The organism is Mesorhizobium sp. M0145, from assembly GCF_040322355.1.
Taxonomy (GTDB): Bacteria; Pseudomonadota; Alphaproteobacteria; order Rhizobiales; family Rhizobiaceae; genus Mesorhizobium.
In genome coordinates this window covers 57,672-143,374 of the sequence record NZ_JAMYTK010000018.1, presented here as the reverse complement: position 1 = coordinate 143,374, position 85,703 = coordinate 57,672, and the positions used below count along the sequence as shown (strand labels likewise).

Annotated in this window: 78 protein-coding genes, 2 tRNA genes and 6 pseudogenes (1 of these 86 only partly in view); 44 read left to right on the top strand and 42 right to left on the bottom strand. The window is 61.3% G+C overall.

Annotated elements, in window-relative coordinates:
• Nucleotides 1-416 precede the first annotated feature (416 nt).
• Nucleotides 417-635 carry a KTSC domain-containing protein gene (locus NKJ28_RS23735; RefSeq protein ID WP_352637177.1) on the bottom strand — a complete coding sequence of 73 codons (219 nt, stop codon included), beginning with the start codon at nucleotides 633-635 and terminating at the stop codon, nucleotides 417-419.
• 558 nt (nucleotides 636-1,193) lie between these two features.
• On the opposite strand from NKJ28_RS23735, the gene NKJ28_RS23730 reads away from it, so the two are divergent.
• From NKJ28_RS23730 to NKJ28_RS23720, 3 genes and pseudogenes are all read left to right on the top strand, one after another.
• Nucleotides 1,194-1,502: a helix-turn-helix domain-containing protein gene (locus NKJ28_RS23730; RefSeq protein ID WP_352637166.1), complete on the top strand. Its 309-nt coding sequence runs from the start codon at nucleotides 1,194-1,196 to the stop codon at nucleotides 1,500-1,502.
• A pseudogene (locus tag NKJ28_RS23725) lies at nucleotides 1,499-1,740 on the top strand (hypothetical protein). Before NKJ28_RS23730 ends, NKJ28_RS23725 begins: the two are co-directional and overlap by 4 nt.
• A gap of 186 nt (nucleotides 1,741-1,926) precedes the next feature.
• A complete protein-coding gene (locus NKJ28_RS23720; protein WP_352637164.1) occupies nucleotides 1,927-3,153 on the top strand; it encodes a pilus assembly protein TadG-related protein in 1,227 nt (408 codons plus the stop codon).
• Nucleotides 3,154-3,329: 176 nt separating this feature from the next.
• Here the strand turns inward: NKJ28_RS23720 and NKJ28_RS23715 are convergent, their stop codons facing one another.
• Nucleotides 3,330-3,875 (bottom strand): hypothetical protein, encoded by a 546-nt coding sequence (locus tag NKJ28_RS23715; protein WP_352637163.1) that lies wholly within the window; start codon nucleotides 3,873-3,875, stop codon nucleotides 3,330-3,332.
• 746 nt (nucleotides 3,876-4,621) lie between these two features.
• Complete coding sequence (locus tag NKJ28_RS23710; RefSeq protein WP_352456115.1) at nucleotides 4,622-4,828, bottom strand: KTSC domain-containing protein; 207 nt, start codon at nucleotides 4,826-4,828, stop codon at nucleotides 4,622-4,624.
• A 286-nt stretch (nucleotides 4,829-5,114) separates the two neighbouring features.
• On the opposite strand from NKJ28_RS23710, the gene NKJ28_RS23705 reads away from it, so the two are divergent.
• Nucleotides 5,115-5,792: a thermonuclease family protein gene (locus NKJ28_RS23705; RefSeq protein WP_352637162.1), complete on the top strand. Its 678-nt coding sequence runs from the start codon at nucleotides 5,115-5,117 to the stop codon at nucleotides 5,790-5,792.
• A 24-nt stretch (nucleotides 5,793-5,816) separates the two neighbouring features.
• Here NKJ28_RS23705 and NKJ28_RS23700 read toward each other — a convergent pair whose 3' ends face one another.
• Together NKJ28_RS23700 and NKJ28_RS23695 are read right to left on the bottom strand one after the other, a co-directional pair.
• Nucleotides 5,817-6,392, bottom strand: a complete 576-nt coding sequence (locus tag NKJ28_RS23700; RefSeq protein ID WP_502899172.1) for a VapC50 family PIN domain-containing toxin — start codon at nucleotides 6,390-6,392, stop codon at nucleotides 5,817-5,819.
• A complete protein-coding gene (locus NKJ28_RS23695) occupies nucleotides 6,388-6,834 on the bottom strand; it encodes a helix-turn-helix domain-containing protein (protein WP_352496483.1) in 447 nt (148 codons plus the stop codon). The genes NKJ28_RS23700 and NKJ28_RS23695 overlap by 5 nt, the downstream gene beginning before the upstream one ends.
• Before the next feature lie 276 nt (nucleotides 6,835-7,110).
• Between NKJ28_RS23695 and NKJ28_RS23690 the strand changes: the two are divergent.
• The 6 genes and pseudogenes from NKJ28_RS23690 to NKJ28_RS23665 all read left to right on the top strand — a co-directional run.
• Nucleotides 7,111-7,420 (top strand): annotated as a pseudogene (locus NKJ28_RS23690) (IS21 family transposase); the annotation flags it as partial.
• A complete protein-coding gene (gene istB / locus NKJ28_RS23685; RefSeq protein WP_352637160.1) occupies nucleotides 7,420-8,145 on the top strand; it encodes an IS21-like element helper ATPase IstB in 726 nt (241 codons plus the stop codon). The pseudogene NKJ28_RS23690 and the gene istB, both read left to right, overlap by 1 nt.
• 672 nt (nucleotides 8,146-8,817) lie before the next feature.
• Nucleotides 8,818-9,060, top strand: a complete 243-nt coding sequence (locus NKJ28_RS23680; RefSeq protein ID WP_352637158.1) for a hypothetical protein — start codon at nucleotides 8,818-8,820, stop codon at nucleotides 9,058-9,060.
• Between the two features lie 203 nt (nucleotides 9,061-9,263).
• A complete protein-coding gene (locus NKJ28_RS23675; protein WP_352456109.1) occupies nucleotides 9,264-10,619 on the top strand; it encodes a selenium-binding family protein in 1,356 nt (451 codons plus the stop codon).
• A complete protein-coding gene (locus tag NKJ28_RS23670; protein ID WP_352449195.1) occupies nucleotides 10,616-10,987 on the top strand; it encodes a 2Fe-2S iron-sulfur cluster-binding protein in 372 nt (123 codons plus the stop codon). Before NKJ28_RS23675 ends, NKJ28_RS23670 begins: the two co-directional genes overlap by 4 nt.
• A gap of 5 nt (nucleotides 10,988-10,992) precedes the next feature.
• The gene (locus NKJ28_RS23665; protein WP_502899102.1) at nucleotides 10,993-11,442 is read left to right on the top strand and encodes a CoA-binding protein; all 450 of its coding nucleotides are present in this window, start codon (nucleotides 10,993-10,995) and stop codon (nucleotides 11,440-11,442) included.
• Between the two features lie 55 nt (nucleotides 11,443-11,497).
• Here the strand turns inward: NKJ28_RS23665 and NKJ28_RS23660 are convergent, their stop codons facing one another.
• The 5 genes from NKJ28_RS23660 to pdxR form a co-directional block, all read right to left on the bottom strand.
• A complete protein-coding gene (locus tag NKJ28_RS23660) occupies nucleotides 11,498-12,730 on the bottom strand; it encodes an NAD(P)-binding domain-containing protein (protein WP_352637154.1) in 1,233 nt (410 codons plus the stop codon).
• Nucleotides 12,731-12,789: 59 nt separating this feature from the next.
• Nucleotides 12,790-13,347: an OsmC family protein gene (locus tag NKJ28_RS23655; protein WP_292664767.1), complete on the bottom strand. Its 558-nt coding sequence runs from the start codon at nucleotides 13,345-13,347 to the stop codon at nucleotides 12,790-12,792.
• A gap of 804 nt (nucleotides 13,348-14,151) precedes the next feature.
• A complete protein-coding gene (locus tag NKJ28_RS23650; RefSeq protein WP_352637152.1) occupies nucleotides 14,152-14,397 on the bottom strand; it encodes a hypothetical protein in 246 nt (81 codons plus the stop codon).
• An 83-nt stretch (nucleotides 14,398-14,480) separates the two neighbouring features.
• The gene (locus tag NKJ28_RS23645; protein WP_352637151.1) at nucleotides 14,481-15,182 is read right to left on the bottom strand and encodes a Crp/Fnr family transcriptional regulator; all 702 of its coding nucleotides are present in this window, start codon (nucleotides 15,180-15,182) and stop codon (nucleotides 14,481-14,483) included.
• Between the two features lie 439 nt (nucleotides 15,183-15,621).
• Nucleotides 15,622-17,025: a MocR-like pyridoxine biosynthesis transcription factor PdxR gene (pdxR, locus tag NKJ28_RS23640; protein WP_352637150.1), complete on the bottom strand. Its 1,404-nt coding sequence runs from the start codon at nucleotides 17,023-17,025 to the stop codon at nucleotides 15,622-15,624.
• Nucleotides 17,026-17,133: 108 nt separating this feature from the next.
• On the opposite strand from pdxR, the gene NKJ28_RS23635 reads away from it, so the two are divergent.
• Nucleotides 17,134-18,051, top strand: coding sequence for an NADP-dependent oxidoreductase (locus NKJ28_RS23635; RefSeq protein WP_352637149.1), 918 nt, complete (start codon nucleotides 17,134-17,136; stop codon nucleotides 18,049-18,051).
• Nucleotides 18,052-18,294: 243 nt separating this feature from the next.
• On the opposite strand, the gene NKJ28_RS23630 is transcribed toward NKJ28_RS23635, so the two are convergent.
• The 6 genes from NKJ28_RS23630 to NKJ28_RS23605 all read right to left on the bottom strand — a co-directional run bounded on the left by NKJ28_RS23630 (nucleotide 18,295) and on the right by NKJ28_RS23605 (nucleotide 25,199).
• Complete coding sequence (locus NKJ28_RS23630) at nucleotides 18,295-18,537, bottom strand: HIT family protein (protein WP_352637147.1); 243 nt, start codon at nucleotides 18,535-18,537, stop codon at nucleotides 18,295-18,297.
• 347 nt (nucleotides 18,538-18,884) lie between these two features.
• Nucleotides 18,885-20,225, bottom strand: coding sequence for a chloride channel protein (locus NKJ28_RS23625; RefSeq protein ID WP_352637146.1), 1,341 nt, complete (start codon nucleotides 20,223-20,225; stop codon nucleotides 18,885-18,887).
• A gap of 242 nt (nucleotides 20,226-20,467) precedes the next feature.
• Entirely contained in the window at nucleotides 20,468-20,851 is a 384-nt protein-coding gene (locus NKJ28_RS23620) for an MAPEG family protein (protein ID WP_352637174.1), read from the bottom strand.
• A gap of 118 nt (nucleotides 20,852-20,969) precedes the next feature.
• Nucleotides 20,970-22,484, bottom strand: a complete 1,515-nt coding sequence (locus tag NKJ28_RS23615) for an amino acid permease (RefSeq protein WP_352637172.1) — start codon at nucleotides 22,482-22,484, stop codon at nucleotides 20,970-20,972.
• A gap of 494 nt (nucleotides 22,485-22,978) precedes the next feature.
• Entirely contained in the window at nucleotides 22,979-23,785 is an 807-nt protein-coding gene (locus NKJ28_RS23610) for a TRAP transporter large permease subunit (protein ID WP_352637145.1), read from the bottom strand.
• 217 nt (nucleotides 23,786-24,002) lie between these two features.
• Nucleotides 24,003-25,199 (bottom strand): cation:proton antiporter, encoded by a 1,197-nt coding sequence (locus NKJ28_RS23605; protein ID WP_352637144.1) that lies wholly within the window; start codon nucleotides 25,197-25,199, stop codon nucleotides 24,003-24,005.
• Nucleotides 25,200-25,928: 729 nt separating this feature from the next.
• Between NKJ28_RS23605 and NKJ28_RS23600 the strand changes: the two genes are divergently transcribed.
• A complete protein-coding gene (locus tag NKJ28_RS23600; RefSeq protein ID WP_352637142.1) occupies nucleotides 25,929-26,165 on the top strand; it encodes a hypothetical protein in 237 nt (78 codons plus the stop codon).
• Here NKJ28_RS23600 and NKJ28_RS23595 read toward each other — a convergent pair.
• Nucleotides 26,149-26,829, bottom strand: coding sequence for a GntR family transcriptional regulator (locus NKJ28_RS23595; RefSeq protein ID WP_352637140.1), 681 nt, complete (start codon nucleotides 26,827-26,829; stop codon nucleotides 26,149-26,151). The two genes, NKJ28_RS23600 and NKJ28_RS23595, sit on opposite strands and share 17 nt — an antisense overlap.
• Nucleotides 26,830-27,060: 231 nt before the next feature.
• Between NKJ28_RS23595 and NKJ28_RS23590 the strand changes: the two genes are divergently transcribed.
• The 8 genes from NKJ28_RS23590 (at nucleotide 27,061) to NKJ28_RS23555 (ending at nucleotide 36,321) form a co-directional block, all read left to right on the top strand.
• Complete coding sequence (locus NKJ28_RS23590) at nucleotides 27,061-28,188, top strand: sugar ABC transporter substrate-binding protein (RefSeq protein ID WP_352637139.1); 1,128 nt, start codon at nucleotides 27,061-27,063, stop codon at nucleotides 28,186-28,188.
• A gap of 71 nt (nucleotides 28,189-28,259) precedes the next feature.
• A complete protein-coding gene (locus NKJ28_RS23585; protein ID WP_352637138.1) occupies nucleotides 28,260-29,798 on the top strand; it encodes a sugar ABC transporter ATP-binding protein in 1,539 nt (512 codons plus the stop codon).
• The gene (locus tag NKJ28_RS23580) at nucleotides 29,795-31,867 is read left to right on the top strand and encodes an ABC transporter permease subunit (RefSeq protein ID WP_352637137.1); all 2,073 of its coding nucleotides are present in this window, start codon (nucleotides 29,795-29,797) and stop codon (nucleotides 31,865-31,867) included. The genes NKJ28_RS23585 and NKJ28_RS23580 overlap by 4 nt, the downstream gene beginning before the upstream one ends.
• Nucleotides 31,868-31,880: 13 nt before the next feature.
• Entirely contained in the window at nucleotides 31,881-32,687 is an 807-nt protein-coding gene (locus tag NKJ28_RS23575) for an SDR family oxidoreductase (RefSeq protein WP_352637136.1), read from the top strand.
• Nucleotides 32,688-32,697: 10 nt separating this feature from the next.
• On the top strand, nucleotides 32,698-33,645 hold the full coding sequence (locus NKJ28_RS23570; protein ID WP_352637135.1) for a 3-hydroxyacyl-CoA dehydrogenase: 948 nt from the start codon (nucleotides 32,698-32,700) through the stop codon (nucleotides 33,643-33,645).
• Nucleotides 33,642-34,604, top strand: coding sequence for a 3,5-dioxohexanoate:acetyl-CoA acetone transferase (gene kce / locus NKJ28_RS23565; protein ID WP_352637134.1), 963 nt, complete (start codon nucleotides 33,642-33,644; stop codon nucleotides 34,602-34,604). Before NKJ28_RS23570 ends, kce begins: the two co-directional genes overlap by 4 nt.
• Nucleotides 34,605-34,639: 35 nt before the next feature.
• The gene (locus NKJ28_RS23560; RefSeq protein WP_023678683.1) at nucleotides 34,640-35,518 is read left to right on the top strand and encodes an SMP-30/gluconolactonase/LRE family protein; all 879 of its coding nucleotides are present in this window, start codon (nucleotides 34,640-34,642) and stop codon (nucleotides 35,516-35,518) included.
• A gap of 353 nt (nucleotides 35,519-35,871) precedes the next feature.
• Nucleotides 35,872-36,321 (top strand): aminotransferase class V-fold PLP-dependent enzyme, encoded by a 450-nt coding sequence (locus NKJ28_RS23555; protein ID WP_352637133.1) that lies wholly within the window; start codon nucleotides 35,872-35,874, stop codon nucleotides 36,319-36,321.
• A 441-nt stretch (nucleotides 36,322-36,762) separates the two neighbouring features.
• On the opposite strand, the gene NKJ28_RS23550 is transcribed toward NKJ28_RS23555, so the two are convergent.
• The 6 genes from NKJ28_RS23550 to selD all read right to left on the bottom strand — a co-directional run bounded on the left by NKJ28_RS23550 (nucleotide 36,763) and on the right by selD (nucleotide 41,255).
• The gene (locus NKJ28_RS23550) at nucleotides 36,763-37,521 is read right to left on the bottom strand and encodes a hypothetical protein (protein ID WP_352637132.1); all 759 of its coding nucleotides are present in this window, start codon (nucleotides 37,519-37,521) and stop codon (nucleotides 36,763-36,765) included.
• Nucleotides 37,515-38,522, bottom strand: a complete 1,008-nt coding sequence (locus tag NKJ28_RS23545) for a hypothetical protein (RefSeq protein ID WP_352637130.1) — start codon at nucleotides 38,520-38,522, stop codon at nucleotides 37,515-37,517. The genes NKJ28_RS23550 and NKJ28_RS23545 overlap by 7 nt, the downstream gene beginning before the upstream one ends.
• A gap of 132 nt (nucleotides 38,523-38,654) precedes the next feature.
• Nucleotides 38,655-39,344: a DUF899 family protein gene (locus NKJ28_RS23540; RefSeq protein WP_352637129.1), complete on the bottom strand. Its 690-nt coding sequence runs from the start codon at nucleotides 39,342-39,344 to the stop codon at nucleotides 38,655-38,657.
• Nucleotides 39,341-39,709, bottom strand: a complete 369-nt coding sequence (locus NKJ28_RS23535) for a sigma-70 family RNA polymerase sigma factor family protein (protein ID WP_352637127.1) — start codon at nucleotides 39,707-39,709, stop codon at nucleotides 39,341-39,343. The genes NKJ28_RS23540 and NKJ28_RS23535 overlap by 4 nt, the downstream gene beginning before the upstream one ends.
• Complete coding sequence (locus NKJ28_RS33035; protein WP_502902210.1) at nucleotides 39,676-39,807, bottom strand: hypothetical protein; 132 nt, start codon at nucleotides 39,805-39,807, stop codon at nucleotides 39,676-39,678. Before NKJ28_RS33035 ends, NKJ28_RS23535 begins: the two co-directional genes overlap by 34 nt.
• A 371-nt stretch (nucleotides 39,808-40,178) precedes the next feature.
• On the bottom strand, nucleotides 40,179-41,255 hold the full coding sequence (gene selD / locus NKJ28_RS23530) for a selenide, water dikinase SelD (RefSeq protein ID WP_352637125.1): 1,077 nt from the start codon (nucleotides 41,253-41,255) through the stop codon (nucleotides 40,179-40,181).
• 478 nt (nucleotides 41,256-41,733) lie between these two features.
• Here selD and fdnG point away from each other — a divergent pair, with 478 nt between their 5' ends.
• The 9 genes and pseudogenes from fdnG to NKJ28_RS23485 all read left to right on the top strand — a co-directional run bounded on the left by fdnG (nucleotide 41,734) and on the right by NKJ28_RS23485 (nucleotide 52,230).
• Nucleotides 41,734-44,820: a formate dehydrogenase-N subunit alpha gene (fdnG, locus tag NKJ28_RS23525; RefSeq protein ID WP_352637124.1), complete on the top strand. Its 3,087-nt coding sequence runs from the start codon at nucleotides 41,734-41,736 to the stop codon at nucleotides 44,818-44,820.
• Between the two features lie 12 nt (nucleotides 44,821-44,832).
• Nucleotides 44,833-45,783, top strand: a complete 951-nt coding sequence (gene fdxH / locus NKJ28_RS23520; RefSeq protein ID WP_352637123.1) for a formate dehydrogenase subunit beta — start codon at nucleotides 44,833-44,835, stop codon at nucleotides 45,781-45,783.
• Nucleotides 45,770-46,468: a formate dehydrogenase subunit gamma gene (locus NKJ28_RS23515; protein ID WP_352637121.1), complete on the top strand. Its 699-nt coding sequence runs from the start codon at nucleotides 45,770-45,772 to the stop codon at nucleotides 46,466-46,468. The genes fdxH and NKJ28_RS23515 overlap by 14 nt, the downstream gene beginning before the upstream one ends.
• Nucleotides 46,469-46,583: 115 nt before the next feature.
• Nucleotides 46,584-47,504 carry a formate dehydrogenase accessory protein FdhE gene (fdhE, locus tag NKJ28_RS23510; protein WP_352637119.1) on the top strand — a complete coding sequence of 307 codons (921 nt, stop codon included), beginning with the start codon at nucleotides 46,584-46,586 and terminating at the stop codon, nucleotides 47,502-47,504.
• 7 nt (nucleotides 47,505-47,511) lie between these two features.
• Nucleotides 47,512-48,933: an L-seryl-tRNA(Sec) selenium transferase gene (selA, locus tag NKJ28_RS23505; protein WP_352637118.1), complete on the top strand. Its 1,422-nt coding sequence runs from the start codon at nucleotides 47,512-47,514 to the stop codon at nucleotides 48,931-48,933.
• The gene (locus NKJ28_RS23500; protein ID WP_352637117.1) at nucleotides 48,920-49,708 is read left to right on the top strand and encodes a tetratricopeptide repeat protein; all 789 of its coding nucleotides are present in this window, start codon (nucleotides 48,920-48,922) and stop codon (nucleotides 49,706-49,708) included. Before selA ends, NKJ28_RS23500 begins: the two co-directional genes overlap by 14 nt.
• Nucleotides 49,705-51,540: pseudogene (selB, locus tag NKJ28_RS23495) on the top strand (selenocysteine-specific translation elongation factor); the annotation flags it as partial. The gene NKJ28_RS23500 and the pseudogene selB, both read left to right, overlap by 4 nt.
• Before the next feature lie 123 nt (nucleotides 51,541-51,663).
• A tRNA-Sec gene (locus NKJ28_RS23490) sits at nucleotides 51,664-51,759 on the top strand.
• Between the two features lie 15 nt (nucleotides 51,760-51,774).
• The gene (locus NKJ28_RS23485) at nucleotides 51,775-52,230 is read left to right on the top strand and encodes a hypothetical protein (RefSeq protein WP_352637114.1); all 456 of its coding nucleotides are present in this window, start codon (nucleotides 51,775-51,777) and stop codon (nucleotides 52,228-52,230) included.
• 564 nt (nucleotides 52,231-52,794) lie between these two features.
• Here the strand turns inward: NKJ28_RS23485 and NKJ28_RS23480 are convergent.
• From NKJ28_RS23480 to NKJ28_RS23470, 3 genes are read right to left on the bottom strand one after another with little or no spacing between them, the layout of a single operon-like run.
• Nucleotides 52,795-53,667 carry a carbohydrate ABC transporter permease gene (locus tag NKJ28_RS23480; RefSeq protein WP_352637113.1) on the bottom strand — a complete coding sequence of 291 codons (873 nt, stop codon included), beginning with the start codon at nucleotides 53,665-53,667 and terminating at the stop codon, nucleotides 52,795-52,797.
• The gene (locus NKJ28_RS23475) at nucleotides 53,664-54,554 is read right to left on the bottom strand and encodes a carbohydrate ABC transporter permease (protein WP_352637112.1); all 891 of its coding nucleotides are present in this window, start codon (nucleotides 54,552-54,554) and stop codon (nucleotides 53,664-53,666) included. Before NKJ28_RS23475 ends, NKJ28_RS23480 begins: the two co-directional genes overlap by 4 nt.
• Before the next feature lie 43 nt (nucleotides 54,555-54,597).
• Nucleotides 54,598-55,890 carry an ABC transporter substrate-binding protein gene (locus NKJ28_RS23470; RefSeq protein ID WP_352637111.1) on the bottom strand — a complete coding sequence of 431 codons (1,293 nt, stop codon included), beginning with the start codon at nucleotides 55,888-55,890 and terminating at the stop codon, nucleotides 54,598-54,600.
• A gap of 439 nt (nucleotides 55,891-56,329) precedes the next feature.
• Between NKJ28_RS23470 and NKJ28_RS23465 the strand changes: the two genes are divergently transcribed.
• Genes NKJ28_RS23465 through NKJ28_RS23455 form a run of 3 tightly spaced genes read left to right on the top strand, consistent with a single transcriptional unit; the run spans nucleotide 56,330 to nucleotide 58,801 of the window.
• Nucleotides 56,330-57,205: an ROK family protein gene (locus tag NKJ28_RS23465; RefSeq protein ID WP_352637110.1), complete on the top strand. Its 876-nt coding sequence runs from the start codon at nucleotides 56,330-56,332 to the stop codon at nucleotides 57,203-57,205.
• Nucleotides 57,202-57,972 (top strand): GntR family transcriptional regulator, encoded by a 771-nt coding sequence (locus NKJ28_RS23460; RefSeq protein ID WP_352637109.1) that lies wholly within the window; start codon nucleotides 57,202-57,204, stop codon nucleotides 57,970-57,972. The genes NKJ28_RS23465 and NKJ28_RS23460 overlap by 4 nt, the downstream gene beginning before the upstream one ends.
• Nucleotides 57,973-58,009: 37 nt before the next feature.
• Nucleotides 58,010-58,801, top strand: a complete 792-nt coding sequence (locus tag NKJ28_RS23455; RefSeq protein ID WP_352637108.1) for a sugar isomerase domain-containing protein — start codon at nucleotides 58,010-58,012, stop codon at nucleotides 58,799-58,801.
• A gap of 91 nt (nucleotides 58,802-58,892) precedes the next feature.
• On the opposite strand, the gene NKJ28_RS23450 is transcribed toward NKJ28_RS23455, so the two are convergent.
• From NKJ28_RS23450 to NKJ28_RS23435, 4 genes are all read right to left on the bottom strand, one after another.
• Nucleotides 58,893-60,938 (bottom strand): CHASE2 domain-containing protein, encoded by a 2,046-nt coding sequence (locus NKJ28_RS23450; protein ID WP_352637106.1) that lies wholly within the window; start codon nucleotides 60,936-60,938, stop codon nucleotides 58,893-58,895.
• Between the two features lie 15 nt (nucleotides 60,939-60,953).
• A complete protein-coding gene (locus tag NKJ28_RS23445) occupies nucleotides 60,954-61,763 on the bottom strand; it encodes a FecR family protein (RefSeq protein WP_352637105.1) in 810 nt (269 codons plus the stop codon).
• 11 nt (nucleotides 61,764-61,774) lie between these two features.
• Nucleotides 61,775-63,049, bottom strand: a complete 1,275-nt coding sequence (locus NKJ28_RS23440) for a tetratricopeptide repeat protein (protein WP_352637104.1) — start codon at nucleotides 63,047-63,049, stop codon at nucleotides 61,775-61,777.
• 486 nt (nucleotides 63,050-63,535) lie between these two features.
• Nucleotides 63,536-64,723 carry a magnesium transporter gene (locus tag NKJ28_RS23435; protein WP_352637103.1) on the bottom strand — a complete coding sequence of 396 codons (1,188 nt, stop codon included), beginning with the start codon at nucleotides 64,721-64,723 and terminating at the stop codon, nucleotides 63,536-63,538.
• A 737-nt stretch (nucleotides 64,724-65,460) separates the two neighbouring features.
• Between NKJ28_RS23435 and NKJ28_RS23430 the strand changes: the two genes are divergently transcribed.
• A complete protein-coding gene (locus NKJ28_RS23430; RefSeq protein ID WP_352637102.1) occupies nucleotides 65,461-65,832 on the top strand; it encodes a hypothetical protein in 372 nt (123 codons plus the stop codon).
• A gap of 272 nt (nucleotides 65,833-66,104) precedes the next feature.
• Here the strand turns inward: NKJ28_RS23430 and NKJ28_RS23425 are convergent, their stop codons facing one another.
• Nucleotides 66,105-66,359, bottom strand: coding sequence for a helix-turn-helix domain-containing protein (locus NKJ28_RS23425; protein ID WP_352456073.1), 255 nt, complete (start codon nucleotides 66,357-66,359; stop codon nucleotides 66,105-66,107).
• Between the two features lie 141 nt (nucleotides 66,360-66,500).
• On the opposite strand from NKJ28_RS23425, the gene NKJ28_RS23420 reads away from it, so the two are divergent.
• Together NKJ28_RS23420 and NKJ28_RS23415 are read left to right on the top strand one after the other, a co-directional pair.
• Nucleotides 66,501-67,208 (top strand): hypothetical protein, encoded by a 708-nt coding sequence (locus NKJ28_RS23420; protein WP_352637100.1) that lies wholly within the window; start codon nucleotides 66,501-66,503, stop codon nucleotides 67,206-67,208.
• Entirely contained in the window at nucleotides 67,174-67,401 is a 228-nt protein-coding gene (locus NKJ28_RS23415; RefSeq protein ID WP_352637099.1) for a DUF2274 domain-containing protein, read from the top strand. The genes NKJ28_RS23420 and NKJ28_RS23415 overlap by 35 nt, the downstream gene beginning before the upstream one ends.
• 21 nt (nucleotides 67,402-67,422) lie before the next feature.
• Here the strand turns inward: NKJ28_RS23415 and NKJ28_RS23410 are convergent, their stop codons facing one another.
• Nucleotides 67,423-68,310, bottom strand: coding sequence for a LysR family transcriptional regulator (locus NKJ28_RS23410; RefSeq protein ID WP_352637098.1), 888 nt, complete (start codon nucleotides 68,308-68,310; stop codon nucleotides 67,423-67,425).
• A gap of 1,008 nt (nucleotides 68,311-69,318) precedes the next feature.
• Here NKJ28_RS23410 and NKJ28_RS33030 point away from each other — a divergent pair.
• The 3 genes from NKJ28_RS33030 (at nucleotide 69,319) to NKJ28_RS23395 (ending at nucleotide 70,328) form a co-directional block, all read left to right on the top strand.
• A complete protein-coding gene (locus tag NKJ28_RS33030) occupies nucleotides 69,319-69,414 on the top strand; it encodes a DUF2274 domain-containing protein (protein ID WP_502900261.1) in 96 nt (31 codons plus the stop codon).
• 83 nt (nucleotides 69,415-69,497) lie between these two features.
• Nucleotides 69,498-69,710: an SGNH/GDSL hydrolase family protein gene (locus tag NKJ28_RS23400; RefSeq protein ID WP_352637178.1), complete on the top strand. Its 213-nt coding sequence runs from the start codon at nucleotides 69,498-69,500 to the stop codon at nucleotides 69,708-69,710.
• 33 nt (nucleotides 69,711-69,743) lie between these two features.
• Complete coding sequence (locus tag NKJ28_RS23395; protein WP_352637096.1) at nucleotides 69,744-70,328, top strand: acyltransferase; 585 nt, start codon at nucleotides 69,744-69,746, stop codon at nucleotides 70,326-70,328.
• Here the strand turns inward: NKJ28_RS23395 and NKJ28_RS23390 are convergent.
• From NKJ28_RS23390 to NKJ28_RS23365, 6 genes and pseudogenes are all read right to left on the bottom strand, one after another.
• The gene (locus NKJ28_RS23390) at nucleotides 70,317-70,523 is read right to left on the bottom strand and encodes a hypothetical protein (RefSeq protein ID WP_352637094.1); all 207 of its coding nucleotides are present in this window, start codon (nucleotides 70,521-70,523) and stop codon (nucleotides 70,317-70,319) included. The genes NKJ28_RS23395 and NKJ28_RS23390 overlap by 12 nt on opposite strands.
• 17 nt (nucleotides 70,524-70,540) lie before the next feature.
• Nucleotides 70,541-71,287, bottom strand: a complete 747-nt coding sequence (locus NKJ28_RS23385; RefSeq protein ID WP_352637170.1) for a hypothetical protein — start codon at nucleotides 71,285-71,287, stop codon at nucleotides 70,541-70,543.
• A gap of 457 nt (nucleotides 71,288-71,744) precedes the next feature.
• The gene (locus NKJ28_RS23380; RefSeq protein ID WP_352637092.1) at nucleotides 71,745-71,888 is read right to left on the bottom strand and encodes a hypothetical protein; all 144 of its coding nucleotides are present in this window, start codon (nucleotides 71,886-71,888) and stop codon (nucleotides 71,745-71,747) included.
• A gap of 207 nt (nucleotides 71,889-72,095) precedes the next feature.
• Nucleotides 72,096-72,755 (bottom strand): TylF/MycF/NovP-related O-methyltransferase, encoded by a 660-nt coding sequence (locus NKJ28_RS23375; RefSeq protein WP_352637091.1) that lies wholly within the window; start codon nucleotides 72,753-72,755, stop codon nucleotides 72,096-72,098.
• A gap of 625 nt (nucleotides 72,756-73,380) precedes the next feature.
• Nucleotides 73,381-73,767, bottom strand: a pseudogene (locus NKJ28_RS23370) (IS630 family transposase); the annotation flags it as partial.
• Between the two features lie 527 nt (nucleotides 73,768-74,294).
• On the bottom strand, nucleotides 74,295-76,484 hold the full coding sequence (locus NKJ28_RS23365; RefSeq protein WP_352637089.1) for a calcium-binding protein: 2,190 nt from the start codon (nucleotides 76,482-76,484) through the stop codon (nucleotides 74,295-74,297).
• 702 nt (nucleotides 76,485-77,186) lie between these two features.
• On the opposite strand from NKJ28_RS23365, the pseudogene NKJ28_RS23360 reads away from it, so the two are divergent.
• Nucleotides 77,187-78,376 (top strand): annotated as a pseudogene (locus NKJ28_RS23360) (helix-turn-helix domain-containing protein).
• Nucleotides 78,377-78,420: 44 nt separating this feature from the next.
• On the opposite strand, the gene NKJ28_RS23355 reads toward NKJ28_RS23360, so the two are convergent.
• Together NKJ28_RS23355 and NKJ28_RS33025 are read right to left on the bottom strand one after the other, a co-directional pair.
• Nucleotides 78,421-78,495, bottom strand: a tRNA-Gln gene (locus NKJ28_RS23355).
• A 122-nt stretch (nucleotides 78,496-78,617) separates the two neighbouring features.
• Nucleotides 78,618-78,707, bottom strand: a pseudogene (locus NKJ28_RS33025) (VOC family protein); the annotation flags it as partial.
• Nucleotides 78,708-79,052: 345 nt separating this feature from the next.
• Here NKJ28_RS33025 and ppdK point away from each other — a divergent pair.
• From ppdK to NKJ28_RS23330, 4 genes are all read left to right on the top strand, one after another.
• Nucleotides 79,053-81,731 (top strand): pyruvate, phosphate dikinase, encoded by a 2,679-nt coding sequence (ppdK, locus tag NKJ28_RS23345; protein WP_352637086.1) that lies wholly within the window; start codon nucleotides 79,053-79,055, stop codon nucleotides 81,729-81,731.
• Nucleotides 81,732-81,866: 135 nt separating this feature from the next.
• On the top strand, nucleotides 81,867-82,445 hold the full coding sequence (locus tag NKJ28_RS23340; RefSeq protein WP_352637085.1) for a glycosyltransferase family 9 protein: 579 nt from the start codon (nucleotides 81,867-81,869) through the stop codon (nucleotides 82,443-82,445).
• A complete protein-coding gene (locus NKJ28_RS23335; protein WP_352637169.1) occupies nucleotides 82,411-82,896 on the top strand; it encodes a glycosyltransferase family 9 protein in 486 nt (161 codons plus the stop codon). The genes NKJ28_RS23340 and NKJ28_RS23335 overlap by 35 nt, the downstream gene beginning before the upstream one ends.
• Before the next feature lie 213 nt (nucleotides 82,897-83,109).
• Nucleotides 83,110-83,847, top strand: coding sequence for a polysaccharide deacetylase family protein (locus tag NKJ28_RS23330; protein WP_352637083.1), 738 nt, complete (start codon nucleotides 83,110-83,112; stop codon nucleotides 83,845-83,847).
• Here NKJ28_RS23330 and NKJ28_RS23325 read toward each other — a convergent pair whose 3' ends face one another.
• Both NKJ28_RS23325 and NKJ28_RS23320 read right to left on the bottom strand, forming a co-directional pair.
• On the bottom strand, nucleotides 83,848-84,237 hold the full coding sequence (locus NKJ28_RS23325) for a DUF427 domain-containing protein (RefSeq protein WP_352637082.1): 390 nt from the start codon (nucleotides 84,235-84,237) through the stop codon (nucleotides 83,848-83,850).
• Nucleotides 84,238-84,362: 125 nt separating this feature from the next.
• A complete protein-coding gene (locus NKJ28_RS23320; RefSeq protein WP_352570751.1) occupies nucleotides 84,363-84,749 on the bottom strand; it encodes a hypothetical protein in 387 nt (128 codons plus the stop codon).
• A gap of 175 nt (nucleotides 84,750-84,924) precedes the next feature.
• Here NKJ28_RS23320 and NKJ28_RS23315 point away from each other — a divergent pair, with 175 nt between their 5' ends.
• A protein-coding gene (locus tag NKJ28_RS23315) for a fatty-acid--CoA ligase (protein WP_352637080.1) crosses the window boundary here: on the top strand, nucleotides 84,925-85,703 show its 5' end (the start). 850 nt of this gene lie beyond the right edge of the window; only the first 779 of its 1,629 coding nucleotides appear in the window; its start codon is at nucleotides 84,925-84,927; its stop codon lies beyond the right edge, outside the window.

Genomic DNA, 85,703 nt, shown 5'->3' with positions numbered 1-85,703 from the left:
CTACTGCCCAGTCTGCGGCCAAACGTTCGACGCGCGCGATCTTGGACAGGTCTTCCACCACGCTGAGCCGCAGCACGAGCCGCTTCCGGTCGAGCAATAGTCCAGCTAGTTGAGCTCCGGCGGCAGACCGACGTTGAGACCCTTCAGCGCGCCACCGACGTACGTTGGATGAGAAAAGGGTGCTGCGTGCACCGCGCCTTCCCCGCGCGCCGATGCTCCACCTGGACCGCAAAAAAGTCCCGCCGCACTGCCAGAACGGCGGGACCGATCAAACGCTTTGCACCAGGCGGGGGGATGCGGGGGGTTGGGCTTGCCAGGTGAGCGCGGACCGTAACCAACCCTAAGCGCAACAGCGGCAACGCGTCCACCAACCGCCGGTTGGAGCGATAGGACGATTGAGCCGCCGGCAGGTCAGGTCATCCCGGGTCGCTATCGCTCGCAACCAGACGGTAGCGGAATTTGTTGCGGATGTGGTCGTTGAAATAGCGGCCCTTGGCGAACGCGGCCCGGAACGCGGCAAAGGTTTCCGGCGGTACCCCCTCAAACTCGTACCGTTTACCGCTGGCGACGAACCATACCGAGAGGGTCCTTCTATCCAGATCATATTCCATCTTGCGGATCGAAGTAGATGGCATGAGCACCACAGGCCGAGGCCCGCGCCCTTGCGGGGAGCGCGGGCCGATCGGGATACCGATCTGCAGCAACACCTGGAGGGGAGGATTCGCTGCGTGCACCGAACTTTCGCGGCGGTCCCGTGTTCCCAATCGAGATACACAAAAAGCTAGCTGCACCTTTCGGCATCACGCGGACGTTGGATTTCTGAGAAAGCGCGAGCGTCAATACTAACTTCTGGTGTTGGAATTTTCCCGTGAGATAGGCACGCTCCACGGCGAAAGGAGTGCCCCGCCCTGACCGTCCTCGCCTACAACCTTGCCAATGACATCAAAGGATTGTGGAGGGTCGTCTTCCTGCCGGACGAACTGCATCTATATGTGGAATTCAGCCAGCCAGACGCCGACACAAACCCGTTGATTGGATGAGTGTTGATGATTTCCTTGCATGCCGGCCGAAAGGCGCACTCCACGGCTCGAATGCTTGTAATGCCGGCGCACCGTACCGGTGGGCAGGCGCAATTCCTTGAACGACCTGTTCCGACACGGCGTGGGTCAGAAGTTGCGCCACTGCTGGACAAGATGAGGGCTGAACTCGGCGGCGCCTGGACGCTGGAGCGAATGGCATCGGAATCCCACATGAGCGTGCGGACCTTTATACGACGCTTCACCCAAGCGACGGGATCGCCTCCAGGCGAATGGCTGGTGTCCGAGCGCCTTGAGGAGGCGAAGCAGCTCCTGATTGGTCGCCACCACAGCATCGAAGAGATCGCCGCCGCCGTGGGCATGAGTTCAGCGGATGCGCTGCGACATCACTTCCGCAAACGCACGGGTATCAGCCCAAGGGAATATCAAACGCAGTTCGGCCGTCCGACGCCAGTTCGATCATGATCAGAGCGCCGAAACGACAGAATGAGTATGTCGACCGGGAGATCGACTACCAGGAGGCGATGGAACCGGGCTTTCAGGTGATCGTCGATTGCATGCTCGAGGCGGGATGGACGCGCGGGGAGATCATGCGGTCGTTGAAGCGGCTGATCGCGGCCGACACATGACCCAGAAGGAAAATGCCAAGGTCGAGGCACAGCTCGCCATCGCTCGCGCCATGATGCGTGCCGGCCGGCCTTGACGATCGCCAGACCGGCGCCAGACGGCGGCGCACTGGCGCTCGGCGGCGTCATCGTGGTGAATTTGAGACGTTGATTCAGCTGCTCCCCGCAAGCTGATTTGCGATCGAGACAACTTTACCGGCTCGCGAAACGGACCCTCAACATGCTGCCTCTAGGTTAGTCCCACCTAAATGAAGGGGGCTTCCATGCGGGTGACCGAACGATTTTGGCGTTCAGGACGCGGCAACCTCGCCGTGGTGTTTGCGTTGGTCTTGCCGGTCGTGCTTTTGGGCGTCGGAGTGGCGATAGACTTTGCGCGCGTGAGCCGAACTGCCCAACAGTTGCAGGAGGGAGCCGACTCCACGGCCCTTCAGTTGGCCGTGGCAAGCGCGAACAGCAGCGATATGACGTCGGAACAGCGTCAGGAGAACGTTGATACTTTCGCCAGCCCCACCTTTGTGGCCACGCGAAGTCCCTATAGCGGTGACGCCCACCAGACGGTTGGATCAACCAATCCCACAATCGTGACGGTTGTATTGCACCAACCGCAGGAATTGGCCTTCTCGGCAATCCTTGGCGTCGATAAACTTGATATTAGCCGAAGCGCAACCGCGATTGCCTATCCGCGATACCCAGTCTGTCTTCTCGTGTTAGATCGGTCCGCCTCGAACGCATGGTCGAATTCGGGGTCTTCATCGATAAATGGCCAGAAATGCGTTGCGCAGGTGAATTCAAGATCGGTGTCTGCGCTAGCCACGAATGGCGCATCGTCCATCAGGACATTGGTGACGTCAGTCGTCGGCCCCTCCGGGCCGTCTGCCGGCTTCAACCCTCAACCGCTTTTTAATCAGAAAGAGCTGGCAGATCCCATTATCTCTCGACTGGTCTGGCCAACAGACAATGTCTGCACCTACAATAACCTGGTGATCAAAAACGCCACCGCAAATCTCGTTCCCGGCACTTTTTGTGGAGGGCTCATTCTATCGGTCGGAGCGGTGGTCAATCTTGCCGCGGGAACGTATGTTATCAGGACGGGAGGGCTTTCGCTCTCCTCCGGCGCGGTTCTCGATGCAGCTGACGGTACCACCATCGTTCTACTCGACGATCAGGCCACCACCACAATGCAGGCCGGCGCCAAGCTACGCCTGACGGCGCCGACCAGCGGCCCGTGGATGGGGATCGCGCTAGCTCAAAAACCCCAAGGCGTGGAGAGAACCTCCACGCTCATTGGCGGTGGCGATACAGATCTAGGCGGTATAGTCTATCTGCCGTCACAAAAGCTTTTTCTTACAGGTGGCGGTGCATTGTCGACCGACAGTAAGCCTCGCATCTTTGTGGTCAACCGGATCGAGATGAACGGCAATGGCTCGATTTATCTTGCTGGCGCAAGTGACTTATTGACAACGAATTCTGCAACGAGACTGATGAATTGAACTTGGCTGTAGCCAGAGCAGTGTTGTGAGACAGACTGCGTTTGAGGTTCGCTTGCTTCCGTGTTGGACTGAGAGCCGATATCGAAGGCAACGCTTGGCCTCGTCGTGACAACGAATTAAATCAATCAGCGGATTGTATCGGTTACTTGATTGACCCGCAGCGAAGCGGCTCGTCATTATTTTCCGGGACGCTCCGGATCGTCGCCGAAGCCAAGCAGCGAAGCGTGCCGTATACACTTGTGCATGCCACGAAGGTGCTTGATCCGCAGCTTCACGCCTGGCCCAACCCACTGCGTTGCCGGTCGCTTTTTGACGCCCTCCGGAGGTGGTCCGGCATGTTCATGGACCCGCTTCCAGACCCGTTCCTTCATGTCGCGCCCCAAGCTGATGAAGGCCGAACCGACATATTTTCCGGTACCGGGCTTCGCCGCCAGCAAGGCGAATGCCGCCTTGCCCGGCTCACGCTCGACGCCCATCAGCTCATATTCGTTGACGACGAAACTCTTGGTCTTCAGCCAGTCGCTGGTCGGGCCGCTGCGATATTTGCTGTCGGCCCGCTTTGAGACGATCCCCTCCAGGCTGGATTGATCCGCGAGATAGAACAGCGCCTTGAGATCGCCAGGTATGGACTCGCTGAACTGGACGCGGCTGTTCGGCCTGATAATGCCAAATAGAATTTCCCGGCGCGCCTTGCAGCCAACGTCGCGCAGATCGTGGGTCAAGATGCATGATGTCGAGGGCGCCGAGGATCGTGGCGTAGGGATCGCTGTGGACGGCTTTCTGTAGTGCGTCGAAATCGGGCAGGCCATTCACGCCCGTGACGATCGCCTCGCCCTCAAAGATCGCGCTCTTGACGTCGAGATCCCGCGCCGCCTCGATGATGCCGGTGTATTTCCTCGCCAATCCGCTCCGCTGCTGCTGAAGGCGCGAATATCGTCAGGGCTGTTGATGACGATCTGGGTTCGGTAGCCATCGAGCTTGATCTCGTGAATCCAGTGTTCACCCTCGGGTGGCTTTGCGACCAGCTTGGGCTCCATCGGACGGATAAACGCGAGCCTCGCCCCTTTCATACAAACCCCACGCCACACCAACCCGATTCAATAACCTTTGAACGTTCGGTTCCGCGAAGCTCAAAGCCCGCGTCTCTGGAGGGAGGAGACGCGGGCAGATCGGATGCCATTACCGATCGTGCAGCAATATTGTGTGAGGGGAGGATTTGCTGCGTGCACCGAACCTTCCCCGCGCGCCGGTGTTCCAACTGACCGCAAAAAATCCCGCCGCACTTGCCAGGGCGGCGGGACCGATCAAGCGCCTTTGCACCAGGTGGGGTGGGCGCGGTCGGGCTTGCCCGGTGCGGGGCGGACCGTAAGGCAACTTTAGAAGCAACAGTGGCAAAGCCTCTACCAACCGCCGGTTGGCGCGGCGAAGGACGGAATTCGGCCGCCGACAGACCAGGCGTCCCGGGCAGCTAATCGCTCCCAACCAGACGGAAGCGAAAGTTGTTGCGGATGTGGTCGTTGAAGTAGCGACCCTTCGCGAAGGCGGCTCGGAATTCGGCGTAAGTGTCCGGTGGCACGTCCTCGAATTCGTACCGTTTGCCACTGGCGACGAACCATACCGAGAGAGTTTTGCTATCCGGGTCGTATTCCGTTTTGCGTATGGAGGTGGACGGCATGACGGCGGCTCGATCAAAAGCAGTTAACGATCGGAGAGGCCGGCGCGTTCCTGGGTGAGTGCGGTGCGCCGCGGCCCAAGAGGCCCGACCGCCGTCGGCTATGGACTTGGCCCTCAATTAGAAGCACTCTGCCCCTCAAGAGGGGACAGGGGTTGGGCAAGTCTCGCTATAATGGTCGAACCGACCAGCGGTGTAAGCTGGGGCGCGTGCGCCAACTGGCTGGCGTTCCGAAGCGGCTCGTGTTCGTGACCTTGGCGGCGATGGCGGCATATGGACGCCGCTCATCATGCAACATAGCGATCCTGTGCCCGAGCTCAAGGTATCAAACCGGACCGGATCAAAGCCGGCGCCGATCGCCGGCGTCGCGTCTGTCATGGATGGCGATACGATCGAGATCCACGGCCAGCGCATCCGGTTTAACGGCATCGATGCACCAGAAAGCCGGCAGTACTGCAACGACGCGAAGGGTTCTGAGTATCCGTGCGGGCGCCGTGCCGCCGAAGCGCTCGACAGCTTCTTGGCGGTCTCGAGGCCGATTCAATGCACCTTCGTAACTTGGGATCGCTACGGCCGCTTTGTGGGCGACTGCCGGCGGGCGGACGGCTCCAGTGTCGCCTCATTGATGGTCGAGCACGGCCAGGCGCTGGATTGGCCGCGCTACAGCCACGGCGCGTACGCGGAGCAGCAAGCAAAGGCAGAGGCGGCCAAGGTCGGTCTGTGGGTCGGAACGTTTCAGGCGCCCTGGGAATGGCGTGCGGCGCACGCCGATGGCGCGACGCCCAGCCAGCCGCTTGGCCTCGTCAGCCGCAAGTTGATTGCGCAGAGCGGCTTTTCATGCGAGCCGCGGCGAACCTGTTCCCAGATCAGTTCCTGCGACGAAGCCCAATGGTATCTCAGCAACTGCAAGTGGGGCCGGAAGCTGGATCGTGATGGCGACGGCGTGGCATGCGAGACGCTGTGTTAATGTGCCGAGTGCGCACGGCTGCGACTAAATGACGGCCGCGTAGTGTCGGAGCTCGGCCACGGTTTTGGTGAGCCCTTGCCGTTCGAGCGTGTCGAGGTATTCCTCTGCCGTCCTAGGAGGGTTTTTCAAGCGCGCGCGACAGCGTTGCGCCGCCACAACGACCGCAGCTGTATTCAGCTCGAACTGATGGAACAGAAATTCGTCCGGATGCAGGAGCTCTAGCTGGAACTTGGCTAGGTAGTCTCGCGGAAAGTCTTTTAGATTGAAAGTGATGATGGCGTCGCAAGCCGCGTGGATGGCGGCTGCAAGAACATGTCTGTCATCACCGTCTGGGAGCTTCAGGCCTTCGATCAGATCCTCGTAGCCTTCGACCGAGCAGTCAGGTACAGCCTGATTCATCAGCTGCTTCGTCCGCAACAACTGCTCTGGCTTAAGGTCCTTGCGGTCCTTAAGGACGTTACGAATCCATTCGTCATGAATGCGCTCGGTCCATTTCGCACGGAACAGCCCTCCCGCTGCGAGCTCCATGAGGAAGTCTCGCAGCGGGGCTGGGTACAGTGCGCAGGCGTCAAGAATGACGGTGTAACTGGACTTCCTAATAGCCCATCCCCAAGTCTTGCGCTTGGGCAGCTAGTTCGTCCATTACACGCTGACGCTCTTCCTCAGTTGACTTGCGGAACGCATCTAAATCACGGAACTTAACTCGACGATGAGTTCCTACCATGTGGAACTTCACCTTGCCCTCCTCGAGAAGTCGAACAAGATAAGGACGTGACACGTTCAGATAGTCAGCGGCTTCCTGTGTCGTCAATTCGGCATGGATTGGGAACAGGGTAACGGCGTTACCCTGCGCCATTTCGGTCAGTAAATGATAGAGAAGATCATTCACTGCCTTAGGAAGGCGCAGCATCTCTCCTCCATCCACTTGAACGCGCAATTCAGCGCCCTCGTGTTTGGCTCTAGAAAGGTGGCGGCTGGCCTGCGCAGCCAATTCGGCGTCGTCGGCCGAAGGCAATATCGGTCGTTCGAGCAGCGTTGTCATGGTCGTCTTCCCTGTGTTCAACGGATATAGCACCGCGAATCAACAATCGCAATATCCGAAATAACCGAAACAAGTGAACGAACCGTCACCTCTTTGGTTCCCGTTCCCGCAGGCGCCGATCTTCGCTCGCCGGAGCCACGCCCCTGACGTTTCCAACTTGCCAAAAGCCGCTTGTGTGGCAAAGCAGTGTGGGACGGACCAGAGGCAGCCCGTGAAAAGGACGTAAGTGATTGAAAACCTTGGCGCACCCGACAGGATTCGAACTTGTGATCTCTGCCTTCGGAGGGCTGGGTTCTGCCCTCGGCGATGGAGCATATCCGACGCAGATTGAAGGCGGCGCATGACGGCGATCGGCAGATGGTATCGATCCTGGCCACGGTGTTGATCGACGGCATCGATGCCGTGGAGGCTGCCTGCCAGGAAGCGCTCGATCAGAATGTCTGCTCATCCGCCGTCATCATCAACATCCTGGCGGCGGCGCGATCCGGCGCCGGCCGTTACCATTCTCACCCCGGACGCTCTTCCCCTGCAACACGAGCCGCAAGCCGACTGCGCCCGCTACGACAGCCTCAGGAGGGCGAGCTGATGGAACGCACGCAGGTTCTGGAACTGATGGGGACGCTGAAGCTCTACGGGATGCGCGGCGCCTATGACGAGGTCATGGCGACAGGCATCAAGCGCCAGCACGAGCCGCCGAGGATCGTCGGCGATCTGCTGTCGGCCGAGATCGCCGAGAAGCAGGCCCGCTCCATCAAATACCAGCTCACTGTCGGCAAGCTGCCGATCGCCAAGGACATCGATGAGTTCGACTTCGACGGCACGCCGGTCAACGAAGTGCTGGTCCGGGATCTTGCCAACGGCACCTTCGTCGCCGACCAGCGCAACGCCGTGCTCATCGGCGGCACCGGAACCGGCAAGTCGCATCTGGCAATCGCCATTGCCCGCGCCCTGATCCGCAACGGCTCACGTGGCCGCTTCTTCAACGTCGTCAATCTCGTCAACCGGCTCGAGACCGAGCACCGCGGCGGCAAGCAGGGCCGTATCGCCGACTACCTCACCCGGCTCGACTTCGTGTTCGATGAACTCGGCTATCTGCCCTTTGCCCAGGCCGGCGGGCAATTGCTCTTCCACCTGATCAGCAGGCTCTATGAACGGACCTCGATCATCGTCACCACCAATCTGGCGGTCGGCGAATGGCCCGCCGTCTTCGGCGACGCCAAGATGACGACAGCGCTGCTCGACCGTCTCACTCATCATTGCGAGATCATCGAGACCGGAAACGAGTCCTGGCGCTTCAAGAACCGCGCCTGATCACCCCATCAAGCTGCCAAGCGCTGTCCGCACTCGCCCGGGCTGCGCAACCCAAACCAGCTCCGCCCGGGCGAACGCTGACCGCCGCGCATTACATAATGGGGGTCAAAATTGGACGGCGATCGGGGTCAGTTTTGCAAGCCGTTTGACAGCTTCTTCCCGGAAGGGCGACCCGAGGGAGGCGCCGACCTGGAAGAGGCCCTCAACTTTTGCGTGGAGCACGACCAGCGGTCTTACATATCATGGGGACGCTTCTACCGCGGTCTGGCTCTATTTCGACGTATGGAGCAACGCGACGGCCTCGACCTCATGCGCAGCGGGATTGCCGGCACGGACAAGATCAACCAGCGAATCCTTCAGACGGCCCGTTTCGGGCATTTCGCAGAAGCGCTCTCTCCTGCGAAGCGGGGAAATCGAAGAGTCGGAGAATGAATTTCGCAGAGCGGTTGAAATCGCGCAGGCCCAGAAGGCCAGGTCGTGGGAGCTTCGCGCCGCCACAAGCCTTGCCCGTCTGTATGCTGACCGAGGACGTCATTCTGACGCGCTCGGTGTCCTCGTACCGGTCCATTCCTGGTTTGCGGAAGACGTCGACACAGCCGACCTGCGGGCAGCCAGAACACTTCTGGAGACTTTGGGGCAAGACGCTGAAATTTCCATCCACCTGGTTAGGTGATGCAGATTGATGGAGTCTTCTCGATTGGCGGCGAACATCGCGAGCGTTCGCCTGAGGGGCATGCCGACAGTCGCAAGCCCGGGTGCCAAGATTGGTCATTCGGCTTGCCCTTGGCGAATGTCCGGTTTGGATCCGACTTCGCCTGTTCAGCCGTGGGCCAGCAAGCGGCAATTTATGGCGCTATCGACTCCTTGCTGAAGGCGCCGCTCGAGTACCGAATCCTGCTGAAGGCGAAGGAATGATCCATTGCAGACCTTTGTGCCATCACTCGGAACGACCGCAAATTGATCTTATGCCGCTTCCTATAGTCCAGCCGCCTCGCAGTCCTGCCTCCCGCCACCCAACCCGGCGACGCTTACCCCGGCGGTAGCGCCAACGCCACGCATGCACTAATGTCTCAGCCCCCTGGGCTAGCCAGTGATCTGTTCAAATTAGGGAAGTACCCATGACCGAACATTGCTGTGGACCGGGCTATGCTTCTCCCGCCGAGGCCATGAGGGCACCCCGCGAAAAGTTGCTCTACACGATAGCCATTTACACCGGCACAGGCATTCAGAAGCCGGACTATCTATGTACCATTGATGCCGACCCGCAGAGTGCAACCTACAGCCAGGTGATTTCACGTTTGCAGATGCCGGGTATCGGCGATGAACTTCACCATATGGGCTGGAATGCCTGCTCGTCGTGCCATGGCGATGCGAGCATGGAGCGGAATTATATGATCGTGCCCGGTGTGCGCTCGACCAATCTCCATATTGTTGATTGCGGTACCGATCCCCGCAATCCGACACTGTTCAAGGTGATAGAGGGCGCCGAAATCAAAGCCAGAACCAACCTGTCGGCACCGCACACAGTGCATTGCCTTGGTTCGGAGATCATCATTTCAATGCTTGGCGACGCTCAAGGCAACGCGCCAGGCGGTTATTTGAAACTCAGTAAGGAGTTCGAGATTGTCGGCCGTTGGGAAAACTCCATGGGCAGGATCAAGTTTGGTTATGATTTCTGGTACCAGCCGCGACACAACGTAATGGTCAGCTCGGAGTGGGCCGCGCCTAACACTTTCATGCCTGGTTTCGACCTGGAAGAGGTTGGCCACCTGAAATATGGCCGGGAGATTCACTTCTGGGACTTTGAAAAGAAGGAGCCAAAGCAAACATTCTATCTCGGTGAAGATGGCTTGATCCCACTGGAAGTGCGATTCCATCATAACCCCGACAGCAGTCACGGCTTTGTTGGCGCGGCCCTTTCCGCAAACATCATTCACTGGTGGAAGGATGCGGCGGGTGCTTGGCAATGGGAAAAAATCGTGGATGTCGAAAATGAGCCGCATCCCGAATGGCCCATTCCAATACCCGGCGTTATCTCAGTCATTCTGCTCAGCATGGACGATCGATACCTCTATCTGTGCAACTGGTTGCACGGCGACATTCGTCAGTATGATATCTCGGACCCCCACAACGCCAAGCTTACCGGACAAGTGTGGATGGGCGGACTTCTCGGACGTGCGCCCGAGGTGAATGGCGTGAAAGTCACCGGCGGGCCGCAGATGATACAGCTCAGCCTCGACGGCAAGCGCCTTTATGTGACGACCTCGCTCTTCTCGACCTGGGACAATCAGTTCTATCCGGAAATCCGCACCAACGGCGGATGCATGCTGATGGTCAATTGCGATACGGAAAACGGCGGCATGGAAATTGATCCGCGATTTGTCGTCGATTTTGGCAAGGAACCAAATGGACCAAGCCGCTGCCACGAAACCCGTTATCCCGGGGGTGATTGCACGAGTGACATCTGGGTATGACCTGCTTCACCATCATTCTCGCCAATCAAGGCGGTGCGGCCTTTGACGTCGATCACCGCAAGCCCCTCTTGCAAAGCTTGCGCGAGCAGGGCGTGGATCTGCCGTATGGGTGCAAGTATGGCGGCTGCATAACCTGTGCGGCCAAGATAATCAGCGGCAAAGTCGATCAAAAAGCGCAGCGGGCGCTGAACAACCGCCAGATCAACAATGGCTATATAATCCTCTGCGTCGCCCGCCCTATGAGCGACTGCACGCTGGAGGTCGGGGTTGAGAGCCACGACAAGCTCTATCGCAACCCCTTCCTTGACCCGCTGGCCGCTCATGAATTGAAAGCCGATATTGCGACCCCGTTGGAAGCAAAGAAATGACCCATATGAATCATGATGAGCCCTATTCGGAGGCTTATCTGCAAGACATTCTGAAATCGGTCAAAACCATCGCGATGGTGGGGGCCAGCCCCGACAAGACCAAGTTTTCCTATGGCGTACTCAGGGTTCTGCACGAAACCGGCTATGATATGATCCCGGTCAATCCCACTCCCGGTCTGGATGAAATTCGAGGGCTCAAGGTGTACGCGTCACTGGCGGCCATCGACCGGCCTGTGGATATGGTCGAGGTTTTTCGCCGCTCCGAAGATCTGTTGGAAGTTGCACAGCAAGCCATCGCAATTGGTGCCAAGGTTCTGTGGGGTCAGATTGGGGTGCGCGACGACACTGCCGCCCTGTTGGCGGAGGAAGCGGGCTTGAAAGTTGTGATGAACCGCTGTCCCAAGATTGAGTTGTTCCGCCCCTTCTGGAAGCCGAAGTTGCACTTGGGAATATGATTGCAGAGTCACGGAATTTCGGCGTTGTCTCGGTAGCTGACCTGTTCCCTTGGCCTTAGACGTTGATTGATTTTTGCCTGAGGTAAGATGCCAGATGGTCGCTGAGGTCACGCGCGTCGTCGCCGGCGCCGTCGATCAGCGCAGACTTGCGGCGGCGCAGAAACTGCATCCCTATCAGGTACATGCCCGGATATTCCGCAACGCCGCCGTCGTGACGGAGGTGGCCCTTGCGGTCGAGGAGCGGCAGCTCCAGCCAGGAGTAGTCCGGCCTGTAGCCAGTGGCCCAGATGATCGTCCTGATCGCGCCTCCGGTAAGGTCGAGGCCGAGCGGCGGGTTGTCCTCGACACGGGTCGGCGGCAGGCGATCCGGCGGCCCGACCGTAGCGTCAAGGCCGTTGGCGCGCGCCCATTCGTCGATGAGGTCGAGCAGCCGGGCCATCTTGAGATCGGAAAGCGCGCACATGTTGCGCAACGACCCCGCAAACTGGGCCTTGCCGTCTTCGGTGATGCCAGCGAGACGGCCAACGAGCCTGACGCCGAGGTCGACCAGCGCATTGAGGTCGAGGGTGGTGCGATCGGGGGTGCCGGCAAGCTGCAGCGAAGGAACCCGTCGCGCCCGCCTGATGTCGTCTACCTCGTCGTAGCGCTCGTCGAGCACGCCGGCGGCGTCCATCCACCACTCCAGGTCCTTGCCGCGATAGACGCGCGGCGCCCGAATGTGCTCGCCCACCGACAGGGTCACTTGACGCCCCGAACGCTGCAGCTCCTGTGCAATCTGGGTGCCGCTCGACGAGGCGCCCACCACCATCACGCCGCCGTCGGCGACCTGAGCCGGATTGCGGTAGGACTGTGCCGTCAGCATGGCGACCGACGGCGGCACGCGGACGGCCAAATCGGGCAGGCGTGCGATATTGCACGCGCCCGACGCCAGCACGACAGTTCGGCAGCGCCACTCGCCGTGGTTCGTGCGCACGAGATATCCCGCCCCGTCGCTGCGAACCGAGGTAACGGTCGTGTGTGTTCTGACTGGAGCCGCGATGGCCTTGGCATAGTTCCCGAGGAAGTCGATCACTTCAGGCATCGTCCGGTAGCCGTCGGGGTCCTCACCATCATAGCGGAAGCCCGGCAGCCGGCTCTGCCAGTTCGGGGTGAGCAGCCGCAGCGAATCCCATCGCTCGGTGCGCCAGGTATGGGCGATCTCGCCGCGCTCCAGCAGCACATGGTCGATAGAGCGCTCCGCGAGGCAGCGGCTCATCGCGAGCCCCGCGTGCCCTGAGCCGACGATCACTGTGGTGACGGAACTAATCGCGCCCTCTCATCAGGAGAGTCTACGGCTCGAAGCGCCTTTCAATTCACCACGACCGTGACGTTCGTCGGATTGGTTACAATGTCATAGACAGCCGACCGCTTCTGTGACTGAGCGACGAGAGCCTCGATGTCCTCGCGCTTGGCGTCGGCGTCGATGTTGTACTTCACCGTGATCCCGCTGAAGCCGTTGCGGACGTCGCTGTCGATGCCGAGTATGCCCGCAATATCCATGTCGCCTTCGATGGTCGCCTTCACCGACTTCAACTGGATGTTCCGGTTCTGGGCAACCGCGGCGATGCCGGCTGTCAGGCAACTCGCCAGCCCGACCAGCACGTATTCGACAGGCGTGGCGCCCTGATCCAAGGAAGCAAAGACCTCCGGATGGTCGGCATCGAATGCAAAGGTGGTCTTGCGATGCTGGTCCTGGCCGAGACCGTAGAAACTCTCGACCGTCGAGTGGCTGTGGGTGCCATCCTTCCATTCGCAGGCCGCGCGCCACTTGAACTGCGCGGCCTCCGGGGCGTTGGTAAGCGCTTCGCGTGCGCCGAGCAACGCCTCGACGTTAACGCCATTGTTTGCCTGTACTTCGGAAGCCATAGTTATCCTCCCTACTTTGCACTGGCTTAAAAACCCGACCCATCCCACCGACCTCCTGATCAGATTTCACCAGGGCATAACATGCTATGGGTAGCGAAGCGTTTCTTCAAGTTGTTTTCCGCAGAGGCAAGGTCGTCCCTCGTGTGCCGAGTTGCGTCTTGCAGGTCAAGGGTGCCCTGTGTCGGTCGGCGTTGGTTCGGCATCCAGGTGTCGGAATCGTGATGCATTTTCTTGAAGGGCCGGCAAGCTCAGTCAACTGCAATCCCGCGGAGCGATCTTTGGCGCTGCGAACAGCTGTTTCGCTGCCGCGAACGGGCAATCCAAAGCTGCGAAGTTATTTTCGGCTTTTGGCGTTACCTGCTCGTTGCGATCGACGAGAAGAATGGCAACATTCCACCCAACCAAGTCGTTCGACGCTCATTTAGGGCGTTCTCGAGGACGGATGTTTGAACCAGCGGGACGCGCCAACTGCGGACATTTGGCGGCAATGCACCGAACGACCTAATCGGGGCCGCAACCTGACCGTCCGTGATTGGGAGCCGCATGACTAAAGCAGCTGTTCCGCTATTGAGTCTTGACAGGCGTCCTAGGCACCCGCGGCGTCGAATTCAATCGCAAATCCCGCGTCGATCGCGCTTCGCGCAATGAGATCGCCAAGTTCCCAATCCGTGAGGTCGCAAAGCGGAAATATTACAGCGTGGCTAACCTCGGATATCGAAATGCACGGCCTGCCGACATTGTCGATCAGATAGCGGACAAACGTCCGACAGGGTGGGCATCTGCGCGAGCGCAGGCATATATGGCCTACGAATGGAGCGGTGGTTCTACGACATCGGCTGTTTTTGCATCGAAAGCGACGGGCACACCGTGAATGAAGGATGCCACCGCCAACAGCTCCTCCAACTCGCGGTCGGTAGCCCTGCATGCCGGCATCAGCGTCCGGATGGCGCGGATTGCCTGTGCGATGGAGAGGAAGTGGGCCTTGCCTCTAGAGAGCACATAGGCTTCGGCGGCTCTTTCAACCGTGACGGTGTGAAAAGTGTTGGTCATGTGAGTTCCTCCCTGAAACCCAAATCAACACGATTTATGGCACCAATTCGGCAGCCTGCAAGAGTTTGTCCGATTCCGAACAGTTAGGCGGAGGCGAGGCCGAAGTGACTTTGCTCCTCGTCGCCGTAGGCACCATGTGTGAGTTGTATCATTCCAACGCGGTCGACAATTGTGATCTCTCCGCGCCTGGCGTGAACCAGCCCCCGATACTCAAGCATTTGGAGGGCGGTGGTAACGCCCGGGCGCCGAGCGCCAAGCATGGTCGCCAGAAACTCATGCGTCAGGTAAATCTTGTTTCCTTCGACCCGGTCTTGGACCATCAGCAACCAGCGGGCCAGCCGCTCCTCGATTTTGGAGTGGCCGTTGACCAGTGCCGTCCGGGACGACTGGATGAGGAACGCGTGGGCATAGCGAAGCAGTGACTCGCGAAGGGATTGGCTCTCTGCAATCGCAAAGCGAAGAGCTTCAACCGGGAGGATCCAGCCATTACCTGCGACTTGGATATAGGTTTCATTGGGCGACTTGTCCTGGCCGAGAATAACGGCAACTCCTGTCATGCCGTCATGGCCGACGATGCCGACTTCGCTTTGCCGCCCATCGGTCATCGTAGCGACCACTGACGCGATGCCCATTTCTGGGAAATACACATGCTCGATCGGCTGATAAGAGACTTCCAGCTGGTCTTTGATGCCCAGTTCGACGTGATGCAGTGAGGGCTTCAAAAGCGCGAAATCCTCCGAGGAGAGGGTTTTTAATACATGGTTGCGAAGAAGGGATTGGGGCATGGCTCTCTCTCCCATACGGGCAAGAGCACGTACCTCTTACTGTCGGCTGCGTCCGAAGCGCTGGCGGCCGATCTGGGAAGCATAGGCTTTAAATGTGCGGTTGGCAAAGAGTCCGTGCCTGGCGAAAGGCTGGGGGAAGGTCGGCTTCCCTCAGTGGAGTCCCGTCGGTGATGGGCGCTTCTTATGACGCCGGTCACGAATGTCTGAAACGGGTCACGATAGAGGAATGGCGGCTTGTTGGCGTCTGAAGAAAGATTGCGGACGTTCAGCCCGGCGGGACCAAGGTCTGAAGCTGACCCTTAAACGGTCCTTCTGACTGGGTCCGGCGGGATGACCGCAATGGGGTGGCTTGCGGACACCGCCCTGTTCCCAAGCGAAAGGGCAGGAGCAGTCCATTGCAGGATAGGGCCCCTTCAAGGATCGCTGAGCGCAAGTGGCGCTAGTGCACCGCTTCTGCGAGCTGTCTGCAATACTGTGTAAGCGTACGCGCATCCAAGTTGGTCACGCCGAGCAGGAGCCCTTGCCACGGGGGTGATCGGACGCACCATTGAGAGAGGGGCGACGGAGCCAAGCCGAACGAGCGGGCGCGGCGGGCGATCTCCACGTCCGATAGAGAGGCGGTTATCGAGACAATGACGGCCAAGCCAGCGGTGGCCTCGACTTTCAGCGACTTCGACCCAACCTGTGCGAGGCCATCGACCAGGGCCTGTCGCCGAGACGCGTAGAGGCGCTTCATGCGCCGCAGATGCCGAATATAGTGCCCCTCGCGCAGGAACTCGGCCACCGCGCCTTGGAGCGCTAGGGCTGGAGCCGGCGCCAGGCAGGCGCATACGTCACCGAACCGGCCAGTCAGTTCGATGGGCGCAACGACGAACCCGAGGCGCAGAACTGGGCTGATCGTCTTGCTGAAGCTGCCAATATGCAGGACCCGCCCACCGTGATCGAGCGAAGCGAGCGCTGGAGCCGCCCGGCCGGTCAGCTGCAGCTCGCTCAGATAATCGTCCTCGATGATCCAGGCGTCGCTCCGCCGAGTCCAAGCGAGCAACGCAAGCCTGCGGGTCAGCGACATCGTCATCCCGAGCGGCGCATGTTGCCCCGGCGTGACGATCGCCAGCGCGGCGTCTTGAGCGCTCCGGATGCCGGAAGCCACATCCAGGCCTTCGGCGTCGACCGGAACGGCCGTCACGGTGATGCCGGCCAGGTCGAGCGCTTTGCGCGTGATCGGGAAGCTCGGATCCTCGATCAAGGCCCGCGATCCCTCGACCTGCAGCGCGCGCACCGCCAGACCGATCGCGCCGGCATAGCCTGCCGTGATGAACACCTGGGCGGGACTGCACCGAAGACCCCGCGCGATCCCGACATAGGCCGCGATCTCCTTTCGCAGCTGCGGATCACCCCGGGGATCGGGATAGCTGACCGGCGCGGCCGCCGCCCGCCGCGCCGCTCGCGCGAAGACGCGCGACCACAGCTTGAACGGAAAGGCGTCTTGCGAGGGCACGCCCATCTGGAAGGGCAGGGGCGGCGTTCCATAGGTATGGAACAGCTCCGGCAGGGGCGGCACGTCTGGTGACCACAAGGGTGCCGACGAAGGCGACGGGCCCTCGGCAACGCGGGTGCCCGCCGCGCCGGCGCCGACCGCGAACTGCTCGTCGATGAGGCGCTGGTACGCGACGCGTACGGTGCCGCGCGAGACGCCGAGCTGAGCGGCCATGTCACGCCAGGAAGGAAGCTTTGCTCCCGGGTCTAGCCGCCCCGTCTCGATGGCGTCCCGGACCGCCCGGTAGATCTGCGTCGCCAGCGGCGTCCTTGCGGCGCGGTCGAGATGGATGGGCACAGCGGCCATGGCACAATGGTACCATCATTCCCGCCAATCTTGGTCCTGTTTCCTGACCAGAGCCGGACATATCTACCGGCCATCGCCACGTGACAAAAGACCGAGGAGACAATTCCGATGAAGGCAATCGTAGTAACGGATCAGGCCGCGGGAACGGCCGGGATGAAGCTGGCCGAGCGGCCCGAGCCGCAGGCAGCGATAAACGACGTCGTCGTTCAGGTTCATGCGTCGGGATTCGTCCCGACTGAGCTGACGTGGCCCTCGACCTGGACTGATCGGCTCGACCGTGACCGAACACCGTCGATTCCTGGGCACGAGCTGGCCGGAGTGGTCACCGCCCTCGGCTATGGCACGACGGGACTGTCTGTGGGCCAGCGGGTGTTCGGCCTCGCCGATTGGTATCGCGACGGCACCCTGGCGGAGTATGTGGCCGTCGAGGCACGCAACCTCGCGCCACTGCCGGGCGACGTCGACTTCACGGTGGGCGCGAGCCTGCCAATCTCGGGCCTGACTGCGTGGCAGGGACTGTTTCAGCACGGCCGCCTTCAGGCGGGGCAGAGCGTCCTCGCGCACGGCGCTGCCGGCGCAGTCGGTTCGATGGTGACGCAGCTCGCACGAGAGGCCGCCGCCTACGTCATTGGCACCGGACGCTCTGCCGACCGTCAGAAGGCGCTCGACTTCGGCGTGAACGAGTTCGTCGACCTCGAGAACGACGCCCTGGAAGACGTCGGCGGCGTCGATCTGGTGTTCGACGTCATCGGCGGCGACATCGGGAAGCGGTCCGCCGGCCTGGTTCGAGCCGGAGGAACGCTGGTGTCCATTGTCGGGTCGGTCGAGGCGCGGCCCTCCGACGGCCTGGCGATCGACTTCGTTGTCGAGTCCCATCGTGCCCAACTGAATGAGATCGTCCAGCGGGTGCGGCACGGGCGGCTACGGACAAACATCGGCAACGTCTCGACCCTCGATGACGCCGTCGCCGCCTTCAACCCGACCGAGCGACGCACGGGGAAGACGATCATCCGCGTTCGTCCGTAAGGGCCTGGGACAGCGAGCGATTCTGCCCTCATTAGGTTCTGAACAGGCTTCCCATCCCAGCAATATTGGACGGCGAGCTGGCTTGCGCCGGTTTAGCGTGCACTGGTGGAGGCGGTGTTAGACGGCCCCCGAACATGATAGGGGCACGGATATACGGTATGAGATCAAAAGCCGAACGACCGCATGTTCCTTGGAGATTGGTTGCGTTCCACAGGCAAGGTCGTAAAAGGTGGCGAGCGGACGTTACAGCGCGTTTTTCAGTTCCGCTGCAACGCATTCGAGTTCTTCCGAGTCCGGATTCGAAAGCGCCGCGAAAGTTAGCATTTTCTCTTTGATATAACGTCGGGAAGTTATGTCGGTATTTTCGACCATTGGCACGACATGGTCATGCGCGTGTGGCACGTCGCCACCCGCAAACAGGAAAGCGACGCGCTCAACACCATAGAGCCGTTTCTGTGCCCTCGCGATCTTCTGCCCCAATGCCATGACGCGCTCGCCAGATCGCCGGGGAGGTCATCAAAGTAAGCAAATGCTTGCGTGGCACGATTTGAACATGGCCGCGACGAATGGGGCCAGTGTCCAGAAAGGCCACCGCCGCTCGCGAGAACGACGGGAAACCGGGCGAAGGCGCCCGGCGGCGCTCATCTTTTCGCCGGGTATAGCGGCGGTCAAATAGTGCAGTCCGATTGCTTAGGTCTGGCGCGCACGGCGGCGGACGCGACGGAGTATTTCCAGAGCCCGACCGGACGCGTGGTGGAGATCGGAACACAATTAGCGATATAGCTCCCGCCTTGCCTCGCGAAGGTGCGCTCTGGCCCACAAGTCGCGACGAGTTATCCGCCGGCAGTTGCCTGCGGGTTAACGGCACCGATCGATTCCGCCCGCCGTCGCCTTATCGCCTCGGCGATCAAGACCCGGGACAGGGCATGATAGAGCGGCTCGTGCGAGATCATGCGCGCTGTGCCGTAGCCCAGCATCGAGGCGCACATCAGCGCGATGACATTGTCGTGATTGCCGGTCATTTCGAGGATGATGACGAAGGCCGTCATCGGCGCTTGCACCACGCCGGCGAAATAGCCGGCCATGCCGAGCAGCGCGGCAGAGCCGGTGGCGGCGCCGAAGACCAGGCCGAGCGTGCTGCCGATGCCGGCGCCCACCGCGAGCGACGGCGCGAAGATGCCGCCGGGAATGCCTGAGATCATCGACAGCAGGCCAGCCAGGAACTTTTCCGCGAAGAACAGCCATGGCAGCGGCGTGCCTTCCACAGCACTACGCGCCTGGGCATAACCTGTGCCGAAGGTCAGGCCGCCCGAGGCAATTCCGGTGATAGCCACCGCCAGCCCGCAGACGGCGGCGACCAGTAGTGTGCGCCACAGGGGCTGCAGCGTATTCCAACGCCGGATCCGCCGTGTCGCCTTTAGCGCCAGCAGCGAAAACACGGCGCCGAGCGCGCCGCCAATAACGCCGCAGGCGATTACCAGCGGCCAGGCGGCAAAGGAGATCGTCTCTTTCGAAACGCCGAAATAGGTGTAGTTGCCGAGCAGCCCGAGTGAGGCAAGGCCGGCCAGGATCACCGCCGTCAGCACCAGTCCGTTGGTGCGCGCCTCGTAGGTGCGGCCCATCTCCTCGATGGCGAAGACAATGCCGGCGAGCGGCGTGTTGAAGGCAGCCGCGATGCCGGCGGCCGAGCCGGCGAGGATCAGGCCGCGCGCCTGCGCCATGCCGCCCCAGCGCGCCACCTGCAACATCAGTGACGCGCCGACCTGCACGGTCGGACCCTCGCGGCCGATCGAGGCGCCGCAGAACAGGCCCACGATGGTGAGCGCGACCTTGCCCGCCACCAGCCGCAACGAAAGAATGTGGCTGCGATCCTCGTCGTCGCGCAGGTGCCGGGCAGCGATCGCCTGCGGGATGCCGCTGCCTTGCGATCCCGGAAAGAAGGCATGGGCAAGCCAGGCGCACAGGACGAAGCCGAGCGGTGTAATGGCGATTGGTACATAGCTGCGCCAACCGCCCCCGTCGCCGGTGGTTTGATTGAACAACGCGTGGGCTTTGTCAGCCAGAACTGCGAAGAGCACGCTGATCAGGCCGATGGCGATGGCGCCGGCCCAGAACACCAGGCGCGGTTGCCAGACACGCCGCAAGCCCCACATCGCGCGCGAACGGCGAACCATTCGGGACTTTGTAATTTGTCGAGTCACTGGAGGCTGTCCTGTTGGGCAAGAAACACCCCTAGCACGAAGCTTGCTTAGATCGACAACATCTCTGCCGATGACCCTGAAGCCATCATTCATGCCCTAGCTAAGCCTCCGAAAAGCTGACCTTCATCTCAATCGACGCCGACGATCCCTGCCGGCCGATCTTTCAGTGAATGGTGGAATGGGACGCCGCCGTGATGGCGCTCGGGGTGCGGGCACTATAGCTCGGGCCAGAGTGCCGCTAGCAAAAGCAGCACGATTCCAATGAAGGCGACATTCCAGACGAGCGAACGAACCAGGGGAACCCCCGCTGCGTAGAGCGGAAGATAAACCAGCCTGGCTGAAAAATAGAGACCAGCTCCCCATTGGCTGAGGGCGCTCTCACGAGCGAGCGCATGGACAAGAAAGACTCCAGCCACGAACACCGGGAACGTCTCCAGGAAATTCCGAAGTGACCTTTCGAGGCGTCCTGCGACCCCCGTGAGCGGAGGGGCTTCCGCGTCGCGAGCACTGGCCGTCCAATGATAGCCTCGCTGTAGGCTAGCCGCATGAGAGGCGAGAATAATCTGGACAAAACAGAGCATGCAACTCGCTACAAGCATCACCATTTCGAAGCTCATTCAACCTCGCACTTCGCTGTTAGTCGCACGAATTGCCGGAGCGCACCGATTAAGGCGTCGCTCCGGCTCTTCAGTGCCTTGGATGCTGACAACGTCGAGTCTATATCGAGGCAGTGCCTTCACGCTGCTTGACGGCGAATTCCTCCTCCGGCGAATAGACTAGCGTTCTGCGGCCATAGGCGCCGAAATAGACGATCGCCAGTGCATACCAGACTGCTACTCCGATGATGCCCTGGCGGTATAACGGGTCGGTAAGCTGGAAGCCGATGGTAATCAAGGCGATGATCACGGTCAGCCACGCGCCCAGCACTCCAAACGGACTCCGGTAAGGGCGTTCAATGTTCGGGAAACGACGGCGCAGTTGCAGGAAGGTCAGCCCCTGCAGAAGATACGAGAACATAGCGCCAAAAACAGCCATGTTCAGGAGCGTGCCGCCGATGTAAGTGCCGGCCGCCCCGCCGCCCTGGGTCAGCCAGATCACCACCATCACCAGAAAGCCCAGCAGCGATCCTGCGGCAAGCGCCACGTTGGGCGTCTTGTGCTCGCCATGGGTTACCGAGAGGAAATGCGGGAAATAGCCCGCGCGGCTCAGCGAATATATTTGCCGTCCGTAGGCGAAGATGATCGCGTGGAAGCTGGCGACCAGCCCTGCAACTGCGAACAGCGCGAGGACCTTCGCCCAGCCTGCTCCGTAGATGACCCTGAAGCCGTCAAGGATAGGCTCACCCGACGTTCCGTAGGCAAAGGATCCGTCGGGCAGGGCCGGGTTGATGATCAGGATCAGGAAACCTGTGACCAGGAGTGTAAACATGCCGAGCATGATGCCTTTGGGCATATCACGCTTGGGATCCACCGATTCCTCGGAGGCAAGTGGCAATTGCTCAATGGCGAGGAACAGCCACACCGCAAAAGGCATCGCAGCGAAAATGCCTCGCAACCCGAACGGCAGGAACGGCCCGTTCCCCTCCGGCAGCGCAACTGCAGCGCCGTCGGGTCCCACTCCGATATTCATCGCGTTTTTGGCGAAGTCGAATTGTCCCGACGCAAGTGCGCTGACGAAGAAGAACACCAGGATCGCCAAGGCGATGAGCGTTACAATGACGGTGACCCCGAATGAAAGCGCCACGCCACGCACGTTCAACCCGACGAAGACCAGGTAGCCGGCGAGCCACCAGATCGGCTGCCAGCCATCAGGCGTGCCGGTGATGGCCGTCATGTAGGTGCCGATGAAATACACCACGACGGCCGGGGTGAGCACGTATTCAATGTTCTCGGCGATGCCGGTAATGAAGCCGCCCCACGGTCCGAACGCGGTGCGCGCGAACGAATAGGCGCCGCCGGTATGCGGCAGCGCAGGGCTCATCTCCGCGATCGAATAGGTCAGGCCGAGATACATGATGGCGATCAGCACCGTTCCGATAAACATGCCGCCCCAGCCGCCGACGGCAAAGCCGAGGTTCCAACCCGAAAAGTCGCCCGAGATAACGGCTCCGACGCCCAATGCCCAAAGCGAGAAGACGCCGGCGTGACGCTTCAGCCCGCGTTTTTCAAAATATTCAGAACCGGGAGTGTGATAGAAGACACCCCCTTCGTGTTTCTTGGATTCCCCAGCCATCGTTTTGTCCCTCTCTGTTGAATTACAGGTGTTCCAAATGCAAGGCGATCTACTAAACAGTCTCGTCACTACCCCTTTCCATTTGCGACACTGGTAGTTTCATTGGTTAGACCACCAGCTGTGAAGAGTTGACGCTAAAGTTGCAGATTTGCTGCCGCTTCCCCTGGTTCCGACCAACGCGTCTTCTGATCTATAGATCAATCCTGGCTCGAGGATCCATTCACCAGGGGAGAGCGATTCGATATCGAAACGTCCGTCAGAAAGGCGTGCTGCAAGCCCAACGTAGCGATAGCGAGCGCCGGAGGAATCTGTGACTGAGCCAAAGATTGGTCGGTCTGCGAGGTAGCCGATGATCGCGCTTTCAGCACCTGATTGCGAAACCGCGGGACCAGCAATCCTGAGTGTGTAGTACTCGACCGGAACGCTTCTCGTGCCAAGGCGCATCAGCTTATTCCTCGTTAAAGGAACGCATTGCGCAGTATGCTCGCACGGGCTCAATAAATCCATCCACATGATGGTTCGCCCAGGTAATACACCTGTTTTAACTCACCACCACCTTGGTGCTGAGACAGGTCTCCGCCAGCTAGAGCAGCTGCTGTTAGCCTCAATTCGGCAGACAGCTCCACCAGTGTGGAGCCGAACGCCAGATGATCCGGGCTGGCCGTATCAAAAATCGACGATCTAATAGGCCACATATACCATTTTGGGCAGAACCACAGCGTGATTGCGGGAAATACAATGCACAGGCCGACGCCGACGGCTTGCAAGAACAGAAAGGGCACGGCGGCCCGGAAGATCGTCGCCATAGTTATCTGCGGAGGGGCGACGCTCTTCAAATAGAAAAGCGAATAGCCGAAAGGCGGGCTGAGGAAGGCCATCTGCATGTTGACCATGAAGATGATGCCGTACCAGAGCGGCACGTTGCTGGAGGCCACACCCGGAAGGCCGATTAGTCCGTCGAACTGGAGGCCCTTCAGTATCGGCAGGAAGATCGGCACAGTGAGTAGCAGGATGCCAACCCAATCAAGAAACATGCCGAGCACGAACAGGATCACCATCATCAGGATGAGCACGCCATAGGCCGCAAGGCCGGTGCCGAGGGTCGAATCGGAGACGAATGTCTGGCCGCCCTTGAGGATGAAGAAGCCAACGAACATGGTGGCGCCGAAAAAGATCCACATCACCATGGCGGTCGCCTTCAAAGTGGCAATCCCGGCGTCGCGGATGGTGTCCCAGGTGAGCTGGCGGTGTGCCGCACAGACAATGAAGGCCCCGAAGGTGCCAATACCCGCCGCTTTCACTTGTGTCCGATCCCGAATGTGCCCACCGCAAGTTCGAGGATTCCTGATCGGGCGCCTCATATGGTCGACTTGCCGGCGACCACCACCGCTCAACAGTATACGCCGAGACAGCTTAGGCCGGATTTAGGGTTCTAACGCCGCGTCATTGTCGGCGTATTGGTCGCAATAGGGACGCAGCGCCGCTGGCCAGCATGGATCCGAATTGGCAGCGCGATCGTCAATCCTGCCGAGCGTCAACCGAAGGCTGTTTGAGCCGAAGCCGGCGGATCAACCAAGGCATGGTCAGACCCTGGGCGAAGAGCGAAAAGGCCACAACCGCGAAGGCAGCGGGGATGATAGTACCCTTCTCGGAAACAGTGTCGGGTATCGCCAGTGCAAGCGCCAAAGCCAAAGCCCCCCGGAGTCCGCCCCAGACGAGCACATGCTGATAGCGGGCATCGATCTTCAGATGGGACGCGGCAAAAAGCGCGCAGAGCGGATAAATCGTGGCAATGCGGCCGACGAGTACCAGTCCGATTGCTACAACGGCACTGAATGTAAACAGTTGCGCAGCCTGATTGGCCTCATGCCCGCCGATAAGAATGAACACGACGGAGTTCGCCAGGAAGGCGGCGTATTCCCAGAACGACAAGACGTGTGCACGTCCAGCATTGGAGATCGAGCCCATCCAGCCCACATTGCCGACGACCAAGCCCGCGGCCAGGGACGCGAGGACTCCGGACATTTGGAAGTGTTCAGCGAACAGAAACGACCCATAGGCAGCGATTGTCGTCAGCGTGATTTCGACGAGGTGATCCTCGGTTCGCCCAGCCAGGAGAAGCAGGGCGCCCGAGACGGAAACTCCCACAATCACCCCACCGACGACCATCCAAAGCAGTGAGCCCACCACAGCCACTGTCTGAAGGTTCGAGCCCCGGGCGATTGACACAAGAACGGCAAATGCGACGGCGGCAGCGCCGTCGTTGAGCAAGCTTTCGGATTCCACCAGCAGACTGAGACGGTGCTCCACCTTCATCTCTTTGAAGGCGGCAATGACCGAAACCGGATCCGTGGCGGCAATGAGCGCGCCAAACAGGGATGCGCCCAACCAACTCCAGCCAACGATAAAGTGCATGCCGATTGCGACGATCGCGCCTGTCAGAAGCACACCGGGGAAGGCAAGTGTCAGGCTTACCAAGAGATTTCTCCGAAACGGCTGCCATTTCAGCTGCAGCGCTGCCTCGAAAATCAGGGGCGGCAAAAGCACCGTGAAGACCAGTTCCGGCGTCAGCGCAAGTCTGATCGGGCCGCCTAAAAACGCCAGGCCAATACCTGCGGCAACCAGCCCGACGCTGTAGGGCAGTTGAAGCCGCCGCGAGAGCATCGCCACGACACACGCAACGAGCAAGATGAGGCCGATCTGACTTGCCGACATTCCTCACCTCATCGCACCAGTTCGGAGGCTAAAGCCTTCCGGCAACGGGGCAAACTACCCTGATGATGGAAGCATGAGCAATGCTCCCGAGCGCAAAGCGGTCGGTCTCCCGCTCAAGCACCCATCTCAGGATGCGCCTTTGCGTTTCAGGCATCGACGAGACGAAAGACAATATTCCGCCCTCCCGCGATGTTCCCGCCGTGTCGTCGCAACGAGTGTGTCGGGTCAAAAGCTGCTATTCGCCAAGGTTGACCCCGCAGTGGTTACGCCATCCGAAAAGCCAGAAAGCGCGCTCCAAGAGATCCGTGAGGCCCTCGTGACCCACGGTGAAGAGCTTGGCTTCAATTCCTCGGTCGTAGGACTCACTCTGGAGGATGTGGCAAGGCTGTCGAGCACGGGAGACCCGTGGTGGGGCGGGGTCGAAGCTAATGCCCTGCTCATCTTGGGTCCACGCTTGGACGAACTCGCAACAAAAACTTGCCAGAAGGCGCTGGCGTGACCAGAAGAGGTGCGACGAAAGCCGTCGAGACAGGCTTGGCGGGGGGCGATTGCGCATCGCCCGCTCATATTTGAAGGCTGCCCGTTTAGAGATGGCAATGTCTGAAACGGCGACATCGGAAATCCGGCTATGTCGCAGATTGTGAATGCGGCAATAGCATACGCCGATGCGCTCACTGCCGATTTGCAGGAAAGATCAACCGCGCGGATCATGCGGCCGTGGTGAAAACCATGCGCGACGCGCTTGGAAATCGACTTCCTGCAGCGCAGGCCAGCAGGTTGCGGAGCATCCTCGATGAAAAGGACGAAGCTCAATATGGAACCAGGGTAAAATCAATACCCGAGGCCGAGAGCTTGCTCGACAAGTTGGAAACGTTCGCGGAGTGGGCGGAAACAGAACTGGACTCTGATCAGCAATGGAGGCGGCATGTCGTTTATGGCGACCTGAATGTTACTTCAGCAGTTTGATCAGCACTGTGAAAGCCGCGTCGATGTCAGCGCAAATCGCGGCCCGGACCGCTTCCGCGTTACGGTCTCGCAGCGCTGCAAACATCTGCTGATGGTGTTGGTTGGCGGTCGAATAGTTTCCGGAATCATGCAGCATGTTGAAATAGGGACTGATCTGAAGCCACAGGTTCTCGATGATGTTGAGCATGTTTTCCGAGCCCGCGGCCCGATAGATGGAGAAGTGAAAGGCGTAATTGGCCCTGAGATAGGATTTGACGTCGCCGGCAGCATTGGCCTGCTCGAGTGCCTCAAGATGCTGGCACAGCAGCATCACGCCTTGATCGTCTATGCGTTCGGCGGCCCATGCGGCGGCGATCGCCTCAATTTCGAACCTGACGTTCCTGAGATCGATGAGTCGCGCGCGGCTTAATGCCGGGATACCGATCGAACGGCCCGAAACCACCATCAATGCGTTGGCGGCGCTCAGACGCCGCAGCGCCTCCCGAACCGGCATCGGGCTGACGCCGAAAGCGTCGGCAAGGCTCTGCACCGTCACCATTTCACCTGGAACGATACTGCCGTCGAGGATCAACTCGGTAACGTGCCGGTAGACCCTGTCCTGCAGGGTTTCCCTGGACAGCGGCGTGATCTCGACGCCCGGCTTCCTGAATGCCGCCCCAGCCATCTCTGCCTCCCTTTCCCCGTACGGGCGACGCTCTTGTCCTACCCGGCGCCTGTGCCCGGCATGCAAGGTTCGGATTGCCGCGTCAAGCGCCGGCGTATCCGGCTTTTATCCATTAGCATTTCATCATTGATCTTTGATCAAATCATGATACGGTCAGCTGCATCGAATGACAAGGAGCACGTTTCGTGCCCTTGGGAGGCATTTGGTCGTCTGAACTGGGAGGAGTTTCGAATGGGTATCGGATCGAAAGCCCGGCGGCTCGCGCTGCTTGCCGGTATGGCTGTTTGCGCCTTTGGGATGTCGGCGGCCGAAGCGGCCGGAAAGCACAAGATATTTCTCAGCATGAGCTTCATCGGCAATGATTGGCAGGCCGAGGCCGCCAACATGGTCAAGGCGATGGCGTCGCACAAGAGCATGGCCGACAAGGTCGACCTCCAGGTTCAGGTGGCCGGGCCGAACGCACAGCGCCAGATTCAGCAGATCAACGCGATGGTGCAGGCAGGTGCCGAAGCCATCGTGATCTTCCCGATCTCGCCGACAGCGCTCAACCAGGTGGTGAAGAACGCCTGCGACAAGGGGGTAAAGGTGTTTGCCTATGATGCCGAGATCACAGAGCCCTGCGCCTACAACGTCCATATCGACCAGGAAGAGGCTGGCCGCGTGACGGCGGAGTGGCTGGTCAAGAAGCTCAATGGCAAGGGCAACATCATCGCAGTAACCGGCGTTCCCGGCACCTCGGTCGACGATCTGCGCACCAAGGCCGCAAAGGAGGTGTTTGCCAAGCATCCCGACATCAAGATCGTCGGCGAGGCTGTCGGTATGTGGAGCCAGGCGGTGGCCCGTACCGAACTTTCCAAGATATTGGCGACGCGCAGCTGGGACGACATAAATGGGCTGTGGATGCAGGTAGGCTGCTTCACCGCCAATTCCATGCAACTCGAGGCCGGCAAAAAAGTCAGCGAACTCCTGCCTTGCGCCGGCGAGGGCTCCAATGGCGGGCGCATCCAGATGCTGCCGGAGGGCACGGAGGTCGAGGGCGCAACGTCTCCTTATGCGCCGCTCGGCGCGCCGCGCATTTCCTACGCGTCGCCGCCTTATTCCGGTGCGCTGGCCCTCAAGCTTGCGGTCGAGGCGCTTGACGGCAAGGAGGTTGCCAACAAGACGATCCTGCCACTGCCGGTCGTCACCAACGACACGATAAAGCTTTGTGACGAAGGCACCTGGGCGGAGATGAAGGCTGGCTGTAACGCGTTCAAACCGTCGCTGGTCTCTAACCCCGGCTGGTTCGCCTCGATCTTCTCCGACCAGACACCTGAAATCGGTCTCGCGGCCGCCCTTGTCGGCCAGCCCGAGGAGTAAGGCTCTCCGAATGGGGCGTGGGGTGCTTTGGAGGCACTCCCACGCACCCCACGCAGGCCGGTACTGGGATCATGATGTCAGCGCAATCGACAGCTGTCGGTATAGAGGGCGTCCGCAAGGCGTTTGGTGCGACGGTTGCCCTCGATGGCGTCTCTTTCGAGATCGTTTCAGGCAGCGTGCACGCGCTGCTCGGCGAAAACGGTGCGGGCAAGTCGACGCTCGTCAAACTGCTGTCGGGACTGGTGCGGCCCGACGAAGGGCAAATCACCGTTCTTGGTGAACCGGCGCCGCTCGGTTCGCCGCGCGCCGCGCACGCCAAGGGCGTGCAGACAGCCTTCCAGGAAATGACGCTGGTGCGCGATCTCAGCGTTCTCGACAATATGCTGCTGCCCTACGCACCTGTCGGCCCGATCGGCCTGATCAGGCGGGCGAGCGCGCGCAAGGCGGTGCGCCAGCACATTTCCGATCTCGGCTTTTCGGTCGATCTCGACGCCGAAGTGGCAACGCTCGATCTCGCCGTCCGCCAGAAGATCGAGATCGCGCGCGCGCTCTATCGCAAGCCGCGCATCCTCCTGCTCGACGAACCGACCTCGACGCTGTCCGGCGGCGATGTCGAATGGCTGGGCGGCATCATCGCGCGACTTAAGGCCGCCGGTACGACGGTTGTGTTCATCACCCATCGCATGCGCGAGGTGCGGGCCTTCTGCGATATGCTGACCATTCTCAGGAACGGCCGCCACATCGTGACCGCACCGGTTGGCGATGTCCCGGATGGAGAAGTAATCGAAAAGATCATCGGCCGCAGCATCGCCCAGACCTTCCCGCCGAAACCCGAAAGCGAGGCCGTCTTCGGTCCGCCGGTGCTCGGCGTGCGCGATCTCAAAGCCGGAAGAAAGCTCGACGGCGTCCGTTTCGACCTGCGTAAGGGCGAGATCCTGGGCATTGCGGGGCTTCAGGGCATGGGGCAGCTCGACCTGTTCCTCGCCTGTTTCGGCATGGCCGAGATCGAGCGCGGCCATGTCCTGGTCGACGGCCGCAAGGTCTGGCTCGGCTCGCCCGCCGATGCGCTCAAGCCCAACATGGCGATCGGGCTGGTGCCCGAGGACCGCAAGACCGAAGGCCTGTTCCTGAAGCTCTCGGGCCGGCAGAATGTATCGCTGCCGGTGGTCGCACGCTTCACCCGATTTGGCCTGATCAGCAGGGACGAGGAGGCGCGGGCCGTCCAGTCCGCCTTCTCGGCGGTCGAGGTCGACCGCCGCGCGATGTGGACGAGGGCAGGGGCGTTTTCGGGCGGTAACCAGCAGAAGATTGCCATCGCAAAATGGTTGGTCGCCGAAAGCCGCATCCTGCTGCTCTTCGACCCGACCCGCGGCATCGACGTCGGCACCAAGCACGAGCTCTATGTGATGATGCGCGACTATGTGGCGGCCGGCGGCTCGATCCTTTTGCATTCAACCGAAATTCCCGAGCTGGTCCATCAATGCGACCGGGTGCTCGTCCTCTACGACGGTCACCTGGTGGCGGAGCTTGCCGGTAACGACATCACGGAAGGCGCAATCATGCGGCCGGCGCTTGGCCATGGCGAGTTGGTCCGGGAGGCGGCGGAATGAGCGTGACGAGTTCGCGCGCCACGGCACCGGCCGCAACAGTGTCGCGGCTCTTCGCGCGGCATCGCGGCGCGATCATCGCCGCGATCGTCTTTGCGATACTCCTGCTTATCGTTGATCTGGTAAGTGCCGGGCGGCTCACTTATTTCGACATTTCGTTCCTGTCGAGCGGCGGCGCCACCTCGGCACTGGCGGCGATCGGCCAGACTTTGGTCATCCTGTCCGGCGGTTTCGACCTGTCTGCCGGCGCGGTGATCTCGCTGGTCAATGTCGTCCTGGCAAAAGGCATGGATCCGATGGCGACCAGCACCAGTGTCGCGCTGTGGACCTTGGCCGGAATTGGTGTCGGCGTGCTGGTCGGCGCCTTCAACGGCTTCTTCATCGCCGTCCTGCGCATGCAGCCTATCGTCGTCACGCTGTCGACCATGTTCATTCTGCAGGGGGTAACGCTGCTGGTCATGGACAAGCCGGGCGGCTTCGTCTCGCCCGATCTTGGCGCCTTCTATCTCGGTGATGCTATCGCCGGCTGGATACCGATGCCGCTGGTGGTCATCGGCGTCGTCCTGCTCGGCTGGTTCTGGCTCAAAGGCACACGCTTCGGCACGGCGCTTTATGCCGTCGGCAGCGATCCGGATGCCGCCGCCTCGGTCGGTGTGCGCGTCGTTCTCGTACGCTTCCTGGTCTATGTCATTGCCGGCGGCTGCTACGGGCTTGCCGGCGTTTTCATCAGCGCCCAGACGGGCAGCGGCGATCCGCTGGTCGGCAACCCGTTGTTGCTGTCGATGTTCGCGGCGGTCGTCGTCGGTGGTACAAGGCTGGGCGGCGGTCAAGGTGGGCCGGTGGGCACCGTCTTTGGCGCCTACATCTTGATGATGGTCGTCAACATCCTGCTCGTACTCAACGTCTCGGCCTATTATTCGACGATCGCCGAGGGCATGATCTTGATCCTTGCCGTGCTTGCCGGCTCGCTGTCGCATGGGTCCGTGCTCGCCCGCCAACTGCGTGCGCTCCGGGCGAGGTTGGCCGCATGGCGCGCCGGAACGCTGCCCTCGCAGGTCAATCGCACCGACCGGCGGCTGAGAATCGCGCGTGGCAGCACCGTCGGCCAGCAGGCGCCGCAGCCTGCCTTCCATGTCCGCAACGCCGAGACGCTGCGCTATGCGCTGCCGGCCTATGTCTGTCTTGCCATCGTCGTGATCGTCACCCAGATCTGGCTTGGACGCGCCATCGCCAATTTTGGCTACTGGAATTCGCTGTTCGTGCTGTCGAGCTTCCTTGCCATCCTGGCGCTTGGGCAAGGCAGCGTGATTCTTACCGGCGGGCTTGACCTGTCGGTGCCGTGGACGATCGGCCTGTCGGGAATCCTGCTTGCCGGCATGGTCAACGGATCGGATGCTGCACTTGCCTATGCGCTGCCGGCGGTGCTGCTCATCGCTTGCCTGATCGGCCTCGTCAACGGGATCGGCATCGTCTTTCTCGGCATCTCGCCGATCGTTATGACGCTGGCCACCAACGGCATTCTGCAAGGCGTCGCGCTGCTCTACTCGCAAGGTACGCCGGCCGGCTTCTCCTCGCCGATGCTGCGCTGGTTCATGACCGGCAAGGTATTCGCCATCACGCCGGTGGTGCTGTTCATGATCGCCTTCGTCGTCTTTGCCGTGCTGCTGCTCGGCCGCACCGCTTTCGGCCGCCGCGTCTACGGAATCGGCAACAGCCTGCGCGCAGCCCAGCTCTCCGGCATAGCGGTCGGTCGCACGCTCATCCTCGTCTATGTCCTGTCGGCAGTCTGCGCGGCACTTGTCGGCATCATGCTGACCGGCTTTTCCGGCCAGGCCAGCCTCGGCATGGGCGACGATTATCTGCTGCCCTCCATCGCCGTCGTCGTGGTCGGCGGTGCGCTGATCACTGGCGGGCGCGGGCATTATCTCGGCATGCTGGGCGGCGTGCTGCTCCTGACCGCGTTGCAGATGCTGCTTGCCGGCACGACGCTGCCTTACGCGACGCGGGCGATCCTGTTCGGGCTGGTGGTGCTCGGTGCCGTCATGGCGCTGCGCGAAAGGCGAATTCAGTGAAAGGAATGGAACGATGAGCTCAAGCGCACCGGCATCGGCGGACGAATTCCTGACCGGGCTCAAAGGCCAGCGCGTGCTGGTGACGGCGGGTGCCGGCGGCATCGGGTTTGCCATTGCAGAGACGCTGTCGAGGCTCGGCGCGCGTGTCGTGATCTGCGACATTTCGGACGAAGCATTGGCATCCGCTCCGAAAAGGATTGCGCTTGCCGCCGCGGTCAAGGCCGACGTTTCGCGCGACGACGATGTCGACCGGCTGTTCGAGACGGTCAAGGAGAAGCTCGGCGGGCTCGATGCGCTGATCAACAATGCCGGCATTGCCGGGCCGACCGGCGGCGTCGATGAGATCGATCCGGCAGACTGGCGGCGTTGCATAGATATCTGCCTGACCGGCCAGTTCCTGTGCGCGCGGCGTGCCGTGCCGCTGATCAAGGCGGCGGGCGGCGGCTCGATCGTCTCGATGTCTTCGGCCGCCGGCCGCCATGGCTACGCGTTCCGCACGCCGTACTCGGCTGCCAAGTTCGGCGTTGTCGGCCTGACCCAGAGTCTTGCAAAGGAACTCGGACCGCATGGGATCAGGGTCAATGCCATCTTGCCCGGCATCATCGAAGGGCCGCGCATCGACAAGGTCATTGCCGACCGGGCAAAGCAGCTCGGCGTTTCAAACGAGGAGATGACACAACGCTATCTGCAGAACATCTCGCTGCGCCGCATGACCAGCCCATACGATGTCGCGGCGATGGTGGCCTTCCTGCTTTCCGATGCGGGCATCAACATTTCCGGCCAGTCGCTCGGGGTCGACGGCAATGTCGAAACACTGTGAGGGACTGACAATGGCCAATATCGCAATCATTGGAAGCGGTTTCATCGGGCGGGCATGGGCGATCAGCTTCGCTCGTGCCGGCCATGATGTGCGCATGTGGGACCAGGCGCCTGCCGCGACCAGCGGTGCGCGCGACTATATCGCTGGGGTGCTCGGCGACCTCGCTGCCAACGATTTGCTGCGAGGACAGGCCGTGGATGCGGTGCTCGGCCGCATCACCGTTGTGGCGGAGCTTGGCGAGGCCTTGGCCGATGCCGTCCACATCCAGGAGAACACACCCGAAAACCTCGAGGTGAAGCGAGACGTGTTCTCCCGGGTCGACGCCCTTGCCGGTCCGCAGGCGGTGCTCGCCAGTTCCACATCGGCGCTGTTGCCGTCGAAATTCACCGATCATCTTGAGGGGCGGCACCGCTGCCTCGTCGTGCACCCGATCAATCCGCCCTATCTCATCCCGGCAGCGGAGGTGGTGCCGGCGCCGTGGACTTCTGCCGACACGGTGGAAAGGACCCGCGCGTTTCTTGTCGAAGCTGGCCATGCGCCACTGATGATGAAGCGCGAGCTCGACGGCTTCATCATGAACCGCCTGCAAGGCGCACTGCTGGAGGAGGCGTTCCGGCTTGTCGCCGACGGCTATGCCAGCGTCGAGGACGTCGACACGGGCCTGCGCGAGGGGCTGGCGCTGCGCTGGTCATTCATGGGTCCGTTCGAGACGATCGACCTCAATGCACCGGGTGGTGTGCGCGACTATGTCGAGCGCTACCAGACGATCTATTCCAACATCTTCCCGCAGATGCTGCGTCGGGTCGACTGGGCCGGCGAGGTCATGGAGACGGTCGAGGCCGAGCGCCGCAAGCGGCTGCCGCGGCAAGAACTTGGCGAACGGCAGGTCTGGCGCGACCGCCGGCTGATGGCGCTGGCGGCGCACAAGAAAAAATCGGATCAGGAGTTTGGACGATGACGGAAACAAGCCGCAAGCCCGGCGCCCCGCAGCCCAAGGGCAAGGTCATCATCACCTGCGCGGTGACGGGGGCAATCCATACGCCGACCATGTCGCCTTATCTGCCGATCACGCCAGACCAGATCGCGTCGGAGGCGATCGCGGCGGCCGAGGCTGGTGCGGCGATCCTGCATCTGCATGCCCGCGACCCTGAGACCGGCAAGCCCGACCAGACGCCGGAGGCGTTCGCGCGTTTCCTGCCGCGCGTCAAGCAAGGCACCAATGCCGCCATCAACATCACCACCGGCGGCAGTCCCTACATGAAGGTCGAGGAACGTGTGCGTCCCGCCGCGCAGTTCAAGCCGGAAGTCGCCTCGCTCAACATGGGATCGATCAATTTCGGGCTCTATCACCTCGTAGACAAATACGAAACATTCAAGTTCGACTGGGAAAGGCCGCACCTGGAAGCGACGCGTGACCTGGTCTTCCGCAACTCGTTCAAAGACATCGAGTACATACTGGAGACCTGTTACGACAACGGCACGCGCTTCGAGTTCGAGTGCTACGACATTGCCCATCTCTATAACCTCTCCCATTTCGCAGATCGCGGGCTGGTGAAACCGCCGTTCTTCGTGCAGTCCGTGTTCGGCCTGCTCGGCGGCATCGGCACGCACCCGGAAGACGTCGCCCATATGAAGCGTACCGCCGATCGCCTGTTCGGCAATCAGTTCCGCTGGTCGGTGCTGGGTGCGGGCGCCAGCCAGTTGCGCATCGCGGCACAATCGGCAGCGCTTGGCGGCAATATTCGCGTTGGGCTCGAAGACAGTCTGTGGGCCGGCAAGGGCAAGCTTGCCAAGTCAAATGCCGAGCAGGTGGTGCTTGCCCGCAAGATCATCGAAGGCCTCGGCATGGAAGTGGCAACGCCCGAAGAGGCACGCGAAATCCTGTCATTGAAGGGCGGCGACCAGGTCGCGTTCTGACCGGTTTCTGCAAGGTTCGAACAGAGGAGGACGGTATGAAGATCGAAGTCGTGGTGGACGTGAAGACCACGCTGGGCGAAGGGCCGCTGTGGGACGTCGAGCAGGAGCGCCTCTATTGGATCGACAGTTTCGACGGACGCGTGTTTCGGGCGACCGCCGACGGCCGCGAGATCCGCTGCTGGGACGTGCCGATGAAGATCGGTTCGATGGCATTGCGCAAGGACGGCGGTGGCGCGGTGGTATCGCTGCAGCGCGGTTTCCATCTGCTTGATTTCGCCACCGGCGAGGTGACGCCGATTCACGATCCGGAGCCGGACAGGCCGATGAACCGGCTCAATGACGGCAAGGTCGATCGGCGCGGCCGCTTCTTCGCCGGCTCAATGGACACGATGGAAGAGGGACCCTCCGGCGGGCTCTACCGGCTCGATCCGGATTTCTCCGTTACCAGAATAGATTCCGGCATCATCTGCTCGAACGGTCCGTGCTGGAGCCCGGACGACCGCACCTTCTATTTCGCCGACACCTGGACCGGCGAGATCTGGGCCTACGACTATAATATCGAAACGGGTGCCGCCAACAACCGGCGCACCTTCACCCGCGTCGATACCAGCCGGGGAGGGGCGGCTGACGGCTCGACCGTCGATGCGGAAGGATTCCTGTGGAACGCGCTGGTCTATGACGGCAGGCTGGTGCGTTACGCGCCCGACGGCAGCGTTGATCGCATCATCGACATGCCCGTCAAGAAGATCACCAGCGTCATGTTCGGCGGGCCGAAGCTCGACACCCTGTACGTCACTTCGATGGCCAAGCCGCCGCTGCCGCGCTTTCCAAGCGACGGTGTCTTGCGCGGCAGCCTTTTTGCCATCACCGGCCTGGGTGCAACGGGAGTTCCGGAGCCAAGATTTGCCGCATAAATCGGTGTTTAATGGCGATCATTCTCCCCGCCTCTTGGCGCCACCCCAACCTCCCGCCGCAGGGCAACCGGCGCTGGAAGCTCGCGCCGTGCGGTTCTGGCGTGGGGTCGTGTCAGGAACTAAGAGCACCAATGGCGGCAGCACGGCAGGCGCTGCGCGAGCCATCACCAGTCCCGTGTTGAGGCATGTGGGTTTCCGCCATCAACCGCTTCGTCATCGACCACAAGCTGCACGGATAGCGGTCTCGTCCAGTTCAACGCGATCGAGTGGCTCGGCACCGATCGCGACAAAGATTGCAGTTTTCATTCTCAAATTTCCTCTGATCAGGTTCGGCAACATGCCGGACTTGAGCATTGGATCAGGCGACGGACGCGAATGCGGAAAGGCCGCGTGCAATATTTTTCGACCGATTTGTTGCGGTGGATGCGGCGTCCATTCTCGGCGTCGCAAAGTCCATCGATGACGTCGATCTGCTCACGATCGCCGGTCATAAGCTTTACGCACCGAAGGGTGTGGGCGCCCTCTATGTCCGCCGAGGTGTCGAGTTGGAGCCCCTGATCCACGGCGCCGGCCACGAGCAAGGCCGGCGCGCCCGCACCGAGAGCGCACTGCTCGCTGTCGGCCTCGGCGCGGCCTGCATCTTGGCGCAGGACCTCGCGCCAATGGAACGCGTCCAGGCTCTGCGCGATCGCGCAGAAAAATACAACCGCCTTGCGGCGCTTAAAGCCCGCTTCGATCCTTCAAATCTCTTCCGGCTGAACCAGAATATTGAACCGACGCCTTCACTCGTTGCGCTTCGGTAAGTCTGCTTCCCACCCAATTGATACCTAGAACGCTCGATCGCGGTATAATCCCAGCCCATGCGCCGACCGGCTCGGTCGCGCCACTTCCTGACTTTCACGACAACAGCCGACAAGGTCGTGTTGCACTCCTGCAGATCTTCACGATCGGCAGATGGTGCGGGCGGGGTTTGATGAGCAGGCTTTTCGACGGGACATGATCCTCGTTTGTGTCGAGGCCCGCAAGCGGCCGCGCGCAAGGATGCACCACGAGTTCTGACGGTCATCGACGAATTCCTCGACTTCGTGCATGTCAAACCTCACTTGGCAGGCGATGCCCGAAGAGGCAGCACCAAGCTGCGCAGCACGTCTCTGCCATATCTCGTCATCGGCTCACGAGAAGTTTCGCCAAGGAATCGGTCGAGCGCCGCCTTTCGGGAATCGCGGTCGAGAGCGGAGGTTAGTCTAGTTCAAATCGTAGACCGAACGAAGAAGACCGGTGGCCTCGTCCCGAGAGAGCGGCACATCGAACGCCTTGGGGTCCAGAGTATCGTCGGCTTGAGCAAGTTCGAGGAATTTTCGCAGATCCTCGCGGATCGGGTCGGCTAGCTTGATTGAGGCGTCTCTGCGCAACAACTGGACCAGGCGGAAGACATCGTTGCGATGTTTCTTGATGTTCTTGCCATCGATCTTCTCGCCTGCCTCTGCGCGTTTGGTCAGATCGAGAAAGGCGCGGGACTTGAACGGAATGAGCAGTGTTTCGTCTATGACCGTGACGCCATCCACCTTGCGTTTCGCGGCCTGCAGCGCCTCGTAGTAACCCTCGTCGAGGAGGATCGCCGAGAGACTGACGATGTCCTCTTCGACGGGGATGGGCGTGAGCGCTGCGTCCTCCGGAAGCTCGAGAGCCCCCGGCTTGCGCGAAAAGAGTTCGATCATGAACGGGAAGCTTTGGTTTTTCGGCTTGTGGAAGCGATAGAATTCCTTCTTGCCATCGCTGCGCTCCCGCGCCTGATAGCCGCCTGCATCAAGAAACGCCTTGAAAGCCGCGCCGAATGCGGGATCGACCACCTCGACACAGAGCACCATGTCGATGTCTTTGGTCGCTCTGAACGGAAGACCGGCCGCATCGAAGAGCAGGTCGCACGCGGCCCCGCCGATGATCGCGTAGTGATCCTCATGTTGGGCGAAATGCTCCCGGAACTTCTCGATGCCGGTTACCATGCGATGTTCTCCAACAGATGTTCTGCCGCCATGGAGACACGCTCGTCACGGTGGTCCCTGAACTGCGCATAAAGTGACAGCGGGTCCACGGTGTCGGTATCAGACAAGGCGGCAGGGTCGTACGACCATGTTTCGATGACGAGATCGGCTTGATCGCGGGAGGTTTCAACGAAGCCGGAGGCTTGCGCGATGGCTTTCCAGTTGCCGGCGGCGACGGCGTAGGTAATTATCGACGGCCGGGACAAATCGGTCAGCGCGGCAAGCGCCCATTCGCCCCCCTGCTTGAGCGGTGCCTGGGAGTGATCGCCTCGGACGAATTTCACCGCGCGTACTGGGCTGCGGAGGAGATCGCGCGCTGCCTCGAACAGCTGGCGTCCTTCCGCCTTGAATCGGATGTGTCTTTCCTTGCCGTGCTTTTCGGTGCGTGCGAGGCCCGATGCAGCCAGATCGTCGAAAGCACGACCGATCGACATTGCCGAGTAGCGCAGTCGCGCGGCAATGAGCGACGGGATCATCGCCTTGTCGGCGTGCCGCAAGAGATGGTCGAACAACACAGCTTGCGCCGCCGGTGATAGACCGCCGTCATGCCGCTGTCTGGGGGCCCGAAAATGCTCACGCAAATCCATGGCGAGGTCAGGGATGTAGAGCTGGTTCCCGGGAACGACGAATGGGACGCGTTGACCGATCAGGCGTGCGCGGTTGTGTGCGCTCAGTGATGGAGCAGCGAATATGACGATTGCGTCAATCGAGTTGCGGACCAAACCGACGTGCTTGGTAATGTCGGAAGGGGTAGCGGCACTGTCCAGGGCGGCAAGGAAGACGCACCGTCTTCCCGCTATCCGCGCTTCGTAGAAATGGTAGGCCCGATCGAGGAATGAAGGAAGGTTTTGTGAGGCTGTAGATTCCTGAACCCGAACGTGGTCATGAAGCGTATCTCCGAGATAGCGCTCAAGCGTCTCGGCGAACGCTCCTTCAGTGCTGATCCGGTCACGTTCTAACATTGATCTGCACGCTAACCCCGTTAGTGTTATTATGCAAGTGTGATGTTAGAAGCAAATCAGGCAGCAGCTCCGTCCTATGGGGATTACATGACCGCATCGATCAGGCGGGCGTGCGCACCGAAGTTGCGGATGTCACGGCTTTGGCACGAACTCGAGCAACGGCGCGTAGGGCGGCCCCACCAGCGGCGGATAGCGGCGGTAGGTGTTGTAGACCGCTCCGTCCTCCATCGCGAAGACGCTCCACCCTGCGCTCACCGACACGGCCGACTGGAGGTCCGGCGCACCGACGTCGTCCCGGTAATCCTGCAGCCATTGCGGCGCCTCGCGGAGCAGCTGCCCCATGTCGAACTCGTCGCGGGCGATTCCGGACATCTCCTCCCGGCGGAATGCGAAGCCGTAGTCGAACAGGAAGTCGTCGCCGCAGGCCGACACGTAGGGCATCGTCCACCCGCGCTGTGCCTTAGTTGCCATCAGCTTCTCCAGCGGCGCCAGCGACATCGCGATGAGCGTCACGTCGCGGTCGTTCACGTGCGTGATCATGCCGCCCAGCCCATCGCCGACCGAGGTGCAGCCCGGGCACGCCATCTTCCAGTCCTGCCCGAACATCAGGTGATAGATGAGGAGCTGCGAGCGGCCATCAAACAGCTCCGGCAACGACTTGGGCCCGTCGTCGGTGGCGAAGGCGTAGTGCTTCTCGACCGGAACCCAGGGCAACTCACGCCGCTGCTTGGTGACGCGCTGTTCGTGCGCCGCCAGCTCCTGCTCGGCCGCCAGCAGCTCCTTGCGGGCGGCCTGCCACTCCTGCTCAGTCGCGACCTTCATCCGATCTTCCTATGTTCGACCTCGTCCTTGTTGAAACCGCGCGGGAGCAGAAATCTCATTGGCACCTGGAAGTCGACGGCCTCCGCGACCCGTCCGTCCTCGAGGTGCAGGACGCACAGGGCGAACGGATGGTAGCCCGGCTCGCCCGGCGGGCACAGGTACACCGCGACGGCGGGCTGTAGGTTCGCCGCGGCGGGGACAAGGAGATGCGGCCCGGGCGCGGCGTGCTTGTCGCTGCCGCGGCGGAAGGCATCAAGGCTGTCGTACCACTGCGGACGCGGGCCAGTCAATTTGCGAGCCGCGATAGTAGCGCCGGCGCTGTCGCCGGCACTCACGCCGACGTTACAAGTTTGCACGTCGTGCATTGCACGCCAACGGTGTTGGACTGATCGATATTGACGACACCCCTCGTGCCGAAATCCAGATCGCTGACAGTCTGAACTTTGCATTCAGCTTGGATCATGTTGCGCACGATCAAGTTGCCGGTCGCCATGGCGGCAAACGCCGGTCTAGCCAGCACAATCGGAGCAAGCGCTGCGATACTTGGCGGGAAAAAGTGGTTCGATCACGCGTTCCAACGCATGGCCAAGTGGAACGAGATTCTCCGGATAGAGGAGCTGATGTTTCAAGCTCGTGCCTGGCGCCCAGTCATGATCTGGCGAACTCAGGCTCGCTCGGATCATCCGGTCACCAAAGCAGTCGCAGCGTTCGCCGCCAATCCAGCGTGGACAGGGCAGGCGGCGTCTTTGCCTGCCGATCCAGTGGTGGCAGGAGGTGGAGTGCCGCGGACTGGAGGGCGCGCCGCGTCATCTGGCGGGGAAGCGGAGCGGCCGTTCAGGCCTCTACTACTATTGTCGGCGCGCCGGGTCTGGCATGGCCGATGATGCGAGCCAAAGGATAACCTTCCGCGACGATCCTCTCGACGAGCGCCGCTGCGCGGTCGGTCTCGCAAGCAACCAGCAACCCGCCCGAAGTCTGTGGATCCGTGAGAAGATGGCGTCGCCACTCGGGCATGCCGGGAGGTAAGCTTACCGCGTCGCCATAGCTCGCCCAGTTGCGCCGCGATGCGCCGGTGACGTGGCCGTCGACCGCGAGCGAGGCAGCTTCGGAAAAGAGCGGCACGTCGTGGCTGCAAATTATCAGCGTGCACCCGGAACCGCGTGCCATCTCGAGGGCATGTCCGAGCAAGCCAAATCCGGTCACGTCGGTGACGGCGTGGACGCTCGCGTCCTGCGCCAGCTCCGATCCGATCCGGTTGAGAAGGGTGGTGGAGGCGATCATTTCGCGATAGCCGCTCTCGGAAAGCGCCTGCTTCTTGATGGCGGCGGAGTAGATGCCGACGCCGAGCCCTTTCGTCAGGATCAAGGCGTCACCCGGCCTGGTGTCAGAATTGCGTCGGATATCTCCGGGTCGGCATGTGCCGATGACTGCGAGGCCATAAATCGGCTCCGGCGAGTCGATCGAGTGGCCACCTGCAACCGGGATTCCGGCGTCGGCGCAGACAGCTTCGCCACCTTTCAGGATTTCGCGGACCATGAGCATCGGGATTTTGTCGAGAGGCATCCCGAGGATCGCCAGCGCCATGATCGGCCGGCCACCCATCGCATAGATATCGGACAGGGCGTTGGTTGCGGCAATCCGGCCGAAATCGTAGGGGTCATCTACCATAGGCATGAAGAAGTCGGTGGTCGCGATGACGCAAGTCGCGCCGTCGAGTTGCCAGACTGCCGCATCGTCGCCGGTCTCCGTGCCGACGAGAAGCTGATGATAGGGACTGGCAGCCGCCGGATTAGCGAGAAGCTGCTGCAGCACTGACGGTGCCAGCTTACAGCCGCAACCGCCGCCATGGGCGAGGCTGGTCAGGCGCACAACGGGCGCATCGGTTATTTCGGGCGAGAGGGCGATTGCCATAGTCGTCGAGCCTCCTCTGCTGGCACGCTTTAGTAGGGATCAAGGTCAACCGGAATGGAAAATACGATCGCGCCAACGCACGGCGCGTTTGGAGCACGCTTGCTCTCAGCGGATTTCATTAAGTTAGGAAAGGCAAGCACAGTATCCGGCGTGCGAGGCATCGCCGTCATTGGGTATCGATCGAAAGGCGCCCCGACCCGCGGGAGCTGTTTCATCGCCACGCTTTACAGTATGGTAATGCGTTCGTTTTCGTCAATCGCAGTCGCGGTCACGAAAAGATGACAATAATATTCAACAATAATACACAATTGCCGATTTGCGGGCATAACCTGTTGCAGGAAGGCGCTTCGGAGGGGCACTTTTGCTGCACCGTACGCACCTCGTTCTTGGCATTGATTTTATTTGGCCCGAGACTAGTTACTCGGATTGAACCGTTGGTTCGAGTTGCCTTGTGGGGCATCGGCTTCGGGAGGAACCCATGAACATCGATCTTTCTCGACGCGCGTTCCTGCAAATAGCAGGCGCGGGTTTCGCCGGTACTACGCTTGGAGCCCTCGGCTTCGGCGATAGCGAGGCCGCACACGCGGCGGCTATACGGCCCTTCAAGCTCGCGAACACCACCGAAACACGCAACACCTGTCCATACTGCTCGGTGGCTTGCGGCATAATCTTGTATTCGAAGGGCGATCTCAGAAAGGGCGAGCCGGCCGAGATCACCCATATCGAGGGTGATACTGATCATCCGACCAATCGCGGCACCTTGTGCCCCAAAGGGTCGGCCCTGCTCGGATTTGTCAAGTCGCCGACCCGTCTGCAACATCCGATGATCCGCAAACCGGGCTCGGACAAGTTCGAGCCGATAAGCTGGGAAGACGCGCTCGGCCGCATCGCCCGCCTGATGAAGGACGATCGCGACAAGAACTTCGTCGCGACGAACAATGACGGCGTGACGGTCAACCGGTGGATCACCACCGGCTTCCTCGCCGCCTCGGCTTCGACCAATGAAACCGCGTTCGCGACCTACAAGGTGGTCCGCAGCGCGGGCATGCTGGTGTTCGACAACCAGGCACGTGTCTGACACGGCCCGACGGTGGCGAGTCTCGCCCCAACATTCGGCCGCGGCGCAATGACCAATTCCTGGACCGACATCAAAAACACGGATCTCGTCGTCATCATGGGCGGCAATGCCGCGGAAGCGCATCCTTGCGGCTTCAAATGGGTCACAGAGGCGAAGGCCAACCGCGGCGCCAAGCTCATCGTCGTCGACCCGCGCTTTACGCGCTCGGCTTCGGTGTCGGATCTTTACGCGCCGATCCGCCAGGGAACGGACATCGCCTTCCTGCTCGGGCTGATCAACTACTGCATCCAGAACGACAAGGTGCAATGGGACTATCTGAAGGCCTTCACCAACGCGACGTATGTCGTCAAGGAGGGCTTCACCTATCAGGACGGCCTCTTCTCCGGCTATAACGAGGCGAAGCGAGACTATGACAAGTCCAGTTGGGACTATGACATAGGCACGGACGGCTTTGCCGTTGTCGACGCGACATTGGCCAATCCCCGCTGCGTCTGGAATCTTCTCAAGAAGCATGTCGCGGTCTACACGCCGGAGATGGTCGAGCGCATCTGCGGCACACCGAAGGACCGGTTCCTGAAGGTGGCCGCGATGGTCGCCGAGACATCGTCTCCGACCAAGGCGATGACCTCGATGTACGCGCTCGGCTGGACCCAGCACTCGAAGGGCTCGCAGAACATCCGCGCCATGGCGATGCTGCAGCTTGTTCTGGGCAATATCGGTATACGCGGCGGCGGCATGAACGCGCTTCGCGGTCACTCCAACATCCAGGGGCTGACCGACCTCGGGCTGATGTCGAACCTGCTGCCCGGTTATCTGACGCTGCCGACTGAGAAGGAGGTCGATCTGGCAGCCTACATGTCGACCCGAGGCTTCAAGCCGCTCCGGCCGAACCAGATGAGCTACTGGCAGAACTACAGGAAGTTCTTCGTAAGCTTCCAAAAGTCAATGTGGGGCAACGCGGCAACGCCGGAGAACGGCTTCGCCTATGACTACCTGCCGAAGCTCGACCTGCCGGGCTACGATCTGCTGCGGGCTTTCGAGCTGATGCACCAGGGCAAGATGAACGGCTATTTCTGCCAGGGCTTCAACCCGCTACAGGCAGCTCCGAACAAGAAGAAGGTGATCGAGTCCCTCTCGAAGCTCAAATACCTCGTCATCATGGATCCGTTGGACACGGAGACGGGCCGGTTCTGGGAGAACCACGGGCCGTACAACGATGTCGATCCGTCGCAGATTCAGACGGAAGTCTACCAGCTTCCCTCCACCTGCTTCGCCGAGGACGACGGCTCCCTGGTCAATTCGGGGCGCTGGCTGCAGTGGCATTGGGCCGGCGGCACGCCCCCCGGCGAGGCCAAACGCGATACCTGGATTATGGCGCAGCTCTATCTGCGCCTGAAGGAGCTCTACACCAAGGAAGGCGGCGCCTTCGCCGAGCCGATCGTCAAGCTCAACTGGCCTTATGCCGATCCCGGCGATCCGACGGCCGAGGAGCTTGCCCAGGAGATCAATGGTAGGGCGCTCGCCAGGGTAACCGACACGGCCGACCCGACAAAGGTGCTGGCCGAGGCCGGAAAGCTCTTGCCGGGCTTCGCCGCGCTGCGGGACGACGGCTCCACCTCCTGCGGCTGCTGGATCTATTCCGGCTGCTTCAACGAAAACGGCAACAACATGGCCAGGCGGGACACCACCGATCCTGACGAAACCGGCGCCTATTCCAAATGGGCGTTCTCATGGCCTGCCAACCGCCGCATTCTCTACAACAGGGCGTCGGCTGACCTCACCGGAAAGGCTTGGGATCCAAGCCGCAAGGTGATTGAATGGGACGGCACGAAATGGTCGGGCTACGATGTCCCCGACATCTTGCCAACGGCAAAGCCCGATCAAGTAGGCCCGTTCATCATGAATCCGGAAGGCGTCTCGCGCCTCTTTACCCGGGGCATGATGCGCGACGGACCATTCCCGGCGCATTACGAGCCATTCGAGTCGCCCATCGCGAACCCGATAGCTCCCAAAGTCCGCGGCAACCCCGCAGCGCGGGTGTTCGAAGGCGATATGGCCCAGTTCGCCGAATCGGCTTCGCAGGAGTTCCCCTACGCGGCGACCTCCTACCGACTGACCGAGCATTTCCACTTCTGGACCAAGCACGTCATCACCAATGCCGTGATGCAGCCGGAGTTTTTCGTGGAAATTTCGGAACAGCTTGCGGCCGAGAAGGGCATCACCAAAGGCGGCTGGGTGCGCGTCTGGTCGAAGCGCGGTTCCGTTGTGGCGAAGGCCATGGTGACCAAGCGGATCAGGCCGCTCACCTGCGATGGCAAGACCGTCCACATCGTCGGAATACCATTGCACTGGGGCTTCACGGGAGCGGCGAAGAAAGGCTTTGGCCCGAACATGCTCACCCCCTTTGTCGGTGACGCCAACATCGAGACGCCGGAATACAAGGCGTTCCTTGTCAACATCGAGCCCATCGCCGGGCCGGTAGCGTAGGAGGAGTAAGCGATGTTTCCTCCACTTCCAAATCCTTCGACGACGGATACCGCACCGCGTTTTTCCGACAAGGATCTCATCCGCCGCTCTGCCTCCACGGTTCCCGCGCCCGAGCAGCAATTGACGGAAGTCGCCAAGCTCATCGATGTTTCGAAATGCATCGGCTGCAAGGCGTGCCAGACGGCCTGCATCGAGTGGAACGACACGCATCCGGAGATCGGCTTCAATGCCGGCGTCTATGAGAATCCTGCCGATCTGACGCCGGACATGTTCACGCTGATGCGCTTCAGCGAATGGGACAATCCCGAGACAAACGAACTCGAATGGCTGATCCGCAAGGATGGCTGTATGCACTGCGCTGACCCGGGCTGCCTCAAGGCTTGTCCGGCACCAGGCGCCATAGTGCAGTATTCGAACGGCATCGTCGATTTCGTCCATGAGAACTGCATTGGCTGCGGCTATTGCATCAAGGGTTGCCCGTTCAACATTCCGCGCATCTCCAAAGTCGATCACACGGCCTACAAATGCACGCTCTGCTCCGACCGCGTGGCTGCTGGCCAGGGACCAGCCTGCGCCAAGGCCTGCCCGACCCAGGCGATCGTGTTCGGCACGAAAGACGAGATGAAACAGCACGCCGACGGCCGCATCAAGGACCTGAAATCGCGCGGCTATTCGAATGCCGGCCTCTACGATCCGCCCGGCGTCGGAGGGACGCATGTGATGTATGTGCTGCACCATGCCGACCAGCCGGAACTCTATTCTGGTCTGCCGAAGGAGCCGAAGATCAGTCCGCTCGTGGAGGCGTGGAAGGGCGTGACCAAATATGCCGGCCTCACCATTCTCGGCGTGGCGGCCGGGGTCGGCCTGCTTCACCATCTGGTGATGGGACCGAACAGGGTCTCCGAGACGGATGAGGAGCATGCCGAAGAGCTGACGGAAGGCGACAACGATGGCCGCGTATGACGTGAAGCCGAACGAGCAGGTACATCCCGGCAAGCCAGTCATCGTGGACCGCTACACGGTGAGCGCGCGGATCAACCATTGGATCACGGCGGCCAGCCTGATCCTGCTCGCCTTGTCCGGTCTTGCCATGTTTCACCCGAGCCTGTTCTTCCTGTCGGGGCTGTTTGGCGGCGGCCAGTTCACGCGCTTCATTCACCCATGGATCGGCGTCTTGCTCTTCTTCAGCTTCCTTGGGCTTTTCCTTCGGTTCTGGAAGGCCAATTTGTGGAGGCCCGAGGACGGAACGTGGCTCGCCCGTTTCCGTGACGTATTGTCCAATCACGAGGACAACGTCCCCGACGTCGGCAAGTACAATGCCGGCCAGAAGCTCGTCTTCTGGTCAATGTCGATCCTCATCGTCATCCTGATTTCGAGCGGCATCGTCATCTGGCAACAATATTTCGCCGCTTACACCACGATCGGTCAGCAGCGGGTGGCGCTGCTTGTTCATTCGATCGCTGCCGTGGCGATCATCGGCGTCTGGATTATCCATTTCTATTCGGCCATCTGGGTACGCGGCACCATTCCCGCCATGACGCGCGGACGGGTGACCGGCGGCTGGGCTTGGCGGCATCATCGCAAATGGCTGCGTGAACTGATCGCAGGCAAACCGGACGGACGTTCGGGATCGAATCCCGCCGAATGAGCGGGTATTTGTTTTTACGCAATTCCGGACGGAAAAACCGTTATACACTTTTCGTGGAATTGCTCTGGAGCAGTATCAAGCCGACCACGTGGCCCGTGAGGTTCGTGAGGTTGAAATGCCAAAGCAACAAGATCCGTCACGCCCTGACCCGACTGTAATCGGCGAGGTCTCGGCCCCACCCTTTGTGCGCCTGCCTGATCCGCGGACCTTGTTCATTCGCCGCTCCGAGCGATTGGATGTGTTGGCGGATGACCACCAGCTCGGCCCCTATCTCCGCTTCCTCTCTGCACTGACGGATGCGCAGCACCGCATCCAGGACGGCTTGCCGGAGATCGAATTGCCGACCGCGGAGGCGCGCGAGCGCGCACGAACCTTCGGTATGCCGCCGCTCGATCGCAACCAATCCACTTCGGATGCCGCCCTTGGAATGACGCTCGGCCGCCTGTTCGAAGTGGCAGCCACGATCGAAAAACCCGAGGCGGCCGCAGCCGCCTTGGACAGGCTGGCGAATATCGATACGTCCGGGGTCGACTCCATGGTGCGCAATGTGCTCACCGATGCGATCCCAATGAACGCGCTTGGCGAGCATGTCTATGTCGCGGCCGCGCTGCAGGTTCACTTTGCCCGCCTCGCGGCATGTCTCGACAGCTCGAAGCTGGTTCCGGTTGCCGACGGCGCCTGTCCGGCCTGCGGTGGGCCGCCCGTATCCTCGATCATCGTCGGCTGGCACGGCGCACACGGGGCGCGGTTCTGCGTCTGCGCGCTGTGTGGAACATTGTGGAACCACGTCCGTGTCAAATGTACGCTGTGCGGCTCGACCAAGGGGATAGGCTATCAGGAAATCGAGGGAGGCCCTGGCACGGTCAAGGCCGAGACCTGCGATGCATGCGGCTGCTATGTAAAGATCCTGTACCAGCACAAGGATCCGGCTCTCGATCCGGTCGCCGACGACGTGGCGACGCTCGGCCTCGACCTGCTCGTCCGCGAGGGTGGCCATCGCCGCGGATCGTTCAATCCGTTCCTTGTTGGCTATTGAGGATACGATGACCGCTTCATCGGCAAACCCTTTGCGCAATCTTCCGTCGGTCGACCAAGTGCTGAGGACCCCGCTGGCGGCGGCCGCAATCGAGCGCTTCGGACGGCAGGCCGCGACGGAGGCCATTCGCCGAGCCGTCGCCGATGCACGAATGGCCTCCCGCAATGCCGCAGCCGTCGTGCCGGAGGCAAACGATCTTGCCGGCGACGCGCTCGTGCAGCTCAGGGACGGCGAACGCTCTTCCCTGCGTCCCGTTTTCAACCTGACCGGAACGGTGCTGCATACCAATCTCGGACGGGCCCTCCTCGCGAAAGAGGCGGTCGAGGCTGTTCGGCTGGCGATGCGCGAAGCGGTGGCTCTCGAATTCGATGTCGAGAAAGGCGAGCGCGGCGAACGGGACGATCATCTTCGATCGCTCGTTTGCGAGCTGACCGGAGCCGAGGATGCAACCGTCGTCAACAACAACGCGGCTGCCGTCCTTCTCGTGCTCAACACGCTGGCGCTCGGTCGCGAAGCGATCGTTTCGCGAGGCGAGTTGATCGAGATCGGCGGCTCTTTCCGGATGCCCGAGATCATGACGCGCGCCGGCGCCAGGCTTGTCGAGGTCGGCACCACCAACCGCACGCATCGCAAAGACTATGTCGCGGCGATCGGCCTGGAGACCGGGCTCATCCTCAAGGTGCACACGTCGAACTACCGGGTCGAAGGATTCACGGCCGAGATCCGGGCACCCGAGCTCGCTTCAATCGCAAAGGCGCATGGGATACCGCTGGTCCATGATCTCGGTTCGGGCACGCTGGTCGATCTAGCCCGCTACGGCCTTGGGCGCGAGCCGACCGTGCGCGAGGCGGTCGCCGACGGCGCCGATCTCGTCACATTCTCCGGCGACAAGCTGCTCGGCGGTCCGCAGGCGGGTTTCATCGTCGGCCGCAGGGACCTGCTCGCAGCGATCAGCCGCAACCCGATGAAGCGGGCGCTCAGGGTCGACAAGCTTCGTCTGGCCGCGCTCGAGGCGACGTTGAAGCTCTACCGCGACCCCGACCGCCTGGCCGAGCGCCTGCCGACGCTAAGGCTGCTCTCGCGCTCGGTGAGGGAGATTGCAGCGCAGGCAAAGCGCCTTGCTCCCCTGGTTGCTGACGCCGTGGGCGAAGCCTTTGCGGTCGACACGGTGGAGTGCCGGAGCCAAGTCGGATCCGGCGCGCTACCGCTCGAAACTGTGCCAAGCGCCGGGCTTGCTCTCAAGCCGCGCTCAGGGAGCGGCCGGGCGCTCGAAGCGCTTGCGGCTGCGCTGCGTGGGCTGGGCGTCCCGGTGATCGGGCGGATCGAAAACCAGGCGCTCGTGCTCGATTTCCGCTGCCTGGAAGACGAGGCGAACTTCATCGCCAATCTAGCCGGCTTAAATCCGGGAGGAACCGATGCGCTGGCTTGACCGCCTTGCGCGCCGCCCAGCCGAGACGCCTGTGGCCGCACGGATGACCGAGGCCCTCGAAGCCGCGCGGCGAGGCGATCATGCCGTGGCTCTCTCCATATGGGAGCCGCTGGCTCACCAGGGCGTTGCCCGCGCTCAGAACAATATCGGCGCCTGCTTCGCCGAAGGGCTCGGCGTCGAGCGTGATGCGGACATGGCTTTTCGCTGGCTGGCGCTCGCCGCCGAGGCAGGAGATCCTGTCGGGCAAAGGAACCTGGCGTCGCTCTATTTCCGCGGCGAAGGCGTTCAGCAGGACTTTCGCCGGGCGGCCGAGCTCTATCGGGCCGCAGCGGAAACTGGCGACGGACCGGCGCAGGATATGCTGAGCTGGATGCTGCTGGAGGGCGAAGTGATGGCTCCCGATGCCGGCGAGGCGCGACGCTGGGCGCTTGCCGCGGCCGATCAGGGCATCGCATCCGCTATGACCCGGATCGGCATGCTTTATCACAATGCGCTCGGCGTACCGCGCGATCCGGACGAGGCTGTCCGCTGGTGGCGCCGTGCTGCCATGCGAGGAGACGCCGAAGGGCAGGCAATGCTCGGCGCCGCCTGCCATCTTGGTACGGGCGTGCCGGCTGACGCGGTCGAGGCGCTGGTTTGGCTCCTGCGTGCCCAGGCAGGCGGCAGCGCCCTTGCCCGCCGCTATCTGGCTGCGGTGCGGGCCGAATTGAGCGAGGGCGATGCCGCCGAGGCCGAGCGTCGCGCCGCCGCGCCGTTGCCGGAGACCGCATCATGATCGTCGGCACGGCGGGACATGTCGATCATGGCAAAACTGCGCTGGTGCATGCGCTGACCGGTATAAACACCGATCGTTTGCAGGAGGAAAAGACACGCGGCATGACCATCGATCTCGGCTTCGCCTATTTGCCGGTGCCGGGTGGGGATAGCATCGGTTTCGTCGATGTTCCCGGGCACGAGCGTTTCGTACACACGATGCTCGCCGGCGCCACCGGCATCGACTTCGTGTTGCTCGTGGTGGCCGCCGACGACGGCGTCATGCCGCAAACCCGGGAGCATCTCGCCATCGTCGATCTGCTCGGTGTCAAGCGCGGCGCCGTCCTGCTCACGAAATGCGATCTGGCCGGTCCCGAGCGCCGCACCGCGGTGGCGAGCGATATCCGCTCGGTGCTTGCCGGGACGATGCTTGCCGAGGCCCACCTGATTCCCGTCTCGGTCGTTACAGGCGAAGGTATCGATGAACTCAGGTATCTCTTGTTCGAGGAGGCGTCGCATCTTGCCCGGCGTGCAGTTTCGGGCCGTTTTCGATTAGCGGTGGACCGCTCTTTCACGCTGCGCGGCGTGGGCACCGTCGTGACGGGCACCGTGCTTTCGGGTTCTCTCGGTATTGGGGACAACGTGGTCGTAAGCCCGTCGGGATTGCTTGCGCGGGTTCGATCGATCCACGCCCAGAACCGGCCGACTGAACGTGGTCGGTCGGGACACCGTTGCGCGCTCAATCTGACCGGCGAAAGGGTTTTCAAGGAGGCGATCCGGCGCGGCGACGTAATTGTCGATCCGAAGCTTCACGCGCCGTCGGACCGGATCGATGCAAGCCTTCGCGTTCTGCCGGGTGAACGCAAGCCGATCGGCCAATGGTTTCCGGTGCGGCTCCACCATGCCGCGACGGAGGTGGGGGCACGCATTGTACTCCTCGGAGACGAACCGATCGGGCCTGGCGGCACGGCCAATGTTCAATTGGTGCTGGACAGTCCGATCGCGGCCGCTGCCGGCGACGTTTACGTGGTGCGCGACACCTCCGCGCAGCGAACCATCGGCGGCGGACATTTTCTCGATCTGCGGGCGCCCAGCCGCAAACGCCGCGCGCCGGAACGGCTGGTCCAACTCGATGCCCATGCGCTATTGGCGCCCGAACTGGCCGCCGCCGCACTCCTTGATGCGCCGCCCCACTATTTCGACCTGAAGGCTTTCGCGCGCGACAGGGCGCTTAGTGACTGCGAGACGGAAGGCCTGATCGATCAACTCGGGCTTGTCCGTTTTGCCGTCGGAGAAATGCTCCTCGTGCTGTCGCCGGAGCGCTGGTTGCGATTCAAGCGCGACTTGGCCGCGACCCTGGAGACCTTCCATGCCGACAATCCGGATTTGCCGGGCGTAGGAATGGAGAGACTGCGTATTGGGCTTGATCCACGTCTGCCGGCGCCCGCTTTCACGGCAGTTCTGCGGAGCCTTTCGCACGCTGGAGAAGTTGCCTTGGACGGCGCCTGGGTGCGGCTGCCCGGTCATGAGGCGCACCTGACGGCAAAGGATGAAACTCTCTGGCTGCAAATCCAGCCTCTCATCGGCGGACCCGAACGGTTCCATCCGCCGAGAGTGTGGGATATTGCCGAGGTGCTGGCGGCGCCGGAGACGGAAATCCGGCGGCTTCTGAAGCTTGCCGGCCGCATGGGGAAGGTCCACGAGGTCGCTCATGACCACTTCTTCCAGCGCCAGGCGTTGGCGCAGATCGTCGAGATCGCGCGCGACCTCGCTGCGTCGATGCCCACAGAGCAGTTCACCGCTGCTCAATTTCGCGATCGCGTGGGCAGCGGACGCAAGGTCGCCATCCATATCCTCGAATTTCTCGATCGGCACGGCGTGACGCTGCGGCGGGGAGACTTGCGCCGTCTGAACAGGCGCAGGCTGGACCTGTTCCGCCTGACAGGGGAGGGTGAGCCGCCGATGGCGCAAATTTCTGGAGGAGCATCGTCCCCGGTGGGGCGTCCGGACTTCAAATCCGGGAGGGGCCGCGAGTCGGTCTCTGGTGGGTTCGACTCCCACTCTCTTCCGCCATCCTAGTGAGCCAAGATGAACCCGACGGCTTCCTTTCTGAATGACCTGAAAACGACGGCTGAGACCGCCAGGACAACCGAGGCAAGCTTCAGGCGACAAGCGGCCAATCAGATCGCGGTTCTGGAACAGGAGCGCGCTTTCGCCTTCAGGCGGCTCAACCTCATGCAGGCGATCTCGGACGCCGTGGCCTCAGCCGAAAGTGAGGAGATCGCCGTGGCCAGCGCTTTGGCCGTCCTGCGCTTGCGGCTCGGCTGGAATGCGGACAGCGAGGCGCGCACGGAAGCGATCACGCATTTTGGCCCCGTTGCGCTTGCGTTGTTCCAGGCTGCGAAGCTGCCCGAGGACGAACCCGCCACCAATATCGGCGAGGCCCTTGCGATTTTTGAGCATTGGTACTCCGAATCCCGGGGATCGCCGTTCTGGTTGCTATTCGAGCAGCAGATCGTGGACACGCCGCTGGTCGACTTTTGACCGACGGACTTTTCGGCATACCCGGATGTGAAAGCAGAGAGCGCAACGTCGCTTTATTACCGACGACACGATGCGGTAACCGGCGCCTCGGTCACCGCCGCAAGCAGCTGCTTTGGGGGCGGACGCCGGAAGGCGTTCACTCCCATGACATAGGAGCCATATTCGAGCCTTATGTCGTCGAGGTTGACAAATTGACCGGCTACCTAGAGATCGCGCGCGCTCTCAAGCCAGGGGATATGTCACAGAACGAAAGGCGCTCGGCGCCAGGAACGGCGCGCAAGAAGACAGAGAGCAATCAGCAGGCGGCCCGCGGAGCGCGGCAGCATGGCCACTCGCACTTCCTCTTTGGTGTCGAAACCCGGCCGAATCCGGCTAACTGAGCCAATGGTGCGTGGCATTTGGGCATTGACAGGCGATGTACGCGGAAAGGCGAGCTGGCCGACCATGCACCAGGACATAGGTGGTTGAGTTTGTTCGGTAAGTGACAACAACGTACGTCCGACGTTCACTTTGTGAGGCATTCGCATCAGATTCGCGATAAACAGATAGCCAATGCCGCCGACGCTATCCCTTGACCGCCGAGCCGACGATCGAATCCACGAAGAACCGCTGCAGCAAGCCGAAGAGCACCAGTGGCGGGAGCACGGCAAGCGTCGCCCCAGCCATCACCAGTCCCGTGTTGAGAGCGCCTCGATTGTAGCTGAGCAGGCGACTAAGGCTGATGACGATCGGATATTCGTGTGCATTGCCCTGTAGAACGGTCAGCGGCCAGAGATAGCTATTCCAGTGATAGACGAAGGCAAACAGCGCCAGTGCCGCGATTGCTGGCGCCACGCTCGGCGCGACGATCTTGAACAGAATCAGGAGTTCCGACGCCCCATCCATCCGTGCTGCGTCGATCAGATCGTCGGGCACGCCGGCTATGAACTGGCGCATCAGGAAAATGCCGAACGCATTGGCGAGATTGGGCACGATAATACCGGCAAGGCTGGCGGTCAGGCCGATTGATCCGACGAGACGGTAAAGCGGGATCAGCGTGACGATCGGCGGCAGGAACATGGTGGCGATCAGCACCGAAAACAGCAGTGAGCGGCCGGGAAAGTGATGCTTGGCGAAGGCGTAGCCAGCCATCATGCTGGTGACCAGAATGCCGGCGGTGGTGATCGTGGCGATCACGAGCGAATTCCACATCGAGCGGCCGACATTGATGACGCCGGACACTTTCTCGTACGCTTCGAGGGTCGGCGTGCGCGGTATCCACACCGGCGGCACCTGCATGGTTTCGGCCGGCGTTTTCAGGCTGGAGAGCACCATCCACAACAGCGGGAAGGCGGAGGCCACGGCAACCAGCAGCATCAGCGTGGCGAGCAGCGCTCTGCGGCCCGCCAGGCGTTTGCGCGCCAACCGGCTCGATGCTGAGCGGTCCGGCGCGCTCATTCGTCATCCTTCCGGTTGGCGAATGCAAACAGCGCACACACAATGACGATCAGCGCCAGCATCAGCATCACTGCCATGGCCGAGCCCAGCCCGCCTTGTGCCCGCTCGATGCCGACTCGGCGGATATGGTAGGTCAGCACGTTGGTCGAGCCGACCGGCCCGCCTTGGGTGATCAGCGCCACCGGCTCGAACACCTGCACGGCGTTGATGATGGCAATGACGGCGCTGAACAAGAGCGTGCGGCTCAATAGCGGCAAGGTGATGAAGCGGAACTGTTCGCGCCGGTTGGCGCCGTCAAGCGTCGCCGCCTCGTAAAGACTGCCCGGGATCTGGGTCAGCCCGGCAACGGCCAGCACCGTAAAATAGCCGATCTGCTGCCAGACATTGAGGACGACGATCGAGATCAACGCCGATCTTGGCGAGGACAACCAGAGTTGCGGGCCGATGCCGGCGAGACCGAGCACCTGGTTGAGCGGCCCCTCGCTCGGCGAATAGAGCTTCGACCAGACCAGCGTCACGGCGATCATCGGCACCATGTAGGTGGAAAACAACACGGTCCGCAGCGCCGTGCCGCCTGCGACATCGCGCTGGTGGACCATCAAGCCGAACACTACCGAAAGGGGCAGGATGAGCATCACCGACAATGCCGTGTAGATGGTGGTGTTGAGCAGCGCTCGCTTGAAATCCCGCCCGACCGAGGTCGGCCCGAATATTTCGCGAAAATTGTCGAAGCCGATGAAGCTCGCATTGGAAAAAGGCGTCTGCGTCGACCAGTCCTGGAATGACAGCCAGATGGTAAGCAGCATCGGCAGCAGGATGAAAACGCCGATCAGTGTCACGGCGGGTGCCAGCATGATGCCCGCCGAGGCACGATAGGTCTTGATCATCGCTCTGCTTCCAAAGCGTCGGGCTCTCGAAACAGCGCCTTCGCTATTTGGCGGCACGCTCCAGGATCGAGACGGCATCGGCCTGCGCGTTCGCCTGCGCATCCTTGGCCGAGAGCTGCCCATACTGCAACGCCTCGAGCGTCTGCTGCAGCGATTCGCTGAACTCCTGGCCGCCCGGGACGACAGGGAAGGGCTTGGCGTCGGCAAGCACGCTGACATAGCCGGACAGGAACTCGGAACCGAGCTTGTCCTTATGGGCTTCGATGTCGGAGGTCCGCGTCGGCAGGATGCCCATCGACATCAGAATATCCGACATTGCCGATGCGCCGTTCTTGCCGGACTTCGGACTGTTCAGCCATACCAGGAAATCCCATGCCGCTTTTTGTTCGGCCTCACCGGCATTGGCGTTGACGACGGTCATCCATGAATAGGAGATCGAGTGCGGCTTGTCGCCGCTCGGACCGACCGGGATGGGTGCGGTGGCGATATTGGAGAACTTGTCGCCCATGCCGCTCTTCAATGCGCTTTCCCACCAGTTGGCCATGATGATCATGCCGGTCTTGCCGGAGACGAAATTGTCTAGGAAGGGGCCGGTTGTGTTGGCGTCGGCCGTGGCCATCGCCGGATCGCTGGCGCCGGACTTGATCAGGTCCTCGTAAAGCTGGAAAGTCTCACCGGCTTGAGGACTGTCGAGCATCGGTTTGCCGTCCTTGACCAACTCGCCGCCATTGGAGACCAGCAGCGAGGCGAAGGGATGGACGACGCCCGCCGCCCAGGAATTGATCATGCCGAAGCCTTGCTGGCCGGCATTTTTCCTGGTCAGCTTCTGGGCCGCATCCTTCAATTCGGACCAGGTCTTCGGCGCGGCTGTGATGCCTGCCTGCTTGAACAGCTCCTTGTTGTAGTTCAGCGCATAGACGTCGATCTCGTTTGGAATGCCGTAAAGCGTGGCGCCAACAGAGGCCGCACTGACGACACCGGCCGGCCACGCGCTCTTGACCTCGCCGGCAACCGCATCGGGGGCCGGCGCGACCAGCTTGTCTCGTGCCAGTTCGGGCAGCCACAAATCATAGATGCCGCCGATCGTCGGCCCGTCCGAGCTGCCGCCCTGGGAACGCAGTGTCGTCAGGAGATCGCCGAAGGGGACGGCGCGCACGGTGACGGTCACATCCGGATTGCTGTTAGTGTAGTCCTTGGCCGCGGCGTCCAGCAAAGCGACCGTTTCGGGCGACCAGTGGGTCAGATAGGAGATGTTGACCGATTGGGCCCAACCAATGGTGGGCGAGGCCAACAACCCTGCAGCCAGTGCCAGTTTCGAAATCCAAGCCAAAGACATCCGACCCTCCGCATAGCCACAGCGATGTCCATGACGTTATGACAACTTGAAGCGACGATGCAAGCGCTATCTTCGTGAAGAGGTCCTGCCGGCGTGGTGGGCGATTTCTTACCGGCCTATGATGGGAATGATAGCTCCTTGAAAACAGATAATTAGCTGCGATCGTTCGAGCTGTTTCTCACTGCCGGATATGCCCAAACGTGCCGCAAAGGCTCTTGCGAACAAAGTCATGTCGTTATAATGACACTTAGCCGCCCCAAAGGAAGCCGATGTCGAATGAGAGACTGATCATGGTTCATCGACGCGCAGCGCTCAGCCTGATCGGCGGCTTCGCCGCCGCGTGCACCGGCGTCTGTATCGCACTGCCGACCAGAGCCGACGACACCGTGTGGAACTGGCGCGCCGGGGACCGGGCGGCAGCCAGTCGGAGTCGCTCTCGATGACACGCGTTCTGGCCATCGATCTTGGCGGCACCAATTTGCGCGCCGCAATCCATACCGGCGATGTTCGCTGGCTCGAGATGCTCAGCCGCGAGCCCGCACCAGCAAGTCTTGATGCCTTCGTCGCCCGCGTCGGTGCGTTGGGCGCCGAGGCCGGTCCGGTCGACGCACTTGGCCTGGCGGTGCCGGGGCTTGTCGAGGGCTCGATCTGCCGCTGGGTTCCGAACCTGCCCTATTTCGATGGTGTCGACGTCGCGACCTTGTTTCCTCGTCTGCCTGTTGCCATTGGCAACGATGCGCAGGTCGCCATGCTGGCCGAGGCGGTCGAAGGTGCTGCAAAAGGCTTGTCCGATGCCATCCTGCTGGCGATCGGCACCGGCATCGGCTCCGCCGTTCTGGCCAACAACCGCATCGTTGCAGGCGCACGTGGCGGCGCCTGCTCATTCGGCTGGGCCTGCGCCGACATCGAGGATGAAGGCGAGGACCGCAGCGGCTGGCTGGAGCGCTTCGCTTCCGGGCGGGCGTTCGACGCCGCGGCGCGCCAGATCGGGCTGGCCAATGGCGGCGGGCTGGTCGAGGCGGCCCGGGCTGGCAACACGGCCGCACTTGACGCCTTGGAGCTGCCGGCGCGCCGGCTGGGCACTGCCCTTGCGGGTGCGGTCGCGCTGCTCGATCCGCAGGCGGTCCTGATTTCCGGCGGGCTTGCCGATGCGCTGGACGTGGTCGGACCGCCGCTGCTTGCGGCTTTGCAGCGTCATCTGCCGCCGCATCTGCGCGATGTCGTTCTGCGGTCCGGCGAATTCGGCTCCCGCGCCGGTCTCGTCGGCGCCTCGCTGGCCGGTCTCGCCGGAGCACAGTGGAGGCAGATTAGATGAGCCAAGCGAGCTTCCATCTGCCCGACCGCAGAAGGCCCGAGCCGCTCTGGTATCAGGTGGAGGAGGCCATTCGCGCCATCGTCAAGAGTGGCGAGTGGGCGACCGGCGACCAGATTCCGGCCGAAGACAGACTGTGCGCCCTGTTCGGGGTGAGCCGCATCACGCTGCGCCACGCGCTGCGCAATCTGGAGGAGCACGGGCTGCTCAGGCGCGAACATGGCCGTGGCACCTTCGTGCGCTCCACCACGCTGGTCGCCGGCACTCGCGAATTGACCAGCTTCACGCAGGAAATGGGCAATATGGGCGTGGTCGCCGGCTCGCGCTTGCTCGACTGCAGCCTGACCACCGCCAATGCCGCCGCGGCCGGAGCGCTGGAGATCGAGGAGGGCGACCCGGTGGTGCGCATCCGGCGGCTCAGGCTCGGCAACAACGAACCGATCGGTATTCAGACTGCGCAACTCTCGGCCGCGCGCGTGCCCGGCTTTCTCGATGCCGGCCTGTTGCAGGGCTCGCTCTACGAAGCGTTGGAACGCCATTACGGCATCGTGCCGGTCGCGGCGCGCGAAAACTACCGTGTTGGCGCTGTCGGGGCGGCGGATGCCGAGTTGCTCGATCTGGCTGCGGGGAGTCCCGCTTTCGTGGTCGAGCGCATCACCACCGACGAGCGCGGCCCGTTCGAATTCACCGTCTCCGTGATGCGGGGCGACCGCTACGAAATCCGCTCGACGCTGCGTGCCGGTCGCGCTCCGCCGAGCGCAAGAAGCTGAGCCATTACCGAAGCCGACACATAACAGGAGTATCCACGTGTCCGATCTTTACATACCTCGCCTTGCCGCCCTCATCGAACAGGCGTCCAAAGCCAATGCCGAAGCCTTTGGCGTGGCGGCCAGCCGCTTTGCCGACACGCTCGAGAGCGGCGGGTTGGTTCATCTTTACGGCTCGGGCCACTCGGTGTTGCCGGTCCAGGAAGTATTTCCGCGCTACGGCAGCTATGTCGGTTTTAATCCGCTGACCGACCCGCGCGTCATGTGGCACAACGTGCTCGGCGCCGGTGGCGTGCGCGAACTTCTGTGGCTGGAGCGAACCGAGAAATATGCCGAGAAATTCCTAGACCACCAGCCACTGAACAAAGGCGATTCGATCATCATCTTCGGCCACAGCGGCCGCAATTCGTCGGGCATCGACACCGCGCTCTATGCGAAAAAACGCGGCATCTTCGTCGTCGCGGTGACCAGCAAGAACAATCTCGACAAGCCGGCGACACACTCGTCCGGCAAACGGCTTGCCGATGCCGCCGACCTTGTCATCGACACCTGCTCGCCGATCGAGGATGCCATCGTGCCGGTCGAGGGCTGGAGCCGGCCGGTCTCCGGTTCGTCGACCGTGCTTGCCATGATCCTGGCGCATGAGCTGATCGCCCGCACCGCCGAGGCGCTTTCGAAACGCGGCATCGAACTGCCGGTTTTTGCCTCGCCGACAATTGCCGGCGTCACACTGCACGACACCGACGTCATCTATGGCGTCTATCGCGAGAAAATGCTCGAGGCACAAAGGAAGCATCTGCCGAGCTTCCAGGCGACCATGCGCGGCGAATGACAAACGGGGAGGGCACGCAAACCGCCAGGCCTCCCTAAGGAGTAAATCAGTTCGTAATGCAGGTCGGCACCCAGCGATCCACTGGATCCGATCACCGTTTTCTTCGGATTCGGGGTGCAAGATCAGGAGCAGCCATTTCCGGCGACAGCGGCGAACCGTCCAGCATGGCTGGGGCGCCAGATTGCTCGCCGTGTTGGTCCCGATCTTCGCGGCCCATACGCTGGCGAGTGGCTTGCATCTCCGGAACGGTGAAAACCGGCACCTCGCCCTTGAAACCCTGGAGCTCAAAGGCGCCCGCCTGGACGACCGGCATCGGCGCTCCTGCCGCAAAGCCGGGACCAAGCACCAGGGGGATGCCCAGCTTCTTGGTCGTCGACTCGAGCCGTGCCGTGCGGTTCACCGGGGAGCCGATCGCGGTGTAATCGAAGCGCCGTTCGGAGCCGAAATTGCCTACCGAGCAGATGCCCGTCTCGATGGCGACGCCGATTTCGATGGAGGGATGACCGTCCGCGCTGAAGGCGGCGTCTTCGCGCTTCACCCGCTCGATCAGGGCAAGGCCCGCGTCGAGCGCGCGCTCGCGATGATCCGGCTGATCAAGCGGCGCGTTCCAGAAGGCGAGCACCGCATCGCCCATGAACTTGTCGATGGTGCCGTCGCGCTTGAGGATCTCATCGGTCGCAATGCCGAGGAAATGGTTGACCACCGTTGCGATCTCTTGGGTATCGAGCTGTTCGCTCATCGTCGTGAAGCCGCGTATGTCGCTGAGCAGGATCGTGATCTCGCGCTTCTCGCCGGACAGGATCGCTTCGGTGTCCGAGCTTGCGAGGCGCTGCACCACGGAAGGCGATAGATACTGGGAGAATTGCCGTGCCAGGGTGGACCGGCGCTGCTCGCTGCGCCTGTAGAGGACATAGCCTTCGAAGCCGGCTACCAGGATCGTCGCCAGCGCCGGCTGCAGCGGGTCATAGAGTTTACCCTGCATGCTGTATTCGAGAGCGCCGAACACGAAGGGCGTGACGGCCAGCAGCGCCAGAACGAGGGCACCAAGCACGACACGCCCGGCGAGCACTCCGGAAAGCCCGATGAAAACGACGGCACTAAGGACAAACCAGAGCCGCTCCAACGTGCGCGCATGCGTTGGCTCTGCAAGGTAGCGCCCGGCAAGCAACTGGGCGATTGCATCGGCGTGGATGTCCGCGCCTGGTCGCGCTGGACGCGTCGGGGTGGGCAGATACTGCGTCAGTCCCACGGCCGACAGATCGACAATGGCGATGGCCTCCCGCAGCCGCGGATCACCGGCGCCCGAAAGGATAGTGCTGGCAGATATGCGCGGCGTATCCGTGGCGGTTTCCCAGAGGCGGATGCTCCCCTCCGGCTCGAGCGGCACGATGGTGCCGGCCATCCTGAGTGCGTCGAACCCGGCGGAATTCATCCGGGCTATGTAACCGTCCTGTCCGGCGTAAAGGCGCAGGAGCTCGAGTGCGAAGGACGGCCACAGCTGCACGCCTTGAGCGGTGTTGCGAAGCCAGAGCAGCGGCACATGGCGCAGTACGCCGTCGGGATCGGGCAAGGTGCGAATCACGCCGAGGCCCGCGGCAGCGTTCGAGAATTCGGCAAGCGAGCCGGTCAGGCCGGTGAAGCCGGGAAGTGTGTCGGGTACCTGCCCGACGATCGACCAGCCGGCTTTGGGTTCTGCTTCTGAAACCGTCGCCTCATCGCCTAGGCTGACGGCAAGCGCCGTTCGATTTTTGGCCAATGCCATTGCCAGGCGCTTGTCTCCGGCGATGCCCTCAGGCGAGGTGTCGGCCTCGGGGAGTACCAGCGCAAGCCCGACCACCGCCGCGCCGGATTTGGTGATGCCATCGACCAGATCGGCCAAGAGGCCACGGTTCCAGGGCCATCGCCCATGTGCCTTGAGGCTGGCGTCGTCTATCGAGACGATCACGACAGGATTGCTCGTCGCCTGGCGTGGGGCGAGAAACTGGTAGAAGTCGTAGGTGCGTTCGCGCAGGCGCGACAGCGGCCCGTCGAAAGCCAAATGGCAAGCGAGCAGCAGGAGCACGACCGCAAGACCGGATATTTTGCGCCTGCCAGCTTGCCGCCAATCAGCCCAGCGCCAACCGACCAAGAGGCTCATGTCGTGCGGCCAGGCCTAATTGCAGTAATAGCAGCAACCCTCACCCTCACACTCGCCCTTATCCACGCCCCCGCCCACAGGTGGCGTTAGGCTGTCGGGGAACTCCATGACCACTCCTGGCAATGCGCCGTCCGTGGACTCGCAGACTTTGAGCGAGCCGCCGAGTGCCGACGCACAAATCGCGCTTACGTCCAATCCAGGACCCGGTGCGCCTGGCAGGCCGGTGCCGGCTATCCGGTCGATGCTGTCCAATATCGGGAAGGTGTCGATTCCGCCGTAGCCGGTCAGCAGCTTGCCATCTTCCGATGTGCAGGCGTAGCCCGGGTTTGTGATGACCAGCCGTTTGCCATTGATCGTGCAGGTCATGCGGCCGGCGCGCAGTATGCCGACGGTCTGGCCGGCTGCCACCAGCACTTCTATGATGCCGCCTCTCGCCCCCAGCACCATGTGCGGCGTCGCAACCTGCATGACGCCCCCTTTCGAAACCTGGCCGCCATAAAAACGGGCCAGGCCGCTGTTCATCCCGATGTCGATCTTTCCCGATCCGGAGCCCGGATTGTAGACGAATTCATCGATCGTCAGGCTGGTGTTCGGACCAATCTTGGCGCTCGATTCATCCCGGAACACCAGCATTCCAAGACCGGTGGGATTGCTGCGCAGCTGGTCGCCCAGTTCGACGCCGGCACCAACGTTCATTGTCCCGCCGTTGTTGCGGACGATGTTGGTCTGATAGGCCGTCATCGACCCGACCGTCTCAGCGGCGGATGGTGCCGCGAAGGCAAGGCAGGCGACAAAAATGGCGATCTGACGGTACGGGGTCCTCATCGCGGCCTCTTTCAATTGAGCGTCAACGTATAGCTCATGAGCATTTCGAACGATTTTCGGTCGCGGTTTGCGATATCGAAGTTGGTTTCGCGATAGGCGAGATCGACGCTGATCTTCTGCGCCTCGGTGAGCTGGAAATCGCTTTCGGAGGCAATGCGCCAGAAGTCGCTCTTTATGTTTGTGCCGATGCCGACGGACAGATCGGGAGTGTCGCTGTGGCCGGCGGAGAAGGCGACCTGGTGCGACCACGCGAAAAGATCCGGGACGTTCATCAACAGGCCGCCATAGCGGACCTCGCCCGTGTAACTGTGGCCGATTTCGCCAGATCCGGAAGCGAAGTCATTCGAGCCGACAAAGCGCAGTCCGAGCGCCTGGCCATTGCGGAAGCGGTAGCTGCCGCCTGCCTCATAGAAGACCCTGCTATCGGCGAAAATGCCTTGCGAGGCGCTTAGATCGATGTAGCCGCCACCGGCGAAGAGCGTCGTTTCGACCGTCGGGCGAACGAGGAAGCGTCCACTGAGGCCGATGCCGGTTTCGTGGATGTCGCTGTCGAAACGATCTGTAACGGTAAACGCGGAAAGCAGCAGGCGCAGCGAATCGATCCCACTGTTGGGCAGCCCCTTGTCCCAGGTAACCGCTGCGTTGCCGTGGATAAAAGTCTTCTCGCTACCCGGAACCGACAGGTCTTCCGTGAAAAAGCGCTGTGTCGCAGTCAACGACCCCGAAAGGACGAGAGCGTCGGCGCTTGGCGTGCCGAGGTCCCACCGGACAAAGCCTTCCGCCCGCCCATAGGGCGAGACGAAGCTGTCGTCGTCCTGCGCCCCGCCCCGCTCAAAATCGGTAAATGCGCTGAACACGCCGCCGGTCAGGGCGAGTTCCCAGGTGACGCCACGCAACGCGCGCTCGATGCGGGCGAGCAGGCGAACGGCTTCCTGCTGCTCACTTGCGGTCAGACCGCCGACTTCGATGCCGTACTGCACCTGCCGCCGGGCCAATTCATAGGAGCCGACATGATAATACAACCGGCTGGCCGCAAGCCGGGCGCGCGCATCGCGGGGATATTTGATCAGATACTGCTCGATTGAGGAGATCGCCTGATCGTATTGTCCCGCATTGACGGCAACCGTGACGAATTGGGCGAGCGTTCCATTGTCGGCCGGACTGGCGATGCGGGCCGAAAACGCATCGTCATAGGCCGTAAAAAGCCCCTGCGCGCCGGCCGGCAATACGCCGGTACAAAGCAGCGCCGCGGCGAAGCCGAAGATAGTTGGAAACGAAGATTGCATGCCGAGAACCCACCCCAAACCCGACTAGTGCGAAGGATTTAGCACGACCACAAGAAAAAGGCGACTGAACGGTCGCCAGACCATGCGAGTCTCAGCAGCTGTTGCAGTTGCGCAACAAACCACCGGGGTTATTCGTATTTCGGCTGCGCTGGTTGTAAAAACATCTTCTCAGCGTTGCTGTAACAATTGAAGTATTCGGCACCAGCGGCAGCTAACTCAAATCATCACCAGTCGTGGATCGCACGCCCGACAAGATTAATATTGTTTGCGCGATTCTGCGCGTATCTGGTCACCGAATGAGGCTTCAAGGTCACCCACGGCTCATCCAAAGGTCTTCCGTCGCGTTGCGCAAGGGGTCGGAGAGCTGCCGGAGGGTGCTTCTCACGACGCGTGCGCGATGCGGCCTGGCTCTTGCTATTTCGTTGAACGCGAGGAGGTCAGCTTATCGCCCCCGACTCCCAGGGACGCGTCACCGGACGCGTCTTGCTACAGCACGAGCATGGTGGCCAGCCCCAGCATCAGGCCCATGCCTACGATATCGGTCACGGTGGTGAGAAAGATCGCCGAAGCGACCGCCGGATCGGCGCCGACCCGGCGCAGGCCCAACGGGATCAGCACGCCGGAGATTCCGGACATGAGGCACGATCCGGACATGGCAAGCAGGATCACAAGTGCCAGCATGGGCGCCTGGGCCGCCGACTCCGGTTGCCGCGAGGCGTAGAACCACATCGCCGCAGCCGCCACAAGACCGACGAGCACGCCGTTGGCGATCCCGAGCGCGCCCTCCCTCATCACCAGGTGCAGCTTCGGTCGTTTGTCCACATCGCCCAGGGCAAGGCCACGCAGCGTCATAGCCAGTGCCTGGCAGCCGGTGTTTCCGCTCTGCCCGGCCAAGACCGGTAGAAATGCCGCCAGGGCGACGATCTTCTCGATCGTGCCTGTGAACGAACTGACCACGAAAGCGGCCATGAAGGCCGTTAGCAGGTTCAGCTGCAGCCACGGATGACGCTTCAAAAAGGCTGAAAATAGCGGCGTAAAAGAACGCTCCTCCTTCTGGACACCCACCATCTGGCCAGACTGGGCAGAAATCTCGATGATTTGCTGCTCGAACAAGCGCCAGCCGCGAACCTGCCCGAGCAGCCGGTTCTCCGCGTCCACCACCGGATAGACAGGGTAGTGACGGCGTACCGCCGCCTTGCAGGCGTCGCTCAAAGACAGACCGACGTTAAGGGCGAACGGCTTTGGCAGCATGATCTGATCGACCATCGCGTCCGGTTCGCTCAGCATCAGATCGCGCAGGACCACCAGGCCAACCAATTTATCGCCCCCGTCCGTGACGTAGAGATAAGTGAGCTCGGTCGGCACCTGGGCGCGTCTGACCGCCTCCACTGCGGCGGCAACCGTCGTCCCGACAGGAACGCTGGCGGGAATCGGGTCCATCAGTTCGACGAGCGAATCGGGGATCACGAAATCCTTGCCATCCGTATCAGGCTTGATAGGCCTCATATGCGCGGGCAAATGCTCCGCCACTTTGCGGGCGTGCCCATCCGGCAACAATTTTAGTGTGTCCCGGATGAACTCGGGAGACTCTCGGGCAAGCAATTCAGCCGCGTCATCAGGTGCTCGAGCACGCAGCGTGCGCACCAACTTCTGAACGTCGTTCTCTTCTTTCATCTGCCGCTCGCCCCCAAATTGCTAGTGTCTTGCCTGACAGTATGACACGGATCGGATCGCTCTGTCTGGCGCGCAGTGGCTCAAGCGCCTCGATCCCGAAATCTTCGCCTCTCGGGCGCCGAGTGGACCGAACCCAGACAGATCTGAGCCGTTGCGGCGTACATAAAGGCGGGCTGTAACCTCTGCGTGTCGCCCAGAATTCAAGGTGTTGCGAACTTCACCGGTCTTTTCCTGGGATCTGCGAGCACGCCGCAGCAATGAAACTCAAACCCGGAAACTCTGCAACCGCAGGGCCTCCGGCGGTCGAATTGATTTGCCTCATGCCGCGCATCTTGCCAGTTCCTCCAGCTCTGGAGGCTGATGAATTCGCCACGATGACAAGGTGATTTGCGTGAACCTGTAATAGTTTAGCTTGAGAAAGGGATTCTCAGTATCAAGTCTGTGTGAACGAGAGGTGCTCTTGAGAGCTTCCAGGTTCGGGGGCAGGCAGTCTGCTTTGTGAGACTCGAGGTCGTCGCGGTCCGATCCGAGTTAATGTAGGCCCACTGGCAATAGCGTAGACCGCTCGATCGCACTTGGGGCGAACGAAGACTCGTTTCGAGAATGGCATCGGTTCTGTAATTGCCATCTCACCTGACAATCCGGACCGGCCTGGCATTCCTGGCCGCCCGTCATTGGGGGATGCTTATGAGCAACATTATCGCCGCAGGTTTCAACTCAGTCTCTTCCAATGGCAGATGGAGAGCCTTGAAGCGGACTTTCGCAGCTTTGCCGATATGGGCGTCGAAGCCGTCGAACTGGAACTGACGACCCTTGACCTCATGGTCGGTGGCCGCGTCGTTCCCGAGAGGGCCGAGAGGCTTATTGCGCTGACGAGGCAGTTCGATTTCCGCCATACGGTTCACGGCGTCGTCTCATCGAACCTCAGACCCGGCGGTCTACGTTACCAGATTGATGCTGCCAAGGCCCTGGTCGAATTTGCGATCGGATCGATGCGCTCCCTTGTCCAGCATAGCGGGCTTTTCGCCGACCAGGTTTTCGATGGTCCTGGTTTCGAGGAACGCGAACGCGAAGCGGTGTTCGAGCTCGCCGAGTTCTGCAAGCCCTAGCCCGGATGCCTGGCCGGGCAAAAAATCTCATCGCCTTGAACAATGCGCTGAGCGCGGAGCGGCGGAGTAAGGTCGAGAATCCGCAACTGTGGTGGTGCCAATGTTGGCCAGAGCCGCCGAACTCGTTGGCAGCGAGCCGTTCCGCATTGGTAAGATCGACCGTAACGAGTCTTGTCGGTCCTGTTTTCGATGAGGTTGTAAGAAGAGTGCGGCTGGCGGCACGATACAGTCGCGGGATGCTCCCGCATTTCGGTTTGCTCGCTGCCGTGAGGTCATTTACTTTCGAGATGGCGTACCAGTCGTACGCCGGGTCCGCCGCTGTTTTCTGGGATGAATTCGATACCGGCAACCTCCAACGCTTGGCGAATCGCTGCCATATTGTTCGGATGCGGAACCCGGGCGCCTCGCTCGAAATCGACCACCGTAGGCCGTGATACCTTGGCCGCGTCCGCCAGCTCGCGCTGACTTATCCCCAGCATCGCGCGAGCGCCCCGACACTGCGCGGCAGAAATTTTACTATAGGTCAAACGTTTATCTCTTGGGTTGACTTTTCACCGGTAACTTGTCAAATTGTCCCGGTTATACATGCGGCAAATTCGCGGCCGAACAGGATGTTTGCACCATCCCGCCCGGCCTGACCGCAACCCAAGCTGATTGGAGCTCGGATCATGGCTGATTCCGACAATACCACGACTCTGCCTTACGTCACCCGCAGGCGAGTGCTTGCGGGAACAGTCGTGGCCACCACCGCGTGGACGCTCGAAGGCAACGCGTCCGCAAACGGCGCCGGAAGCACGAATGTGCGTTCTGATCCTGCACTGGTGCTTTGGCGGGAATGGGAGACAGTCCACAAACAGACCGAGCGGCTTTGCCGCAGGCAGCAGCGCCTGGAGACAATGCTTGTCGAGAGCATCGGCTTTCCCTGTGTGACCGTTCGCCTGGCTGAGGGTGAGCAGGTGACGGTCCATTCGATCGAGATGCTCGATAAAGTGCTCGGCAAAGCGCCAGATAAGGCGACTCTCCGCAATAAGGCCGAAGCTGATTTCGCGGCGCATCAGGCACGCTGGGATGCGGCTGCGGAGAAAACTGGCTACACCGCCGCCTTCAGGGCCGAGCGCGAGGCTGGCGAGAAAATGCAAGATCTGCTGCAAGCGTTTTCAGCGACTCCCGCCACCACTGTCGCCGGTGTGGCAGGCAAGCTCGATGCCGTATTGCGCGAGGGCGAGGCATGGGAGGAATGCTCCGAATTTCCTTGGCCGCAAATCCGTTCAGCGCTCAGCGACCTGGTGCGCATCGCCGAAAGCTTTGGTGCTGACCGGGTGCGGCGCCAAAGGATCGGTCATGACCAAGCTGAAACTCTCCGCCATTCCCGATAACCGTCCGGTCAAGATCACGGTCGAACTGCCCGGCGCCGTTCATCGCGATCTCGTCGCCTATGCTGAATTGCTCGGCCGCGAAACCGGACAGATAGTCGCCGATCCGGCAAAGCTGATAGTGCCGATGCTGACCCGGTTCATGACAACGGACAGAGCCTTTGCTAGAGCCCGACGAACCCTGAAGGCGGGATGACTATTCGGGTCATTGCGGCCGTCAGGACGAATACCGATCGCGCAGGAACGCGATGAAGATCGGCAGGGCAGGATTGGCGTTATCCGGGCGCCAACGGGCAAAGCTGGAGATTTGGATCGGCTTGCCCCCGATCCGCAGCTTACGGCAGACCGCACCTTCAGGAACACTGTTGGCGTCTCCATCGTGGATCAGAGCGACTCCGAGGCCGTTTCCGACAAGGCGCAGAAGGATTCCCGCACTGACGTGATGTTCGACAATTGCGGGAACCTGCACGCCGTTTCCAACAGCGTCGGCGAGCAGAAATGCTTCGCCCCTGCGCACGAGCAGCGTCTCCTGGCCTAGCTCCGACCACTCGATCACGGGACGGCTTGCGAGGGGATGACTGGAAGCGAGAACGACCGCTAGGGTATCCTTCCACAATCTCAGTTCGAATGCGCTGCCAGTGGATTGCGAGGAGGAAGTAACGGCAACGTCGACCTCCGCCCCGCGCGAGGTAGCCCCAGGTTCAGGGTGAGACCCTTCGATCAAGCTGACGGTCACATTGGGATGACATTGCCCGAACTCAATGACCGCATCCAGCGCTCGCCCGGCGAGGATGAGTCCGTTGCAGCCGATGGAAAGCCTTTGTAGTTCATCTTTAATGCCGGTCCTGGCCAGCGTGAGAGTATTGTCCAGTTCGAGCAGCACGGAGCGCAAACGATCGAGGAAACGCTCGCCGGCCGGGGTTGGGCCAACGCCGCGGGCATGGCGATGAAATATCCTTGTTCCCATCGCGTATTCGAGATCGCGTATGCGCCGGCTGAGCGCAGTGTGATCGATCCCGGCGCGCCGCGCCGCGCGCAGAAAGCTGCCCTCCTCGGCTACTACAAGCGCATAATTGAGTGTCGCGAGTTGAATGGAGCTCCGCATCTCTGCTCAAGGTCAAGGCAGCGACAAATTGCAGATATTTGAGTGCTTTTGACGCCGTCGGGCTATCCCCAGATCTCAGTATTGACATGGAGTGAAACCATGCAGGCCTCTTTTAAGCAGCATCAGCGAGGACAAGCACGATACCATTCCATTTTTCGGGCAAATCTTATGGAGGGTACGTCGCGCTAGCCCCAGGAGGAGAGCGCCACCCGGACTGGTCACTTCGCTTGGAAATCCGGTGCTTGAACAAAGATAGAGCGCCGGACCGGCTTGAGCTTAAGGTCCGCCGCTCCAGCTCTTTCAGGTCACGCAGAATGAGCCTGCCGTAATCGAGAGACCTGGAGAAAGCGTGGCGAACTGCGTTTGAGCTGCGCCGCCGATCCCGTCGCTGTCGAAAGAGAGCGCTCCGGTTGAGCTGTCGTAGATGATATGGTCGGAGCTAGATGCGCGGCCGTACCAGCAAAGAAAGCGTCGGATGAAAGGTCTCCCAGCTAAGCCGAGGGAGAGTCCACAAGCAGAGCGAGCGGCTTTGCCGCAGGCAGCAGCGCCTGGAGACAAGGCTAGTCGAAAGCGTCGGCTTTCCTTGTATGACCCTCCGCGTGCCCGAAGGTGAGGAACTGACGGTCCACTCGATCGAGGGCTCAATGAAGTGCTCGGAAACGGCCCGGATACCGCCGCTCTCCGAGAGAAGGCCGAACCTGAGTTCGCAGTGCATCAAGCACGCTGGGATGCAGCGGCCGAGGAGACAGTTACACCAGTGCGCTCAGGGCCGAAGGCGAGGCTTGCGACCGGGCGAGTATCTTCTGGGAGCCTTCTCAACTTCTCAACCACCCACGCTACGACTTTTGCCGGTGTGGCGGGCAAGCTCGATGCCCTGTTGCAGGAGGGCGAAGCCTAGGAGGAATGCTCCGAGTTTCCATGGCCGCAACTCCGCTCAGCGCTCTGCGATCAGGTGCGCATCGCGGAAAGCTTTGGTGCTGACCGGGTGCGGCGCCGAAGGGATCCATTATGACCAAGCTGAAACTCTCCGCCATTCCCGATGACCGGCCGGTCAAGATCACGGTTGAACTACCCCGCCGTCTGGCGCGATCTTGTCTATACTGAATCGCGCAGGCGCGAGATCGGGCAGGCCGTCGCCAATCCGTGTCACGCACCGAACAGGAAGGATAAACGGTCAAGGCAACACCATGGACCAGTTCTTCAACGCCGAGCGCGAAGTGGCGAAGCTGCTGTCCATACCGTTAATCGACGTAGGTGGTGAGAGTGGCATCGGCTACCTGACCTCGTTGCTTTACATGGGCGATGAGCTCCATCCGAATGCTGCGGGCAGTCTGCGTCACGGAACTTTCGACGCTGAGGAACTCCGTGGTCTGTCGCGCCGGGGCTTCTTCGGAGCCTAGACTGGAATGGTCCTGTGTGGCAGATGTTCGCGAATGCGCGTCTTCTCCCCCGTTCTCACTCTTCGCCGCCGTTTTTGGTCGTGGATCGCCACGGGCGCCGCTAGGGAGAATGCCGTCATCGGGCCGCGCACGAAGTTCGGCGCCGGGGCAGAGATCTTCAATATCCACGGCGACCGGTCTCGCGTCTCAATCGGCGCGGACAGCCATTTGGATGGGCATTTGCAGGTCTTTGCCCACGAGGGTCGGATCAAGATTGATGACTGGTTCTATCTTGGCCCAAGCTCGACGATTTGGTCGTCAGACCCGGTGGGGATCAAGATCGGAAAGCGGGTACACGTCTCATGGGGTGTGGCGATCCACGACACCAACTCGCATCCTATGGACCCGAAGAAGCGCTTCGCGCAGATGCAAGCCATCTTCAAGCGGGGCCATCCTAGAGTCGACCCTGGCATCCGCTCCGCTCCGATCGTGATTGGAGACGATGTCTGGATTGGGAACAGTGCCATGATCATGAAGGGTGTCACGATCGGCGATCGGGCGATTATCTCCGCCGGTTCCATAGTGCGAACTGACGTCCCGGCCGATTCGCTGGTGCGGCCAGCAGACCTAGTGAAGTGATGCCTTTGGCTGCCGCTCATCAATGAGCGTCGTGCCATCGTATAGCGCTACATGCATGTGCGGCATTTTGCTGCAAATCTCTTTGAAATGCGCTCGCATCTCCGCCTCGTCATCGCTGGTGGCAATTGGCATCGAAAGCTGCCGCTGGGCATCAATCGCTTTGATCGTGAATTGCAGGGGTGGCCCAGTGTACATTTTTCTTCCCGGGGGTCTCAGGGCACGTCGACAAACGTCATGTACTTGATCCGGTCCCACTGATCTTTCGCCGTAGTGCCGGACCATCGGTTGCGAAGAGCGCTCTCACGATAGGACTGAGCCGGTTCCAATCCCGGCATGTCCGAACCGTTAGGTAAGAAGAACGCGTTCCCGCCGGCGGACGAGACGGCAACGAGCTTGTAGCCGTACTTCTTGCACAGATTGGTCAGGGCGGTGATCGATGCACCGTGATACCAGCCGCTGTCGTGCTTGGCGGTGCGATCGAAAGCGTGATCATACGGCACTGTGATGGGATTGAGACCAAAACTGGCGTTGTACTCCGCGACAATGACGGCCGGACGCACTGGCAGCAAGGCTTGCAGAAACCAGTAGTCATTTCCATCGACATCGACGGAAAGCACTCCAAGCTGCGGAAAATGCGTGGCGAGACTTTCGATGTTGTCGAGATCAATGAAGCTCTGGCGCACTTCAATCCGCTTTGGAAGCAGCGAGCGCGCCAACCGCACGGTCGTTGCGTCGCCGTCGACGAGCAGACCCCTGAATTCACTAAGCCCAATGCAGTTGTATTCCGTCGGATGGAAACCAAATTCCAAGAACGTTTTCGGGCTTCGGCCAACAATCTGCGACAGGATCACACTTTCGTCTGATTGCGGAGACCCGGCAAGGCGAGCCTTTGCGAGGTGAAAATAATATCGGAGCGGGCTCGAGCGAAGCAAAGCATGCATGCGCGATTGGACATTCATCAATGGATGACTCCTCGATCGCCCGCCCGCGGCCAATTATTTGCGACAAGCGGCGGCGGTTTGCAAGCTTGCGAGACGATCGAGTCCGCCAGTCTAGACGCCGTGAAAATCGCCGAAAGACGTCAGAAGAATTGCTGTCGGCAGCCCCTCGAGGTCGCACCAACATGGCACGGCAATTCGACCAGAAATCCTGGGCGGAGAGTGTTTCGGCTCGGGTTGATCGTCGAGGCCGAGGCGTCGGCCCAATTCCCGGCGCTACCGTCCGCTGTCCTGCGGCTTCTGGTGCGGGTCCTGCGATTTCGACCACCAGACAAAATACAGCGAGCCCATCTTCATGACAGGCACGCGCCGGACGCGTTCCCGGGTTCGCAACTCACGAATAGGTCTTCATCTTCAAGCAATTTCGGGGCCGATAGACGCGGCGCGGCGGAACGGAGCGAGATCGCCGAAACCGGCTTCATTTAAAGAAATCTGCAATGCCGTTGACGGCCAGCACCGCATAGACTATCGGTCCGGCGATAAACGCACAATACAGGCAGAGGATCGCCGCCACCAGCAGCAGCGGCTTGTCGCGGCCGACCGCGCGGAGTTCGGACTTCACGTCCAGCGCACCGCAGCCGTTTGTTCATCATCAGACATGTTCACCATCCCGCGCCCATTTCACACGGCGGGTTGAAAACATCAACCTGCCCCTAGCGTCGGCTATGGACATGAGGTTCATGGGCGTCGCCAGGCGGCCTGATGACATGCCAAGGCTCGGCGCCCAGATCGGCCTCGGCGAGGTGAACTGCGCAAACCAGGATGCGACCTATAATCGCTGGATCACGGCATGAGGGAGGACTCGTATCAGACGGCAGTCTGCGCGGCCAGCAAGGAATTCATCGGTCGCCTTCCGGCATCCGCCGTAGTCATTGTAATCGTCCAAGATCATGAGCCCGCCTGGGCTCAACACCTCTAGGGTCTGCTCAAGACAGAATTTGACCGGATCGTGCCAATCGCAATCGAGATGGGCCAAGGCTATTCTGGTTTCCGGATGAAAGTGCACCGTCTCTTCGAACAGGCCCTTGTGAAGGACGATCTTTTCGCCATCGACCGGGACGCCAAAGCCCTTGAAGCTGGCACTCACCTTATCGAATAGGTCGCCTTGATACCCGTAATAGGTATCACCGCCAATGCCTTTGGATCGTCCCGACCGGATGGTCTCGTAACGGGCCTTGGATTTTTCGTCGTCCTGTTCAGTCGGGCTCGGAATCATGTCGAACACATCGTAGCCGTGGAAATGACGGCCTCCGTCGAGTTCGGACGCGATGAAGATTGCGGAGCCACCGAGTGCGATACCGTATTCGATGAAATCGCCGGGGACCTTTTCACGCCTCAACCGCCTGATTGCATCGCGAAGGCTAATAAACTTTGCGTCCGAAAGATACGTCAGACGGGCGCGCTGCACCGAACGGGCGATGGCCGGCACTCTAAGCCTGTTCGCATTCTTAACGAGGTGTCGGGTGAGTCCTGATAACATCGTACGATGCTAGACAGCAGCCTCGGGATTCGCAAGCACCCCGGAGACGCAAAGTGAGCCGCAGAGGTTCGATCGGAGACGGCAGCCATCCGACACGATGTCGGCTCGGGCCGAGCCGGCCGCAACAATTTGCTTCGCTGGTGAGCATCCACGGATGTGCCGGGCTGGACTGCAATTGGTCTTCTTGGCTGGGACCGTCCTTTTTATGGAAATCGGACCCCGCTACCGCAACGAGCCGCCCGACAGCCTGGCCCAGGCGAAGAACCTCATCGCCTTGAACAGCCTCGCTGAGCGCGGAGCAGAGGAGTAAGGGCCGGGATTGGCTCCTGTGGTCGCGATCAGGCACGCTGGGATGCGGCTGCCGGAAGACCGGCTACACCGTCTCGCTCAGGGCCGAGTGCAAGGCTGGCGATCGGCGGAGAATCTGCTGCAAGCGATCTCAACAACACGCGCCATTACTCTCGCCGGTGTAGCGGGCAAACTCGATGCCGTGTTGCGCAAGGCCAAGCCGGGAGGAATGCCCCGAGTTTCATTGGCCGCAGATCCGTTCGGCGCTCAGTGACTTGGTAGGCATCTAGTTGATTGATTCCAACGTTTGGTGCCCACCTTTGACGGCGGCGATGATGTGGTTGGGATCGGCCTTCCAGAGAAAGGGTCGAGGCGCCTGATTATGTTCCTTGATGAAGCGGTTGATGGCGGCCTGGAGGTCGACGACGGAGTGGAAGACGCCGTGTTTCAGGCGACGGCGCGTCAGCTTGGCGAAGAAGCCTTCGACGGCGTTGAGCCAGGAGCAGGATGTCGGAACGGAGTGAAAGGTCCATCGCCGATGCCCCGGTCAACAGGCGCGGACCGTGGACGGCCTTGTCGGGCGGGAGCTCGGTCTCGATGGCGTTGAGGAGCGGATGAACTCCTGATGGCGGTGGCGCTGCATATTGCGGCCGATGACCGAGCCGTCGAGCATGGTTCCCAAGCCATCCCCGCTCAGGAGGATGATCTTCGCGCCAAACATGCTTCTGAGGCGAACTCCGCGCGGCGGTGATGGCCTCAAGCCGCTTCTTGTCAAAGGTTGTGACGTCGATCTTGATACCCGTGCGCATTCACAAGCTGCGCACGACCAGCGCAAAGGGGAATCCAAAACCGAACTCCTCCGTACGATCGATCCACTAGCAAACAATGCCAGAGCTGCTCCGTCACGGCGAGTTGCGGCCCAAGCTCCGCAGGCGGCGGGCTGGCTGCTGTCTCGTCTGAAAGACGAAGATAGAAGCGAGGTACGAAGACGCATCCACCACTTGCTGTTCAGCAGAAACCCTCAACTTTCAACCAAGCGTGGTCCTCGGGATCGCCGGCGCGACTGGATCGGCTGAGCGGGTGCTCCGATGTAGTTTCCGGGCGTAAACCTCGGCCCGGAATGGGCGCCCAGCTTTGAATCCTTTGCTTGAACAAAGATAGAGCGGCGGACCGGCTCGAAGGTCCGCCGTTCCGGGTCGTTCAGATCACAAGGAACGAACCTGCTGCAAGTGAGAGACCTGGAGAGAGAGTGGCGAACTGGATTTGAGCTGCGCCACCGATCCCGTCGCTGTCGAAAGAGAGCGCCCCGGTTGAGCTGTTGTAGATGATATGGTCGGAGCTGTCATGCGCAGCCGTGCCAGCAAAGAAAGCATCGGATGAAAGGCCACCCAGCTTAAGCCCGGCAAAAACGGCGTCATCGAGGTGGATCTTGTCCTGGAGCTTGTTGAAGTCGGTGACCTTGTCGATATTGCCGGCTCCAAGGGCGCTATTGAACACGAAGGCATCGTTGCCTCCGTTACCGGTCAAGATATCGGCACCGCCGCTACCGTTGATGATGTTCGCGCCGGCATTGCCTTGGATGGTCTGGGCAAAGGCGTTGCCGGTCAGGTTGATTGCCGTGGTGGCGGAGGGATACCTCGTGGCGAGAAGCTCGACCTCCGAGCCGGCCGCAAGCGCATAGCTCACCGTAATGGCTATGTTGTCGCGACCGCCGCCTACCGCCTCGATCACTCTGTCGCCGACATTGTCGACATAGTAGCCGTCGTTGCCGCCATAGCCGACCATCGTGTCGGCACCACCGAGGCCATTGAAGACATTGCTACCGGCATTGCCTTGGATGGTCTGGGCGAACTCGTTGCCGTTGAGGTGGACCGGCGCCGTGCCGGACGGATTGCTGGTGGCGAGAAGCTCGATCTGCGAGCCGGTGGTAAGCGCATGGCTCATCGAAGTGATCACCTTGTCGGTGCCGCCGCCTACCGCCTCGATCGCTTTGTCGCCAGCATTGTCGACATGATAGGTGTCGTTGCCGCCATAGCCGATCATGGTGTCCGCGCCGCGTCCGCCGTTGATGACATTGGCGCCGGCATTGCCCTGGACGGTCTGGGCGAACTCGTTGCCCGTCAGATTGATCGCCGTCGTGCCGGACGGGTTCGTGGTGGCGAGGAGCTCAATCTGCGAGCCGGCCGAAAGGACATAGCTCACCGAGGCGAGCACCTTGTCGGAGCCGCCGCCAGCGACCTCGACCACTTTGTCGGCAGCATTGTCGACATAATAGGTGTCGTTGCCGCCATAGCCGGTCATGGTGTCGGCGCCACCGCCGCCATTGATAACGTTCGCGCCGGCATTGCCCTGGAGGGTCTGGGCGAACTCATTGCCGGTGAGGTTGATTGCCGCCGTGCCTGATGCATTGTTGGTGGCGAGAAGCTCGATCTCGGAGCCGGCCGCAAGGGCATGACTTACGGAGGCAAGTGCTTTGTCTGTACCGCCACCCGCCGCCTCAATCTCCTTATCGCGGATGTCATCGACATAATAGGTGTCATTGCCGCCATAGCCGATCATCGTGTGGCCGCCGGCCCCGTGAAACACATCGTCGCCGCTGGTGCCATACAAGGTGTCGCTTGTGTCGACGGGAGGCGGAGTGGTCCCCGTCGTTGCAAGGTTGTGTTCCCGGAAAACGGCCTGCAGTTCCGAAGAGCTCTCCAACGCTGTGTCGCCTCGCTGCGAACCCCAGGCGTATGCGTAGTCGAAGGCGGGTGACGGAACCAGCTTGGCCCAGTGCTCCATCATGGTTTCCATCTGGGCGGCGGTGGGCACCACATATTTGCCACCCATGTCGGTGTTATACTCGCCACCTCCAAACGCCTGGTAGCCCGGAACGATCTGGCTCGTCGGGATGCCCGATGCCTGAGCGGCGGCGACGAATTTATCGATCATGTTGTAGTCGACCGGGCCATCCGTGCGGACGGGATAGACATCTATGCCGTAGTAATCGATACCCGTATTGGCGGGATTGTACGTGCCCCTAAAATCCGGATTCGCCGACGTCCCCAAGCTCATCATTGTGATGTAGGTCTTGGCGCCTGGAAAATGCTCATGGATCCAGTCGGATTCAGCCTTCAGATTCGCGGCGGAAGCGTAGGTGCCCCATTGGCCGGTGGGATCCGGCTCGTCAACCAGGAAGAACCCAAATACATTCGGGTTGCCGAGGAAAGGAGTAACCTTGTCGATAAAGGATTGGGTTACGCCGTTGGCCTCGTCAAGGTACACCAAGCCTTTCATGCCCTCTGGCAGCTCGTTGACCTGGTCAACGTATTGCACGCTAGCCAGATTGAATCCGGCTTGTGCAATGTCCGTGCCGGATCCGCCCGACGTGTAATGGAGAGTCGCCATCCATAATCCCTCATTTTGATTCGATAGCGCCCCGCGGATGCCTGCCTACTAGAAAGTGTATATTAGCGCCAAATCACATACCTGCACGCCCTGATAGAATGATTGATCGGCGGCAGGATTCTCACGTTGCGGCGAAAAATATACTTACGGATAGTCGCCATTGTGCGATAAAAGCAAATTTCTCTTCAGAGATGCCCACGTTGTTTTCCAAGAGATGATTGTTGATATTTCTACTTATATTCTACTTGTTGCTGACAGAACAAGATGATCGCTGCTGTTTAAAACATAAGTTGAATTTTATTAAAATTAGTTTGATGATTGCGCCGGTTGCTACTAGAGAGGCGTTGGAGGCGATCACTTATCTGAAGAAAAGCGAAAAAAAAATCCAATTTTTGGATTACAAAGTCTAAAACTATAAGATCAAACGCCAAGCCGTGGCAGAAAAACTGCTTTTCTCCACAAGATGCATTTGACTGCCGGCCAATTGAGCCGACATTAAACTAAGATGCCAGCCGGATCGCGCTCTCTGCCGGCGACACCAATTTGTTGTGGACAGATACCGCAGATACCAGTCTGCGACCAAGGTGTCTGCAACTGAGATTACGACTCGGGAGATCGTCAGAATCTGCGCGGCCTGAGACATAGGTGACGTTTTGTACCGGACACATGGGTAACACTTTTGGCTTTTGGCCGGAGGTGTTGATGCCGTGGAGAGAGTGTTCGGTGATGGAGGAACGTCTACGTTTCGTTGCCCGCCTTCTCGAGGGAGAAGGCATGAGCGATGTGTGCCGGGATTTCGGGATTTCGCGCAAGACTGGCTACAAGATCTTCAACCGCTATAGGGAGGAAGGGCTGGAGGCGCTTTGCGACCGCTCGCGGCGGCCGGTGAGGTACGCCAACCAGTTGCCCGAGCAGATCGAGCGGCTGATCGTCGAGACCAAGCGCGAGAAGCCGCATTGGGGCGCTCGCAAGATCAGGGAGTTGCTGGTCAGGAAGCTCGCCGGTGATGTGCGTATCCCGGCCAAAAGCACCGTGCATGCCGTGCTCGACCGTCACGGCCTTGTGAGCCAGGCCCGCAAGAGGAACCCGGCGAACAAGGCCGTGGGCACGCCGCTGTCGCAAGCCGCCGCCCCTAACGATCTGTGGTGCACCGACTTCAAGGGGGAGTTCAGGCTCGGCAACGGTAGCTACTGTTACCCCCTGACGGTCACCGACCAGACCTCGCGCTATGTGCTCGCCTGCGAAGCGCTCGAATCGACAAAGGAGACGCCGGTCATCGAGGCCTTCGTGCGGCTGTTCAGGGAGCGCGGCCTGCCCGCCGCCATCCGCTCCGACAACGGGCTCCCCTTCGCTTCGCCTAACGGCCTCTACAATCTCTCGCGCCTGTCGGTGTTCTGGCTCAGGCTCGGCATCGTCATCGAGCGCATCCAGCGGGCAGGCCGCAGCAGAACGGCCGCCACGAGCGCATGCATCTGACCTTAAAGAAAGAGACGACCAGGCCGCCCGGCATGAACATTCTCCAGCAGCAGGCGAGGTTCGACGCTTTCATCAGCGAATTCAACGAGGAAAGGCCACACGAGGCGCTCGCCATGCGCACCCCGGCCGAGCTCTACACGCCGTCCTCAAGAACCTATGACGGCCTGCCGGAACTGGAATACCCCTTCCACGACCGCGACATCCTGGTTACCGCTTGCGGCCGCATCTGCATGCACAGGAAGAAGATCAACGTCTCGACCGTGCTCGCCGGTCAGAGGCTGGGAATCAAGGAGGTCGACGACGGCATTTGGCTCGTCAGCTTCATGCATTACGATCTCGGTTATACCGACTTGGAACAGAGGACCTTGCAGACCATCGACAACCCGTTCGGCACGAGGTTGTCACCCATGTCTTAAGTACAATCTGTTACCTATGTCTCCGGGTTGGACAATCGGAGAACTGGCTGGGGCGCCAGGATTCGAACCTGGGAATGTCGGTACCAAAAACCGATGCCTTACCACTTGGCGACGCCCCAACAGCCGGAGCGTGCCCGCTGTGCGCGCGGCCTTATAGGACGAGCCGGAAGAAAGCTCAATGCCGACATATCGACTATGCGCGACCGGTTCACCAGTTTTGCAATCGTCATTTTGAACGGACCTATTCACCCCACACCGCCATTTCATTGCCGGCCGGATCGACGAAATGGAACCGCCTGCCGCCGGGGAATGAAAAGATCGGCTTGACGATGTGCCGCCGGCATTCTCCGACGGCGCTCAAAGGCTGAATAGTCGGCCCGTAATCGGTGAACGACCACGAGAAGGCCGCGCTGTACACAGCCTTCACGCTGTCCAGCGTTCCGCCCGTCGCTGGCATTTCCAGATAATCGAGTTTTCCGGTCTGTCTTCTGGCTCGGCCTCTTGTTCTTGTCATGTTCTGCGGCGAAAGCGCTTGAAAAGCGAGTCTTTCGGCACGGCTCTTTTCTTAATCGATTGTAGAGGCTGGGCGGCTTGGTCGATGCCTTGCCTTTCGCACTGCAGCATCATATCGCTCGATTTGTCAGTATTTCCAATCTCCTGCAACCGGGGAGCAAGCATGACCAAATGGGTCTACACCTTTGGCGATGGAGCGGCGGAAGGCCGTGCCGGCGACCGCAATCTGCTCGGCGGCAAGGGCGCCAATCTTGCCGAAATGTGCAGCCTGGGCCTGCCGGTGCCACCAGGATTCACTATCACCACCGAGGTCTGCAACGCCTATTACGCCAACGGCCACGCGTATCCGGCCTCGCTGGAAGCGGATGTTGCGGTCGCCCTCGACCATATCGGCCGGCTGACCGGGCGCCGTTTCGGGGATCCGTCGAAACTGCTTTTGGTGTCGGTGCGCTCCGGTGCCCGCGCTTCCATGCCCGGCATGATGGACACCGTGCTCAATCTCGGCCTCAACGACGAGACGGTCGAAGCCCTGGCCGCCGATTCAGGCGACGCGCGTTTTGCCTATGACAGCTATCGCCGTTTCATCCAGATGTATTCCGATGTCGTCATGGGCCTCGACCATGAGGTGTTCGAGGAAATTCTCGAAGACCAGAAGGGCGGCCTCGGCCATGAGCTCGACACCGAGCTTACAGCCATCGAATGGCAAGGCGTAATCGCGCTCTACAAGGCCAAGGTCGAGGAGGAGCTCGGCAAGCCCTTTCCGCAGGATCCGAACGAGCAGCTGTGGGGCGCCATCGGTGCGGTGTTTTCCAGCTGGATGAACAACCGCGCGATCACCTATCGGCGCCTGCACGACATTCCCGAAAGCTGGGGCACGGCGGTCAATGTACAGGCCATGGTCTTCGGCAACATGGGCGACACCTCGGCCACCGGCGTCGCCTTCACCCGCAATCCGTCGACCGGCGAAAAGCAGCTCTATGGCGAGTTCCTGGTCAACGCCCAGGGCGAGGATGTCGTTGCCGGCATCCGCACGCCGCAGAACATCACCGAGGCGGCGCGCATTGCCGCCGGCTCCGACAAGCCGTCGCTGCAGAAGCTGATGCCGGACGCCTTCCAGGCTTTCGTCAGCATCTCCGACCGCCTGGAAAAACATTACCGCGACATGCAGGATCTCGAATTCACCATTGAACGCGGCAAATTGTGGATGCTGCAGACCAGGTCAGGCAAGCGCACCGCCAAGGCAGCGCTGAAGATTGCCGTCGACATGGCCAGGGACGGGCTGATCTCGAAGCAGGAGGCCGTCGCCCGCATCGATCCGGCCTCGCTCGACCAGTTGCTGCATCCCACGATCGATCCGAAGGCGGCGCGCGATATCATCGGCGTCGGCCTGCCGGCATCGCCAGGTGCTGCCACCGGCGAAATCGTGTTTTCCTCGAACGACGCCGAGGAGGCCAAGACACAAGGCCGAAAGGCGATCCTGGTGCGCATCGAGACCAGCCCCGAAGACATCCATGGCATGCATGCGGCCGAAGGCATCCTGACGACGCGCGGCGGCATGACCAGCCACGCCGCTGTTGTGGCGCGCGGCATGGGTAAGCCTTGCGTTTCGGGCGCAGGCTCGCTGCGCGTCGACTACAAGGCCGGCACGCTGATGGCGATGGGATCGACGTTCCGCAAGGGCGATATCATCACCATCGACGGCGGCAACGGCCAGGTGCTGAAAGGCGCTGTACCGATGCTGCAGCCGGAACTCTCGGGCGATTTCGCCGCCATCATGGAGTGGGCCGACGGCGCGCGCCGCATGAAGGTGCGCACCAACGCCGAAACGCCGCTCGATGCGCGCATGGCGCGCTCCTTCGGCGCCGAGGGCATCGGGCTTTGCCGCACCGAGCACATGTTCTTCGACGGCGACCGCATCGTTGCCATGCGCGAGATGATCCTGGCCGATACCGAAAAGGACCGCCGAACGGCGCTGGCCAAGCTGTTGCCGATGCAGCGCTCCGATTTCCTCGAGCTGTTCGAGATCATGGCCGGCCTACCAGTAACGATCCGCCTGCTCGATCCGCCGCTGCACGAATTCCTGCCCAAAACGGAGGAGGAGGTGGCCGAGGTCGCCGCCGCCATGAATGTGTCGCCGGACAAGCTCCGGCGGCGCACCGAAGCGCTGCACGAGTTCAATCCGATGCTCGGCCATCGCGGCTGCCGGCTTGCCGTCTCCTATCCCGAAATCGCCGAGATGCAGGCACGAGCCATTTTCGAGGCGGCCGTGGAGGCCGGCAGGAAGGCCGGCGCGCTGGTGGTCCCCGAAATCATGGTGCCGCTGGTCGGGCTGGTGAAGGAGCTCGACTTCGTCAAGGCACGCATCGATGCGGTCGCCAAAAGCGTGATGGAGGAGACCGGTGTCAGGATCGACTATCTGACTGGCACGATGATCGAACTGCCGCGTGCCGCGATCCGTGCCCAAATCATCGCCGAGGCGGCCGAATTCTTCTCTTTCGGCACCAACGATCTGACCCAGACCACCTTTGGCATCTCACGCGACGATGCCGCCTCGTTCCTCGAGACCTACCGGAAAAAAGGCATCATCGAGCAGGATCCGTTCGTGTCGCTCGACATAGAGGGTGTCGGCGAGCTGGTGCGGATGGCGGCCGAAAAGGGCAGGGCGACGCGGCCCGACATCAAGCTCGGCATTTGCGGCGAGCATGGCGGCGACCCGGCCTCAATCCATTTTTGCGAGAAGGTCGGCCTCGACTATGTCTCGTGCTCGCCATACCGGGTGCCGATCGCCAGGCTGGCCGCCGCGCAAGCGGCGGTGCAGGCTGCAAAGAACGGCCGCGGATAGGAGTTGGAGTCCACCGGCACCTGACCTTACCGATTTGTAACCGAATTCACGCGAACGTGCGCGTCACGGCTCCAAATCCCGACATCGTTTCTGCCCAGTTTCCGGCTCCCGAACCCGCCCCGGTGCAAGAAACAGATGTTGCAGAACCCGCCCGCGCACGTCCGTTCGATTCTCATCCTCCAGACGAAATTCATCGGCGATCTTGTCCTCGCTTCCGCGCTCGCCAGAAACCTGCGCCTCCAATATCCAAAGGCCAGGATAGTGTTCCTTTGCGAGGCGAACTTTGCCAGTTTCCTGTTGGCTCATGGCATCGCCTCGGACGTGGTGGCGTTCCGGCGCGTACGGATGCGTGGCACCCCTGTGCAGCGTGGTCGCGAGCTTTACGCGATGGTGCGCGCTCTGCGCCGGTTCCGGTTTGACCTGACCATCGACCTGGCCGATTCCAAAACCTCACGCATCATCGTCAGGCTCGTCAACGCCAAGACCCGCGTCGGATATGATCCTCCCGAAAAACCGTTGCGCTGGCTGGAACGCCAGCCCGCCAACGTCCTAGCCAAGCCGTTTGGCTTTGGTGGCCAGCATTATCTCTACCGCTATCTTTCGCCCTTGAGGCGCTTGGCGTGGAGTTGCGTGCGCCGGTCCCAACGATTGAGCCGCTGCCGCTGCAGACCGCCAGGGCATCGCGCTTCTCGACCGGCATCATCTCCGGCGTAACGCCTTCATAGCCGTTCATGCAGGAGCGAGCTTCCGGGGGCGGCAATGGCAGCCGGAACGTTTTGCGCTGGCGATCGACGAGATCTCGCGGCAGACTGGGTTGGACTTCCTGCTTGTCGGCGGCCCCGATGAACGGGCATCTGCCGAGCGCATCATCGCCAAGGCCGCTTCGCCGGTCGTCAACGTGGTCGGGGCGCTGTCGCTGGCAACCCTGCTGGCGGTCCTCGGCCAGGCACGCCTGTTCCTGGGGAACGAGAGTGGCCCGATGCACATGGCCGCCGCCCGCGGGAACGCCGGTTGTCGGCCTGTTCGGCCTGACCGACCCGGCCGTCTGGAGGCCTGTCGGCGTGGCCAGTGTTACGCCGCGGCCCTCCATGCCTTGCGAGTGCATAGCCAGGGACCTGTGCCGCCGATCCGATCCGAGCAAGGCTTGCTGCGTCTGGCGACTTGAAGTCAAAGCGATGGTCGACGCGGTGCTCGCGATTCTTTCACGTAAGGTTAAGGACGTGGAGCACGCATTGTGACCTCGCGCTTGCCAAAGGTCAGGCCGGCGATCAAATTGCCCCTGCCGACGCTTTTGCAGGCGCATCGTCCCGATTTCCGCCTTGATGGCGGTCTTGGGGTCGCCGCTTCAACTTTGATCCGGCCGACCTGGAAATAATCGATGCGCCCGTTCCAAAAGTATTTTTGCGCCATCGCGATATCGCTGTGGGCTGTTTCTCCTGGCAACGCCCAGTTGCTCGTCGCACCGACGCTGCACATCAAGGCCGAGGCGGGCGGCGGCCGCGTCGCGCTGACGCTCGATGCGTGCGGCGGAAGGACCGACCCACGGATTGTCTCGGCGCTGGTGGAAAACAAGATTCCTGCCACCATTTTCGTCACCGGCATCTGGCTGAAGCACAACGCCGCCGCCGTCGAGCTCATGCGGGCGCATCCCGAACTGTTTGAATTGGAAAACCATGGCGGCCGCCATGTCCCGGCTGTCGACACGCCGCAAAAGATCTACGGCATTCGCAGTGCCGGCAGCCCGGAGGCCGTGCTGGCCGAGGTCGAATCGGGTGCTGCCGCTCTTGCCGTGACCGGCGAACCGGCGCCGAAATGGTTTCGGGGCGCGACCGCCGAATACAGCCCGTCGGCAATCGCGATGATACGCAAGCTTGGCTTCAAGATCGCCGGATTCTCAATCAACGGCGACGGCGGCTCATTGCTCGGCGCAAAAGAGACCGCCCGGCGCATTGCCGCGGCGAAGGACGGCGACGTCATCATCGCTCACATCAATCAGCCGACCCATGCGGCCGGCGAAGGCGTGGTGCAGGGACTTCTGGCGCTGAAGGCCAAGGGCCTCACCTTCGTGCGTCTCGACGATGCCGACGGCGTCGGCGATCAAGGCACCACCGACTGATCAGTCGGGCGTCGCCTCGATGGTCACCTTGTTCGGATAGAACGCGCCGTGATCGCGGATATCGGCCATCTCGTCGAACGGCCGCTCATAGGCCCACATCGCATCCTTGCCTGCATCGCCGGCGGGCAGCACGCTCCAATAGCTGGCATCGCCCTTATAGGGGCAATGGGTCGAGTGTTCGGTCTTGCCAAGCTGTTTGAAGTCGATGTCGCCGAACGGAATGTAGAAAACCGGGGGGTAGGGCGATTCGGTCAGCACTTTGACCTTGTTGGACGAAGCGATGACGACATCGCCGGCGCGCACCGTCATGGTGCCCTTGTAAGGCTCGATGGTGATGATCTTGCCGGGATTGCGCTGAAAGCCGGGTGCCGGGTTTGCGATCTGGTCCATGTCGAATCTCCTTGCCTCAACCCCAAGATGTGTCTGGCAAGAGCCTTGCGCAAGACCTGCCTGCCACCAGGCGGGCGTCGCCCGCGGGGAGAAGTCTCGCCTCTTTCTTCCGCTTCGCCGAAAACTCAGGCGGCGGCCTGGAATGCGTCCATCAGCCCGGCATAGGCGGCGGCAATGCCGGCCACCGGATTGGTGCTTTTCGAGGTGGTCTCGACCTTCAGCGCACCACCGCTGGTCGGCAAGGTGAGCAGCAGGAACTGGCGATTGCCGCCGTCGCCGACGCAGGCGGCAGCGACGTGCTGACTTTCGCCCTCGTTCTCGACGCACATCTTGAACAAGAGCGTGCCGCCGACCGCCTCGAGGGCGCCACCGACGACCTCGACGAATTCATCTTCGGAAACGGCTTTGGCGTCAGGCACCAGATCGGCCTGCGCGACGTCGGCCGCCACCAGATCGGCCAGACTTTCGGCAAGGGTATTTTCGAGGGCTTTGTCGTCGAGCTGCGCGTCCATGCGAACCTCTTTCATTCGCCAATCGCGCCCCGCCGTTGATCAACGTTAACGCCGAGCATGGCCGGATTGTGGCGAATTCGGCCTCAATTGGCTCCATGCCCCGCTCCAGCCCGATCCTGGCTGGACAATCCGCCGGTTCGTCCCACAATGGCGAAAAAACAACGGGAGGAACAAGATGCTCGGGCTGATGCAGGAATGGCCGCTGCTTTGCCATAAGCTGATCGACAATGCCGAGAGGCAGCACGGCAGCCGCGAAATCGTGTCGCGTTCGATCGAGGGGCCGATCGTGCGCAGCACATATGCCGAAATCCATGATCGTGCCCTGAAGGTCGCCGAGCGGCTCGAGCGTGACGGTTTCGGGCTTGGCGACCGCATCGCGACCCTGGCCTGGAACACCGCGCGCCACATCGAGGCCTGGTACGGCATCATGGGTGTCGGCGCCATCTATCACACGCTCAACCCGCGGCTCTTTCCCGAGCAGATCACCTGGATCATGAACAATGCCGGGGACAAGGCGATCTTCGTCGACCTGACCTTCCTGCCGCTGCTCGAAAAGATCGCCGGCGCGGTCAAGTCGCTGAAGCAGGTTATCGTGCTGACCGACAACGCGCATATGCCGGAGACTGCGCTGCCCAATGTGGTTGCGTACGAAGAATGGCTTGCAGAAGCCGACGGCAAGTTCGCCTGGAAGACATACGACGAAAACACCGCCGCCGGTATGTGCTACACCTCGGGCACGACGGGCGACCCGAAAGGCGTCCTCTACAGCCATCGTTCGAACGTGCTGCACGCAATGATCGCCGCCATGCCCGACGCCATGGGCCTGTCATCGCGCGATACCATATTGCCGGTCGTGCCGATGTTCCACGCCAATGCCTGGGGCCTTGCCCAGAGCGCCCCGATGGTCGGCGCCAAGCTGGTCATGCCCGGCTGCAAAATGGATGGCGCTTCGCT

Excerpts from the sequence above, each read along its gene's own strand:
- NKJ28_RS23735 (WP_352637177.1), bottom strand. The coding sequence starts at position 635 with ATGCCATCTACTTCGATCCGCAAGATGGAATATGATCTGGATAGAAGG.
- NKJ28_RS23730 (WP_352637166.1), top strand. The coding sequence starts at position 1,194 with ATGAGGGCTGAACTCGGCGGCGCCTGGACGCTGGAGCGAATGGCATCG.
- NKJ28_RS23720 (WP_352637164.1), top strand. The coding sequence starts at position 1,927 with ATGCGGGTGACCGAACGATTTTGGCGTTCAGGACGCGGCAACCTCGCC.
- NKJ28_RS23710 (WP_352456115.1), bottom strand. The coding sequence starts at position 4,828 with ATGCCGTCCACCTCCATACGCAAAACGGAATACGACCCGGATAGCAAA.
- NKJ28_RS23705 (WP_352637162.1), top strand. The coding sequence starts at position 5,115 with ATGCAACATAGCGATCCTGTGCCCGAGCTCAAGGTATCAAACCGGACC.
- NKJ28_RS23695 (WP_352496483.1), bottom strand. The coding sequence starts at position 6,834 with ATGACAACGCTGCTCGAACGACCGATATTGCCTTCGGCCGACGACGCC.
- istB (WP_352637160.1), top strand. The coding sequence starts at position 7,420 with ATGGAACGCACGCAGGTTCTGGAACTGATGGGGACGCTGAAGCTCTAC.
- NKJ28_RS23680 (WP_352637158.1), top strand. The coding sequence starts at position 8,818 with ATGCAGATTGATGGAGTCTTCTCGATTGGCGGCGAACATCGCGAGCGT.
- NKJ28_RS23675 (WP_352456109.1), top strand. The coding sequence starts at position 9,264 with ATGACCGAACATTGCTGTGGACCGGGCTATGCTTCTCCCGCCGAGGCC.
- NKJ28_RS23670 (WP_352449195.1), top strand. The coding sequence starts at position 10,616 with ATGACCTGCTTCACCATCATTCTCGCCAATCAAGGCGGTGCGGCCTTT.
- NKJ28_RS23665 (WP_502899102.1), top strand. The coding sequence starts at position 10,993 with ATGAATCATGATGAGCCCTATTCGGAGGCTTATCTGCAAGACATTCTG.
- NKJ28_RS23655 (WP_292664767.1), bottom strand. The coding sequence starts at position 13,347 with ATGGCTTCCGAAGTACAGGCAAACAATGGCGTTAACGTCGAGGCGTTG.
- NKJ28_RS23650 (WP_352637152.1), bottom strand. The coding sequence starts at position 14,397 with ATGACCAACACTTTTCACACCGTCACGGTTGAAAGAGCCGCCGAAGCC.
- NKJ28_RS23645 (WP_352637151.1), bottom strand. The coding sequence starts at position 15,182 with ATGCCCCAATCCCTTCTTCGCAACCATGTATTAAAAACCCTCTCCTCG.
- pdxR (WP_352637150.1), bottom strand. The coding sequence starts at position 17,025 with ATGGCCGCTGTGCCCATCCATCTCGACCGCGCCGCAAGGACGCCGCTG.
- NKJ28_RS23635 (WP_352637149.1), top strand. The coding sequence starts at position 17,134 with ATGAAGGCAATCGTAGTAACGGATCAGGCCGCGGGAACGGCCGGGATG.
- NKJ28_RS23630 (WP_352637147.1), bottom strand. The coding sequence starts at position 18,537 with ATGGCATTGGGGCAGAAGATCGCGAGGGCACAGAAACGGCTCTATGGT.
- NKJ28_RS23625 (WP_352637146.1), bottom strand. The coding sequence starts at position 20,225 with ATGGTTCGCCGTTCGCGCGCGATGTGGGGCTTGCGGCGTGTCTGGCAA.
- NKJ28_RS23620 (WP_352637174.1), bottom strand. The coding sequence starts at position 20,851 with ATGCTTGTAGCGAGTTGCATGCTCTGTTTTGTCCAGATTATTCTCGCC.
- NKJ28_RS23615 (WP_352637172.1), bottom strand. The coding sequence starts at position 22,484 with ATGGCTGGGGAATCCAAGAAACACGAAGGGGGTGTCTTCTATCACACT.
- NKJ28_RS23605 (WP_352637144.1), bottom strand. The coding sequence starts at position 25,199 with ATGTCGGCAAGTCAGATCGGCCTCATCTTGCTCGTTGCGTGTGTCGTG.
- NKJ28_RS23600 (WP_352637142.1), top strand. The coding sequence starts at position 25,929 with ATGCGCGACGCGCTTGGAAATCGACTTCCTGCAGCGCAGGCCAGCAGG.
- NKJ28_RS23595 (WP_352637140.1), bottom strand. The coding sequence starts at position 26,829 with ATGGCTGGGGCGGCATTCAGGAAGCCGGGCGTCGAGATCACGCCGCTG.
- NKJ28_RS23590 (WP_352637139.1), top strand. The coding sequence starts at position 27,061 with ATGGGTATCGGATCGAAAGCCCGGCGGCTCGCGCTGCTTGCCGGTATG.
- NKJ28_RS23585 (WP_352637138.1), top strand. The coding sequence starts at position 28,260 with ATGATGTCAGCGCAATCGACAGCTGTCGGTATAGAGGGCGTCCGCAAG.
- NKJ28_RS23580 (WP_352637137.1), top strand. The coding sequence starts at position 29,795 with ATGAGCGTGACGAGTTCGCGCGCCACGGCACCGGCCGCAACAGTGTCG.
- NKJ28_RS23575 (WP_352637136.1), top strand. The coding sequence starts at position 31,881 with ATGAGCTCAAGCGCACCGGCATCGGCGGACGAATTCCTGACCGGGCTC.
- NKJ28_RS23570 (WP_352637135.1), top strand. The coding sequence starts at position 32,698 with ATGGCCAATATCGCAATCATTGGAAGCGGTTTCATCGGGCGGGCATGG.
- kce (WP_352637134.1), top strand. The coding sequence starts at position 33,642 with ATGACGGAAACAAGCCGCAAGCCCGGCGCCCCGCAGCCCAAGGGCAAG.
- NKJ28_RS23560 (WP_023678683.1), top strand. The coding sequence starts at position 34,640 with ATGAAGATCGAAGTCGTGGTGGACGTGAAGACCACGCTGGGCGAAGGG.
- NKJ28_RS23550 (WP_352637132.1), bottom strand. The coding sequence starts at position 37,521 with ATGGTAACCGGCATCGAGAAGTTCCGGGAGCATTTCGCCCAACATGAG.
- NKJ28_RS23545 (WP_352637130.1), bottom strand. The coding sequence starts at position 38,522 with ATGTTAGAACGTGACCGGATCAGCACTGAAGGAGCGTTCGCCGAGACG.
- NKJ28_RS23540 (WP_352637129.1), bottom strand. The coding sequence starts at position 39,344 with ATGAAGGTCGCGACTGAGCAGGAGTGGCAGGCCGCCCGCAAGGAGCTG.
- NKJ28_RS23535 (WP_352637127.1), bottom strand. The coding sequence starts at position 39,709 with ATGCACGACGTGCAAACTTGTAACGTCGGCGTGAGTGCCGGCGACAGC.
- NKJ28_RS33035 (WP_502902210.1), bottom strand. The coding sequence starts at position 39,807 with ATGATCCAAGCTGAATGCAAAGTTCAGACTGTCAGCGATCTGGATTTC.
- selD (WP_352637125.1), bottom strand. The coding sequence starts at position 41,255 with ATGGCAATCGCCCTCTCGCCCGAAATAACCGATGCGCCCGTTGTGCGC.
- fdxH (WP_352637123.1), top strand. The coding sequence starts at position 44,833 with ATGTTTCCTCCACTTCCAAATCCTTCGACGACGGATACCGCACCGCGT.
- NKJ28_RS23515 (WP_352637121.1), top strand. The coding sequence starts at position 45,770 with ATGGCCGCGTATGACGTGAAGCCGAACGAGCAGGTACATCCCGGCAAG.
- fdhE (WP_352637119.1), top strand. The coding sequence starts at position 46,584 with ATGCCAAAGCAACAAGATCCGTCACGCCCTGACCCGACTGTAATCGGC.
- selA (WP_352637118.1), top strand. The coding sequence starts at position 47,512 with ATGACCGCTTCATCGGCAAACCCTTTGCGCAATCTTCCGTCGGTCGAC.
- NKJ28_RS23500 (WP_352637117.1), top strand. The coding sequence starts at position 48,920 with ATGCGCTGGCTTGACCGCCTTGCGCGCCGCCCAGCCGAGACGCCTGTG.
- NKJ28_RS23485 (WP_352637114.1), top strand. The coding sequence starts at position 51,775 with ATGAACCCGACGGCTTCCTTTCTGAATGACCTGAAAACGACGGCTGAG.
- NKJ28_RS23480 (WP_352637113.1), bottom strand. The coding sequence starts at position 53,667 with ATGAGCGCGCCGGACCGCTCAGCATCGAGCCGGTTGGCGCGCAAACGC.
- NKJ28_RS23475 (WP_352637112.1), bottom strand. The coding sequence starts at position 54,554 with ATGATCAAGACCTATCGTGCCTCGGCGGGCATCATGCTGGCACCCGCC.
- NKJ28_RS23470 (WP_352637111.1), bottom strand. The coding sequence starts at position 55,890 with ATGTCTTTGGCTTGGATTTCGAAACTGGCACTGGCTGCAGGGTTGTTG.
- NKJ28_RS23465 (WP_352637110.1), top strand. The coding sequence starts at position 56,330 with ATGACACGCGTTCTGGCCATCGATCTTGGCGGCACCAATTTGCGCGCC.
- NKJ28_RS23460 (WP_352637109.1), top strand. The coding sequence starts at position 57,202 with ATGAGCCAAGCGAGCTTCCATCTGCCCGACCGCAGAAGGCCCGAGCCG.
- NKJ28_RS23450 (WP_352637106.1), bottom strand. The coding sequence starts at position 60,938 with ATGAGCCTCTTGGTCGGTTGGCGCTGGGCTGATTGGCGGCAAGCTGGC.
- NKJ28_RS23445 (WP_352637105.1), bottom strand. The coding sequence starts at position 61,763 with ATGAGGACCCCGTACCGTCAGATCGCCATTTTTGTCGCCTGCCTTGCC.
- NKJ28_RS23440 (WP_352637104.1), bottom strand. The coding sequence starts at position 63,049 with ATGCAATCTTCGTTTCCAACTATCTTCGGCTTCGCCGCGGCGCTGCTT.
- NKJ28_RS23435 (WP_352637103.1), bottom strand. The coding sequence starts at position 64,723 with ATGAAAGAAGAGAACGACGTTCAGAAGTTGGTGCGCACGCTGCGTGCT.
- NKJ28_RS23430 (WP_352637102.1), top strand. The coding sequence starts at position 65,461 with ATGGAGAGCCTTGAAGCGGACTTTCGCAGCTTTGCCGATATGGGCGTC.
- NKJ28_RS23420 (WP_352637100.1), top strand. The coding sequence starts at position 66,501 with ATGGCTGATTCCGACAATACCACGACTCTGCCTTACGTCACCCGCAGG.
- NKJ28_RS23415 (WP_352637099.1), top strand. The coding sequence starts at position 67,174 with ATGACCAAGCTGAAACTCTCCGCCATTCCCGATAACCGTCCGGTCAAG.
- NKJ28_RS23410 (WP_352637098.1), bottom strand. The coding sequence starts at position 68,310 with ATGCGGAGCTCCATTCAACTCGCGACACTCAATTATGCGCTTGTAGTA.
- NKJ28_RS33030 (WP_502900261.1), top strand. The coding sequence starts at position 69,319 with ATGACCAAGCTGAAACTCTCCGCCATTCCCGATGACCGGCCGGTCAAG.
- NKJ28_RS23400 (WP_352637178.1), top strand. The coding sequence starts at position 69,498 with ATGGACCAGTTCTTCAACGCCGAGCGCGAAGTGGCGAAGCTGCTGTCC.
- NKJ28_RS23395 (WP_352637096.1), top strand. The coding sequence starts at position 69,744 with ATGCGCGTCTTCTCCCCCGTTCTCACTCTTCGCCGCCGTTTTTGGTCG.
- NKJ28_RS23390 (WP_352637094.1), bottom strand. The coding sequence starts at position 70,523 with ATGTACACTGGGCCACCCCTGCAATTCACGATCAAAGCGATTGATGCC.
- NKJ28_RS23385 (WP_352637170.1), bottom strand. The coding sequence starts at position 71,287 with ATGAATGTCCAATCGCGCATGCATGCTTTGCTTCGCTCGAGCCCGCTC.
- NKJ28_RS23365 (WP_352637089.1), bottom strand. The coding sequence starts at position 76,484 with ATGGCGACTCTCCATTACACGTCGGGCGGATCCGGCACGGACATTGCA.
- ppdK (WP_352637086.1), top strand. The coding sequence starts at position 79,053 with ATGACCAAATGGGTCTACACCTTTGGCGATGGAGCGGCGGAAGGCCGT.
- NKJ28_RS23340 (WP_352637085.1), top strand. The coding sequence starts at position 81,867 with ATGTTGCAGAACCCGCCCGCGCACGTCCGTTCGATTCTCATCCTCCAG.
- NKJ28_RS23330 (WP_352637083.1), top strand. The coding sequence starts at position 83,110 with ATGCGCCCGTTCCAAAAGTATTTTTGCGCCATCGCGATATCGCTGTGG.
- NKJ28_RS23325 (WP_352637082.1), bottom strand. The coding sequence starts at position 84,237 with ATGGACCAGATCGCAAACCCGGCACCCGGCTTTCAGCGCAATCCCGGC.
- NKJ28_RS23320 (WP_352570751.1), bottom strand. The coding sequence starts at position 84,749 with ATGGACGCGCAGCTCGACGACAAAGCCCTCGAAAATACCCTTGCCGAA.